The organism is Burkholderia sp. AU31652 (genome assembly GCF_002223155.1).
Lineage (GTDB): Bacteria > Pseudomonadota > Gammaproteobacteria > Burkholderiales > Burkholderiaceae > Burkholderia.
Genome location: NZ_NKFG01000005.1, coordinates 849132 through 962524 on the forward strand (window position 1 = coordinate 849132; position 113393 = coordinate 962524).

A 113393-nucleotide genomic window follows, 5' to 3' on the forward strand; every position below is an offset into this window, starting at 1 on the left:
TGTACGACGCGCTGCGCGAGAAACTGATCGCGAAGACGCGTTCGCTGAAGATGGGCGACCCGAAGGATCCGTCGACGTTCGTCGGCCCGATGATCTCCGAATCCGAATCGCGCCGGCTGTCGGGCTGGATGGACGCGGCCGTCGCGGCCGGCGCGAAGATCGTCGCGGGCGGCAAGGTCGATGGCGCGATGTTCGAGGCGACGCTGCTGGAAAACGTCGGGCGCGAACAGGACCTGTACCGGAAGGAGGCATTCGGCCCCGTCGCGATCCTCGAGAAGTTCGACCGCTTCGACGAGGCGCTCGCGCGCGTGAACGACAGCGACTTCGGGCTGCAGGCCGGCGTGTTCACCGATTCGCTCGCGCATGCGCAGCGCGCGTGGGACGAGCTGGAGGTCGGCGGCGTCGTGATCAACGACGTGCCGTCGTTCCGCGTCGACAACATGCCGTACGGCGGCGTGAAGGATTCGGGCCTCGGCCGCGAAGGGATCCGCTACGCGATCGAGGACATGACCGAGCCGCGGCTGATGGTCGTGCGGCGCCGGTAACGCGCGGGCAGGCGGCGCGGTGCCGCGACGGCACGCGGGCGGGCGATCGGGCCGGCCCGCGTGCCGTTTTTCATGGTGCCGCACACCTTGGGCCGGCGCCGGGCCCGCACCGTGACTGACTCGCACGGCGGGCGGCTCGAACGCGCTCGACTGCCGGCCTCGCCTCGTGATGTAATCGCGCGAAACTGCCGACCGGGGTACGACACCGGAACGCGCGAATTCATTCTTCACGAGGTCGATTCATGTCCCCCGTCTCGGCATTCAAGCTGGTTTTGTTGTCATTTCTCGCGATCGTCGCGCTCGAATGCATCGCCAAGCGGCTGCGGTTGCCGCCCGCGGCCGCGCTGCTGATCGGCGGCATCGGCATCGCGTTCATTCCCGGCCTGCCGCCGATCAATCTCGATCCGGAACTGGTGTTGCTGGTGTTCCTGCCGCCGCTGCTGATGGACGGCGCGTACTTCTCGGTGTGGGAGGAGTTCAAGCGCAACGTCGGCGGCATCCTGCTGCTCGCGATCGGCGCGGTCGTGTTCACGACGTTCGCGGTCGGCTTCGCCGTGCACTGGGTGGCGCCGTCGCTGCCGTGGGCCGCGTGCTTCGCGCTCGGCGCGATCGTGTCGCCGCCCGACGCCGTGGCGGCGAAGGCCGTGCTCGAGCGCGTCGCGCTGCCGCGCCGGCTGATGGTGCTGCTCGAAGGCGAAAGCCTGCTGAACGATGCGGCCGGCCTCGTGCTGTTCCGCTTCGCGGTCGTCGCGGCGCTGTCGGGCACCTTCAGCCTCGGCCACGCGGTCGTGGGTTTCGCGGAACTCGGGCTCGGCGGCGTGGTGGTCGGCTTCGTGGTCGGCAAGCTCGTCGTGTGGTTCCTGAAGCTGCTCGACGACGACTATCTCGTGATCACCGTCGCGGTGATCGCCGGCTGGATCGCGTATATCGCCGGGGAAATGGTCGAAGTGTCCGGCGTGATCGCCACCGTCACGGCCGGCATGATCGTCGGCTGGCATCAGCACGAGGTGTTCTCGGCGGCGGTGCGCACGCGCGGCACCGCGTTCTGGCAGGTCATCGTGTTCCTGCTCGAAGCGATGGTGTTCGTGCTGATCGGGCTGTCGCTGCGCGGCGCGATCCACCGGCTCGGCGGTTTCGAGCAGGTGCTCGCCACGATGGTGCCGCCGATGCTCGCGGTGCTGGCGGCGGTGATCGTGTCGCGCTTCGTGTGGATCTACGCGGTCGAGGCGCTGAAGTGGCCGGTGCGCGGGATCGCGCGGCGCGGCGAAGCGCCCGACTGGAAGGCCGCGACGATCATGAGCTGGGCCGGGATGCGCGGCGTCGTCACGCTGGCGATCGCGCTGTCGCTGCCCGAGGCGATGCCCGGCCGCGACGTGATCCTGGTCGCGTCGTTCGCGGTGATCCTCGTCACCGTGCTGCTGCAGGGCACGACGATCGGGCCGCTGATCCGGCTGCTGCGCCTGCCGCAGCGCGAAGAACGCGCGTCGCACCACCTGACCGAGCCGCAGACGTGGGCATACGTCGAGGCGGCGCAGCTTGCGGCGATCCAGCCGCTCGTGCGCGACGAGAACGGGGTCGTGATCCATCCGCGCCTGCTCGAGCAGTACACGTATCGTGCGGAATTGACGGAAAGGGCGAAGAACGAGCCGACGTATCCGGCTGAAGTGCGTGCCGCGCACTACGACGTCGTGCTGGCCGCGATCCGGGCCGGGCGCGCGGAACTGTTGCGCCTGCACCGTTCGGGGCGCATCCACGACGAGATGCTGCACGCGCTCGAACGCGACCTCGACCTGCAGGAAGTGTCCGCGCAGCACGCGCGCGGGTAAGGCCGCACACCTCCGTCACATCGCCATCGAGCGGCCGGCGTCAGCCGGCCCGAAGCGCGCCCGGCCGATCGTTGCCCGGCGCGCTTTTTTTCTTTCGCGTGCCCGCCGATGGGGTGGATATTCATCCGGCCCTCAAATGCGACGGCAGCCAGCCTTGCAGCGCATGCAAGCCTTATCGCGCGGGTCTCGCAAACGTTATCGTCTTTCGAATCCGGAAATGATCCGATTTAACTGTTTCCGTCTCTTTGTGCATATTTGGCAAAACTAAACCGGATTGAGATAGATGCTGTGTTCTAATTTCATTTAGAATTAGCCGGTTATGTTTATTGAGAGAAAGGATGCGGAGGTAATACGGCCGCCAACGGGGAGAAATCGGCGTCCGAAACCCTGCAAGGCGGTGCCGACAGGCCAATTCGGCGGAATCAGGCGGGGTTTTCAACCGCTGAAATAAGATAGCGTCCAAGTCTGATAAACAACTCCTATGAAAGAATCGATTGGAGAATCGGCGTTTGAAACTGTATTTATGAAAGAATCGAGCGGTGATAATGCCTCGGATTGTCTTGAATCGGGGTTATCGGTCCTTCTCGTCGACGATCAACCGTTCGTCGGCGAGGTGATCCGCCGCGCGCTGCGCAGCGAACATGACATCGACCTGCACGTGTGCACCGACGCGCACCGGGCGATGGCGGTCGCGCGCGACGTGAAGCCGACGGTCATCCTGCAGGATCTCGTGATGCCGGAGATCGACGGCCTCGATCTGGTCCGCGCGTGGCGCGCGGACGCCGGCACCGCTCGCGTGCCGATCATCGTGCTGTCCGCGAAGGAGGAGCCGATCGTCAAGCGCGAGGCGTTCATCGCCGGCGCGAACGACTATCTGGTGAAGCTCCCCGACGCGATGGAGCTGGCTGCCCGCATCCGCTATCACTCGAATTCTTACCTGATGTCCCGGCAGCGCGACGAGGCGCTCGATTTCCTGTCGCACGACATGCGTTCGCCGCAGACGTCGATCCTCGCGCTGCTCGACGTCTACCGGACCGAGCACGGCGAGATGCCGGCGATCATGGAGCGCATTGCCGGCCATGCGCGGCGCGCGCTCGCGCTGGCCGACGGCTTCATCCACCTGACCCGCGCGCAGTCCGAGCGCCGCGCGCACGAGGTCGTGAGTCTCAACGAGATCGTGCTCGACGCCGTCGACCAGCTGTGGGAGAAGGCGGCCGGGCTCGGCAGCCGGGTCGCCGCGCACGTGCCCGATACCGAATGCGTGACGATGGGCGACCGCATGATGCTGACGCGCGCGGTCGCGAACCTGATCGACAACGGGCTGAAGTACGGCCCGGCCGGCACGGACGTGCACTGCACGCTGGGCAGCGAGGACGGCGCCTGGCTGATCGGTGTCGAGGACACCGGCGCGGGAATCGCGCCGGCGCAGCGCACGGCCGCGACCGAGTCGTTCGTGCAGCTCGAATCCGCGCATGGCGCGGCGCGCGGCGGCTTCGGCCTCGGGCTCGCGTTCGTCCGCGCGACGGCGGCGCGGCATCGCGGCCAGATCCTGATGCGCAATACGGCGCGCGGCTTCATGGTCGCGCTTCGGCTGCCGGCGCAAGCGGAGCGGTGATGTCGCGGCGCGGCCTGCCGGCGCCGCGCTGCCCGAGAGACCCTGATGCGCTCGTGGCGCGCCGTCCGGCGCGCCGGCGGGCGTGGATTTTTTCAACGCAGATTTTATAAAGCCCATAACGAACATGGCCACCGTGACGCCCCGCGCGACCAATGAAAGCCTGCATCCGACGATCGGCGCTGCCCGGCTGACGCTCGGCAATCGCATCCTGCTCAGCTTCGGCGTGCTGTTCGTGCTGATGCTGGTGACAGCCGGCGTCTCTTACGAGCGACTGCGCGCGATCAACAGCGAAGCCGTCAGCATCGAGCGCGACTCGCTGCCGGGCGTCTACCTTGCGTCGTCGCTGCGCGGTTCGGTCAACGAATCGTTCATGCTGCTGCAGCAGGCGACGTTCGTCGAAACCGATCCCGACAGCGTGCATCGCGATCTCGCGAAGATCGCCGATGCGCTGAAGGAAGTCGAGGCGTTGTCGGTCGACTATCAGAGTACGACGTTCCGCGACGACGACCGGCAGCGCTTCGCGGCGTTCCGCGGCGCGTTCGACCACTACGTGCCGCTGCTGAACGACGCCGTGCAGAAGAGCCGCGTGTCCCGCGAGGAGGCCGTCGCCGCGTACGCGAAAGTGCTGCCCGCGTGGACCGAGGTCGTGCGCAACGCGAACGTGCTGGTGCAGGAAAACCGCAAGTTCGCCGAGCAGTCCGCGAAGCTGATCCGCGAATCCGTGCAGGACACGGAAGTCGTGCTCGTCGGCGCGCTGACGATCATGCTGCTGTCCGCGCTCGGGCTCGGCTACCTGCTGTACCGGTCGGTGACCGTCCCGATGGCGCGGCTCGTCGAGGTGCACGACGTGATGCGCACCGGCAACCTGACGCGCCGCCTCGACCTGCGCCGCCGCGACGAATTCGGCACGCTGGAGACGGGCTTCAACCGGATGGCCGACGAGCTGACCGAGCTCGTCGCCCGCGCGCAGCAATCGTCGCTGCAGGTGACGACGTCGGTGGCCGAGATCGCGGCGACGTCGCGCGAGCAGCAGGCGACCGCGAACGAAACCGCGGCCACGACGACCGAGATCGGCGCGACCTCGCGCGAGATCTTCGCGACGTCGCGCGACCTGCTGCGCACGATGAACGAGGTGGCCGGCGTGGCCGAGCAGTCGGCGACGCTCGCGGGCGTGAGCCAGAGCGGGCTCACGCGGATGGGCGAGACGATGCGCAGCGTGATGGACGCGGCCGGTTCGGTGAATGCGAAGCTCGCGATCCTCAACGAGAAGGCGCTGAACATCAACCAGGTGGTCGCGACGATCACCAAGGTGGCCGACCAGACCAACCTGCTGTCGCTGAACGCGGCGATCGAGGCCGAGAAGGCCGGCGAATACGGCCGCGGCTTCGCGGTCGTCGCGACCGAGATCCGCCGCCTCGCCGACCAGACGGCGGTGGCGACCTACGACATCGAGCAGACGGTCAAGGAAATCCAGTCGGCGGTGTCGGCGGGCGTGATGGGGATGGACAAGTTCTCCGAGGAAGTGCGCCGCGGGATGCTCGACGTGCAGCAGGTCGGCGGGCAGCTGTCGCAGATCATCGCCGAGGTGCAGACGCTCGCGCCGCGCTTCCAGATGGTCAACGAAGGGATGCAGACGCAGGCGAACGGCGCCGAGCAGATCACGCAGGCGCTGTCGCAGCTGTCGGAGGCCGCGCAGCAGACGGCCGAGTCGCTGCGCCAGTCGTCGCAGGCGATCGACGACCTGACGCTCGTCGCGAACCAGTTGCGCACCAGCGTGTCGCGCTTCAAGGTCGACGCGTGACGCGCGCCGACCCGCAGAACGGCGCCCACGCGCTGTTCCTGATGTTCGAGCTCGATGGCGGGCGCTATGCGCTCGACGCAGCCGGCATCGACGAGGTGCTGCCGCTCGCGGTCACGAAGGCCGTGCCCGGCGCACCCGACTGGATCGCCGGGCTGCTGATGCGCGGCGGCCAGCCGGTGCCGGTGATCGACGTGCCGATGCTGGCGCTCGGGCGCCGCGCCCATGCGCTGCGCTCGACGCGGCTCGTGATGGTCCGCTACCGCGCGGACGAAGCGGGCGGCGAGCGCACGATCGGGCTGATCGTCGAGCGTGCGACGCAGACGATGCGGATCGACCGCGCGGCGTTCCGCTCGAGCGGCATCTCGACCGCACGCACGCGCTGGCTCGGGCCCGTCGCGAATACGCCCGATGGTGTCGTGCAGCAGGTATCGGTATCCGACCTGGTCGACGACGTCGCGCGCCTGTATCTGTTCGATGGCCTGCCTGGCCACGGGGGAGAGTCAGCATGAAAGAGTCCGAATCGCGATTTCGCGGCTGGCTGCTGCGCGAGACCGGCATCGACCCCGATTCGCTCGGCAACGATTTCCTGATCCGCGCGCTGACGGAACGCGTGCACGCGCTGCAGGCGGACGGCGAGCGCCTGCCGTCGGCGGCGCGGCCGCCCGTCACGCAGGACGCGCTCGACGCCTACTGGCAGCAGCTCAACGCATCGGCCGACGAGCGGCGTGCGCTGATCGAGCTGTTCGTCGTGCCCGAAACCTGGTTCTTCCGCGACCGGGAGGCCTTCGCGACGCTCGCGCGGCTCGCGACGGAGCGGCTCGCCGCGCTGCCCGGCCGGGTGATCCGCGTGCTGAGCGCGCCGTGCTCGACGGGCGAGGAGCCGTATTCGGCGGCGATGGCGCTGCTCGACGCGGGGCTCGACCCGGCCAGCTTCACGATCGACGCGATCGACCTCAGCACGCGCGCGATCGAGCAGGCGCGGCTCGGCTGCTACGGGCGCAATGCGTTCCGCGGCACCGCGACGGAGTTTCGCGCGCGGCACTTCACGCCGACCCGCGACGGCTGGCTGCTCGACGAGCGCGTGCGCGCGTGCGTGCAGTTCAGTCAGTCGAACCTCGTCGAACCGGCCGTGGATACCGGCATTCGCTACGATTTCGTGTTCTGCCGCAACGTGCTGATCTACTTCGATCGCGACGCGCAGGATCGCGTGATCCGCTCGCTCGACGCGCGTCTGGCCGACGACGGCATGCTGTTCGTCGGGCCGGCGGAAACGGGCGTCGCGATGCGGCACGGGATGCGCTCGGCGCGCGTGCCGCTGGCGTTCGCGTTTCATCGCGAGCCCGCCGCGGCGGCGGGCGATGTATTCGCGGCCCGGCCGGCGGCGCCGCTGGCGGCGGCCGCGCCGTATCGGCGCGCGGAGCGTTTCACGGTCGCGCCGCTCGCGGCGACGCGCTCGGTGCTGGCGGTCGCGCCGCCGGCGTGGCTCGGCGACACGCGTCAGCCGTTCGCGGCGCCGCCGCCCGCCATGCACGCGGCCGCGTTCGACGCACGGGGCGACCAGCCGGTGACGGCGGCCGAACCGGCCGCGTCGCTCGCCCCGGTTGCGGAGCGCGCCGCGCCGACGCTGGAAGATGCGCAGGCGCTGGCGAATGCCGGCGCGTTCGACGAGGCCGAGCGCGTGCTCGCGCAATTCTCGGCGCGCGTCGGGCCGCATGCCGATGCGTTCTACCTGAACGGGCTGATCGCGGACGCGCGCGGTCGCGCCGCGGAAGCCGGCGACTTCTACCGGAAGGCGCTGTACCTGCGGCCCACGCACCACGAAGCGCTGACCCATCTCGCGACGCTGCTCGACGTCGGCGGCGATCGTGCGGGCGCGCAATGGCTGCTCGAGCGCGCACGGCGCTCGGCCGGCTGACAAGAGATGGGTTGGGGACCGACACCGCGATGACCAGAGGAATCCATGAACCGCGCCGCCGCTGCCATTGACGAGACGACGATCGACGTCGACGATTGCTGGAACCGGATCGGCACGCGCGGCGACCGCTCGTGCGAGCGGCTGAACGACTGCCTGCGCTGCCTGAACTGCCCGGTGTACGCGTATCACGCGGCGAAGCTGCTCGAGCGCCCGCTCGACAGTGCCGAGATGGCCGACACCACGCGCCGGATGAGCGCACCCGGCGCGCCGCACATGCACGACGCCGATGCCGATACGCACCACGCGGCGCTGGCGTTCCGCGTGGCCGACGAATGGCTCGCGCTGCCGATCGGCGTGCTGCGCGAGATCGCCGGCACGCGCCCGATTCATTCGCTGCCGCATCGCCGCCATTCGGCCGTGCGCGGCGTGGTCAACATCCGCGGCACGCTGCGCATCGCGATCTCGATCGGCGCGCTGCTCGGCCTCGATGCCGGCAAGGGCGGCAACGGCGGTGACGACGGCCGCTTCACGCGGCTGCTGGTGGCGGCGCACCAGGGCGAGCCGGTCGTGTTTCCGGTCGACGAAGTCGAGGGCGTGCTGCGCTTCGGCGCCGCCGACTGGGTGCCCGTGCCGGCAACGGCCGGGCGCGCGAGCGCCGGCCTGTCGCGCGGCGTGCTGTCGTGGCGCGGCAAGTCGGTGGGCCTGCTCGACGACGACCGCCTGTTCGACGCAGTCACACGGAGCATGCGATGAGCGGCGATGACGACCTGAGCCACCTGTCGCTGCTCGAGCTGTATCGCGAGGAGACGCGCACGCAGACCCAGGCGCTGTCCGAGCGGCTGCTCGCGCTCGAATCGGGCGAACCCGATTCCGTCGCGCTCGAGGCATGCATGCGCGCCGCGCATTCGCTGAAGGGCGCCGCGCGCATCGTCGGCGTGCCGCTCGGCGTCGATATCGCGGGGCGGATGGAAGAGTGCTTCGTCGCCGCGCAGGCCGGCACGATCGCGCTGACGGCCACGCACGTCGACGTGCTGCTGGCGGGCGTCGATCTGCTGGTGCGCGTCGGCGATCCGCAGGGGCAGCCCGTCACGCAGACGGAGATCGACGTGTTCGCGGCGGCGCTGACCGGCGCGGACGGCGCGCAGACGATGCAGGCGGCGGCCGCGGCCCCGCCGCCGCCGGTGCCGCCGTCGATCGTCCCGTTTCGGGAGCACGACGGCGCCGCGAACGAACCCGTCGGGGCCAGCGCCGCGGTGCCCCCGCTCGCCGTATCGGGCGGCGTGCCCGATCCGGCCCAGGCCGGCCGCGTGGCCGGCGCCGGCGCGATGCGCCGCGTGCGTGCGGATACGCTGAACCGGCTGCTGAGCCTGTCCGGCGAATCGCTGGTCGAATCGCGCTGGCTCAAGCCGTTCGCCGAATCGATGCTGCGCGTGAAGCGCGCCCAGCGCGACGCGGCCCGGTCGCTGGATTTGATGTACGAACAATTCGCCGACGATCTCGACGCGGGCATGCTCGCGTCGATGAACGAAGTGCGGCACATGCTCAACGACCTGCAGCGTTCGCTCGCCGAGCGCATGGACGAATTCGACCGCTTCGAGCGGCGCAGCACGCATATTGCCGAGCAACTGTACGACGAAGCGCTGCAGTGCCGGATGCGGCCGTTCGGCGACGCGACGCGCGCGTATCCGCGCATCGTCCGCGATCTCGCGCGCTCGCTCGGCAAGCAGGTGCGTTTCTCGATCGTCGGCGAGGGTACGCAGGTCGACCGCGACATCCTCGACCTGCTCGACGCGCCGCTCGGCCACCTGCTGCGCAACGCGATCGACCACGGTGTCGATTCGCCGGACGCACGGCGTGCGCGCGGCAAGCCGGCCGAGGCGAGCGTGACGCTGGAGGCGCGCCACAGCGCCGGCTCGCTGCTGGTCAGCGTGATCGACGACGGGCCCGGTGTCGACATGGACGCGCTGCGCGCGGCCGTCGTGCGCCAGCGCCTGACCGACGACGAGACGGCCGCGCGCCTGTCCGATCCGGAACTGCTCGAATTCCTGCTGCTGCCGGGCTTCTCGATGCGCGATGCGGTGACCGACGTGTCGGGCCGCGGCGTCGGGCTCGACGCGGTGCAGGAGATGGTGCGCGGCGTGCGCGGCGCGGTGCGGATCTTCAACGAACCGGGCGCGGGCATGCGTTTCGTGCTGCAGTTGCCGCTCACGCTGTCGGTGATCCGCAGCCTGCTCGTCGAAGTGGGTGGCGAGCCGTATGCGTTTCCGCTCGCGCACGTGCGCCGCACGCTCGAACTCGCGCACGACGATATCGACGTGCTCGAAGGGCAGCCGCATTTTCCGTTCGACGGCCGGCGCGCGGGCCTCGTCGCCGCGCACCAGTTGCTCGATGCGGGCGAGCCCGACGTCGCGCGCACGAGCACGGCGGTCGTGGTCGTCGGCGCGGAGCCCGAGTTGTACGGCGTCGCGGTCGACCGCTTCCTCGGCGAGCGGATGCTCGTCGTGCAGCCGCTCGACAGCCGCCTGCACAAGATCCAGAACATCGCGGCCGGCGCGCTGCTCGAGAACGGCGACCCGGTGCTGATCGTCGACGTCGAGGACCTGATCCGCTCGGTCGACAAGCTCGTGCGCGGCGGGCAGCTCGCGCGGCTCACGCGTGATCCGCAACTCGCGCTCGCCGACCGGCGCCGCCGTGTGCTCGTCGTCGACGATTCGCTGACGGTGCGCGAGCTCGAACGCAAGCTGCTCGAAAAGCGCGGCTACGACGTGACGGTCGCGGTCGACGGGATGGAAGGCTGGAACGCGGTGCGCAGCGACGGGTTCGATCTCGTCGTCACGGACGTCGACATGCCGCGCATGGACGGCATCGAGCTCGTCACGCTGATCAAGGGCGATCCGATGCTCAAGCGCGTGCCGGTGATGATCGTGTCGTACAAGGATCGCGACGAGGATCGCCGTCGCGGGCTCGATGCGGGCGCCGACTACTACCTCGCGAAGAGCAGCTTCCACGACGAAGCGCTGCTCGATGCCGTGCACGACCTGATCGGGGATGCGCGCCGATGAACATCGGCATCGTCAACGACCTGCCGCTGGCCGTGGAGGCGCTGCGCCGCGTGATCGCGCTGCGCGCGGACCACCGCGTGCTGTGGGTCGCGACCGACGGCGACGAGGCGGTCGATTTCTGCGTTGCGCATCCGCCCGACGTGGTGCTGATGGATCTCGTGATGCCGAAGGTCGACGGCGTCGCCGCGACGCGCCGGATCATGGCGCGTGCGCCGTGCGCGATCCTGATCGTGACGGCGAGCGTCAGCGCGAACACGTCGTCGGTGTACGAGGCGATGGGTGCCGGTGCGCTCGATGCGGTCGACACGCCGACGCTCGCGCTCGGGCTGTCGACGGACGCGTCGCCGCAGGCGCTGCTCGCGAAGATCGACCAGATCGGCCGGCTGCTCGAAAGCCGCACCGCGGCGCTCGTGCCGCCGGGGCCGGCGCCCGAGCGCGGGCAGCCGACGCTCGTCGCGATCGGCGCGTCGGCGGGCGGCCCGACCGCGCTGACCGCGCTGCTGCGGGCGCTGCCGGGTGATTTTCCGGCGGCGATCGTGATCGTCCAGCACGTCGACCAGGCATTCGCGCTCGGGATGGCCGAGTGGCTCGACGGCTATACGCGACTGCCGGTGCGCGTCGCGCGGCAGGGCAGCGTGCCGCAGGCCGGCGAGGTGCTGCTCGCGGCGACCAACGATCACCTGACCCTGTCGCCGCGCGGCGTGCTCGGCTATACGCGGCATCCGGTCGAGACGCCGTACCGGCCGTCGATCGACGTGTTCTTCAACAGCGTCGCCGACGGCTGGCAGGGCGAGGCGTTCGGCGTGCTGCTGACGGGCATGGGGCGCGACGGCGCGCTCGGCCTGAAGGCGATGCGTGCGAAGGGCTGCTACACGATCGCGCAGGACGAGGCGACCAGCGCCGTCTACGGGATGCCGAAGGCGGCCGCGGCGATCGGCGCGGCGTCGGCGATCCTGCCGCTCGAGCGGATCGCGCCCCAACTGATCTCGCGCATCGCGCGTCCGCTGCGCGACTGACGGCGCCGAGGGGTGCGCGCGGTGCCGTGCCGTGGCCACGTTGCGGGCGGCGCGAGGCGTCGCGTACAATGGCGGCCAGCGGAGATGGCATGCCTCCCTGCGGTCGTATTCGGCGCGTTGTTGCGCACGGTGCGGCCCTCAACCGCCGGTTCGCCCGGCTGATGATGCCTGCGTGTTCCTGGGTCGTCAGGAGGTCGCAGGCCGTCCATGCGGGTTTCTGCCGCCCAGGTTTTGATGTTCCGTCGAATCTGGAAATCATGTTCTTCACGACTTCTGCCGATCTTCTCGCGACCGTGCGCTATGTGTGCCGCTGGCTCGCGCTCTCGGCCCTGCTCGGCACGCTGGCCGGCACGGCTTCCGCCCTGTTCCTGATCGCGCTCGACTGGGCGACCGGCACGCGCGTCGCGCATCCGTGGCTGCTGTGGGGGCTGCCGGCCGCCGGTTTCGCGACCGGCTGGATCTACCATCGCTTCGGCCAGTCCGTCGCGCGCGGCAACAACCTGCTGATCGACGAGATTCACGACCCGAAGGCGCTGGTGCCGAAGCGGATGGCGCCGCTCGTGCTCGTCGCGACCGTCGTCACGCACCTGTTCGGCGGCTCGGCTGGGCGCGAGGGTACGGCCGTGCAGATGGGCGGCGCACTCGCCGATCGCGTCACGCAGGTGTTCCGTCTCGATCGCGAACATCGCCGCGTGCTGCTGATGGGCGGCATCGCGGCCGGTTTCGCCTCGGTGTTCGGCACGCCGCTCGCGGGCGCCGTGTTCGGGCTCGAGGTGCTCGCGATCGGGCGCGTGCGGTACGACGCGCTGCTGACCTGCGTGGCCTCCGCGATCGTCGCGGACGTCGTCTGTCGCGCGTGGGGCGTGCATCACACGGCCTATGCGATTCCGTTCGTGCCGGCCGTGTCGGCGACGGGGCTGGCGGTGACGGTCGTCGCGGGCATCGCGTTCGGCGTGGTCGGGCGGTTGTTCGCGTTTGCGACGCATGCGTTGACCGCGTGGTTCAGGCGAGCCGTCCGCTATGCGCCGCTGCAGCCAGTGCTCGGCGGCCTGCTGGTCGCCACGGCCGCCACCGCGCTGAACGTGCCGCAGTATCTCGGTCTCGGCATCCCGACGATCGAGGCCGCGTTCCATGGGCCGCTGCCGCTCTACGATTTCGCGGGCAAGTTCGCGTTCACCGTCGTCACGCTGGCGTCGGGGTTCAAGGGCGGCGAAGTGACGCCGCTGTTCTACATCGGCGCGACGCTCGGCAACGCGCTCGGCCAGGTGCTGGCGCTGCCGGTGCCCGTGCTCGCGGGGCTCGGCTTCGTCGCGGTGTTCGCCGGTGCGGCCAATACGCCGATCGCGTCGACGATCATGGCGATCGAACTGTTCGGCGCGGATATCGGCGTGTACGCGATTGTCGCGTGTGTCGTCGCGTATCTGTTCTCGGGGCACGCGGGAATCTATCGCGCGCAGCGGGTGGCGGTAGGGAAGGGCGCGCAGGTGGAGGTTGAGTGAGCGGGAGAAAGCATGACCTCTGCTCATTTCCGTCAATCGTGCACCGATGCCATTGACCGAATTCCGAAAACCCACCAGGGAGCACCCAATGACGCTGGAAGACCTTCTGATCGAAGCGCGGCGCCTAGCCAGACCGTCCCGTCAATACCGCTTCGCGGAAGACGGCGAACCCGTCACCGGCTACTGGCATGGCGTCGAGGCGGGCGCGTTGTGCGTTTCCGTCGAGCGCGACGGCACATGGCTGAACGTGTATCTCGACGCGGACGGCGCATCAGGCCGCGTGGAAACCGCCGCGCAACCCGTTCGGTCCGAACGCTCGCTGTGCCGCTCCGACGCGATATCGCTCCCGCCGATCGAAGCGGTGTTCCGCTTAGGCTCTGCCGCGATCGACACCTATCTCGGCGCACACGGCTGGCAACGCGAATGGGGATTCAACAGCAACTTCAAGGGCATCGCGGCGCACGACTACGAGCGTGAGTGGATGGCGCAATGCCCGCTGTACACGGGCGGGGTGGTCGCCGTCGCGGGCGGGTGGAACATGCCCTGGCCCGACGACGACGAACTGGTCGACCTCGATCTCGTCCTCTGGACGTTCGAGGAATCGGAGCCGTGGATCGAGGTGTTTTCCGACGGCAGCCGGTACTCGGTGATCCAGCGGATCACCTAGCTTCCCGGCATCCGTTACTGCTTCGGCAGCTTCGCGACGTTCCGCGCGAGCAGTTCCTCGATATCGATGCCTTTTTCCGCCAGCAACGCGGTGACGACGCCGTTCAATTCGCCGAGCGTCTCCTTGACCGCTTCCCGGATCGTATCGACGACCACCTGCGTGCTGCGCTCGATCTCGATGTTGACCGTGTCGTTGACGCCCTTCGCATCGAAGGTCGTCGCGCGGCGCGTTTCGGGAATCAGCCAGACATCGAACCAGCCTTCGTCGCGGTTGACGTCGGACACCGTCAGGCTGCAGCCGTTGATCGCGATATAGCCCTTCGCGAACACATACCGCTTGAACGCCTCCGGCACGCCGATGCGCACCATCCGGTTGTGTTCGGACACCGCGATGTGCCGGATGGTCCCGGTGAAATCCACGTGGCCGGACAGCGGATGACCGCCGATCTCCGCGCCGTCCTTCGCGGCACGCTCCACGTTGATGTGCGCACCCGTCGTGAGATCGGCCAGCGTCGTAATTCGCAGGCTCGGCAGCATCACGTCGAAGTCGATCAGCTCCGGCGAATGGATGGTCGTCACCGTCAGGCAGACGCCGTCGACCGAGACGCTGGCGCCGATCTCGATGTCGTCGGTAAAGCGCTCCGGGAATTCGATGCTGAAGGTTCTCAGTTCCCCGTGATCGGCGATGCGTTTGACGGTGGCAACGCCCTGGACAATTCCTGTAAACATGGTCGATCCCTAGTCGCAAATTTCCTGGTCGACATGATACGGGATACCGGAAAAGGGCACTCCTCGGCGCGCGGCGCCGGGGCGGCAGGCCTGACGCGCGGACGTAAAAAAGGCCGTGCACCTGGCACGGCCTCGATCCGGATCCGTTTATCGACGCGCGCCGGCGGCGATGACCGCGCCGCCGGCGCGCGTTGCGACACGCTTGCGTCACACCTCGGCCGGCTCGCCGAGCGGCCCGGCATCGTCGTCCGCCGTGCGCCGCGGCGAATCGGCGAGCCCCTTCGCCAGCTCCAGCGCCTGCCGCTCGAACAGCCGGCGATAGATGCCACCGTCGATCCGGATCAGCGCGTCGTGGCTGCCTTCCTCGATCACCTTGCCGCGATCGAGCACCAGCAGCCGGTCGAGCGCGCGCACGGTCGACAGCCGGTGCGCGACCACGAGCGTCGTGCGGCCGACCATCAGCCGCTCCATCGCCTGCTGGATCAGCAGCTCGCTTTCGCTGTCGAGGCTCGACGTGGCTTCGTCGAGGATCAGGATCGGCGCATCGGCGAGAAACGCGCGCGCGATCGCGACCCGCTGGCGTTCGCCGCCCGACAGCTTGATCCCGCGCTCGCCGACGAGCGTGTCATAGCCGTCCGGCAGCGTGGCGATGAAGTCGTGCGCGCTGGCGAGCCGCGCGGCGCGCTCGATGTCGGCCCGGCTCGCGTCGGGGCGCGCATACGCGATGTTCTCCGCGAGCGTGCGGTGAAACAGCACGGGCTCCTGCTGGACGATCGCGATCTGGCTGCGCAGCGAATCCTGCCTGACCTGCGCGATGTCCTGGCCGTCGATCGTGATGCGGCCGCCCGACACGTCGTACAGGCGCTGGATCAGCTTGATGAACGACGTCTTGCCCGACCCCGAGTGGCCGACGAGGCCCACGCGCTCGCCCGGCGCGATCCGCATCGAGAAATCGTTGTACAGCGGCACCGGATGGTTGTCGTAGCGGAACGTCACGTGCTCGAAGCGGATCTCGCCTTGCCCGATCCGGATCGCCGGCGCGCCGGGACGATCGTCGATGCCGAGCGGCTGGCGTTCGAGCGCGACGAGTTCCTCCATGTCGTTCACCGAGCGCTGCAGGTTGCGGATGTGCATGCCGACGTCGCGCAGGTAGCCCTGCAGCATGAAGAACATCGTCAGCGCGAACGCGATGTCGCCGACGCTCGCCTCGTCGTTCGCCCACAGCCGCAGCGCGACGCCGATCATCGCGGCCTGCATCGCGACGAGCATCGCGCCCTGCAACCCGCCGTTCAACGTGCCGCGCACCCAGGTGCGGCGCGTGCGCTGCCGCCACTTGCCGATCACGCGTGCGAGCCGCGCTTCCTCGCGCGTTTCCGCGCCGAACGCCTTGACGACCGCGTTGCAGCTCACGGCATCGGCGAGCGCGCCGCCCATGCGCGTGTCCCACAGGTTGCCGAGCCGCGCGGCGGGCGCGACGATGCCGAGCGACACGGCCACCGTCACCGTGATGTACAGCAGCGAACCCGCGCCGACGACGAGCCCCATCACGGGCCAATGCGTGCCGAGCAGCACGGTGGCGCCGACCAGCATCGTGACCGACGGCAGCAGCGCGATCAGCACGGTGTCGTTCAGCAGGTCGAGCGCCCAGATGCCGCGCGTGATCTTGCGCACGGTCGAGCCCGCGAAGCTGTTCGCGTGCCAGTCGGTCGAGAAGCGCTGCACGCGATGGAACGACGCGGCCGCGATCTCGCTCATCATCTTCAGCGTGAGCGTGATGATGTTCAGGTAGACGCCTTGCCGCAGCACCGTCGCGCCGAGCCCGAGCGCCGCGAGCGTGCCGAACGCGACGAGGGCCGCATGCCACGCGGCGGCGCGGTCGGTCAGGCCGGTCGACAGCGCGTCGACGAGGCGGCCCGCGAACAGCGGCGTGAGCACGTCGGCGAGCGCGGCGAGCAGCGCAAGGCTCGCGACCGTCGCGGTGCGCGCCGGCTGCTTGCGCCAGTAGCGGAAGGTAAAGCCGAAGACGGCCTGGAATGCCTGGCCGCCCAGATGGGAGGTTTTTCTGGTCATTTATCGTTGCCCGGCGCATCGCGCGACGGGACTTTCCGGTTCGGAGAACATCGAAAACGCAACAGCCGGGCCGCGCGAACATCGCGGGCGGAAAACGAAACGGGCTGTCGGGAAACGGCGCGGCTGACGGGTTAGCGAAAAACTCGGGAGCCGGCGCGGACGGCGGGCTGGATCAGCTGCGCCGTGGGACCACGTTCGGGAAGGTGGCTGGCATTCGGAACATCTGCACCTCCCCTGAAGTGAACGGTTGAAAGGACGCCGAAAAGACGTGAAAAGATTCTATCAGCAGTGAAGGGCGCGCCGCAACGTCTGACGAATGCGGCGTTGCAGCGTCGATACGTTAGTATTCAGGGTTTCGGCCCTTCTTTTGCGGCCTTTCCCCAGTGCGGCAGCGCAAGGGCCGGCACGTGCGTCGATTGCGCTTCGGCGTCTGCGGCGCACGCCGCCGCGGCCCGCGCAGATTCACCACGATACATTCCTGAGGAAACGATGAGCGACGTTCAGCAAGGCATCCTGACCCCGATCGATTCGGCGGCCCGATACCTCACTTTCACGATGTCGAATGACGGCAATGTGGCCGCGGCGCTGGCCGCGCTGCGCGAGATCGTCGACGGACGCGACACGGTGGTCGGGTTCGGGCATGCGCTGGCGGCGCACCTCGGGCACCCGGTGCCGGGGCTGACCGAATTCCCGGCGTTCGCGGTGAAGGACCGCACGCTGCCGGCGACGCCGGCCGACGTGTGGGTCTGGCTGCGTGGCGACGACCGCGGCGAGCTCGTGCTGCGCGCGCGGGCGATCGAACGCGCGCTGGCGCCGGCCTTTGCGTTGCAGGATGCGGTCGACGGTTTCCGCTATTCGAACGATCGCGACCTGTCCGGCTACGAGGACGGCACGGAGAACCCGGAAGGCGACGACGCGGTGGCCGCGGCGATCGTGACGGGGCAGGGCGCGGGGCTCGACGGGGCGAGCTTCGTCGCGGTCCAGCAATGGCTGCACGACTTCGACCAGATGGAGCGCATTCCGTCGGGCGACATGGACAACATCGTCGGGCGCCGCCGCTCGGACAACGAAGAACTCGACGACGCACCCGAGTTCGCGCACGTGAAGCGCACCGCGCAGGAAAGCTTCGAACCCGAGGCGTTCATGCTGCGCCGCTCGTCGCCGTGGTCGGACGCGCGTCGCGCGGGCCTCTACTTCGTCGCGTTCGGCTGCTCGTTCCGCGCGTTCGACGTGCAGATGCGCCGGATGAGCGGCGCGGAGGACGGGATCGTCGACGGCCTGTTCCGCTTCACGCGGCCGCTGACGGGCGCGTATTTCTGGTGCCCGCCGTTGAAGGACGGCAAGCTCGACCTGTCCGCGCTCGGGCTGTAAGCGCCTGACGGGTTCGACGAAACGGGGGGCCGCGCATCGTGCGCGGCCCCCCGTTTCTTGTTGCGCGGCAATCGTGTGCCGTGTGCTTTCGTGCGTGGCGTGTCAGTTCAACGTCGTGTCGATCCGCGTGCCGCGCTTGATGAACTGCGTGACCGGCGTTTTCTCGCAGATTTCGGCGAGGCGCTGGCGTTGCGCTTCATCGAGCGGGCCGTCGAGCGTCACGACGCGGCGCACGTACTGCGTGCCGTCGCGATCGGCATGCAGCTCGGTGCGCACGTCGATGCGCGCGGCCGGCCACGTCTTGCGCTGCATGTACATGCGCAGCGTCGCGGCCGTGCATTGCGCGAGCCCGGCCAGCACGAACTCGTACGGCGCCGGCCCGCGATCCTGGCCGCCTTCGCGGGGCGCTTCGTCGCCGGTCAACGCGTGCGTGCCGGCCTGCAGCTGGACGACGTAGTCGGGCGCATCGGCGTCGAGGACGGCGGCGGCATGGATGAGCGACATGGCAAGTCTCCGGTCAGCGGAAAGTGAGAAAACGGAAGAGGGTGACGCGCAGCCGTCAGCATACCGCCCCGATCGGGACGGCGTGCGCCGCGCGGCTAGGCGTCGGTGACGCCGGCGCTGCTGCGCACGAGTGCGGCGATACGTTCGCGCACCCACTGGTGCGCGCGATCGGCGTCGCGCGATTCGTGCCAGTACGCGAGGAGCGGGAACGGCTTGAGCCGCAACGGCAGCGGCCGCACGACGATCGGCAGCAGCGCGGCCATCCGCAACGCATAGGTTTGCGGCAGCGTGACCAGCAGGTTGCCGGTCGCGGCGATCTGGCAGGCGGCGAAATAGTGCTGGCAGGTGAGCCGGATATCGCGGAAACGGCCGTCGTTGCCGAGCAGCACGTCGAGCGATTGCGGCTCGCCGAGCGACGACACCGAGACATGCTGCGCCGCGAAATAGTCGCCGCGCCGCAGCGGTTCGTGCGCAAGCGGATGATCGTAGCGCAGCGCGACGACGAGCGAATCGTCGAGCAGGTGGTCGGTGGCGATGCGCGGGCCGGTCGGCACGCGGCGATCGACGGCGAGATCGAGATTGCCCGATGCGAGTTCGCGCTCGATGTCGGCCACCGCGATGCGGCGGCTCACGAGCCGCAGGCCCGGCGCTTCGTCGGCGAACGCGGCGACGATCCGCGGCAGCGCGATCGATTCCAGCACGTCGCGAATGCCGACCGCGATGCTCAGGTCGAGCGTCGCGGGATCGAATGCCGACGGTGCGCGCGCGGTACCTTGCAGGCCCTTCAGGTGCAACTGCACGTCCGCGATGATCGTGCGCGTGCGTTCGGTTGCGACGACGCGGTTGCCCTGCCGCACGAACAGCGGATCGTCGAAATGCGCGCGCAGCCGGTTGAGCGCATGCGTGACGGCCGGCTGCGTGAGGTGCAGCGCGCGGGCGGCCGCGCCGATGCCGCCATGCACGTAGACGGCGTCGAGCACGCGAAACAGGTTCAGGTCGAGACGGTGATCGGCGGGCACGGGGCGCGGGTGGCGTGGTGAAGGGTGGACCGATTCTAAAGGATGCGCAGGCAACGGATACGGCGGGCTTTCCTGCGTGACGATCGCAGGCACGGGATACGAATCTATATCATTTGGGCCGATATTCGGTTGTGCATTTATCCGGATATCCGACGCAATAAGTCGCAATGAAATGCGCGGATTGCGACATACACAATCGTAATAATGGGCAATATCGGCCCGGGCAATTCCACACTGGGCCGCCGGCAAACCGCGACAGCCTGTAGTAATCCGCCATCATGCTGTCCACGTCGGCCATTTCGCGCCAAAGGCGCGACCCGTTCGGCTAAGATGCCGTCGCTTCATATTTCGGGATAGCCGTCCTGTCGCACGCATTCAAACCAAATATAAGCCTGACAGTTCGACGGTATTAGAAGAAGTCGAACAAGTCGGGGGCTTGGCCAGTGAATGCAGCAGATCAGAGATGGGTCGTTATCTATTTGAGTACGGGATTTTCGTTGGCCCAGGCCGCGCGTCTTGGCGAGGCTTTCAACCTGGCGAATCGCCTGCACGCCTACAGTGCTGACTACCAGTTGAAGTACGTATCCGAAAGCGGGGGGCTGGTGCAGTCGTCCTCCGGCGTGAGCATCGCGGCCGATCCGCTCGGTGACGAGCACGGCCGCCGCGCGCTCGCGTTCTTTCATCTTCACGGTGATCGCGCGGTGGTCAACTGGGACGACGCATTGCAGCGTCGCCTCGCCGACATTCGCCGTCATGCACGCTGGATCGTCGACGGGATGGACCTGCCCACGCTCGCGGCCATGCAGCGTCCGTCGGCGGCGCTCGACGGGCGGCCCGGCCGGGGCGGGCGACGGGTCGCCACGACGGTCGAGCTGCAGGCCGGCGAAACCGACGTGTTCGCCGCCGTGCTCGACATGTTCCGCGTCGAGCTCGGCGACATTGCCGCGCAGGAGATCGCCAGCAACCTGCTGCGGCCGGTCGAGCAGCGCTATGCGCAGTCGATGTGGGCCTTTCGCGAGCTGAGCGCGAGCCCGTCGATCCGGATGTCGGCGCAGCGGCTGCGCGCGCAGAGCGTGAACCGCATCTCGATCGCGAACGCGGCCCAGGCCGCCGCGATGAGCGAGCGCAACTTCCTGCGGCGCTTCAAGAAGGAAATCGGCGTGACGCCGACCGAATTCGTCCAGCACGTGCGGCTCGAGCGCGCCTGCCACATGCTGGTCCACACGACGCTGCCGGCCGACAAGGTCGCGCGCCGCACCGGGTTCGGCAGCGGCGAGCGGCTCGCGAAGCTGTTTCGCCAGCGCATGCTGATGTCGCCGACCGAATTCCGTGTCTCCGAGCGCGAAAGGATCCTCACCCGTGGCGCGAGGCCGGCCGATGCAGGCGAGGGGGCCGGCGACGGCACCGAGGGGCATCGCGCTGCGTGACGGACCGCGCGGGAGAAAATCGGGCGGATACCCGTAGAATTGTCCTGTCCCGATCTCGAGCCCCGGTTTCCATGTCCTTCCTCCCCACCACCGCCACCGCCCCTTTCTGCCCGTCGGAAGTCAAGGGCAGCATCACGATCGATGCCGGCGCGCCGCGCTGGCAGAAGCTCAAGCGCTTCTTCGGCCCTGGCCTGCTGGTCGCGATCGGCTACATGGATCCCGGCAACTGGGCGACCGACATCCAGGCCGGCTCGCAGTTCGGCTATTCGCTGCTGTGGGTCGTCGCGTTCTCGAGCCTCGCGGCGATCTTCCTGCAGATGCTCGCGGCGCGGCTCGGCCTCGTCGCCGGCAGGGATCTCGCGCAGGCCAGCTACGACCGCTATGGCCGGTTCGGCCGCATCGTGCAGTGGGTGACCGCCGAAGTGTCGATCATCGCGTGCGACATCGCGGAAGTCCTCGGCTGCGCGCTCGCGTTCAAGCTGCTGCTCGGCGTGCCGCTCGCGTGGGGGATCGTGCTGACCGCGCTCGACACGGTCATCGTGCTCGGCCTGCAGGGCAAGGGGTTCCGGCAGATCGAGGCGATCGTGCTCGCGCTGATCGCGACGATGGCGTTCTGCTTCGTCGCGCAGGTCGCGATCACGCCGCCCGACTGGCACGCGGTGGTCGGCGGGCTGGTGCCGGGCGATCCGGGCCACGACCGCAAGGACGCGATCGTGCTCGCGCTCGGCATCGTCGGCGCGACGATCATGCCGCACAACCTGTACCTGCATTCGTCGGTCGTGCAGACGCGGCACGTGGTCGGCGGCGCGCGCGGGATGATCCGCGACACGCTCGCGCTGGTGCGCATCGATACCTGCGTGTCGCTGTTCGTCGCGATGCTCGTCAACGCGGCGATCCTGGTCGTCGCGGGCGCGGCCTTCCATGCGACGGGCCAGCACAACGTGACCGACATCGAGCAGGCCTACAACCTGATTACGCCGATCGCCGGCGGCGCGGCGGCACTGCTGTTCGGCATCGCGCTGCTCGCGTCGGGGCAGAGCTCGACGCTGACCGGCACGATCGCCGGCCAGGTGATCATGGACGGCTTCCTGCATACGAAGATCCCGTGCTACCAGCGCCGGCTGATCACGCGCGGGCTCGCGCTCGTGCCGGCGCTGATCGGCGTGCTGTGGCTTGGCGACAGCTCGGTGGGGCAGCTGCTCGTGTGGAGCCAGGTGCTGCTGAGCCTGCAGCTGCCGTTCGCGATGTGGCCGCTGATCCGCTCGGTCAGCGATCGCAACATGATGGGCGAGCACACGATCGGGCGCGGGATGCAGATTGCCGCATGGGCGCTGTTCGCCGTCATCACCGGCACGAACCTGCTGCTGATTACCGGTGTCGCGGGCTGATACAGCCTGACACAGGCTGACACAGTCGCGCGGCGCGCATGCGGTAAACTGCGACCTTTCGATCGTCGTCCGAAGTCCGTTATGTGGAGTGAAATCAGCAACATCGGCGATGCCGCGCTGACCTTGCCGATCGCGCTGACCTGCGCGGCATGGCTCGCGCTGACCGATTGGCGCCTCGCTGTCCGCTGGGGCGTGCTGCTCGCCGCCGGCATGGGCCTCGTCGGCGCCACCAAGATCCTCTATGCCGGGTGCGGCATCGAGCTGCCGCAATTCGATTTCCGCGTGATCAGCGGCCATACGATGCTGTCGACGTCCGTGTGGACCGTCGCGCTGTCCATGCTGTGGCAGGCGTTCCGGCCGGGCAAGGCGCCCGGCATCGCGGCCGGGCTGGCCGTCGGCGCGCTCACGGCCGTCGCGCGCGTGTTCGATCATTCGCACACCGTGCCGGAAGTGATCGTCGGCTGGATGCTCGGCGCGCTGGTCGCGCTGGTGTTCCTGCGCGGCTACGACAGCGCGCGGCAGCGTGCCTTCTCGCCGCGCGTCGCGGCCGTCTGCCTGCTGCTCGTGTCGGGCATCGCGTACGGGCACCGTGCGCCGTTCCAGCAGATGATCGACACCCATTCGCCGCAACTCTGCGCGTTCGTGCGCGCGCCGTCGGGCGACGGATTCTGACGGCAGCCGGTCGCGGCGCCCCGGCGCCGCTTTCTTGCCGCCGGCATTCGCCCGGCGGTTGCACGATTCCACCCCGTTCATTTTCGCGACCGCTTTCGCGTCTGCGCGGAACGCCGCGCTTCGTCATTGCCTGAATCAACCTGGCCGGTCTGCGTGATCCGCGGGTGCCGCTGGCCCGTACATGCGCGCCGACACGCCGAGGTCATGAACAGTACCTATGACCGGGCATAACGATTATTCATTTCATCGATTGGCGGCATTCGCGTACGCTGGCTGTCGTTCAACCGGGGCAGGCTGTCCGGCGCGTCCGGCACGCGTCAGGTTCGTCTCGATATACTCGCGGAAACCGTGCGGCGCCTCGTGATGTCGAGGCACGGTCGACCGGCCCGCGCCGGCCGGAACAGGCACGGCCCACCCGTCGCGGCAGCGTTCCGCGACGACGATTCACGATAGGAGCAGGTCACATGACAGTCGTTTCTTCGCGCCTTGCCGGCAAGTGCGCATACATCACGGGCGCCGCGGGCGGCCTCGGCCGCGCGATCGCGCGCCGGATGGTCGAGCAGGGCGCGCGCGTGTTCGTGACCGACATCGCCGACGCGGCGGTGCTCGACGCGTTCGCGCAGGAACTCAACGCGGGGCACGCGACGCCGGTCGCGTTCGCCGCGACGCAGGACGTGCGCGACGAAGCACGCTGGCAGGCGCTACTTGCGCAGGCGGTCGATGTGATGGGCGGACTGTCGGTGCTCGTCAACAACGCGGGCGTCGGCTCGATCGGCTCGCCTGCGCAGATCGAGCTGGACGAATGGCGGCGCGTGATGGCGATCAACGTCGAGAGCATCGTGCTCGGCTGCAAGCATGCACTGTCGTATCTGGCCGAAAGCCATCCCGCGTCGATCATCAACATCTCGTCGGTCGCCGCGTTCAAGGTCGAGCCGGATTTCACCGCGTACAACGCGTCGAAGGCGGCGGTCGCGTCGCTGACGAAGTCGGTCGCGATCGACTGCGCGCGCCGCGAGATCGACGTGCGTTGCAACTCGATTCACCCGGCGTTCATCCGCACGGGGATCGTCGAGCCGCTGTTCCAGTCGCTCGGTGAACGCGACGCGATGCGCAAGCTCGCACGCGGCATTCCGCTGCGCCGGCTCGGCGAGCCGGACGACGTCGCGCACGCGGCCGTGTATCTCGCATCCGACGAGAGCCGCTTCGTGACGGCCGCCGAACTCGTGATCGACGGCGGCATGTGCGCGGTCTGACGCGCATCCCGAACCACCACGACCGGAGGAGAACATCGTGTCCACACCCGTGAACCGCCAATTGCTGCTGAAGACGCGCCCGGAAGGGCGGGTCGGCCGCGAACACTTTTCGCTCGTCGAGACGCCGGTGCCGGCGCTTGCCGACGGCGAGGTGCTCGTGCGCGTGCTGTATCTGTCGATGGACCCGACCAACCGCGTGTGGATGAGCGACGTGCCGCAGTACCTGCCGCCCGTCGCGATCGGCGAGGTGATGCGCGCGCTCGGCATCGGGCGCGTGGTGGCATCGCGCAACGCGGGGTTCGCGGAAGGCGATCTCGTGCAGGGGCTCGTCGGCTGGCAGGACTACGCGGTCGTGCCGGCCGACCAGGCCGCGCAGCTCGTGAAGCTACCCGCGGCGTCGGGCCTGCCGCTGCCGACGCTGCTCGGCGCGTGCGGGATGAGCGGGCTGACCGCGTATTACGGGCTGACCGATATCGCGCCGGTGCAGCCGGGCGAGACGCTCGTGGTGTCGGCGGCGGCCGGCTCGGTCGGCTCGATCGCCGGGCAGATCGGCAAGATCCACGGCGCACGCGTGGTCGGCATCGCGGGCGGCGCGGACAAGTGCCGCTACCTGACCGAGACGCTCGGCTTCGACGCGGCCGTCGACTACAAGGCCGACGATTTCCGTCAGCAGCTGAAGGCGGCGACGCCGGACGGCGTGCACGTGAACTTCGAAAACGTCGGCGGCGAGGTGATGCGCGCGGTGCTGTCGCGGATGGTGATCGGCGGGCGCGTCGCGCTGTGCGGCGTGATCTCGAACTACAACAGCGGGCGCGCGGCGGACGACGTCGGCGTGCTGATCTCGAAGCGGCTGACGATGCGCGGCTTCCTGATCCTCGACTATCGCAAGAGCCGGGAAGCCGTGCAGACGCTCGCGGGCTGGCTGCGCGACGGCCGGCTCAAGGCCGAGGAGACGGTTGCAGACGGTCTCGAGAACGCGCCCGACGTGCTGAATCGCCTGTTCGACGGCGACCATCGCGGCAAGCTCGTGCTGCGCGTCGATCCCGGCGCCTGACCGGCCCGCGATGCAGCGTGCGATGCCGTTCGTACGCTGCCGCGAGCGGGTGCCGAACGCGCTGCGTTCGAACGGCCGGGCTTTAGTTTCGGACTAGTCCCATATCTTGTCCGGACGTCTCTCCCTAAAGTGATTGCCAGCAGACAGGCGGCGTGACCGACGCGTCACGCCGCCTTTTTTTTCTGGTCACGGCAGAGGAGAGGGAGCATGCGAAACGACGCGAAGCGGGCGGCATCGGTGGCGATGCGCAATCGAACGGTGCGGTGCGGCGGTGCCGTGCGGCAGATCGCAATCGGGCTTGGCGTGGCGTTCGCGATGTCGAATGCGGTGGTGGCCGGGCATGCCGCGTCGGATGGCATCGTACGGTTCACGGGCGCGCTCGTCGATCTCTACGACGTGACGCTCGACGCACCGGCGGGCGTGGTGGTCGAAGGACGGGAGGCGGCGAGCGGCGGGGCGGCGGCAACACTGCGATTCGATGCCCATGGCCGGCGGTTGCCGGGCGCCCAGGTGGCGCTGGTCGGGCCCGACGGTGCGCCGTTCTCGCCCGATGTCGCTTCGCGCGTGCGGGCAACGTGGCGCGATGCGCACGGCGATCGAAGCGTGCCGCTGGTGTCGGGCCGCACGTATCGCGTCGGTCCGTATGGCGGCGTGATGTCGCTGGCGGCGGATGAAGCAACGGGCGCCGAGGCGCCCGTCGTGATCCGCATTCGCCATCCATGACGGCGCGTGCCGGCAGGTGCGTGGCACGCGGCCACGCGATGCGTCATTCGCCCTGTTCGGATCGTGCGTAGATGTCCCAGCTCGCCATGAACAGCGCGGCGACGAGCGGCCCGATCACGAAGCCGTTGATGCCGAACAGCGCCATCCCGCCGAGCGTCGAGATCAGCACGACCCAGTCGGGCATCTTCGTGTCCTTGCCGACGAGGATCGGGCGCAGCAGGTTGTCGACGAGGCCGATCACGCCCACGCAGAATGCGACGAGGATCACGCACTTCCAGACCGCGCCGATCATCAGGAAGTAGAGCGCGGCCGGCACCCAGACGAGGCTCGCACCGATCGCGGGCAGCAGCGACAGGAACGCCATCAGCGCGCCCCACAGCACGACGCCCTCGATCCCGAGGATCCAGAAGATCAGGCCGCCGAGCGCGCCCTGCACGAGCGCGACCGCGATGTTGCCCTTGACCGTTGCGCGCACGACGGTCGTGAACTTCGCGAGCAGCAGGTTCTTGTGCTCCTCGTCGAGCGGCAGCGCGCGGCGCACGCGGCGGCCGATCTCGCCGCCGTCGCGCAGCAGGAAGAACACCATGTACAGCATCACGCCGAAGCTCACGACGAACTGGAACGTGTTCTGGCCGATGCTGAGCGCCTGGGTGGCCGCGAACTGGCTGATTTGCGCGGCGCCGTCGGTCAGCTTCTTCTGGATGCCCGGGATGTTGGTCAGCCCGTATTTCTGCAGCAGGTTCTGGATCGACGTCGGCAGCGCGTGAATGATGTCGTGGAAATACTGCGAATAGTTCGGCTGGGCGTCCTTGAGTTCCTGGTACACGTACGCGATTTCCTGCACGAGCGTCGCGGCGACGAACACGAGCGGGAGGATCACGATCAGGACGATCAGCGACAGCGTCACGAGCGCGGCCAGGTTGCGCCGCTTGCCGAAGCGTGCGGCGAGCCAGCGCTGCACGGGCTGGAACAGGATCGCGAGAATGGTGCCCCAGAACACGGCTCCGGAAAACGGCGCGAGGATCCAGCAGAGTCCGACGGTGACCGCGGCCAGCAGGAAATAGAAGAATTTTTGGTGGTCGTGTCCGCTTTCCATGGATGACGTTCGCGCAGATTGATGCGTGGTTTGATTGAATCTCGTTGCCCCGCGCGCGATCGGTTCTCGATCGTCACGGGTTCGCGGCGAAATGCGACGCAGGGCGGCCCGAAGCGGAGTATGCCCGCAAAGGCGCCGCCATCATAGCCGCTGCGCGCGGCCCATGCGAAAACGCCGCGGCCGGGGCCGCGGCGCTGCCGGGAAGCAAACGCGGCGCGACGCCGCGTGCCGCATCGTCAGATGTTGAGCTTCGTGACCTTGGTGCCGTTCACCGACAGGTCGCCCATCAGGCCCGCGTTGGTCAGGACCAGCACCTCGACCGGGGCGGTGGCGGTGTTGGAGTCGACCGCGCCATTCGCGCCGACCTTCACGACCGCGACCGACGCGTCGGCGCCCGCGGCCCAGCCTTCGGACTTGCGGAACGAGTCGAGCGCATCCTGCGTCATGAACAGGAACACGATCGCCTTCGACTGCGCGCCGGCCTGCAGGCCGACCGACAGCGACGACGTGTTGTAGTAGCCGACCGTGCTGCCGCCGACGCGCAGCGCGCCGTTGCCGGACTGGCCGCCGACGATGAAGCCGGCCTGCAGCACGTTCGGGAACACGAGCACGCCGCGCGATTTCGCGACGAGTTCACGCGAACCCGGCACCGTCGAATAGAGGCGCGACAGCGTCGCGTTGACGCTGGCGTCGATCGACTGGCGCTTCGACGCACTGGCCGCGGCGCCTTCCGGTTTGTCCGGGGTGGTCGTGCAACCGGCGAGCGCGAGGCTGCCGAGCAGGACGGCGGCGGCGGCTTTCATGGCAAAGGTCTTCTGCATGGCGTTTCTCCTTCGTTTGTCTGATTGAGGACGGACGGGGCGGGCGCGTGGCGGCCGGCTCCGCTCAACGGCGGGCAAGGAGCAGGCCCGCAACGAACGCGAGGCCGGCGACGACGCCGGCGGTTTGCCACGGGTTGTCTTGCACGACCTGCGACACGCGTTCGGCCGAATCGCGCAGCCGGGCGGCCGCGCTGCCCGACGCATGGTCGAGTGCGCCGCGCGCTTCATCCAGCTTGGATTGCACGCGCTTGCGCAGCGCGGCGATATCGCCGTCGCCGTCGTTTTTCAGCAGATCTTCCAGTTCGTCGACCAGCCCGCGCAGATCGTCGGTGACGTCGTCATGCAGGTCGCGGGCGGCCGAGCGCGTCGTGCGTCCCACGCGCCGGCCCGTGCGACGGATGTCGGACAGGCCGCGGTCCAGCTTGTGTTCGATCGAGTCGGTGAGCGCCATGGTGTTTATCCTCCTTCGATTCAAGGCAAATTTGAAGATAAGACGAATCCCAGCAACCTGTGTGATTCACTTGGCCCGATTTTGTTTCGAGACAAATTTTCAATTCGTCGGCAGGATTGCCGCGAAGCCCCGCCGCACGGGGCGGCGAGGCGATTGAAAAAAATTCGCATTCCGGGCGAAGCGGCGTATCGGGCTGCGGTACGCAGTGAAGGTCCGGTAAATATCGCGTCACCAGGGCCATCAGGTAAATAGTGCCGTTGCAGGCCTTGTGCTGATGCAAATGCACTAATCGACCGTTGGTCGAGGAGCATGGTTCGTGCCCGGGGCTGCTGACGTGCCGCCATTGCCAAGCGCGACGTCGATCACGACGGGATCGTGATCCGATGACCGGTACGCGTCGGGTGCGTAATAAATCGACCGTTGCGCGGCCGTTTTGTAATCAGGCAACGGTTGCAGCGCGACCGGCTCGTCGGTGTTGATGTGCCAGACGTGCACGGCCCTCACGCGCGCGGCGAGCGCCGGCGTGGCCAGCGCGTGGTCGAGGCTGCCCGCTTCGCCGCGAAATACGTAGCTGTACGCAGCATCGCCGACGAAGCGGGCCACCAGGTTCGCGTAGCCGCGCGATTCGAGCGCGCGCACCGGGTCTTCCTTCGCGTAGCTGTTCAGGTCGCCGATCAGCAGGACGCCATCGGCCCTGGTGCCGGTCGGCGACGTGGCGAGCCAGTCGGCGATGCGCGCGGCGGCTTGCGTGCGCGCCGCATTCCAGCAGCCCTGGCCGTCCGACTGGTCACGATCGGCGCCGGTCGCGTTCGGGCAGTTCTTCGATTTCAGGTGATTGACCGCGACCGTGAAGGCGCGCGCGCCGCCGATGCGCCGGAATGTCTGCGCGAGCGGCGGGCGGTGCCGGCCGCCGAGTGCGACGGTCGCGGCGCGCCCGGCCGGCTCGACCGTGCGGCTGTCGTACAGCAGCGCGACTGCGATCGCATCGCGGCCGAGACGCGCGGTGCCGGGCTCGACCGCGCGCCAGCCGTCGCCCAGTTGCGCGGCGAGACGGCGTACGGCGCTCGTTTCACCGTGGCCGTTGTTCGCGATTTCCATCAGCCCGATCACGTCGGCACGCAGCGCGCGCAACGCCGCGACGATCTTCGCCTCCTGCCGCGCGAACGCGGCGGGCGTTTTCGCACCGCGGTTGGCCGGGGCATCGAAACCGCCGCCACGCCCGTCGCCGTTGAAATAGTTGAATACGTTGAACGACACGATGCGCACGTCGGCATCCGGGTGCCGGGCCGGCGCCTCGGTACGCGGATTCGCGGCGGCATCGAACACCGGCGCCGCGCCGGCAACCGGTTGCAGCCGCCATGCGCCGTAGCGCAGTTCGAGCACGCCTTCGACGCCGCGTACCGTGTAGCCCGCGCGCAGCGTGTTGGCGGCGCTCAGCGCGGGCGGCGGATAGCGCACGGTCGCGGGATCGCGGCGGGTCGAGCCGTCGTCGAGCACGATGCGGTTGCGTGCGTTGGCGGTCGCGATCGCGGCGGCCTCGGCCGGCGGAGCGACGTGGGTCGGGATGCGCAGCCGGCCGTGGCTGAGGACGACGCTGCCGTAGCGGCCGAGTTCGTGGGTATCGCTGACCGTCAGCGTTTGCGGCAGGCGCACCCGCATGCCTTCCAGCGCGGCCAGCACCGCCGGGGTGGCGACGGGCAGCGTGAGCGTGGCAGGCGTGACCGTTTGCCCGCGGGCGCAGACGGTCACGCCGCCCGACAGCGTGAATTGCGTCCGGCCGTAACGCTCGTCGACGCGGCCCGTGAGATGTACGCGATCGCCGGCCTGCGCGCGCGCGTTCGGCGCGTACACGAACACGCCTTCGGAGACGCCCGGCCGGTGCCGTCGCTGCGCGTCGGCCTGCTGGACGAAGAAGCCGCCAAGGCCGTCGGTGCCGCCGAACGCCGCGGTGACGACCGCTTCGATCGAGGTCGTTTGCCCGACCAGCGGCGACGGGCCGCCGGCGCCGCGAAGGTCGGCAATCGGCGTGGTTGCGCCGCCGCAGCGGGCGCTGACCGGCGGCGCGGCCAAGGCCGGCCGGGCAGGGAGGGCGGCGAGGGTGATGAACGGTGCAACGGCTAGCGGCACAAGCAGGCGTGACATGGGGCGGTCCACAGGAAGACAATCCGACGGTTCGGGAAGGCATCTTGACGGCAAAATGTCAGGAAGCGGCCGAAATGGCCGTCCGGCCAGTTGCCGATCGGCCGACGATGCAAGCCGCACGGCGGCTGTTACGCTTTTGCATCGGCCGGCGCATCCCGATCGCGCGGCGAGCCCTGCCGCGCCCCGTTCCCACAGGAGTCATCCATGTCTTACATGTTGTTGATAGTCGAGCCGACCGAGCAGCGCGCCGAACGCACGCTCGACGAAGGTCAGGCGCTGTACGCGCGGATGGTCGATTTCGCCGAGACGCTGAAGGCGCGCGGCGTGCTGCGCGGCGTCGAGTCGCTGGAGCGTTCCGAGCGCGCGACGCGCGTGCAGGTGCGCGACGGCGAGACGCGGCTACTCGACGGCCCGTTCGCGGAGGCGAAGGAGATGGTCGGCGGCTTCTTCATCGTCGACGTCGACACCCGCGAAGAAGCGATCGAGATCGCGCGCCAGTGCCCGGCCGCGCAATGGTGCACGGTCGAGGTGCGGGCGGTCGGTCCGTGCTTCCTGTGAAGGTCGCGACTCGGTATTTACCCTGATATGTCGCGGAATATGTCGATCCGGCCGTCTTCCGGCCGTCGTCCGGATAAGGCGCCGACGAATGGGCGCTGCCTTCCACCGACGACAAGGAGTGAACGATGCGATTCATGATCATGATCCGGGCGAACGCCGTCAGCGAATCCGATGCGTTGCCGGACAACCGGCTGGTCGAGGCCATGACCGTCTATCACGAGGAACTGGCCAGGGCCGGCGTGCTGCTCGACGCGAACGGGCTGCGACCGAGCGCGCGTGGCTGGCGCGTGCGCTACACGGGCGGCAAGGCCACCGTGGTCGACGGCCCGTTCGCCGAAACGAAGGAACTGATTGCCGGCTATACGCTGATCCAGGTGCGTTCGCGCGACGAAGCGCTCGAATGGACGCGCCGGTTCCCCGCGCCGTTCGGCGCCGAGATGGATTGCGAGATCGAGGTGCGGCCGCTGTTCGAGCTCGACGACCTCACGCCGAGCGATGCGGTCGAGCGGTTCCGCGAACTCCACGTCGGCCGCACCAGCGCCTGATTGATTGCCGCCTGAATCCAACCTCACCGGGAGTTCCCGACATGCACAAGATGGTTTTCATCAACCTGCCCGTGGCCGACCTGCCGCGCTCGAAAGCGTTCTACCAGGCGCTCGGCTACGAGGTCGTACCGGCCTATACCAACGACCAGGCCGCCTGCATCAAGATCAGCGACACGATCTTCGCGATGCTGCTCGTGCGGCCGTTCTTCCAGACGTTCACCGGCAAAACCATCATCGATCCGGCGACGCAGGTGCAGGTCCTGTCGTGCCTGTCGTGCGACAGCCGCGCCGAGGTCGACGCGATCGTCGCGAAGGCGCTGGCGGCCGGCGGGTCTGCGCCGCAGGCGCCGCGCGAGTACCCGAACATGTACGGCCACGGGTTCGACGATCCGGACGGCCATGCATGGGAGCTGATGGCCATGCCGCTGGACGCGTCCGCCGAGGGGCAGGCGTCGTGACGCGTGAGGCGACTCACCGTGCGATCGAAGCGGTCTGGCGGATCGAGGCGCCCAAGATCATCGCGCGCGCCGCGCGCGTGGTGCGCGACGTCGGCGTGGCCGAGGAACTGGCGCAGGACACGCTCGTCGCGGCGCTCGAGCACTGGCCCGTCGACGGCGTGCCCGACAACCCGGCCGCATGGCTGATGACGGCCGTGAAGCGTCGCGCACTCGATCGTGTCCGGCAGGAGTCGCTCCACGCGGCGAAGCGCGACCAGCTCGGTCACGAGATGGACGCGCTCGAGGCGCATGTCGTCCCCGACATCGCGGAGGCGCTTGCCGACGCGAGCGACGATGACATCGGCGACGACCTCCTGCGGCTGATCTTCACGTCGTGCCATCCGGTGCTGTCGACCGATGCGCGCGTTGCACTCACGCTGCGGCTGCTCGGCGGGCTGACGACGGGCGAGATCGCGCGCGCGTTCCTGACGCCCGAGCCGACGATCGCGCAGCGGATCGTGCGCGCCAAGCGCACGCTCGCGGCGGCGCACGTGCCGTTCGAGGTGCCGGCGGCCGACGCGCGGCCCGCGCGGCTCGCGTCGGTGCTCGAGGTGATCTATCTCGTGTTCAACGAAGGCCATGCGGCGACCTCGGGCGACGACTGGACGCGCCCGGCGCTGTGCGACGAGGCGTTGCGGCTCGGCCGCGTGCTGGCCGGGCTGGCGCCGGACGAGAGCGAGGTGCTCGGGCTCGTTGCGCTGATGGAGTTGCAGGCGTCGCGCATGCATGCGCGTACCGACGCGCAGGGCCGGCCCGTGCTGCTGCTCGACCAGGATCGCAGCCGCTGGGATCCGCTGCTGATCCGGCGCGGCCTCGCGGCGCTCGAACGCGCGACGAAGCTCGGCGGCGTGCGCGGGCCGTATGCGCTGCAGGCCGCGTTGGCGGCCTGCCATGCGCGTGCGCGGCGGGCATCGGATACGGACTGGGCGCAGATCGTCGCGCTGTATGACGCGCTCGCCGAAGTCGCACCGTCGCCCGTCGTCGAGCTGAATCGTGCGGTGGCCGTCGGGATGGCGTTCGGGCCCGCTGCGGCGCTCGAACTCGTCGACGCGCTGCGCGACGATCCCGCGCTCGCGCGCTATCACTGGCTGCCGAGCGTGCGCGGCGACCTGCTGGCGAAGCTGGGCCGCGCCGACGAGGCGAAGGCCGAATTCCGCCGCGCGGCGGAACTGACGCGCAACGAACGCGAACGCGAATTACTGCTCAGGCGCGCAACGGACGCGTGACGCACGCGGCACGTGCGAATGCCGGGCACCGAGCCCCCGAGCACCGAGCCCGCCCGCTGGCGCGCCGCTCCGCCAAGCACTATCGCCCGGATTGAAAAAGCCTATTGGGGGATGCGAACGGGAGCGCCTAGATTGAAGAGCACGACGCGCGCGCCCCGGCAAGCGTATCGTTCCCCACATACCTGATCGACCCGGCTCCGCACGCGGCCGCGCCGACTCGAACGGAGGCGCAAATGGCTCAACTCAAGGGCAGCAAAACCGAAGAGAACCTGAAAGCCGCATTCGCGGGCGAATCGCAGGCGAACCGGCGCTATCTGTATTTCGCTTCGAAGGCGGACGTCGAAGGCCAGAACGACGTCGCCGCGCTGTTCCGCTCGACCGCCGAAGGCGAAACCGGCCATGCGCACGGCCATCTCGAATACCTGGAGGCCGTCGGCGATCCGGCAACGGGCTTGCCGTTCGGTTCGTCGCGGCAGAATCTCGAATCGGCGATCGCCGGCGAAACGCACGAATACACCGACATGTATCCGGGCATGGCGAAGGCGGCGCGCGAGGAAGGCTTCGACGAAATCGCGAACTGGTTCGAGACGCTCGCGAAGGCTGAACGCAGTCACGCGAACCGCTACACGAAGGCGCTGGACAGTCTCGTCGACTGACGGGCCGCCGCGGGCCGCACGGCAGGCCGTGCGACCGGCAAGCGGCCGGCTGTTCGTTCATCGCTGCCCGCATCGCGCGGGCGGCGCTGGCGCGCATGCGCGCCGCGCTGGATGGAGCGCCCCATGCCCCACAAGGAAGGCAGTCTCGAAGCCCCGACCCGGCATCCGCTCGACTGGCAGTCCGATGCGTTCTACGACCAGGCCGCGATCGATGCGGAAATGACGCGCGTGTTCGACATCTGCGCTGGATGCCGACGCTGCGTGTCGTTGTGCGGCGCGTTTCCGACGCTGTTCGATCTGGTCGACGACACGCCGATGGGCGATATCGAGGAGGTGCCGAAGGCCGCGTTCGGCAAGGTCGTCGACCAGTGCTACCTGTGCGACCTCTGCTACATGACGAAATGCCCGTACGTGCCGCCGCATGCGTGGAACGTCGACTTTCCGCACCTGATGCTGCGCGGCAAGGCCGCGCGCTACAAGCGCGGCGAAGCGACGCTGCGCGACAAGGTGCTGTCGAACACCGACGCGCTGGGCCACTTCGCCGGCATTCCGATCGTCACGCAGGTGGTGAACGCGGTGAACCGCACGCCGCCCGCGCGCCATGCGCTCGAGGCGACGCTCGGCGTCGATCGCCACGCGTGGCTGCCGGAATTCGCGCCGCGCAAGTTCCGGCGCACGGCGAGGCCGTCGGACGGCTTGCCCGTGCGCGACGGCGAACGCACGCCCGGCAAGGTCGCGATCTATGCAACCTGCTACGTGAATTTCAACGAGCCCGGCATCGGCCACGACCTGCTCGCGATCCTCGCGCACAACGACATCCCGTACGAGCTCGTCACGCGCGAAGCCTGCTGCGGGATGCCGCTGCTCGAGCAGGGCAATCTCGCCGGCGTGGCCGCGAAGAAGGACGTGAACCTGCCCGTGCTCGAACGCTACGCGCGCGAAGGCTATGCGCTGATCGGTGCGATCCCGAGCTGCGTGCTGATGTACAAGAGCGAGCTGCCGCTGATGTTCCCCGGCGACGAAGCGGTGCGCGCGGTGGCCGACGCATTCTGGGATCCGTTCGAATACGTGATCGCGCGCCATCGCGACGGACTGCTGAAGACCGATTTCAAGACCGGCCTCGGCACCGTGTCGTATCACGTGCCGTGCCATGCGCGCGTGCAGAACATCGGCCGCAAGACGGCCGACGCGCTGTCGCTCGTGCCCGACACGCGCGTGAACGTCGTCGAGCGCTGCTCCGGCCATGCGGGCACGTTCGGCGTGAAGAAGGAGTTTCACGCGGACGCGATGCGGATCGGCGCTCCCGTGTTCAAGGCGATGGCCGAGCCGCGGCCGGATGTCGTGTCGTCGGACTGCGCGCTGGCCGGTCATCACATCGTGCAGGGCATCGACGACCAGGGGCTGCCGTCCGCGCCGCTCGCGCATCCGCTTACGCTGCTGCGCCGCGCGTACGGCATCTGAGCCGCCGCCGGCCGACCCACGAGGACCTCCCATGACGTTGACCCGCGACTCCCTGCTGACGCTCGAAGCGTACGCGAAGATCCGCAAGGCCGAACACGCGCGGCTCGTCGCGTACAAGCGCCGCCGCGCGGTGGCGCTCGGCAACCATCTGCGCTTCCTGTTCGAGGACGAGACGACGATCCGCTATCAGATCCAGGAGATGCTGCACATCGAGAAGATCTTCGACCAGGCCGGCATCGAAGGGGAGCTGGACGCGTATCTGCCGCTCGTGCCCGACGGCACGAACCTGAAGGCGACGATGCAGATCGAGTACGAGCACGAGATCGAACGGCGCGCGGCGCTCGCGCGGCTGATCGGTGTCGAGGATCGCGTGTACCTGCAGGTCGACGGGCATGCGCGCGTCTACGCGATCGCCGACGAGGATCTCGACCGCGACACCGCCGAGAAGACGTCGGCCGTGCACTTCGTGCGCTTCGAGCTCGACGCGCCGATGCGCGCGGCGCTCAGGGGCGGGGCGGCGCTGTCGATCGGTTGCGATCACCCGGCCTATACGATGCCGCCGCAGCGCGTGGACGCGGACGTGACCGCGTCGCTGGCTGCCGATCTGCGCTGACGCGGCCGCTGCAACGTCCGGCACCGCCTGCCACTGGTTTTCCTTTTTTCGTTCCGACCCGAAACACGATTCCCGCCCCCGATGCGGCGCGATCGCCCGCGCGTCGCCCCCGAAGATGTAACAGACGTCACGAGTTTGCGCGTGGCGAAAAATGTGCATCGCACGTCACCGTGCTTTCATCACTCGCAGAGAAACAATAAAAAGATTGTGCATGGAGATAATTTAAATCGGCCGAATTTGAATGATTTACCGATTCGTGAATATCTTGTTACGCTTTTTTCCCTGATTTACCGATATCGGGAAGCAATGCGCGGGATTGTTGCCGGCCGGGGTCGGAGCAGCCCGGAAATGCCCATGAAAAGGCATTCTTCATACGCTGCGGAGCCCCGCCAGACGGGCCTTTGCAGCGACGGGCATAAAGATCCCGCAAAAAAATTCAAGCGTAAATACATTACGCATCCATGGCAGGTTGTTTCAGTGCGTAACATTAAGTCATTGTCATATTGAGATAAACCCTAGGGATGGTATGCTTCGTGCACAAAAATTCCCACATTGGAGTGAGACCGTGATTTGTGCGTCATTGCCGGGAATCTCGGCACCGTGAAAGTGCGGTGTCGCACCGGCATGCACAACAGCGGATAACCATAATGTGCAACCTGGCCGCCCCGCGATGCGATGTGTCGCGACGGCGCCGCCAATCGCAGCCCCGGCCTGGCTGCGTGGAGAGATCTACTATGTTCTTCGATGAGCTTACCGATGAAGAGTGGTTTCGTCTTTCAACGCTGATCGCCGATGAACCCATCCGGCTGAACCGCCGTGGGCGTCCACGAGCCGAACCGCGCGTCGTTGCCAACGCGGTGCTCTGGATCCTGACGACCGGTGAAGCCTGGTCGAAACTGCCCGGCCGCTATCCGTCAGGGCCGACGTGCCGTCGCCGCTACGAGGAGTGGCTCGCGTCCGGCACGCTGCTGCAGATGATCGACGTGCTGACCCAGTTCAGCGGGCGCACGTTCGCGTATATCCCGCCGCCGCCGGAGCCGGCCGTGCCCGCGCGCCGTGCCGAGCCCGTGCCCGACAACGATCGCTTGCGCGGCGTGTTCTGGCAGAACCCCGAGTCGTGGCAATTGCCGGTCGCTCAGGCAAACGTTTGGGAGGGCGAGGGTGCGTCGATGAGCGCGCGGCCGGTCGACGAAGTCGTCGATCCGTCGTTCGCGGTGCCCGGTGCGCCGTCGACGGCGCTGCGCCATGCGCATGCGTCGTCGGCGAGCTTCGCCGCGGCCGAACCGCAAGTCGACCAATATCGCGGCTATACGATCTGCGGCATTGCGCAGCCGGTGCAGAACCTGATGTATCGCGCGTGGGCCGAGATTACGCAGGACGACCGGCGCGTCGAACGCTCGGGCCTGATCGGGCCGCGCTTTACCGATGCCGAGGAAGCCGAGCAGTTCGCGCTCGACTGGGCGCGCCAGTGGATCGATCGCCATGGCGCGAGCGACGAGCCGGCGCGCGAGCCGCAAGGCGAGGTGCTGGCCGGCTTGTCCGCGCTCGCGCGTGCCGAGTCGGACATCCAGCGCTTCATCGCCGAGCGCCATGCGGGCGCGCTGTCCGAAAGCCGCAACGATCCGGTGCAGCCGGAGCGTCGCGAGTACGTGTACCGCGTCGGCTGATCGCCGACCGGGTGAAACGCGCGGGCCGTCGTGTGCCACGACGCCCGCGCGGAAGTCCCGTCTTTCCATGCCTGCCTTGCCCGAGGCGCCGCTGTCGAAGCGGCGCCTCGCTATGCACGTGCGTTACTGCCGGCCGTAGGTATCGTCGAAGCGGACGATGTCGTCCTCGCCGAGATATGCGCCCGACTGCACCTCGATCAGCTCGAGCGGCATCTTGCCCGGGTTCTCCAGGCGGTGCGACACGCCGAGCGGGATGTACGTCGATTCGTTTTCCGACAGCAGGAACGTTTCATCGCCGCGCGTGATGCGCGCGGTGCCGCAGACGACGATCCAGTGTTCGGCGCGATGGTGGTGCATCTGCAGCGACAGTTGCGCGCCCGGCTTCACGACGATGCGTTTCACCTGGAAGCGCTCGCCCATGTCGACCGAGTCGTAGTGGCCCCACGGGCGATGCACCTTGCGGTGATCGGTCGCTTCCGCGCCGCGTTGCGCCTTGATGCGCCCGACGATTTTCTTCACGTCCTGCACGCGCGACTTGTCCGCGACGAGCACGGCGTCCGGCGTTTCGACGACGACGAGGTTCTGCGTGCCGACGCAGGCGACGAGCCGGCTTTCCGAATGCGCGAACGTCGATTCCGCGCCTTCGAACAGCACGTGGCCGCGGCCGACGTTCTCGGCGTCGTCCTTCGGCGAGATCTGCCAGATCGCGTCCCACGAGCCGACGTCCGACCAGCCTGCGTCGAGCGGCACGACGACGCTCTCGCACAGTTGCGGCAGGCTCGCGAGCGGCTCCATCACCGCGTAGTCGATCGAGTTCGACGGCGACGCGGCGAACGCTTCGCGATCGATGCGGAAGAAATCGCCGTCGGCCTTGCCCTGGGCGACGGCCTGTTCGCAGGCCGCGTAGATGGCCGGTTCGAGCTGGCGGATCGCCTTCAGCCAGACCGACGCGCGAACGATGAAGATGCCGCTGTTCCACCAGTATTCGCCCGATGCGACGTACTGCTGAGCGAGTTCGAGATGCGGTTTCTCGACGAAACGGTCGAGGCGGCGCACGTCGAGTGGGCCCGTGGCGGCGTCGCCGAGCGGCGCGCCGACGCGGATGTAGCCGTAGCCGGTTTCCGCGTGCTTCGGCACGATGCCCATCGTCGCGATCTTGCCTTGCATCGCGCAGTGCACGCCGGCCGCGACGGCCGCATGGAAGCGCGGCAGGTCGGCGACCGCATGGTCGGCCGGCATCACGGTCATCACCGCATCGTTGCCGTCGGCGACCAGCCGAAACGCGGCGAGCGTCAGCGCGGGCGCGGTGTCGCGGCCGACCGGCTCGAGCATGATCGACGCGGATTTGCCGGTCAGGCGCAGCTGTTCGGCGGTGGTGAAGCGGTGATCCTCGCCGCACACGATCAGCACGTCGTCGTTCAGCGGATGGTCGGCCGCCAGGCCGTCGAGGCGCAGCGCGGTCGACTGCAGCAGCGAATGTTCGCCGAGCAGGCCGATCAGCTGTTTCGGAAAACGTTCGCGCGACATCGGCCACAGGCGCGTGCCGGACCCGCCGGCGAGAATCACCGGCTGCACGGCGACGCGCGTGGCGGCGGCGGGCGCGGTGGAAGAAGAATGGCGCGTTTCGGCAGCCACGGCCGGAGCATTCATGAGGACACTCTCCACGGTTGAAGTCAGTGCCTGTCGTTGTAGCATGAAGTAAATCGACAATAAAACCGGATCCATTGCCGGATATTCGCCACGCATTCATCGGGAAGAATTTTCCGCGCCGGCATCCGATGCAAATAAAAAAGTAAAAAATAAATCGGTGAATCGGCTGGTCTTGACCACCCGCAAAGGGTGAGCGGAAATCGTAAAGCTTCTGAAAAATTCCCGATTCCAGGGAATTTCGGGAAAACGTGCCGAATTAATTCAGAAACATCGCGGCAAGAATTTCCGATTATTTTTCGAAATACTTGTACGCTTGAGGCGAAAATTTCTTACCGCTTCAATAGCGTCATGCAACGTTTGAATCGAATGTGCGGCACGGGTCGCACAAGGAGCTGTTCGGCAAACGCCTGTTCAAAGAGGAAGCAGACATGTTGAGCGTGCTGGCGAGAGTCATCGATATCGCGATGGTCGTGACGGGGGCGCTGATCGCCGCCGCGCTGCACGGTGGCAGCATCTGGCTCAACGACCTGCAGCGCACGATGATGCTGTTCGATTGCCTGCTCGTCGTCGTGTGCTTTCCCGCCTTCGGCATCTACCAGTCGTGGCGCGGCAAGCGTCTCGTCGGGCTGGTGGGGCGGGTCGCGTTCGCGTGGCTGGTGGTCGAGCTCGCGGGCATCCTGTTGAGCTTCAGCTTTCATCAGTCGGGCGACCTGTCGCGGCTGTGGCTGGGTTACTGGGCGCTCGTGACGATGGCGCTGCTCGCCGGCTCGAAAGCCTGCGTGCACGTCGTGCTGCGGCAACTGCGCCGCGGCGGCTACAACCTGAAGGCGGTCGCGATCGTCGGCGGGACGCCGGCGGCGCGGCGGCTGATCGCCCAGATGCGGGCGCGGCCGGAAGCCGGTTTCAACCCGGTGTGCGTATACGACGAAAGCGAAGCGCCCGGCGAAGTCGCGCTCGACGACGTGCGCATCGAGCGGCAGTTCGAGTCGCTGGTGTGGTTGGTGCGCAGCCGCGCGATCAGCGAGCTGTGGCTCACGCTGCCGATCACGGAGGAGCGCCGGATTCACCAGATCGTGACGGTGTTCCGCCACGACTTCGTGAATATCCGCTTCATCCCGGACGTGCGCACGCTGTCGTTCTTCAACCAGGAAGTGGTCGAGGTGCTCGGCGTGCCGGCGATCAACCTCGCGGCGTCGCCGATCACCGACGTGCGGATCCTGCCGAAGTTCGTGTTCGACCGGGCGTTCGCGCTGGTGGCGCTCACGGGCCTCGCACCGGTGATGCTGGTGATCGCGTGCCTGATCAAGCTGACGTCGCGCGGCCCGGTGTTCTTCCGCCAGAAGCGCAAGGGCATCGACGGGCACGAGTTCGAGATCTACAAGTTCCGCTCGATGAAGGTGCACCAGGAAGTGGCGGGGCAGGTCACGCAGGCGAAGAAGAACGATTCGCGCGTGACGCCGGTCGGCCGGTTCCTGCGCCGCACGAGCCTCGACGAGCTGCCGCAGTTCATCAACGTGCTGAAGGGCGAGATGTCGGTCGTCGGCCCGCGCCCGCATGCGCTCGCGCACGACGACATCTACAAGGATCTGGTCAAGGGCTACATGTTCCGCTACCGGATCAAGCCGGGCATCACCGGGTGGGCGCAGATCAACGGCTTTCGCGGCGAGACCGACCAGATCGAGAAGATGATGGGACGCGTGAAGCTCGATCTGTACTACATGCAGAACTGGTCGTTCTGGCTCGACATCAAGATCGTCGTGCTGACGCTCTGGAAAGGCTTCACCGGCAGCAACGCGTACTGAGCACCGAGATCGCGCCGCGCAGGCATTCCGGTTTTACGAATTTCGAATCATTGGTCAAGAGGTCCGACACATCATGAATCTGACTATCATCGGCAGCGGTTACGTAGGGCTGGTCACCGGCGCATGTCTGGCCGACATCGGGCACGACGTGTTCTGTCTCGACGTCGACCAGGCAAAGATCGACATCCTGAACAACGGCGGCGTGCCGATCCACGAGCCGGGCCTCAAGGAAGTGATCGCGCGCAACCGCTCGGCGGGCCGCCTGCGCTTCTCGACCGATATCGAGGCCGCGGTCGCGCACGGCGACGTGCAGTTCATCGCGGTCGGCACGCCGCCCGACGAGGACGGTTCGGCCGACCTGCAATACGTGCTCGCGGCCGCACGCAACATCGGCCGCTACATGACGGGCTTCAAGGTGATCGTCGACAAGTCGACGGTGCCCGTCGGCACGGCCGAGCGCGTGCGCGCGGCGGTGGCGGAAGAACTCGCGAAGCGCGGCGGCGACCAGATGTTCTCGGTCGTGTCGAATCCGGAATTCCTGAAGGAAGGCGCGGCGGTGGACGATTTCACGCGGCCTGACCGCATCGTGATCGGCTGCGACGACGACGTGCCGGGTGAGCGCGCCCGCGAGCTGATGAAGAAGCTCTACGCGCCGTTCAACCGCAACCACGAGCGCACGCTGTACATGGACGTGCGCTCGGCCGAGTTCACGAAATACGCGGCGAACGCGATGCTCGCGACCCGCATCTCGTTCATGAACGAGCTGGCGAACCTGGCTGACCGCTTCGGCGCGGACATCGAGGCCGTGCGCCGCGGGATCGGCTCCGATCCGCGCATCGGCTATCACTTCCTGTATGCCGGCTGCGGCTACGGCGGCTCGTGCTTCCCGAAGGACGTCGAGGCGCTGATCCGCACCGCCGACGAGCACGGGCAGGCACTGCAGATCCTGAAGGCGGTGTCGTCGGTCAACGCCACGCAAAAGCGCGTGCTCGCCGAGAAGATCGTCGCGCGCTTCGGCGAGGACCTGAGCGGCCGCACGTTCGCCATCTGGGGCCTCGCGTTCAAGCCGAACACCGACGACATGCGTGAAGCGCCGAGCCGCGAGCTGATCGCCGAGCTGCTGTCGCGCGGGGCGCGCATCGCCGCGTACGACCCGGTCGCGCAGGAGGAAGCGCGCCGCGTGATCGCGCTCGATCTCGCCGATCACCCGAGCTGGCTCGAGCGCCTGAGCTTCGTCGACGACGAGGCGCAGGCCGCGCGCGATGCCGACGCGCTCGTGATCGTCACCGAATGGAAGATCTTCAAGAGCCCCGACTTCGTCGCGCTCGGCCGCTTGTGGAAATCGCCGGTGATCTTCGACGGCCGCAACCTGTACGAGCCGGAGACGATGAGCGAGCAGGGCATCGAATACCACCCGATCGGCCGGCCGGGCTCGCGCCAGGCCGTCGCCGCCCGTGTGCCGGGCACCGCGCCCGCCAGCGCGTAACCCGTTTCCCGTCACTCGTTACGAGACGCCATGTTCCGGAACATCCTGATCGTCTGCCACGCGAACGTCTGCCGCAGCCCGGCAGCGGAACTGCTGTTCAAGTCGCACGCCGCGTCGCGCGGCGGCCCGCGCCCGACGTTTCACTCGGCGGGCGTGCATGCGAACGACGGCGACGGCATCGATCCGGTGATGCGTCAGCTGCTCGCCGAGCGGGGCGTCGATGCGACGACCCACCGCTCGCGGCGGCTGTCGCGCCGGATCGTGCGCGACGCCGACCTGATTCTCGTCAGCGAGCGCGGACAGATCAAGGCCGTCGAATCGGTCGATCCGTTCGCGCGCGGCAAGGTCCACCTGCTCGGCAAGTGGGAAGGGGCCGAGATTGCCGACCCGCACGGCGGCCCCGAGGCCGATTACCGCGAGAGCTACTCACTGATCGAACGTCTGGTTCAAGGATGGCTACAGAAACTATGCTGAAACGCCCGATGCGCCCGGTGGCGCTTGCCGTCGCGCTGACGACTTTCCTGTCAGCCTGTGCAACCGCGCCCGGCAACTACCTCGACTCGTCGAACCTGAAGGACGAAGGCCGGCAGCAAGCGGCCGAAACCTATCCGGTTCATTACATCGACGCCAAAGTGGTGATGGACCAGCTGCAGAAAGCGCAGGTGGACCATCCGCTGCCGCCCGGACGTTATACCGATCCGTCGGAGTACGTGTACCGCGTCGGCCCGCAGGACATCCTCGGCGTCACCGTGTGGGACCACCCCGAGCTGACGACGCCGCAGGGCCAGTCGTTCTCGAGCGGTGGCAACACGACGCAGTCGGTCGCGGGTGCGTTGCAGCAGCCGTATACGACCGCGCTGCCGGGCCAGGCCGATCCGTACGGCCAGACGGTGGCCTCGGACGGCACGATCTTCTTCCCGTTCGTCGGCCGCATCAAGGTGGCCGGCAAGACGGTCGCGCAGATCCGCGAGCAGATGGCCACCACGCTGTCGCGCTACGTGAAGAATCCGCAGCTCGACGTGCGCGTGCTGTCGTTCCGCAGCCAGAAGGTGCAGGTGACGGGCGAGGTGAAGCAGCCGGGCCCGCTCGCGGTGAGCGACGTGCCGCTGACGCTCGTCGACGCGATCTCGCGCTCCGGCGGCTCGACCAACGAGGCCGACCTGCAGCGCGTGCGCCTGACGCGCGACGGCAAGCTCTACACGCTCGACGCGAACGGCGTGCTCGATCGCGGCGAGGTGAAGCAGAACGTGATGCTGCAGCCGGGCGACATCGTCAACGTGCCGGACCGTAGCGACAGCCGCGTGTTCATCATGGGCGAGGTCAAGACGCCGGTCACGGTGCCGATGCTCAAGGGCAAGCTGACCATCGCCGACGCGCTGACCGCGGGCGGCGGCATCCTCGACACCGACGCGAACCCGCGCAAGATCTACGTGATGCGCGGGATGCGCGACAACCCGACGAAGCCTGAAGTGTTCCGCCTCGACATGACGCAGCCGGATGCGCTGATGCTGTCGAGCCGCTTCCCGCTTCAACCGCTCGACGTCGTCTACGTCAGCACGGCCAGCTCGGTGCAGTTCAACCGTGTGCTGCAGCAGGTGCTGCCGACGATCCAGACGATCTTCTACATGCGGCAAATCACGCGCTGATAGCCCGCCGGGGCGGCGCCTCCGCCCCGGCACCACTCAAGCGGGAACGAATGGTGAACACGCAAGCGAAACACACCTACGCGGATCTGTCCGCGAAAACCGAGGAAGAGGACGTCGTCCTCGGCCAGTTGCTCCAGGTGATCATGGACGACATCTGGCTGCTGCTCGGCATCGCGGTCACGGTCGTCGCGCTCGCCGGCCTCTACTGCTACATCGCGAAGCCGGTCTACCAGGCCGACGTGCACGTGCGGGTCGAGGGCAACGACAACACGTCGCAGGCGCTCACGCAGACGCAGACGGGCGCGATGATCAACAGCGGCCCGCAGCAGGCGCCGACCGACGCGGAAATCGAGATCATCAAGAGCCGCGGCGTGGTCGCGCCGGTGGTCGAGCAGTTCAAGCTGAACTTCTCGGTCGTGCCGAAGACGCTGCCGGTGATCGGCAGCCTCGCCGCGCGCATCGCGACGCCGGGCGAGCCGGCGAAGCCGTGGCTCGGCCTGAAGTCGTACGCATGGGGCGGTGAAGTGGCCGACGTCGATTCGATCACCGTCGTGCCCGCGCTCGAAGGCAAGAAGCTGACGCTGACGGCCGGCCCGAACGGCACCTATTCGATCGTCGACCAGAACGGCATGCGGCTGCTGTCGGGCCATGTCGGCGAATCGGCGCAGGGCGGCGGCGTGACGTTGCTCGTGTCGAAGCTCGTCGCGCGCCCCGGCACGCAGTTCACGGTGGTCCGCTACAACGACCTCGACGCGATCAGCGGCTTCCAGACCGGCATCCAGGTGACCGAGCAGGGCAAGCAGACGGGCGTCGTGCAGATCTCGCTCGAAGGCAAGGACCCGGACCAGACCGCCGCGATCGCGAACGCGCTCGCGCAGTCGTACCTGAACCAGCACGTGGTCGCGAAGCAGGCCGAAGCGACCAAGATGCTCGACTTCTTGAAGGGCGAGGAGCCGCGCCTGAAGGCCGACCTCGAACGCGCGGAAGCCGCGCTGACGCAGTACCAGCGCACGTCGGGCTCGATCAACGCGAGCGACGAGGCGAAGGTCTACCTCGAAGGCAGCGTGCAGTACGAACAGCAGATCGCCGCGCAGCGCCTGCAGCTCGCATCGCTCGCGCAGCGCTTCACCGATTCGCACCCGATGGTGATCGCCGCGAAGCAGCAGCTCGCGGAGCTGCAGGGCGAGAAGGACAAGTTCAGCAACCGCTTCCGCAGCCTGCCGGCCACCGAAGTGAAGGCCGTCCAGCTGCAGCGTGACGCGAAGGTGGCCGAGGACATCTACGTGCTGCTGCTGAACCGCGTGCAGGAGCTGTCGGTGCAGAAGGCCGGCACGGGCGGCAACATCCACCTGATCGATTCGGCGCTGCGTCCGGGCGATCCGGTCAAGCCGAAGAAGGTGCTGATCCTGTCGGCCGCCGTGTTCCTCGGGCTGATCCTCGGCACCGGCGTCGTGTTCCTGCGCCGCAACATGTTCCAGGGCATCGAGGATCCCGACCGCATCGAGCGTGCGTTCAACCTGCCGCTGTACGGGCTGGTGCCGCAAAGCGCCGAGCAGGTGAAGCTCGACGCGCAGGCCGAGAAGGGCGGCAGCCGTACCCGGCCGATCCTCGCGAGCCTGCGTCCGAAGGATCTCAGCGTCGAGAGCCTGCGCAGCCTGCGCACCGCGATGCAGTTCGCGATGATGGATGCGAAGAACCGCGTGATCGTGCTGACGGGCCCGACGCCGGGCATCGGCAAGAGCTTCCTGACGGTCAACCTCGCGGTGCTGCTCGCCCATTCGGGCAAGCGCGTGCTGCTGATCGACGCCGACATGCGTCGCGGCCTGCTCGACCGCTACTTCGGCCTCACGTCGCAGCCGGGCCTGTCCGAGCTGCTGAGCGACCAGTCGGCGCTCGAGGACGCCGTGCGCGAGACGCCGGTGCAGGGCCTGTCGTTCATCTCGGCCGGCACGCGCCCGCCGAACCCGTCGGAGCTGCTGATGTCGTCGCGCCTGCCGCAATACCTCGAAGGGCTCGGCAAGCGCTACGACGTCGTGCTGATCGACTCGCCGCCGGTGCTGGCGGTGACCGACGCGACCATCATCGGCCGCATGGCCGGCTCGACGTTCCTCGTGCTGCGCTCGGGCATGCATACCGAAGGCGAGATCGCCGACGCGATCAAGCGCCTGCGCACCGCGGGCGTCGACCTGGAAGGCGGGATCTTCAACGGCGTGCCGCCGAAGGCGCGCGGCTACGGCCGCGGCTATGCGGCCGTGCATGAATACCTGAGCGCCTGATCCGCATCGCACGTAACCGGGCGGGCAGCGCGTGTTGCCTGCCCGGCCGACAGGAGAATCAACGATGAAAATTTCCGTGCTCGTTCCGACCTATCGGCGTCCCGCCGACCTCGCGCGCTGCCTGCTGGCGCTGCAGCGGCAGCACCGGCTGCCCGACGAGGTGATCGTCGTCGCGCGCCCGGAGGATGACGCCACGCACGAACGGCTCGCCGATCCGGCGGTCGGCGGCGCGCTGCCGCTGCGCATCGTGCCGGTCGAGGTGCCGGGCCAGGTCGCCGCGCTGAACAAGGGGCTCGACTCGGCGCACGGCGACATCGTCGCGATCACCGACGACGACGCGGCGCCGCATCCCGACTGGCTCGCGCGCGTCGAGTCGGTGTTCGAGGCCGATCCGCGCGTGGGCGCGGTCGGCGGGCGCGACTGGGTGCACGAGAAGGGCCGCGTGCTCGACGAATCGCGCGAGCTCGTCGGCCAGCTCACGCTGTCCGGCAAGATCGTCGGCAACCATCATCTCGGCGTCGGCGGCCTGCGCGAAGTCGACATGCTGAAAGGCGCGAACATGAGCTACCGCCGCGCCGCGATCGAGCGGCTGCGCTTCGACACGCGGCTGCGCGGCGCCGGCGCGCAGGTGCACAACGACATGGGTTTCAGCATGCGCGTGCAGCGCGACGGCTGGAAGCTCGTCTACGACCCGGCGATCGCGGTCGATCATTTCCCGGCCGAGCGTTTCGACGACGACCGGCGCGATGCCGCGTCGCTGAATGCGATCAGCAACGGCGCGTACAACATGCACCTGATCCTGCGCGAGCATCTGCCGCCGGTCCGGCGCGAGATCGCGTGGTGGTGGTGGACGCTGGTCGGCACGCGCGTCTACCCGGGCCTCGCGCACGTGCTGCTGTCGCTGCATACGGCGCAGCGCGAGCGGATCCGCGAGCACTGGCGCGCGGTGCGCCGCGGCGCGCGCGACGCCCGCCGCGCGAACCTTGCCCCCCATCGTGCGGCGATGCCGCCGGTGACGTCTTGAACGGCCTGCGCGCCCCGCGCGCGGCCACCCACGGAGGGCTCGCATGACTGCAACGAAAGCTGCCACGAACGTCCACGTTCACCTGTTTTACGGCGCCGATCCGCGTACTTACCGGAAAGGCGAGAACATCGGCTGCCTGTACGGCTATCACCATGCCGAATCCGACGAATTCCGGCTGACCTATTCGCAGGACGGCGGCGAGAACCGCGTCGCCAGCCTCGCGCGCCGCGCGCTGAAGGCGGCGCTCGGCTTCGACGTCGTGCATGCGTGGCGCAACCGCGCCGCGCTGCTGAACACCGACGTGATCTGGACGCACACGGAGCAGGAGCATCTGGCCGCTGCGCTGATCCTGAAGCTGGCCGGCGCGCAGGGCAAGCGCCCGCTGCTGCTCGCGCAGAGCGTATGGCTGTTCGACAAGTGGAACAGCTTCGGCGGTCCGCGCCGCTGGCTGTACCGCAAGCTGATCGCGCGCGCCGACGCGCTGACCACGCTGGCCCGCGACAACGCCGACCTGTGCCGCCGCTATCTCGGCCGCGACGCCGAGTTCGTCTACTACGGGCTGAACACGCAGGATTTCCCGATCACCGAGCCGCGGCAATGGCAACCGAACCGGCCGCTGCGGATCGCGGCGATCGGCAACGATCGCGACCGCGACTGGCGCACCTTCCTCGCCGCGTTCGGCGGCGACGAGCGTTATGACGTGCGGCTCGCGACGCGCCGCCGCGTGCCGCGCGAGTGGCATGCGCCGAACGTGAAGATCGGCTCGGCGTCGGGGCTCGCGAAACAGCACGAGCTGTACGCGTGGGCCGACGTGATCGTCGTGCCGCTGCGGCCGAACTTCCATGCGTCGGGCATCACGGTGATGCTCGAGGCCGCCGCTGTCGGCAAGCCGATGATCGTGTCGGATGTCGGCGGGCTCAGTGACTACTTCCCGCACGATACGGCCGCCTATGTGCCGGCGTTCGACGCGCAGGCAATGCGCCAGGCCGCCGATCGCTTCGTGGCCGATCCGGTCGCGGCGCTCGCCTGCGCGCAGGCCGCCGCCGCGTGCCTGCGCGACCGTGACCTGACCACGCAGGCGTTCGCCGAGCAGCACGTGCGGATCACGCGCGACATGCTGCGCCGGCGCCGGACGCCGGCTGCCGCGGGCCTCGCGATGCCGCTCGCGGATTCGCGCCCGTCGTCGCGGTGAGAGCGGATCGATGAGTACGATTGCCGCCGAACGCGCACCGTCGCGCAAACGCAACTGGCTTCCCGAACCGAGGCACTGGGTCGGGCAGGCCGGGCTGTGGACGTTCACGGCCGCGCTGATCGCCATTCACCAGGGCAAGGTGCTGACGCTCGCGTTTCCGGTGCTGGCCATCGCGGTCGGCCTCTGGCTGTATTTCAAGAGTCCGGCGCGCTACGTCGGCTTCATGTGGTGGGTGTGGTTCCTGAGCCCGGAAGTGCGGCGTCTCGCCGACTGGTCGAAGGGCGCGTTCACGCCGACGAGCCTGATCCAGGTCGCGCCGCTCGCGGTGACGATGATCGCCGGCCTCGGGCTGATCCGGCATTACCGCGTGCTCGCGCAGCGGCGCGGGATCCCGATCCTGCTGATGCTGTTCGGGCTCGCGTACGCCTACCTCGTCGGGATCGTGTCGAGCGGCGTGATGGCCGCGACCTACGACCTCGCGAACTGGGTGTACCCGCTGCTGATCGGCTTTCACATCATGGTCAACGCGCGCGACTACCCCGAGTACCGCGACGTGCTGCTGTCCACGTTCATGTGGGGCATGCTCGTGATGGGCCTGTACGGCGTCGTGCAGTACTTCGTGATGCCGCAGTGGGACGTGCTGTGGATGATCGGCTCCGACATGGGCTCGCAGGGTGAGCCGGTGCCGTACGGCGTGCGCGTGTTCAGCACGATGAACTCGTCGGGGCCGTTCGCGTTCGCGATCATGGGCGCGCTGGTGTTCGTGTTCGCCGCGCCGCAGAAGATCCGCTGGTTCGCCGGGGCGGCCGGCTTCGTGTCGTTCGCGCTGTGTCTCGTGCGCTCGACGTGGGGCGGCTGGGTGATCGCGCTCGCGATCCAGCTCGCGCAGTCGAACAACCGCGTGCGGATGCGGATCCTGATCAGCGGCGTCGTGCTGGTCGGCCTGTGCGTGCCGCTGCTGACCGTCGGGCCGGTGGCCGACCGTCTCGGCGCGCGCCTGCAGTCGATCACGAACCTGAAGGACGACCGCAGCTACGACGACCGCAACAAGTTCTACGCCACCTTCGCGCAGACGGCGTTCACCGACGTCGCCGGCGAAGGGATGGGCGCGACGGGTGCATCCACGAAGCTGTCGAGCGACAGCGGCGAGCTCGGCAAGTACGGCAGCTTCGACAGCGGCGTGATGAACGTGCCGTTCGTGCTCGGCTGGCCCGGCACGCTGCTGTACCTCTCGGGCGTCGTGATGCTGTTCGGCCGCACGCTGCGCGCGGCGTTCAAGTTGCGCAAGGACAAGTTCGTCGGCGCGTGCCTGAGCCTGTGCCTGTCGACCTTCGCGATGCTCGTGTTCACGAACTCGCTGATCGGCACGGGCGGCCTGCTGATGTTCACAGCCATTTTTTCGATTCTTTCCGCGGCGCACTGGCAAAAGGCACAACGCCTGCTGGCCGCCGCGCGTTTACGGGGAGGCGACCATTGAGAATCGCGATCGTCACGCACGTCGTGCGACATAACGACGGGCAGGGCCGCGTCAATTACGAAATCGCGCGCGCGGCGCTGGCCGAGAACTACGAGGTCACGCTGGTCGCGTCGCACGTCGCGCCCGAGCTGCTGGCCGACCCGCGCGTGCGCTGGGTGCCCGTGAAGGTCGGCGGCTTCTGGCCGTCGAATCTCGTCAAGCAGCAGGTGTTCGCGCTGAAGAGCGCGGCCTGGCTGCGATCGCACCGCAGCGAGTACGACGTGCTGCACGTGAACGGCTTCATTTCGTGGATCAAGGCCGACGTCAATACCGCGCACTTCGTGCACGGCGGCTGGTTCAAGAGTCCGTACTATCCGTTCGGGCCGACGAAGGGGCTGTGGTCGGCCTACCAGTACGTCTATACGCGTGTGAACACCACGCTCGAGCGCTGGGCGTACCGGCGTTCGCGCGCGATCACGGCCGTCTCGCAGAAGGTGGCCGACGAGATCGCCGGGCTCGGCATCGACAGCCGCAAGATCAGCGTGATCTACAACGGTGTCGACGCCGGCGCGTTCGCGGGCGCACAGGCCGACCGCGCGGCATTCAAGCTGCCGGACGATGCGTTCCTGCTGCTGTTCGTCGGCGACCTGCGCACGCCGCGCAAGAACCTCGGCACCGTGCTGAAGGCGCTGACGAAGCTGCCGGCGAACGTGCACCTGGCGGTGGCGGGCTACTTGCCCGGCAGCCCGTATCCGGAGGAGGCGCGCGCGCTCGGCATCGATTCGCGCGTGCATTTCCTCGGCCTCGTTAAAAACATGCCGACGCTGATGCGCTCGGTCGACGCGTACGTGTTCCCGTCGCGCTACGAAGCGATGAGCCTGTCGCTGCTCGAGGCGATGGCGGCCGGGCTGCCGGTCGTCACCGCGCGCACGGCGGGCGGCGCGGAAATCATCACGCGCGAATGCGGGATCGTGCTGGAGGATCCGGACGATCCGGCCGCGCTCGCGCAGGCGATCGGCTCGCTCGCGGCATCGCGCGACACCTGTCGCACGATGGGCGAAGCCGCCCGCGAACTGATGACCCGTTTCGGCTGGGCGCACATGGGCGCCCAGTATGTCGCGCTTTACCGGCGCATCGGCCAACCCACGCAGCCGTCCGCTTTCGAGCGGGCCGAGCATGCAGTCACGCAGGAGCAAACGTGATGTCCCAATCTTCCCGGCCGATCAAATCGTTGCAAATCGGCATGCACTGGTTCCCCGAGCGCGCGGGCGGCCTCGACCGGATGTACTACTCGCTCGTCGGCGCGCTGCCGGGCGCGGGCGTCGAGGTGCGCGGGCTCGTCGCCGGCTCGCCGAAGGTCGCCGACGACACGGACGGCGCGATCCAGGGCTTCGGCCCCGCATCGGAGTCGCTTGCACGCCGGATGCTCGCCGCGCGGCGCGCGTTGCGCGAGGAGATCCGCAGCGAGCGGCCGGACGTGATCTCGTCGCACTTCGCGCTGTACACGTTCCCGGGCCTCGACGTCACGCGCGGGATTCCGCAGGTGTCGCATTTCCAGGGGCCGTGGGCCGACGAAAGCCAGGTCGAGGGCGCCGCATCGCTCGGCCAGCGCGCGAAGCGCTATCTCGAACAGGCGGTCTATACGCGTTCGTCGCGGCTGATCGTGCTGTCGCAGGCGTTCGGCCAGATCCTGACGAATCGCTACGGGATCGATCCGTCGCGCGTGCGCGTGATTCCCGGCTGCGTCGATACCGCGCAGTTCGATACGCCGCTCACGCCGGCCGAGGCGCGGCACAAGCTGCAACTGCCGCAGGACCGGCCGATCGTGCTGGCCGTGCGCCGGCTCGTGCGGCGCATGGGGCTGGAGGACCTGATCGACGCGATCGGCCTCCTCAAGCACCGTCACCCGGACGTGCTGCTGCTGATCGCCGGCAAGGGCAAGATCGGCGAGGAACTGCAGCAGCGCATCGATGCCGCCGGGCTGCAGGACAACGTGAAGCTGCTCGGCTTCGTGCCCGACAACCATCTCGCGGCGCTGTACCGCGCGGCGACGGTCAGCGTCGTGCCGACGGTCGCGCTCGAAGGCTTCGGGCTGATCACCGTCGAATCGCTCGCGTCCGGCACGCCCGTGCTGGTCACGCCGGTGGGCGGGCTGCCGGAGGCGGTGGCCGGGCTGTCCGACGATCTCGTGCTGCCGTCCACGGGCGCGGACGCGATCGCGGAAGGGCTCGGCGCGGCGTTGTCGGGCGCGATCACGCTGCCCGACGAGGCCGCGTGCAAGCGCTATGCACGGGATCATTTCGACAACGCGGTGATCGCGCGGCGCGTTGCCGGCGTGTACGAAGAGGCGATCCAGGCGGCAGGTTGAGTGTGCCGCGGCGCGCGACCTGCGCGTCGAACCGAAAGCCGAACCGGCGCGCGCGCGTGGCCGGTTCGCGTGCCGACCGCCCGTAGCGGGCGGGCCGGCCTTCTTCTTCTTCCGATGCACGGCGCCGGCACGCGTCACGCGCGCCTGAGCGTGGCGGCCCACACGCCGAGCGCCGCCACGCTCACGACCGCGCCGAGCACGCAGACGCCCGTCCATCCGGCGCGTGCATACATCATCGTCGACGCAATCGCGCCGAGCCCGCTGCCGGCCGAATAGAACAGCATGTAGCAGCCGACGAGGCGTGCATGCGCATCGGGCCGCGCGCCGAGAATCATGCTCTGGTTGACGACGTGGACGGCCTGCCCGCCGACATCGAGCAGCACGATGCCGACGATCAGCCATGCAATCGATGTCGCGCCGAACGCGAGCGGCAGCCACGAGCACGCGAGTAGCGCGAGCGCGGCGCCGGTCGTCGCTTCGCCGCGCCCGCGATCCGCGAGCCGGCCGGCGCGGGCGGCCGCTGCCGCGCCCAGTGCGCCGACGAGGCCGAACGCGCCGATCTGCGTATGCGACATCGCGTGCGGCGGCGCGCTCAGCGGCAGCACCAGCGCGCTCCAGAAGATGCTGAAGGCCGCGAACATCAGCAGCGCGATCGCGCCACGCACGCGCAGCACGCGTTCATCGCGCAGCAGCGACACCATCGATCGCAGCAGCGCCGCGTAGCCGATGCGCTCGCGCGGGCCGTTCTCGTCCGGCAATAGCCGCGACAGCACGACGAGCATCGCGATCGCGAGCGCGCCCGACACCAGATAGACGGCCCGCCAGCCCGCGATGTCGGTGACGACGCCCGCCAGCGAGCGCGCGGCCAGCAACCCGACCACGACGCCGCCCTGCGCGGCACCCACCACGCGCCCGCGTTCGCCGGCGCCCGCGAGCGCGGCCGAGCACGCGATCAGCCCTTGCGTCATCGCGGTGCCGAGCAGCCCGACCGCGACCATTCCGGCCAGCAGCGCGACGCGCGTCGACGAGGCGGCGACACCGATGCAGGCCGCCGTCAGCAGCAGAAGCTGCGCGGTGATCAGGCGCTTGCGGTTCAGCAGGTCGCCGAGCGGCACGACGAACAGCAGCGCGAGCGCACAGCCGAGCTGCGTCGCGGTGATGACGCCGCCGACGGCCGCCTGCGACACGCCGAAATCCCGCGCGATCGAATCGAGCAGCGGCTGCGCATAGTAGACGTTTGCGACACTGGCCGCGCAGCAGACGGCCAGCAACGCGACGCGCGCCGCGGACAGGCGGCCACCGTCGGCCGGATGCGCGGCACGTGTCGGCACGTTCGATGCAACGGTGCTGGAATGGCAGGAAGACTCCATGGGTTCCCTCGTGCAAAGTAGTTGCAAATTGAAACTGGTGTGGAGTGTAGGAAAAGTAGTTTTAAAATGCAACCTGTTGTGCGGCGGGCGAGAGGTCCGCGCACGGATGACCGGCGTTGCCGCGAAGGCGGCCGGCAAGATTGCGGAGAGGAACATGGCCAGGCAGAAAAGTCTTGCGGATTCGCCGTGCCCGGTGGCGCGGGCGACCGATATCGTCGGCGATCGCTGGGCGTTGCTGATCGTGCGCGATGCGTTCGACGGCGTGCGTCGGTTCGGCGATTTCCGCGCGAGCCTCGGCGTTGCGAGCAACATCCTGTCCGACCGGCTGAAGATGCTGGTGGACGCAGGCGTGTTCGACGTCGTGCCGGCGTCGGACGGTAGCGCGTATCAGGAGTACGCGCTGACCAAGAAGGGCGAAGGGCTGTTTCCGGTGATCGTGATGTTGCGGCAGTGGGGCGAGGCGAACCTGTTCGCGCGCGGCGAGCCGCATTCGGTGCTGGTCGACCGCAGCACGGGGCGAGCGGTCCGCAAGCTCGCGCTGCGGCATGACGACGGCCGGTCTTTGAAGGCGGCCGAGACGTTCGTGAGGAAGGTCGGCGACGCGTGACCGCACCCGTTGTTCAATCGGCCGCCGTCACGACCTGACGACCTGACGCGTGGACGACGCGCCGCGATGCGCATCGGGCCGCACCCGCGTCGCGAGCAGCGCGGCGGTGATGAGCAGCGCGACCGACACGGCCGTTTCGATCCGCAACCCGTCCACGACCTGCGCCGCGCCGCCACCGCCGGCGAGCGCGCCGAACGCAGCCACGCCGATCGCGCCGCCGGCCTGCCGCGCGGTATTCAGCACGGCCGACGCGATGCCGGCCCGTTCGGGCGCGACCGACGCGAGCACGGCGGTCGTCATCGCCGGCACCGCGAAGCCCATGCCGGTCGGAATCAGCAGGAACGGCACGAGCAGGACGGCCAGCGGTGTCGACGCGTCGATGAAATGCAGCGACCCGTAGCCGAGCGCGGCGACGAGCGCACCCGCCAGCATCGGCGGAACGCGAAGCGTCGATGCGTGCCCGTGCACGGCGATTAACATGGCACTGCGGCGGCTCATGCCTGCCACCGCACACATCAACTTTCGACAGGCCTATCCGGATGACTTCCTCGAACCTGATGACGCGCGACGCGCAGATCGCCGATCACGCCGACATCGCAAGACTGATGCACCAGCTGGGCTACGATGCGCCCCCCGCGATGATCCGCGACAAGCTGGCAGCCCTGCTGCCGAGCGCGGTCGATCGCATCCTGGTCGCGACGGTCGCGGGCAGCGTGGTGGGCTGCATCAGCCTGCATGCGCTTGCGCTATTTCACGCGCACGGCAATCTCGGGCGTATCACCAGCCTGGTCGTCGACGAAGGCTGTCGCGGGCAGGGTGTCGGCGGCGCGCTGATCGCGGCGGCGCACATCTGGTTCGAGTCGACGGGGTGCGTGAAACTGGAGGTGACGAGCGGCGACCTTCGGCTCGATGCGCACCGCTTTTACGCGCGGCACGGCTTCATGCGGGACGGACAACGGTTGTCGAAGCTCGTCCGGCCGTAATGCCACCGCACGAGCGCGCGGCGTAGCCGCTATCGCGGAACAACCGGCGACGCGTGGCCGTTCAATGCCGCTCGCCGCGCCAGCGTCCCGGCGCCACGCCGAAGCGCTTCGTGAACGCATGGGTGAACGTGCTTTGATCCGCGAAGCCGACCCTCCCGGCGATATCGACGAGCGGATACCGGCCGTCCGCGAGCAGGATCACGGCCGCGTCGAGCCTGAGCCGCTGCAGGTAGCGATGCGGCGTTTCACCGAACGCGTCGACGAACAGTTGATGAAAGCGGCGCATCCCGTAGCCGCAGTGCGCGGCGAGATCGGCGATGCGCAGCGGCTCCTCGAGCCGTGCGCGCAGCCAGCGATCGATGCGCGCGAAATCGAGGCCGGAGGCGGGCGCGGCGATGGCGCGTTCGTCGAGCAGCGCGCCACACAGCCGCGCGGCGGCCTGCCACTGGAAACGGTGCGCGGCCGCGTGCCGCGCGTCGTCGGCGGGGGCGTCGAGTTGCGCGGCGGCGGCCGCGATCTGCGCGACCAGCGACGTCAGTGCCGGATCGATCGTCACGGCGCGCGCGCTGTCGAACAGCCGCTGCGGCACCGCGAGCGACGCGAGGGGAAGATTGAGCACGAGCTGGCGGTTCTCGCCGAGGCCCGCGTAATCGTGGCGCGCGCCGGCCGGAACCAGCCACGCGCCGTGCCGGTCGAGCCGCTGGCTGACGCCGTCCACCGCCATCACCATCGCACCGTCGATGCCGAGCACGATCTGGTGAAAGTCGTGCACGTCCGACGCTTCGAGCGTGTCGTAGCGTTGCAGTGCGAGGGTGGGGGACGAAAGGTGTGCCATGGGGCAGGGCGTCAGTCGGCAGCTCGCGTACGGTGTCAGATGTCGAGCAGTTCGACTTCGAACACGAGCGTGGCATTCGGCGGAATCACGCCGCCTGCGCCGCGCGGGCCGTAGCCGAGTTGCGGCGGGATCGTCAGGCGACGCACGCCGCCGACCTTCATGCCTTGCACGCCTTCGTCCCAGCCCTTGATGACCATGCCGCCGCCGAGCACGAACGCGAACGGGTCGTTGCGATCCTTGCTCGAGTCGAATTTCTGACCGTCGGTCAGCCAGCCCGTGTAGTGGACGCTGACCGTCTGGCCGGCTTGTGCTACGTCGCCGGTGCCTTCGGTCAGGTCTTCGTATTTGAGGCCCGATTCGGTCGTGATGACAGACATGACTTCTCCTGAAAAAGGATGGGTAAAACCGCTATTGTAGGCGAGCGCGCAGCGGGCCGCCGCTCGTGGCTGTCGGCCGCTCGCACGTATGTCGCGGGCGGCGCCGGGCCGCCGTGGCCGTGATCGTCCGAAGCGCAAATGGAACGCGCGTTTGAATTTTTCGCGCGCCTCGCGACCGCGGTTGCACCGTGCGAGTGCGACGCGTGTATGAATCGGTGCTACCAGGGCGCGCCGCAGCGTATCGCGTTGCGTCGCCGATTTCCGTGGAACGCCCGCCGCACGAGGCTTTCAGGCCGTCGACGTGACACGGCACGGCGCGGCGCGTAGCGCTCGCGAGCCACCGCGCGCGTTCGAATCCCGCCCGGTCCGCACGCTGTTCGAGCGCCGTTTTTTCCGCCTTTTCGACCGTGCCCTGTTTGGAAGCGCGCATCTACCGCGCGGCTTGCGTGCGCCGCCGCGGGCGGCCTATCTTTACAGCTGTCGATGTCAAGATTTTGGCGGTGCGCGACGCGCCGCCCGGGCCTGCGCCGGCTGCGTCGGACGACGCGCCGGGCCGCTCCGGAACCAGGAGAACGATGAACATGAAGTCAGCCGCTTCCGCCACCGCAGCCGGGATCATGCCGGTGCGCCGCGACCTGCGCTTCGACCTGCCGGTCGAACGCGCGAAGGACTGGCATGGCCTCGGGTCGCACGTGACCCATTTCTTCAACGCGCTGTCGCTGCTGTTCCCGGCCGGTGAGCGTTTCTTCATGGATTCGGTGCGCAACTACCGTGACCGGATCGACGATCCCGTGCTGAAGCAGCAGGTGCTCGGCTTCATCGGCCAGGAAGCGATGCACACGCGCGAGCACATCGAGTACAACGAGCTGATGCAGGCGAACCACCTGCCTGCGCGCAAGCTCGACAAGCGCGTCTGGACGGTGCTCGGCTACATGAAGCGCAAGCTGCCGCATTCGGTGCAGCTCGCGCACACGGTCGCGGCGGAGCACTACACGGCGATGCTGGCCGACTGGCTGCTGCGCGACCCGACGCGCCTCGACGGCTCGGTCGAGGGCTACCGCCAGATGTGGATCTGGCACGCGCTCGAGGAAACCGAGCACAAGGCCGTGTCGTTCGACGTCTGGAACACCGCGATGGAACCGGGGCTGCGCCGTTATCTGATCCGCATCGGCGTGTATCTGCTGACGACGCTGACGTTCTGGCCGACCGTATTCCTGATGCATGCGACGCTGCTGTGGCGCGATCGCGGCGCCGGCCATCACGTGCGCGGCATGCTGCGGATGATCGCGTTCCTGTACGGGCCGCGCCGGGGGCTGTTCCCGCGCATCGCCGGCGAATGGCTGAGCTTCTTCCGGCCGGGCTTCCATCCGTGGGATCACGACAATCACCACCATCTGGCGCGGGTCGACGCGCTCGCCGCCGCCTACGGCGAACAGGGCGGCGCACCGGCCGGCCGTGGCCGTGCCAACGCGCCGGCGCCGCTCGCATCGGGCCGCTGAGACCGCCGCTGCGCCGGCAGGCGCGGCATCGGGCCGCGCATGTTGCGTTCGTGCATCAACCGTCTTCTTCTGACGATTGACCGAAATCAATTCGAACCGGCTGCGCGGGCGTCCTGCGGGCCCGTCGACCGGTTGTGCACGCATGCGCGGGCGAGCCGATCCGGCGTGCGCGGCATCGCCCGGGAACGCCATGCGCCAGCACCGGCGCGGCTTTGCGCGCCGCGCAGCCGCCCGTTCAGGGGTCCCGCCGCGTACGCCACCGGGATAACACCCATCTAGCCGCGCACCGGCCGCATCGATATACCGTTCATGACAATGTCCACCTCACGCGCGATTCCTGCACGGGGGGATTTTATTCGGACGGAAATGCGGCCAATATGTCGGTTCGATCGAGGTCCGTCGCGCGTGACGGCGAGCCGGCGCGATACCAACGCCAAGCGGGGAACAACGATGGTTGCTAGGTCACCTGACGCAAACGGGCATGCGGTGCCCGAGATGTCGCATGTGTCCGTCACCGCGCCCGAGGACGGACGCAAGCTGTTCGTGATCATGCGCTCGCCCGATGAGCCGTTGCTTGCGCAACTGCGCGGGCTCGGCTGGGAAATCGCCGTCGCGAAGACGGCCGGCGCCGCGCAGAACATGACCTCCGGCGTGAGCGTCGCCGCTGGTCTGGTCGATTTCACCGGGTTCACGTCGCGCGACTATCCCGCGCTGAAGGCGTGCCTGAGCCAGCCGTCGATCGGCTGGATTTCCATCGCGCAGGCCGGCATCACGATCAGCCCCGCGGTGCGTGAAATGATCCGCAGCTATTGCTTCGATTACGTGACCCTTCCGTTGCCCTACGAATGGATTTCGCACGTGCTCGGCCATGCGCGCGGGATGGCCGCGCTCGATCGCGTCGATGGCGCGGCCTACGCGGCGTCGATCGGCGAACACGGGATGATCGGCAACTGCGAGGCGATGCAGCAGCTGTTCAGCACGATCCGCAAGGTCGCGAAGACCGACGCGAGCGTGTTCATCTCCGGCGAGTCGGGCACTGGCAAGGAGCTGACGGCGCTCGCGATTCACGAGCGCTCCGGTCGCGGCAAGGGGCCGTTCGTCGCGATCAATTGCGGCGCGATTCCGCATCACCTGCTGCAGTCGGAACTGTTCGGCTACGAGCGCGGCGCGTTCACCGGCGCGAACCAGCGGCGCGCGGGCCGGATCGAATCGGCGAACGGCGGCACGCTGTTTCTCGACGAAATCGGCGACATGCCGGTCGAAAGCCAGGCGAGCCTGCTGCGCTTCCTGCAGGAAGGGAAGATCGAGCGGCTCGGCGGGCAGGAATCGATTCCGGTCGACGTACGGATCATCTCGGCCACTCACGTCGACCTCGACGGCGCGGTCGAGGCCGGGCGCTTCCGCGCGGACCTTTATCACCGTCTGTGCGTGCTGCGTATCCACGAGCCGCCGCTGCGCGCACGCGGCAAGGATATCGACATCCTCGCGCACTACGTGCTGCAGAAATTCAAGTCCGACAGCGGCCGCAAGATCAGCGGCTTCACGTCGGCCGCGCTCGACGCGATGCGCCGCTATGAATGGCCGGGCAACGTGCGCGAGCTGATCAACCGCGTGCGGCGCGCGATCGTGATGGCCGAAAGCCGGCTGCTGACGCCGCACGATCTCGGGCTCGAGACGCCGGGCGAAACCGAACCCGTGACGCTCGAACAGGCGCGGGCGCTCGCCGAGCGCACCGCGATCGAGAATGCGCTGCTGCGCAACGATCACCGCATCAACAAGGCCGCGGCCGAACTCGGCATTTCACGCGTGACGCTCTACCGGATGATGATCGAGCACGGGCTGAACGATCACGACAACAACGGCGGGAACGGCGACAACGGCGGGCACGACGGCGCGCCGTCCGGCGACGCGGGGCATCAGCGGGTCGGCTGAGCGGCGCATGCGTGACGCGTGAGCCGCTTCAGCGATAGGTCCAGAGCCGGTGCAGCACGAACGTGACCGGCGGCACGCACAGCACGACCGCGACGATGCTCCACGCGCGGGCGAGGCCGAGCGTTTCGGTGGCGTGCGCCAGCAGCATCGTCATGCCGAGGCCGGCCAGCGCGACGGCGAGAAAGCGCACGAAGTTGCCCCACGTCACCGGCGACGAAAAACTCCACAGCGTGTTGGCGAGATACGAGAACGCGGTCGAGCACGCGAACGCGATCGCGTTCGCGCTTACCGGCGTCGCGTCGAACAGCGCGAACATCGCGGCCGCGATCAGCGCATGCAGCGCGGTCGAACCGACGCCCGACACCCCGAAGCGAATCAGCCTGGCGCGTTCGGCGGTATAGAGGGTGCGGATCATCGGGTGCGGTCGTTCGGGTGATGGGGCGGCGTGTGGGCGGTGTCGTGAGGGCGCCGGCGCAAACATGACGCGCGCCGGTTTCGCAGTATAGCGATGCCGCCGGCCGATGGATGCGCGGACAACCTGCGGCTCCCGTGCCGCCTGCGCCATGTAAAGCGCATGAAACATTTTCGCCTCGACGGTCACGCAAATTGGCGCGGGAAATCGGGGTGAACGGCCGGCACCCGTCGGTAAAAATGTCGCGCTGCATTGTTCAGCCTTATCCGGCAAGGCAGGGCTGCGACGCAGCCAGCTGCAGTCCGCGCGCCGCGTGTTTCAGTTTCGTAACTTCCCGCCTTTCGCACCCGTTCCGGCCACCACGCTGCCCGGTCAACCCCTTGTCCGGACGGGCTCGCGCGACGCTGGCCCGCTCCTTGCGACAGTGGGCGTGCGAAAGTCGACGATGCACGGTCCGTCCGGTTCGGCAGCGAACCCTGTCAGTACCGGCCAGGACACAGTCCGCGGGGATGCGGCGACGGCGCGCGGCACGACAGCTGCGTTCCGGCGAGCACGGAGTGTCGTCGCCTGATCGTCGGGGCACCGGTCGAGTCCGGTTGCCGGAACAACCATCAGATTGATACGGGGAAGAAAAATGATCGATCGCCACACGCCGCGGCCGGCAGGCCGCGATCGCAGTGATTCGGAGCATCGCCGGTCGAACGTCGTTCTTGCAGCCGGCCGGCATGCATCGACAGGCCATCTCTCCGCGCCCGGTGCGAGGCGGATCCGGTTGATTGCCGGTCATCCGCGCCGGGTCGGCACTTTCCTGCACGCGAACCCGATTCGCAAGGGCATGTGCACACGGGCGCCGGTACCTCGACGCCCGGTCTTCGCCTACTGACTGAAGCCGCACGATATCCGTTCGCGCGAGGCATCGTCCCCGCGGACGATCAATCTGCAATCCGAATGAAATGCGAAGCGTCGTGCGATGTGTGCGACGGATGAAGCATTCGATGCGACGGCAAACGGCGTTACGCCGGTGCCGTCCGGTGGTGAGGGGAGGGGCGGTCGGACGCGCGCGACGGGTGTGGCGCCCGTACGCGCGCGACGCCGTTTCAGCCGCCGTAGATGTCGAAGTCGAAGTACTTGGACGCGAGCCGCTTGTAGGTGCCGTCCTTGACCATCTCGAGGATGGCGCCGTCGATCTTCGCCTTCAGGTCGGTGTCCTCCTTGCGCAGCCCGATGCCGGCGCCGATGCCGAGCACCTTCTCGTCGACGAGCTCGGGGCCGACGAACGAGTAGTTCGCGCCGCGCGGCGATTTCAGGAACCCGATGGCCGCCTGCACTTCATCCTGCAGTGCCGCGTCGAGGCGGCCCGAGGTCAGGTCCGCGTACACGCCGTCCTGGTTCTGGTACGACACGACGTTCGCGCCTTGCTTGCCCCAGTACGCCTTCGCATACGTTTCCTGCGTCGTGCCCTGTTCGACGCCGATCGATTTGCCCTTCAGCGATTCGGCCGTCGGCAGCAGCGGCGAGCCCTTCTTCACGACGAGCCGCGTCGGCTGGTTGTAGATCTTCGTCGTGAAGCCGATCTGCTGCGCACGCTGCGGCGTAATCGACATCGACGACAGCACCGCATCGAACTTCTTCGCCTTCAGCGCCGGAATCATCCCGTCGAAATCGTTCTCGAGCCACACGCACTTCGCCTTCAGGCGCGCGCAGATCTCGTTGCCGAGGTCGATGTCGAAGCCGACGAGCTTGCCGTCCGGCGCCTTCGACTCGAACGGCGCGTAGCTGGCATCGGTGCCGAAGCGGATCGTGGTCCAGTCCTTCGCGACGGCGGGGCCTGCGGATACCGCGAGCAGGGCGATCGAAACAGCGGCAATCAGTCTCTTCATGGTGCGTTCCTTGGCGGGGTGCTTCCGGTTTCTGTGCGACACGGTTTCACGGATACGAACCGCGTCTGCGCGCGGTGTCCGCACGGCCATTAACGCAGAAAATAAAATCAGAGTCCAGAATGGACAAAAAATATCGTTTTGTCGGATGGGCGGATCGATCGGCGGGTCTCGACCCTTGCAAAAATACGAAAATGGACTAATCTTGTTAGTAAATTCGTTTCGAGACTAACGATCATGTCACGGCCCGCTTATGAATCGCACTCCGCCTCGCCGCAGGCCTCGGTCGCGCAGATGTCGGCGGCCGGCCTGCGCGCGTTTTTCAACATCGCACGCGACTGGGAACTGACGATCGACGAGCAGATCGTGCTGCTCGGGTCGCCCGGCCGTTCGACGTTCTTCAAGTGGAAGGCCACGCCGGAATCGGCGCGGCTGCCGCGCGATACGCTCGAACGGCTATCGCTGTTGCTCGGCATCTACAAGGCGCTGCAGATCCTGCTGCCGCAGCCGGCCGCGGCCGATGCGTGGGTCAAGCGGCCGAACGACGCGGCGCCGTTCGGCGGCAAGCGCGCACTCGACCGGATGCTCGCCGGCAACGTCGGCGATCTGGTCGCCGTCCGGCAATATCTCGACGCGATGCGAGGTGGCTGGGCGTGACCATGCCGATCCAAGCACAACAATGGCCCACGACCGCGGTCGACTGGGCGCCAGCCTATCGCGTGATCCCCACCCGTTTCCCGGCGATCAACCTGTTCGACCGCGTAGCCTCGGCGGACGATTTCGACGCGCTTTACGCACTCGAATCGCTGACCAACGACCGCATCCGCAACGAAGTCGGCACACTGGACCTCGTGCCGCCCGCCGAGCGCCGCTACGGGCAGGGCTGGGGGCCGATCATGGCCGCGTTCACGCACCTGAATCCGCAGGGCAGCCGCTTTTCCGACGGCAGCTACGGCGTGTTCTACTGCGCGCGTTCGCGCGATACGGCGATCGCCGAAACGCGGTATCACAGCGCGTTGTTCCTGGAAGCGACCAAGGAGCCGCCGATGCGCCAGCAAATGCGGCTCTATACGGTGATCGCGCAGGGCGACGTGGCCGACATCCGCGCGTGGCCGAAACGCGATCCGGCGCTGCTGCATCCGCTCGATTACAGCGCCGGGCAGGCGCTTGGTCGCGCGGTGCGCAATGCGGGCGGTGCGGGGATCGTCTATCCGTCGGTGCGCGACCCGCGCGGCGAGTGCCTGGCGGCGTTCCGCACCGCGCTGCTGCGCGACTGCCATCACGCGGCCTACCTCGAATACAACTGGAACGGCTCGGCCGTCGATGCGGTGTTCGAACTGAACCAGGTCGGCTAGGGGCCGCTCGCGGGCGTCAGTACCTATCAGCCCCTGTCGGCGCCTCAAGGCAGCGGCCAGTCGCCCGCGTGGCGTTCGCGTGCCTCGGCCTGCGTCATCGACCAGGTGCGCCCGGTGCGCGGCTCGGCGAGCGTGAGTCGCCCGGCCGGTGCGAACGCGCCCGTGTCGATGAACCACTGCGCGCCGATCCGCTGTGGCGCGCGCACCGGCGTGTGCCCGGTGCAGGTCAGCGACAGCCCGGCCTGCCGCGCCGGATCGGCGAGCCCCTGGACGAGATCGCGGCCCCACATCAGCCGCTCGCGCACGTCGTGCGCATAGCTGCCGGTGTCGAGATCGGCGTCCGAGCCGAAGAATTCCGCATGCAGCACGTTGAAGCGCCCGGGGCCGTCGCCGATCACCCGCACCAGCGGCAGCGCGTCGACGCGTGCCGCATGCGCGTGCAGCCGTTCCGGCGGCAGGTCGGCACCCCAGTCGCCGCCGATCCCGCGCCACGCGTCGGGCGACAGCTTGCCGCGCGCCACGAGGCTCAGCACTTCCTCGTGATTGCCGCGCACGACGTGGCACCACGGGCGGTCGAGCAGGTCGAGCGTGGTTTCGGAGGCCGGGCCGCGGTCGACGAGGTCGCCGACCGAGAACAGGCGGTCGCGGGCCGGATCGAAGCGGATGTCGTGCAGCAGCGCGCGCAGCACATCCACGCAGCCGTGCAGGTCGCCGACGACGAAGTCGCGGCCGACCGTGTTCGCCGGATGGTGGCAGAGGGGGGCGGTGGCAGTCATCCCAATATCTTAGGCGCTCGCGCCCCCATCGCCACGTCACGATGGAATGACGATAATCGGGGCAATACCCGCCGGTACGGCGCGGCGGTATGTCCCGCGCGCCGGCCGAATCCTTTCCATTTGCTTTCGGAATCACATGATGACGCTTTATCCGCAGGTATTACGCAACCGGCCGCGCATGGTCGCGGCGTTCGTCGCCGGCTTGCTGTGCGCGGTGCTGCTGCCGTTTTCGCTGCGTCCGACCGTGCGTGCGCTGATCGGCTGGGATTGCGCGATCTGGCTGTATCTCTTGCTGATGTGGGTGCGCATGATTACCGCGCACCATCACCAGGTGCGCGAAATCGCGATCCGCGAGGATGAAAACGCGACGACCGTGCTGACCGTCGTGTGCCTTGCAACCGTCGCGAGCGTCGCCGCGATCGCGATCGAACTCGCGACCGCCAAGAGCGTCGGCTTCAGCGCGGGGCTCAGCCATTACGCGATCACGGGCGCGACGCTGTTCGGCGCGTGGTTCCTGATCCCGACGATCTTCACGCTGCACTATGCGCGGCTCTATTACGGCTCGCCGAGCAACGATCGCGCGCTGCGCTTTCCGGACAAGAACCCCGAACCCGATTACTGGGATTTCCTGTATTTCGCGTTCACGCTCGCGGTCGCGTCGCAGACGGCCGACGTGTCGCTGGCGAACCGTTCCGCGCGACGCTCGGTGCTCGCGCAGTCGATCCTGTCGTTCTACTTCAACATGGCCGTGCTCGGGCTGTCGATCAACGTCGCGGCGGGCCTGCTGAGCTGACGCAGGCCACGGCCATTCGCAGCGTTACTTGAGCAGGTCGTACGGGCCGCCGCGTTCCAGCGCCCGCTGGTACGCGGGCCGTGCGTGGATCGCGTCGAGAAAGCGCGCGATCGCGGGATACCGGCTGCCGCCCCCGCGCGCGGTCGCGGCTTCGAGCGGAAAGCTCATCTGGATGTCGGCTGCGCTGAAACCGTCGCCGACGAACCAGCCGGTGCGGCCCAACGTGTCGTCGACATGCCCGAGATGCAGGGCGATCTGCGGATCGACGAAGCTCGACTGCAGCGTGTCGGCGATCTTGCGCGCGATCGGCCGGGCGAAGAACGGCATCGGCGCGTGCGCGATCCGCAGCGCGACGAGCTTGAGCAGCAGCGGCGGCATCGCCGACCCTTCCGCGTAGTGCAGCCAGTACGTGTAGTCGTGCCGCGCCGGCGTGCCGGGCGGCGGCGCGAGGCGCCCGTTGCCGTAGCGTTCGACCAGGTATTCGATGATCGCGCCCGATTCGGCGTACGTGCGGCCGTCGTCGGTGACGACCGGCGACTTGCCGAGCGGATGGATCGCGCGCAACTCGGGCGGCGCCAGCATCGTCTTCGGATCGCGCGCGTAGCGCACGATCTCGTACGGCACATCCAGTTCTTCGAGCAGCCAGAGCACGCGCTGCGAGCGCGAGTTGTTCAGGTGATGGACGGTGAGCATGTCGACGCCGGGAGTGGGGGCGGGAACGACATCATACCCAGCGCGGAGGGCGCATACGCGAAACGCGTTGCGCGCCGTGACGAACGGCGTCTGGCCGACCGCGTCTGGCCGACCGCGCCTGGCCGGCCACCCCGCGCCATCACGCGCGCCGCACCGCGATCCACGCACCCCAGAACAGGCTCGCGAAAAAGCGCAGCGGCGCATCGAAGCCCGCATCGCGCAGCAGGCCGAACACCGCTTCCTCGGACGCGGGCGGATCGGCGCCCTGCAGGATCTTCGCGAGTTGCGCGCGCACGGCGTCGGGCGTCGCACCTTTCATGCGCCAGCGCTGCTGCCATGCGTCGAGCAGGCGCGGGTGGTCCGCGTAGCGGCGATGGTTGCCGGCGAGCACGAGCGGCGCGCCGGGTTTCAGGCGCCGCGCGATCGCATGCAGCAGCGCCGCCTTCGCTGCGTCGCCGGGGACGTGGTGCAGCACGCCGATCAGCGTCGCGCCGTCGAACGCGGGCGTGTCGGGCAACGCATCGACACCGTCCTCGACGAACGCCGTGCGTGCGCCGAAACCCGCGGCCTCGACGTTCGAGCGCGCGAGCGCGAGCATCGGCGCGGACGGGTCGACGGCCGTGAACTGCCAGCCCGGCTCGAGCGCGGCCGCCACGCAGATTTCCTGCCCGGTGCCGCCCGCGCCCGCGACGAGGATCCGCGCGTCGGGCGCCGCGATCGCCGACGCGAGCATGCACGCGGTGAGTTCGTGGCAGGCATCGTAGCCGGCGAGTGCGATGCGGGATTGCTCGGCGTATTCGTGCGCGCGTGCCGGATCGAATTTGGCGGCGCTGGCGGGAAGCGACATGGCGGGTTCCTCGGGTCGGGCGCGGACGTCGTGTCCGCGAGCATGGCGCAGAGCGTAAGCGTGCGCGGCCGGTGCAACAAGGCGAGCAGCCATTCCGGTATGGCTGCTACCCGACTCGTCGGGACCGGCGGGATTGCGGGTTTTCCCCGGGGTCGATTCGTATTTAAAAATGTCCGGATGCGATGCATCGCGGTAGCGAATCCGGCGCATACTCGGTTCTCTCCCCCCGCCTGGCCGTCGCATGCCGGGCCCCTATGCGCCGCGCCCCGCTGGCGCGGCCATGCCGCTCGGTACGCACGAGGAGCGCATGATGTCCGATTGTCCGCACGATCCGTATGCGCAGCACTACATTCACTGCTTGCCGTTCGGCGCCCAGCCCTGTGGCGCGCTCTGCGCGACGCCGCGCACGCATTTTCGCGTGTGGGCGCCGGGCAGCACGCAGGTCCAGCTCGAACTCGATACCGGCTTCGGCCCGTTGCTCGTCCCGATGACGGCGGCCGGCACGAACTGGTTCGAAGTCTTTGCCGATTGCGGTGCGGGTGCGCTTTATCGCTATCGCCTCGACGATGCGGTATCGATTCCCGATCCCGCGTCGCGCTCGCAACCCGAAGGGCTCAACGGCCCGAGCGAGGTCATCGATCCGCGCGCGTTCACGTGGCGCAACACGTTCTGGCACGGGCGCGCATGGGAAGACATCGCGCTCTATGCGATTCGCCCGCACGCGGTGGGCGGCTTCGACGGCGTGCGCCGGCGCCTGCCGCAACTCGCGCGGCTCGGCGTGACCGCGCTGGAACTGCTCGCGTCGCCGCACGACAGCCTGCCGTTCGCGCCGCTCGCGGCCGAAGGCGGCCCCGACGCGCTGAAGGCGCTGATCGACGACGCGCACGGCTACGGTCTCGCGGTGTTGCTGGAACTCGATTACGCGCGCTTCGGCAGCGGCACCGAGGCGCTGCGCCACTACGCGGCGCCGTTCTTCCATACGCGTGACGATCCGCTCCAGGCGCCGCCGCTCGCGCTCGATCATCCGGAAGTCTGCGATTTCTTCTGCGACAACGCGCTGTACTGGATCGACGAGTACCGTTGCGACGGGCTGCGCCTGCGCGAGGCCGACCGGATCGGCGTGTCGTGGCTGCGCGAGATCGCGGATCGTGTGCGCGCGGCCGTGCCGGCCGACCGGCTGATCCATCTCGTCCTCGGCAGCGAGCGGCATCCGGCGCATCTTGCCGATACCCATTTCGATGCGCAGTGGAACGGCTGCGGCGAACGCGCGCTGCATCGGCTGACGGGGCGCGATACGTCGGCCCACGAAGGCATTTCCATGCACCAGTCGATCCACACGCTCGCCCGCGCGCTGACCGCGGCCGGGGCCGCATTCCAGCCGGCCGGGTCGGGAGAAGGCATGGCTGCCGACAGCGGGCTGTCGTTGACGTCGCTGGTGCTGTCCGATGGCGCGTGGCGCGACAGCGGACAGGGCGACCACGGGCAGGCGGCCGGTCTGGCCGCACTTGCGCTGTCGCTGCTCACGCCGCAGATCCCGTTGATCTTCGACGAAACCGCGCGCGATGCCGATCGCGCGCATTTCGTGCAGTCGGCGCTCGCGGTGCGCGCGAAGCTGATCGCGCCGCGATTGTCCGATTGCCGGCCGCAGGAGGCGCGTGCGCTGAAGTCGGACGGCGACGGCGATGCCGACGCGCTGCTCGCATCCTGGCGGCTCGCCGACGACGAGACGCTGACGATCGCGTTGAACCTGTCGCCCGACGCGGTGCCGTTCGATGCGCCCAGAGGGCGGGTCGTGTTCGAGACGCCGGCACGGGCGCGCGACCGGGTCGATGAAGGGGTGTTGCCGCCATATGCGCTCGTCGCGTGGCTGACGGGTGACGTCAACCGGTATGCGCTCACGCACGATGCGCGTCGTATCGATGACGGCGCCTGGCGCGGCATGCGTCCGAACCTGAACGCATGACGACGTGAGCGGGTAAGCGTTTGAGCGGCCGGGCGCATCTGCGCCCGGCTGCACCGCAGGGCAATCTCCGAACTACCAGAACCCGCGAATGCCTGCGATGCCGTAGGCGCCGTGGCGGCGTGCATCGTCGAGGTGGGTACGTGTCATGCCGCCGAGCGCGAAGACGGGCAGGGCGGCCTCGGCGGCCAGCGCGCCGAACTGTGCCCAGCCGAGCGTCGGCGCACCGGGATGGCTGAGCGTCGGCAACACGGGCGACAGCGTGACGAAATCCGCGCCGGCGCGCGCGGCCAGCAGCAAGTCGTCGCGCGTGTGGCAGGCGGCGGACACCCAGCGTCCGGCCGGCAACGGCCGCTGCGTGGCGGCGCGCAACGCGGTGCCGTCGAGATGCCAGCCGGCGCCGTCGAGCCGCATCACGCCGGCCGCATCGATCGGCCCGTTCAGCATCAGGTGCGCGCCGGCCGCGTCGCAGCGCGCGAGCGCTTCGACGGCGAGTCGCGCGAACGCGGCTGCATCGAGCGACTTCACGCGCAGTTGCACGAGCGTCTCGCCGCGCGCGAGCACGGCCGACAGCCGGTCGAGGAACGCCGCGCAATCGGCCGCCGACGCGGACGCCGGCTCCGGCGTGATCACGCAGCAGCGCGGCAGCGTGGCGTTCATCGCGTGGGGCGCAGCGCGGCCGTCATTCGTCGGCCTCTTTCGAGATCTTCGGGTAGACGCGCACGAGCACGATGCGCGGCCCGTTCATCTTTTTCACGACGACGTCGAAGCGGTCGAACGACACGCGCTGCCCTTCGGTCGGCAGGTCGCTGAGCGCCTGGATCACGAGGCCGCCGACCGATTCCGCACGGCCTTCGTCGATGTCGATGCCGAGCGCCTGTTCGAGCGACACGACGGGCAGGCTGCCCTTGCCCATCAGCGTGCCGTCGTCGAGGCGGCTCCAGTCGGCGTCGCCCTGGCGGAACTCGTCGTGGATCTGGCCGACCAGCGCGCCGAGCAGGTTGTCGAGCGTCAGGAAGCCGATCGGCTTCTCGCCCTTGTTGCCGACCAGCGCGAAGTGCGGCGCGCCCTTGCGGAAGCGGCGGAACAGGTCGAGCGCCGGCGTGTCGGGCCGCACGTACTGCACGGGGCGGACGTAGTCCGACAGGTCTTCCAGCGCCGCACCCGCGTGACGCGCGAGCAGCAGGTCCTTCAGGTGGATCAGCCCGCTCACCTGTTCGCGCGACGCATCCTCGAACAGCGGATAGCGGCTGAAGCGGTGTCGCGCGACGATCTCCATGTTGTCGGGCAGCGGCAGGTCGCGGCGCAGGCCGATCATTTCATGGGCCGGCCGCATCAGGTCCGACACGGTCATCGACGAAAAGTCGAGCGAATGCGCGAGCGTGTTCCACTCGTCATTGCTGTACGTGCCGCGCGCCGGCTGGGCCGGGTTGCCGGCCGTGCTGCGGCGGCTGCGCAGGATCAGCTTCAGCTCGTCGGTCGAGTAGTGGGCGTCGCTGCCGTGGTCGGCGGACAGCCCCGCGAGCCGCAGCACCGCGTTGGCGCTGTTGTTGAGCACCCAGATCGCCGGATACATCGCCCAGTAGAACGCATAGAGCGGCAGCGCGACCCACAGGCCGACCTTCTCCGGCTGGCGGATCGCCATCGATTTCGGCGCCAGCTCGCCGACGACGATGTGCAGGAACGAGATCAGCGAGAACGCGAACACCAGCGAGATCAGGTGCACGACGCGTTCGGATTCCACGCCGATCAGGTCGAGCAGCGGGCCGAGCAGTTGCGCGAAGGCCGGTTCGCCGACCCAGCCGAGGCCGAGCGACGCAAGCGTGATGCCGAGCTGGCACGCGGAAAGATACGCGTCGAGCCGGCCGTGCACGATGCCGAGGATGCGGCCGCGCAGGCCGTGCTTGCGGGCCAGTGTCTTGACGCGCGTGGCGCGCAGTTTGACGAGGCCGAATTCGGCCGCAACGAAGAACCCGTTCAGGGCCACCAGGAACAACGCGCCGATGAGCGCGAAGATCTGTAACAAAGAAACACTCCGGTTATGACAGGCCCGTCAGTATAGAGCCAGAAAGGAATTTGTAATGTGTCGTGCGGCCGATTGCTTACACCGGCGCCTCACCGGGGACGGAGAGCGTGAGGGTGGCCGTGGCGCCGTCGACGAACGCGTCGTGCGCGAACGTGCCGCCGTGTGCGAGCGCGACGCGCTGGCAAAGCGCGAGCGTCCAGGCGACGCGCTTGGCGTCGCGCTCGCGCAGCATCTCGCGTCGTGCGAACGATTCGAATGCGTGCGGTTGCGCGGGATCGGCGAGCGTGTCGGCGTTCACGGTGCACGTGGCGCGCGCGGTGAACTGCAGGCCGTCGCGCGTGCACGCAAACGTCACGCGGCTGCCGGCGGCGCTGGCTTCGACCGCGGCGGTGAGCATCGTCCAGAGCGCCTGTGCGATGCGTTCGCGGTCGGCGGTCAGCGACGGTTCGCCGTCCGGCAGCGTCGCGTCGAGCGCGACCTGCCGTGCGTCGGCGAGCGCGAAACGGGCGAGCGCGATCGTGTCGTCGAGCAGCGCGCGCAGCGCGAACGGCTGCGGCTTGACGGCGAGCGTGCGCGTTTCGGCGCGCGGCGCGTCGAGCACGTCGTCGATCAGCGCAACCTGCTGGTCGATGCCCGTGCGGATGCCCGCGAGCGCGCGCTGCAGGTTCGGATCGGCGTTGGCGAGCTGGCGCTCGAGCACGTACGCCCAGCTATGCATCGCGTTCAGCGGGCTGCGCAGGTCGTGCGACGCGGTGGAGAGCGCCTGGTCGCGCAGGAACAGCGCCGCCTGGGTGGCGTAATGCGCTGCGCGTTCGCGCAGCAGGTCGGCGGCGGGATCGACGGTAGTGGACGTCACGGAGCTGGCCTGTCGGAAGCGGTTGGCGTGGAAGTCACGCGAACCGTCATTATAGGGACGGTGCGTGTCACGCCGGCAGCGCGTCTTCGTCCTTTTTCCGGGCGTCGCCGTTCGGCAGCAGCTGGCACGCGAGCAGGCCGGCCAGCATCAGCGCGCAGCCGACGAGCGCGCGCAGCGTCAGCGTTTCGCCGAGCGCGGCCCAGCCGGCGATCGCCGCGAACACGCCTTCCATGCTGAAGATCACGGCCGCGTGCGCGGGCGCTGCGTCGCGTTGCGCGACGACCTGCATCGTATAGCCGACCCCGACCGACAGCAGGCCGCCGTACAGCAGCGTCGGCAGCGCGTTGCGCAGCATCGTGCCGCTGACCGGCTCGATGACGAGGCCGACCGCGAGGCACGCCACGCCGCACACGACGAACTGCATGAACGCGAGCACGAGCGGATTGTGGCGCTTCGCGAAATGGCCGACGGCCATCACGTGCGCGGCGATGATCACGGCGCCGGCGAGCTGGAACCAGTCGCCGTACAGCACCGAGAATTGCTCGTTGATGCTGAGGAAATACAGGCCGATCGCCGCGAGCAGCGCGCCGAACCACGTGCCCGGGCCGATCCGGTGACGGGCGAACACGCCCATCAGCGGCACGATCACGACGTACAGCGAGCTGATGAAGCCCGCGTTGGCGATGCGCGTGTACTGCAGGCCGATCTGCTGCAGCGAAATCGATACCGCCAGCAGCCCGCCGAGCGCGAGGCCCGGCAGCAGCAGCGTCGGCTCACGGCGGATCGCCGCGAGTTGCGTGCGCGACGCCGTGTTCAGCATCAGCAGCGGCACCAGCACCAGCGCGCCGAGCAGGAAACGGAGCCCCGTGAACAGGAACGGCCCGATCACGTCGAGACTCAGGCGCTGGGCGACGAAAGCCGAACCCCAGATCGCGGCGGCGGCGAGCATCAGCAGGTTGGCGCGGAGGTGCTTGCGGGCGTCGGGCGTCATCGGAATTCTTCTGGAGATTGCGGGCGGCGAAACCCGTTAGTTTACGCCGAGATTGCAAGGCTGTCGGCAAACCTGCGCAATGCGGCGCCGGCACGTGCGTCGCGTACGCGCGAATACAGCACGACCTGCGACAGCGGCAGCGGCGGCAGCCCGAATTTCGCGCCGACGTCGACCAGCGTGCGCGGCGCGACCCGCCGCGCCAGCGGGCAGACGGCGAGCCCCGCGGCGGCGGCGGCCGTGACCGCCGCCACGCCGCCGCCCGTAAAGCGCTCGCGCCACGGCCGCCCCGCATGGTCGAGCGCGCGCAGCGCGGCGGCCCGCACGCCGCACGGGCCGGCCAGCACCGCGAGCGGCAGCGGCTCGCCCGCGCGCGGCACCCAGTCCGGCGCGGCGAGCCAGGCCAGCGGTTCGGAAAACAGCAGCGTGCCGTCTTCGCGCGGCGGGTCTTCGCCCGGCTCGTGCCGCACGATCACCGCATCGAACCGGCGTTCGTCGTATTGCGCGAGCAGGTTCGTCGACGTGCCGAGATGCATTTCGAGCGACAACCCCGGATCCTGCCGATGCAGGCTCGTGAGCACGGCCGGCAGGTCGGGCACCGCGACGTGCTCGCTGACGCCGAGCGACAGCCGGTGCGTCCCGGCCGAGATCGCGCCCAGCGCATGATCGTGCGCATCGAGCAGCGCGCGGGCGGCCGGCAGGAAATTCTCGCCGTCGGCGGCCAGCTTGACGACGCGCGGCGTACGCGCGAGCAGCGGCTTGCCGAGGTGGGCCTCCAGTCGCTTCAGCTTCAGGCTGACGGCCGATTGGGTGGTGCCGAGCGCGTCGGCGGCGCGCGTGAAGCTGGCGAGATCGGCGACCAGCACGAACGCGCGGACCGCATCGAGATCAAGGACTTTCATTTTCAATGGAAATGGATGAAATATTCATCGATGACTGTTCATTATAGTTCGGCGCGCCTAACCTGACGCTGTGTTTCCGTTCTTCAACGTCAACTTCACCGACAGGAGCAGGACCATGCCATTCACCCGTATCGCAGTGCGCGAAGGCAAGCCGGCCGCTTATCGTGCGGCGCTCGTCGACGGCGTGCATCGTGCGCTGATGCACACGTTCAACGTGCCCGAGGACGACATCTTCATGGTCGTCACCGAGCATGCGGCCGAGAACTTCGTGTTCGGTCGTCACTACCTCGATATCGAACGCAGCGACGATCTCGTGATAATCCAGATCACCGCGAACAACACGCGTACGCTCGAGCAAAAGCGGGCGCTGTACCGGGCGATCGCGGACAACCTCGCGCAGCAGCCGGGTGTGCGGCAGCAGGACGTATTCATCAGTCTTGTCGAGGTGCTGAAGGAGGACTGGTCGTTCGGCAACGGCCTCGCGCAATACGCCGTTTGACCTGCGACAGCACGACAGGGCCAGATCGTCGCCTGCGAATTTGGGCGACGTGTACTATGGAAGCAGCTTCACGGTCGACGCCGGCGCGGATGATGCGCCGGCGATTCTTCATGTGCAGGAGCCTCCATGTCGCGTGTGCTGGAAATCGTGTTGTCGCTGTCGCTGGAAGGGTGGCCGGTCAAGGCCGCGAGTCGCGCCCGGGGGGCGCAGCGTGATTTCGGCGCCGAACTCGTGCGCGCGTGGCGCATCTGCCCGCAGGTCCGGATGCGCCGCGGCCATGAGCGCGTGACGATCGAGCCGTGCCAGATCGAGGAGGCCGAGTCGAGCCCCGGCGCGAGCTGGTGGACGTGGGTCGAGTCGAATGCGCACGGCAGGCGGGTGGTCGCGTCGCGCACGACGGCATTTGCGCCGGGCGTCACGGCGCGCGAACTGTTCGACGCGGAGCACGCGGGCATCGCCGTCGCGATGCCGCTGCCCGTGCCCGAGGCGGCCGCTGCGGCCGCCGCCGATGCACCGGCAGATGAAGTGGACGGCGTCCCGCCCGACGCCGCAGCGCCGCCGTCCCCGAGCGTGCAGCCGGAATCCTCGGCGCTGCGCCTCGTCAGCGAACGGCGGCGCGGGCGCTGGGCCGACGACGGCGGCGTCGTGGTCGAGATGACGCTCGACGACGTCACGCTGCATCGCGGCAGCGAGCCGCCGCGTCGCTTCGTCGAGCTGCGCCTTGCGGCGCCCGACTGGGAGACACTGCCCGCGCGCACCGCCGCGCTGCATGCGCTGTTTGCCGCGGCGCGCGAATTGAGCGGCGCGTGGCCCGCCTTCGTGCAATTGACGAGCGTGATCGATCGCGCATGCGCGGCCGAGCCGGCCGCCGACGGGCCCGTCAAGGCCAAGCCCGTCGACCTGACCGGCGTGCGCACGCAGCGCGCCGCACTGTTCGCGCTGTCCGGCGACATCACCGCGCAGTGGCTCGGCAACGAGGGCGGGGTGCTCGAGCATGACGATCCCGAATTCGTGCACCAGATGCGTGTCGCGCTGCGCCGCCTGCGCACGCTGATGCGCTTCTTCCCGCGCTTTGCCGACCGCCAGTGGCGCGACACGCTCGGTGTCGACCTGCACTGGCTTGCGTCGCTGCTCGGCACGGTGCGCGACTGGGACGTGTTCGCGACCGAAAGCCTGCCCGCGCTGATCGCGGCCGACGGCGGCGACGGCGAGTGGAACGGTACGCTCGACGCCGCGCGCGCGCAGTGCGCGGCCGCGCGGGTCGAGTTGCGCCAGGCGCTGCATTCGGCCCGCTATGCGCGGCTGACGCTCGGCTGGCTCGAGTGGCTGAGCTCGCTTGCGCTGCCGTCGGCCGAAGACGGCGACGCGCCTTCGCTGCGGCGCCACGCGACGAAGCGCGTGCGGCGGCTGTTCGGTCATCTGTACGCGTCACCGTCGCTGACGTCGCTCGACACGGCCGCGCGCCATCAGGTGCGGATCGATGCGAAGCGGCTGCGCTATGCGCTCGAATTCTTCGCGTCGCTGGCGTCGCGCCGCACGCGCACCGACACGGTCAAGACACTCGCGCGCGTGCAGAGCGTGCTCGGCGAAGCGAACGACACGATGGTCGCGCTGCAGCACCTCGAAAAATTGGCTGCGCCGCCGTACCAGCTCGGGTTCGTGCGTGGCTACGGCGCGGCGCTCGAGCAGCGCGCGGCGCGCGACGCCGAGACGCTGCTGGCCAGCCTGCGGCCGCCGAAGCTCGACGGCAAGCCGGGTTGACCGGCACGCGCTGACTATAATGGCCGCCCGATTTCCCTACGCATCCCGATGACTGACGCACCGCATGCTTTCCCGTCCGCCGAACCGCTCGAACTGGGCGGCGAGCTGTGGCTGCGCGCCGGCGAACAGACGCTCGGCGGCGCCACGCGCATCGCGTTGCTCGCGGCGATCGGCGACACCGGTTCGATCACGCGCGCGGCGAAGGCCGTCGGCCTCAGCTACAAGGCCGCGTGGGATGCGGTCGACACGATGAACAATCTGGCCGGCGAACCGCTCGTCGCGCGCTCGACGGGCGGCAAGGGCGGCGGCGGCACGACGCTGACGCCGCGCGCCACTTCGCTGATCGCCGCGTTCCGCACGATCGAGCGCGAGCATCGCCGGTTCATCGAGGCAGCAAGCGCGGCCGTGGCCGGATTCGACGTCGACTGGGCGCTGATCGGCCGGATCGGGATGAAGACCAGCGCACGCAACCAGTGGTTCGGCAAGGTCGCATCGATCGTGCGCGGCACCGTCAACGACGAAGTCACGCTCACGCTGCCCGGCGGGCAGCCGATCGTTGCCGTGCTGACGCACGAGAGCGCCGATGCGCTCGGCCTGCAGGTCGGCGCGAACGCCTGCGCGCTGGTGAAGGCATCGTGGGTCGTGCTCGCGGTCGACGATGGCGAACCCGAGTTGAAGGTGTCCGCACGGAACCAGTTGCGCGGCAGCGTGGAAACCGTCGCGGCGGGCGCGGTGAACAGCGAGGTGACGCTGGCGCTCGACGGCGGCGGGACGCTGACGGCCGTCGTGACCAACGACAGCGTCGAGGCGTTGCAACTCGACGCCGGCGAGCGGGCGATCGCGCTGTTCAAGGCGTCGAGCGTGATTCTTGCGGTGACGGGCTGACGAAGCAGGCCGGGCGGCGCGCATCGACGATCGTGTGACGGGCGGGGCGAAGCCGGCATCGCACAGCGCCCTGCACGGCACCGGTTTCGTTTCCGCTTTCAGCAAATGCCGCTATGCGCGGCTCCTCTCAGGCTCCAACCTGCCTCCACGACCACGGCCTCGCGCGCTCAGGTGACGCGCGTCGGCCACTCGGCGTGCGGCGGAGCCGCCTGCACGCGTCCTTCGCTCAACTGCACGACCTGGTCGCCGAACGCGGCGACGTCGTCGGGGTCGTGCGAGATCAGCACCATCGGGATATCGAGTCGCGCCTGCAACTCGGCGAGCTCGTGACGCATGCGCTGGCGCATGGCGCCGTCGAGCGCCGCGAACGGTTCGTCGAGCAGCAGGATCCGCGGTTGCGCGACCAGTGCGCGCGCCAGCGCGACGCGCTGTTTCTGCCCGCCCGACAATTGCGACGGATACTGCCCCGCGAGCGCCTCGAGATCGAACGCCTGCAGCCAGTACGCGACTTCCGGCGGCACCGTCTTCGCGCGCGGGTTGCGCAGCCCCGACGTGAGCCCGAATGCAATGTTCTGGCGCACGTTCAGATGCGGAAACAGCGCGTAATCCTGGAACAGGTACGCGACGCGCCGCTCGCGGGTCGGCACGTCGATGCGGCGAGCGGCGTCGAACAGCGGTTCGTCGTTCAGCGTGATCGTGCCTTCGTCGGGCGACAGCAGGCCGGCGATCGCCTGCAGCGTCATGCTCTTGCCCGCACCGGACGGCCCGAACAGCACGACGCGCTGCGTCGTTGCCGTGAACGACATGTCGAGCGTGAAGCGGCGCTCGGCGTTCGCGTAGGTCTTGCGGATGTCGACGACGAGGCTCATGCGTGCCTCCGTCGAAGCCGCTCAATGGCGAAAGACGATGAACGAGGCGAGCGCATCATGTCAGCTGGTCCCGCCGGGCACGCGACGGCACGAGCCAGCCGGTCGCGAGCAGTACGAGCACGCAGGTGATCGACGTCACCAGCACGAGGAAGTTGGCCGTATTGTCGTCGCCGGCCTGGACGGCCGCGTAGATCGCGACCGACAGCGTCTGCGTGCGGCCGGGCAGGTTGCCCGCGATCATCAGCGTTGCGCCGAACTCGCCGAGCGCGCGTGCGAACGCGAGCAGCGCACCCGCGAGAATGCCGCGCGTGGCGAGCGGCAGCGTCACGCGGAAAAACACCGCGACTTCGCCGAGCCCGAGCGTGCGCGCCGCGCGTTCGAGGTGCGGATCCACGCCTTCGAACGCCGCCCGTGCCGACTTCAGGATCAATGGAAACGCGACGACCATCGATGCGATCACCGCGCCTTGCCACGTGAAGACGAGCTCGATGCCGAGCGTGTCGAGCCACGCGCCGAACACGCCGCGTCGGCCGAGCAGCACGAGCAGGTAATAGCCGAGTACCGTCGGCGGCAGCACGAGCGGCAGCGTCAGCACGGAATCGACGACGTCGCGCAGCGGCGAGCGCCAGCGCGCGAGCATGAACGCGGCCGCGACGCCGAGCACGATGTCGAGCGCGGTTGCCCAGCCGGCAACCTTCAACGACAGCAGCAGCGGTACCCAGGCGTCTTGCATCGCGCTACGCTCACTTGCCCGCGGGCTTGAAGCCGAATGTCGACAGCACGGCCTGGCCCTGCGGCGACGCGACGAAGTCGATGAACGACTGCGCCTGCGCGGCGTGGCGGCTGTCCTTGACCACGGCGATCGGATAGGTGATGGCCGTCTTCGTCGGCACCGTCAGCGCGACCTTCACGCGGCCCGGCATGATCGCGGCGTCGGTGCCGAACACGAAGCCCGCATCGACTTCGCCGCGCGCGACATAGTCGAGGCTCTGGCGCACGTTGGCGGCCAGCACGCCCTTCGCGCTGACGGCATCCCACACGCCGGCCGCGCGCAGCGCGCCTTCCGTGTAGCGGCCGACCGGCACCGATGCCGGGTCGCCATACGCGATGCGTTTCACGCCGGGCGCGGTCAGGTCGTTCAGCGCCGTCGGCGCGGCGGCCTTGCTGTCCGCCGGCACGATCAGCACGAGCGAGTTCGCCGCGAAATCGCGACGCGTGGCGGGCACGATCACCTTTTCGTCCGCCGCGCGATCCATCGCCTTCTGGTCGGCCGACGCGAACACGTCGGCCGGCGCGCCCTTGGCGATCTGCTGCATCAGCACGTCCGACGCGCCGAAGTTGAACAGCACCTTGGTCTCCGGATGCTGCTTCTCGTACGCGTCACCGACGGCCTTGAACGCGTTCGTCAGGCTGGCGGCGGCCGACACGACCAGTTCGTCGGCCGCGGAAGCGGGCGCGCTGAACGCGATACCGGCAGCGGCAAGCGTGGCGATCGGCAGCAGGCGAAGCAGGGTGCGGCGAAGCGGACGGACGGTTGAGCGCATGGTGGATTCGTTTTGAATGGGTGGAAACCGTAATCGTAATATAGGGCGGGTTATAACGCTCGACATACCGCTCATGCGACGGCGCGCATGGAATGGTCAGACGTGAAAAGTGGCGAACGCGACGGCCGGATGGCCGGTCACGTACGGAGCGTGTGCGGCGACGATTGGGTGCGCTGCAGCGACGACGGCTGCGAAGCAGGGCGGTAGTTCGGGTTGGCCTTCCAGCGCGCGCGGACGAACGGACGCTCGTGGCCCGACAGTTGCAGCGCCACCTTGGTGACCCAGCGATGTGACGGCACCGTGATACCGTGCAGCGCCACGGTCACGAGCGCGAGGCTCGCGACGACCGCGGGCACCGACCAGCGGTGCGGCACCGCGCGCCACGAACCGGCGATGAACGCGATCGCGGCGATCGCGCCGACGATGCAGCCGGTGATCGATTCGGACGGCGAATGGGCGTCGAGCGCGACGCGCGACACGCCGACCGCGACGCCGGCCGCGAGCCCGAGCGCGATGCCGGCGAGTCGCACCGGCGTGCGGGTGCGGATCAGCGCCAGGAAAATCGCGACCGGATAGACCGACGTCGACAGCATCGCATGGCCGCTGAACCCCGTGAAATCCCACTTGCGGATGCCGATCCCCCAGCCGAGGAACGCGATCTTCGTGAGCGCGACCACGCCGATCGCGGCCGCGAGCACGCCGAGCCACGCCGCCGCGCGCTGCCACGAATAGCCGAGCGCCAGCCAGACGGCGATCGTGATCGCGAGCGGCAAGGTCAGGCCGGCGCCGCCGAACGCGGTGATCATGATCCACAGGTGAGACGACAGGTCAAACATCGGGAAGGGGACGAACGAAGGCGGGGAGGATGCTTAAATCAACGCGCGAGCCGGAAAGAACGACTACAACGGATACAAGCGGCGAAGCCCCAGTATAGCGCCGCGTGCGCATGAGCCCCGTTTTTTGCGCGGCCGGGAACGATCCGCATGCAGGAAAAGTCCGAGAAACAATGTTATGGTGCATTGCACAAAGACGAACGATGCATCCGCTGTGGTGCCCCTATTTTTCCTGACTGCGAGCCCGATCGATGACCAAAAGTCTGACCAAGGTGTGGCTGGGCGGCATGAAACGCATGCTGTCTCCGGCCGCCAAACGCTCGGCGCGCGATGCGCAGCGCATCACACGCGATGCACTCGAGGCTGCGGCCTCCGCCGCCGTATCCGATCTGTCCCCGCCGCGCGAATCGCGCGTGCGACCGCGCGCGGCCGCATGGGCGGCCGGCGAGTGGACGCGCGGCGAACATCCGATGGCCCCCGCGCTCGGGCGCCTCGTCCAGAATCTCGCATACGGCCTTTATGTGCCGCCCGGCCGCCGGCGTGGCGCGATGCCGCTCGTGGTGATGCTGCACGGCTGCCAGCAGTCCGTCGACGAATTCGTGCAAGGCACGCGGATGAACCTGCTGGCCGACACGCACGGCTTTGCGGTGCTGTATCCGGAGCAGTCGCTGCGCGCCCACGCGCACGGCTGCTGGCACTGGTATGAAGATACCGACCGCGCGGGCCGCGGCGAGGCGAACGCGGTGGCGTCGCTCGTCGACGCGCTCGTCGACGAACACGGTTTCGACGCGTCGCGTGTCTATGTCGCGGGGTTGTCGGCCGGCGCGGGTCTCGCGTCGCTTCTCGCACTGCACCATCCGGACCGTTTCGCGGCGGTGGCGCTGCATTCGGGCCCTGCGCTCGGCGAGGCGACCTCGGGCATTACCGCGATGGATGTGATGCGGCGCGGCGTGCGCCAGAACCCGGCGGCGGCCGTCGACGCGCTGGTCGATGCCGCCGCGTATCCGGGCATGCCGGCGCTGGTCGTCCAGGGCGACGGTGACCACGTGGTCGCGCCGAAGAATGCCGACCAGCTGACGGTGCAGTTCATGCGCCTGAACGGGCTGGCCGACAGCCGCGGCGCGTTGCGTGGCGGCGAACGGGTCGAGAAGCGCGACGCAGGCGCGCAGATCACCGATGTCTGCCGCGACGGCGAGCCGGTCGTCCGGCTCTGTCATGTGAAAGGGCTCGACCATGCGTGGGCCGGCGGCGACGAAGCCGTGCCGTTCCACGCGGCGGTCGGCCCCGATGCGAGCGCGATGATCTGGGCCTTTTTCGAAACCCAGCGCCGCACTGTGGCGACCTAACGACGCACCTTCTGATCGACGCTGGCCAAAGACTAGGGTTTTCCCTATAATTCGGGAAAACCCTAGTCAAAGAACCTTTGGATTGCGAGATCAACCATGTACCTGCTGAGCCACCTCTTCCTGATGCTGACCAAGAACGCCGAAAAGGCCTCGAAAGAGCGCGCCGACGCGTACCTGGCCGAAGCCACCGACATCTATGATCTCGAATTCCGCATGCGCAAGATCGATCGCGAAGCGGCGATGAACCGCCCGTACACGTTCGGTTCGCGCTAACGAGCGCAGGGCGGGCAGTCAGGTCCGCCGCTCCGGCGAGTCACGCAGCAGAAAAGGGCGCGTGCGGCACCATGCCGCACGCGCCCTTTTTGCATTGCAGGCTTTGTGTCGCGTCAGACGACCGTCAGGCGCACCGGCACGTTGTTGCGCGTCGCGTTCGAATACGGGCACACGTGGTGCGCCTTTTCGACCAGCGCTTGCGCGTCGGCCTTGTCGAACCCCGGCAGCGAGACGCGCAGTTCGACGTCCAGCCCGAAGCCGCCTGCGTCGTTCGGGCCGATGCCGACTTCCGCCGTGACCTGCGTGTCGGCCGGCAGTGCCTTCTTGTCCTGGCCGGCGACGAATTTCATCGCGCTCAGGAAACAGGCCGAGTAACCTGCGGCAAACAGCTGCTCCGGATTCGTGCCTTCCGCGCCCGTGCCGCCGAGTTCGCGCGGCGCGGCCAGCTTCACTTCCAGCTTGTTGTCAGCGGATACCGCGCGGCCGTCGCGGCCACCCGTGCTCGTGGCGCTGGTCTTGTACAGAATGTTCATCGTGCAGCTCCTGTCTGGAAAAGGGAGGAAAAGCGGCCCGGTCGAACGGGGTGTCGCCGGCCACGCACAAACAATAGAACACAAATCATTTGTGTGCAAACGAATTTTTGAAGAAAAGGCCCGACAGTGTCGGGCCGGTTGATCGAGGCTCGGCCGTCAGCGTTCGTTGGCGGCCGACAGTGCGTCGCGCAACTGCTGAAGATCGGCGCGCAGCCTGATCAGGAAGTCGGGCGATTGCTGCATCGCGCAAAAGAGATCGGCGGGCACCGAGCGCGCGCGCTCCTTCAACGCACGGCCTTCCGGCGTCACAAGCACGTTCACGATGCGTTCGTCGGCTGCGCTGCGCACACGCTCGACGTAGCCGAGCGCCTCCAGCCGCTTCAGCAGGGGCGTGACCGTGGCGGGGTCGAGGTCGAGCCGCGCGGCGATGTCCTTCACGGCGATGTCGTCGCGTTCCCACAGCACGAGCATCGCGAGATATTGGGGATAGGTCAGCGACAGCTTGTCGAGCAGCGGCTTGTACGCCTTCGTCATCGCGTGCGAAGTCGAGTAGAGCGCGAAGCAGAGTTGCTCGTCGAGTGTCTGGGGCAGCGGAGGCAGGCGGTCCATGATTCGGGTGGCGCGGCGAACGCGCGAACAATTTGTACGCAAATTATTTTGCGCGCAAAAGATCGGGATGAACAGGGGCGGTCGGCGACGAGCGGGGCTGCCGGAGGCGGGGGAAGGGCGAGGGCGCCGGGAGGCCACCCGGTGCGAAGAACGGCGGGCCGGCGCCGCGCGCCGGCCGGAGAGACTTCAGCGGCCCGACGTGGTGGTGGTCGCGCCCGGTTCCTGTACGCCGAAGCAGCCGCGATAGGTCGCGTAGAACGAGCAGTACAGCATCGTGACGATGATGATCGTCACCGGCATCATGATCGTCAGCGCATAGGCGCCGGCGCCGAGCGCCTGCAGCAGCAGCGACAGCGCGAGCGACGTGCCGAGCGCGACGGCGAACCACAGCACGCCATACACGACGAACGCGCCGCGATTGCGCCAGCAGCTGACGACGCTGAAGAACAGCGCCTTGGCGGGCGGGACGTCATGCCACGCGACCAGCACCGGCGCGAACCAGAACAGCATCGCGACCGGCAGGTACAGCAGCGTCGCGAAGAACAGCGCGCCGAGCGTGCCTTGCGCGGCGAGCGCTTCCGGCGTCGTGCTGGCTTCGTCGGCCGCGCCCATCATCACGTGGAACAGCGCGCCGCCGTCCACGAACGACGAAGCGGCGAACACGACCACCATCGACGCGACGTAGAGCACGCCGAGCACGAGCAGCCGCTGGGTCGCGACGGTGCCGTACGAGCGGAAGCCGTCGACGAGGATCGTCGGCATCACGGGCTTGCCGGCCACCGTGTCGCGGCACGCGGCCATGAAGCCGACCGCGACGCCGGGAATGAATACCAGCGGCAACGCGGAGCCGATCACGGGCACCATCGATATCAGCGTGATCGCCAGCAGGTACGTGAAGAACAGCGTGATGAACGCGAGCGGGTTCCGGCGGAACAGCCAGACGCCTTGACGGAACCAGACATAGCCCGTTTTGGCGGGCACTTCGATCAGTTGCATGCGGTGTGGATCTCGGGAAGCGCGGGCGTATGCGCGATACGCTCGCGCAGGATGCGTTCGAAATGGCCGGGGTCGTGCGGCTTGAGCATCTCGGCCGCGCGCGGCAGGTAGAAGTCGTACAGGCGCGACACCCAGAAGCGGTACGCGCCCGCGCGCAGCATGTCGCTCCAGTGGCGGCGCTCCTCGGCCGTGAACGGCCGCACGGTCTGGTACGCGCGCAGCAGCGCGTCGGCGCGCGCGACGTCGAGCACGCCGGTCGCGAGGTCGACGCACCAGTCGTTGACCGTGACCGCGACGTCGAACAGCCACTTGTCGCAGCCCGCGAAATAGAAGTCGAAGAAACCGCCGAGCCGCACGTCGTGGCCGGTGCCGGGCGCCGCGTGCGCGAACAGCACGTTGTCGCGGAACAGGTCGCAATGGCACGGCCCGGCCGGCAGCGCCGCGTAGTCGGCCGACGCGAAGAAGCTGGCCTGGTGCGCGAGTTCGCCTTCCAGCAGCGCGCGCTGCTCATCCGTGATGAACGGCACGATCGCCGGCACGTTTTCCCGCCACCACGGCAGGCTGCGCAGGTTCGGCTGGGTGCGCGGATAGTCGCGGCCGGCGAGGTGCAGGCGCGCGAGCATCTGCCCGACCTCGATGCAGTGTTCGACCCCCGGCGCCAGTTCGGCCGAACCGTCGAGCTTCGTGACGATCGCGGCCGGCTTGCCGTGCAGCTCGCCGAACAGCGCGCCGTCGTCACGCGGGATCGGATCCGGCACCGGCACGCCGTGGCCGGCCAGATGGCGCATCAGGTCGAGATAGAACGGCAGTTGCTGCGCCGTGAGCTTTTCGAAGATCGTGAGGACGTACTCGCCGCGCGTCGTCGTCAGGAAGAAGTTGCTGTTTTCGATACCGGACGGAATGCCGCGGAACGCAAGCACGTCGCCCAGTTCGTAGTGGCGCATCCATTGCGCGAGATCGGAGTCGGAAACAGCAGTGAAAACGGCCATGCGGGATGCGTCAGGTCAGGGTGTCGGCACGCGGGCGGCGTGCGTCGCGACATCAGGTGAAGGGAGGCGGCGCGCGGCATTCGGTGCCGCGCGCCACGGAATCAGTAGCGCAGGTTCAGCGACGGCAGGCGCGTGATCGGGATGCCCGCGTCGTGCGGCTTCGGCGACGTGTCGGGCGTCGAGCTCATCTGGTAGCGCGTGCCGAAGTTCGACTTCACGTCGATCTCGACCGGCTTGCCGCGATCGCGGTACTCGGTGACTTCGGTGCCGTTCTTGCTCTTTTCGTGGAAGCTCGGCGTGCGGCGGATGTCGGCGAAGTCGACTTTCGACGTGACTTCGGCGCCCGGCCGGTTGATCTTGCGGAGATCGGGCAGGCCGGCGGCCTCGTTGGCCTCGGCCCGGGCCTGCGCGTCGGCGTCAGGCGTGCCGCCGGCGGCGTAAGCGACGCTGGCGGCGGCAAACGCGGCGGCAGCGGCGACGAGAATGAGCGGCTTCATGATGAGTCTCCAGTGAACCCGCCGATTTTAGCAAATACTGCGCCCCATCCGGCCCTCGCGTGCGTAGGGGCAGCCATAAAGGCGACCGGGTTCCGTGGTAATGTCGTCGGATCAGACGAGGTAATCAAAATGAAGAACGACTTGAGCCGCCGGCACCGTGTGCTGACGCCCGAAAGCCCGTCGGTCGAGGCTTTCGACGATCCGATCGCCGCCGTCGCGCGGCTGTCCGCCATTTACGACACGAACACGGGCTTCCTGCGCGACGCATTCGCGCGCTATCGCCGCCACGAATCGATTACCGAGCACGTGCGCGCGTGCTACCCGTTCGTGCGGATCCGCACCGACGTCAACACGCACGTCGATTCGCGCCGCTCGTACGGTTTCGTCGCGGGCCCCGGCGTATTCGAGACGACGGTCACACGCCCCGATCTCTTCGCGAACTACTATCGCGAGCAGCTGCGCCTGCTGGCGAAGAACCACCATGTGAAGATCGAGATCGGCGTGTCGTCGCAGCCGATTCCGATTCATTTCGCATTTCCGGAAGGCATCCATCTCGAGGGCGAGCTCGACCGCGACCGCCTGCTCGCGATGCGCGACATCTTCGACACGCCCGACCTGTCGTATCTCGACGATCGCATCGTCAACGGCACGTTCGAGCCGGCGCCGGGAGAGCCGCATCCGCTCGCGCTGTTCACGGCCGCGCGCGTCGACTTCTCGCTGCACCGGCTGCGCCACTACACGGCGACGTCGCCCACGCATTTCCAGAACTACGTGCTCTACACGAACTACCAGTTCTACATCGACGAGTTCGTGAAGCTGGGCCGCACGGTGATGACCGAGAGCGACGATCCCGAGGTGCGTGCCTACCGCAGCCAGTACAGCGCGTTCGTCGAGCCGGGCGATGTCGTCACCTACAACGCGAACCTCGGCAGCGAGCCGGCCGAAGGCAACGCGCCGCCGCGCCTGCCGCAGATGCCCGCGTATCACCTGAAGCGCGCGGACGGCAGCGGGATCACGATGGTCAACATCGGCGTCGGCCCGTCGAACGCGAAGACGATCACCGATCACATCGCGGTGCTGCGTCCGCACGCGTGGGTGATGCTCGGCCACTGCGCGGGGCTGCGCAACACGCAGCGTCTCGGCGACTACGTGCTCGCGCACGGCTACGTGCGCGAGGATCACGTGCTCGACGCCGACCTGCCGCTGTGGGTGCCGATTCCGGCGCTGGCCGAAGTGCAGCTCGCGCTCGAACGCGGGGTGGCCGAGGTCACGCAGCTTGATGGCGTCGAACTGAAGCGCGTGATGCGCACGGGCACGGTCGCGAGCGTCGACAACCGCAACTGGGAGCTGCGCGACCATCGCGAACCCGTGCAGCGCCTGTCGCAGAGCCGCGCGATCGCGCTCGACATGGAAAGCGCGACGATCGCCGCGAACGGCTTCCGCTTCCGCGTGCCGTACGGCACGCTGCTGTGTGTCTCGGACAAGCCGCTGCACGGCGAGCTGAAACTGCCGGGCATGGCCGATACGTTCTATCGCGGGCAGGTCGACCAGCATCTGCAGATCGGCGTGAAGGCAATGGAGATCCTGCGCACGAACGGGCTCGACAAGCTGCATAGCCGGAAGCTGCGGAGCTTTGCGGAAGTGGCGTTCCAGTAACGTCGACGGCACCGCGCCGCAGCACCCGCAACGGCAAAGGCCGCACGCGAATGTTGGTTCGCGTGCGGCCTTTTGTTTTTTGCCAGTGCTTCAGTGCCCGGGCCGAACGGCCCGGCGATCATGCGCTCAGCATTCACCCTTCTTCGCGTGTCCCGGCGGGCAGTGATAGCCGCGATCGCCGTGGCCGCGATGACGCTGATAGTCGTCCCACTCGCGGCGTTCCCAGTAGCGGCGGCCGTCCCAGTAGCGGTCGCCATGCCAGCCGACGATCACCGCGGGTGCCGGGGCGACCATGACGGGCGCGGGCGCGACGACGACCGGCGCGGGCGTGCCGATGTTGACGTCGACATTGACGGCGTGGGCGAGGCCGGACAGCGAAAGGCCGAGGCCGGCGAAGGCAAGGGCGATCAGCGAGCGTTGCATGTTCTTTTCCGTGGTGTCGTTATAAAAGGCCGGCGCGACGCGATGGAAGCGAGGGGGACCGTTCCACCGGGGGAACGCCGCACCGACACATGCAGTGTGCTGGCGCGCGACGGAAAATGCGAGGCGGGGTTGTTACGGAGGATTGCGGCCGGCAGGCGCCGGATGCGGGCGTCGGGCCGTGTCATTTGACAATGGCGGCCTGCGTGTGCGGATGATGGCGCGCGTCGCACGGCACCGGCGGCGCGGATTTCACATTCGGTGGCGCGCGGCCACGAAGCGCGATTAATGGCGCGTTACAAAGTGACACGCGGCAGGTGGCGGAATCGCCACGTCTGCCGCGCGGGAGGGGCGCGCCGGCCGTCGGGCCGGCGGTCGTCATGGATGGATTACAGGTAGAACATCCGGTCTTCTTCGGGGCGCGGCGGATGGCCTTCATCGTCCGAACCTTCTTCCTCGCCGCTGTCCTCGTAGAACGCGAGCACCGCGTCGAGCACCTGGTCGGGATCGTCGATCACCTGCATCAGATCCATGTCTTCCGGATTGATGAGGCCCATCGGAATCAGCTGGTCGCGGAACCACTGCAGCAGCCCCTTCCAGAACTCGCTGCCGACGAGAATGATCGGCACGAGGCGCGACTTCTTCGTCTGGATCAGCGTGAGCACTTCCGATAGTTCGTCGAGCGTGCCGAAGCCGCCCGGCATCACGATCACCGCATCCGAATTCTTCACGAACGTGACCTTGCGCGTGAAGAAATGGCGGAAGCGCAGCGAGATGTCCTGGTAGTGGTTGCCGGCCTGTTCGTGCGGCAACTCGATGTTCAGGCCGACCGACGGCGCCTTGCCGGCATGCGCGCCCTTGTTCGCCGCTTCCATGATTCCGGGGCCGCCGCCGGAGATCACGGCGAAGCCGGCGTCGGACAGCTTGCGCGCGATCTGCGCGGCGAGCTTGTAGTGCGGCGTATCGGGTTTGAGGCGGGCAGAACCGTAGATGCTGACAGCCGGGCGGATCTCCGACAGGTACTCGGTCGCCTCGATAAACTCTGCCATAATCGTGAACATCTGCCACGATGCGCGCGCCTTCTTGGCCGTCGCGCGTTCTTGATCTGCGAGCGAACGCAGACTCGGAATCACTTTTCTCTTGTTCATAATGCCTGAAGAACGAAATCTGGAAGGTAAGACCCTGCTATTGGTTGACGGTTCGAGCTATCTGTATCGGGCTTACCATGCGATGCCTGATTTGCGTGGCCCTGGCGGGGAGCCGACCGGAGCGCTCTACGGAATCATCAACATGCTGCGCCGTATGCGCAAGGAAGTCAGTGCAGAGTATAGCGCTTGCGTGTTCGATGCAAAGGGCAAGACGTTCCGTGACGACCTTTATGCCGACTATAAGGCAAACCGTCCGTCGATGCCGCCCGACCTCGCATTGCAGGTCGAACCGATCCACGGCGCCGTGCGTGCGCTCGGCTGGCCGCTGCTGATGGTCGAAGGCGTCGAGGCCGACGACGTGATCGGCACGCTTGCGCGCGAAGCCGAGCGGCACGGGATGAACGTGATCGTGTCGACCGGCGACAAGGATCTCGCGCAGCTCGTCACCGATCACGTCACGCTCGTCAACACGATGACCAACGAGACGCTCGACCGCGACGGGGTGATCGCGAAGTTCGGCGTGCCGCCGGAGCGCATCATCGACTACCTCGCATTGATCGGCGACACCGTCGACAACGTGCCGGGCGTCGAGAAGTGCGGGCCGAAGACGGCCGTGAAATGGCTGGCGCAGTACGACAGCCTCGACGGCGTGATCGAGCATGCGGGCGACATCAAGGGCGTGGTCGGCGACAACCTGCGCCGCGCGCTCGACTTCCTGCCGCTCGGCCGCAAGCTCGTGACCGTCGAGACGGCCTGCGATCTCGCACCGCATCTCGAATCGATCGAAGCGTCGTTGAAGACCGACGGCGAAGCGCGCGACCTGCTGCGCGACATCTTCGCGCGCTACGGCTTCAAGACCTGGCTGCGCGAAGTCGACAGCGCGCCGGCGGAAGGCGGCGGCGCCGACGCGCCGGAAGGCGAGCCGGCGCCGGTGGTGGCGGCCGACATCGTGCGCGAATACGACACGATCCAGACCTGGGCGCAATTCGACGCGTGGTTCGCGAAGATCGACGCGGCCGAGCTCACCGCATTCGACACCGAGACGACCGCGCTCGACCCGATGCTCGCGCGGCTCGTGGGCCTGTCGTTCTCGGTCGAGCCGGGCAAGGCGGCGTATCTGCCGGTTGCGCATCGCGGCCCCGACATGCCCGAACAGCTTCCGCTCGACGAAGTGCTCGCGCGCCTGAAGCCGTGGCTCGAATCGGCTGATCGCAAGAAGGTCGGCCAGCACCTGAAGTACGACGCGCAGGTGCTCGCGAACTACGACATCGCGCTGAACGGCATCGAGCACGACACGCTGCTCGAATCGTACGTGGTCGAATCGCATCGCACGCACGACATGGACAGCCTTGCGCTGCGTCATCTCGGTGTCAAGACGATCAAGTACGAAGACATGGCCGGCAAGGGCGCGAAGCAGATCGGCTTCGACGAAGTCGCGCTCACGCAGGCCGCCGAATACGCGGCCGAAGATGCGGACATCACGCTGCAACTGCATCACGCGCTGTATCCGCAGGTTGCGCGCGAACCGGGCCTCTTGCACGTGTACCGCGAGATCGAGATGCCCGTGTCGCTCGTGCTGCGCAAGATGGAGCGCACGGGCGTGCTGATCGACGATGCGCTGCTGCAGGCGCAGAGCACCGAAATCGCGACGCGCCTGATCGAGCTCGAAGGGCAGGCGTACGAACTGGCCGGCGGCGAATTCAATCTCGGCTCGCCGAAGCAGATCGGGCAGATCTTCTTCGACAAGCTGCAGTTGCCCGTCGTGAAAAAGACGCCGAGCGGCGCACCGTCGACCGACGAAGAAGTGCTGCAGAAGCTGGCCGAGGACTACCCGCTGCCGAAGCTGCTGCTCGAGCATCGCGGGCTGTCGAAGCTGAAGTCGACCTATACCGACAAGCTGCCGCGCATGGTGAACCCGTCAACGGGCCGCGTGCACACGAACTACGCGCAGGCCGTCGCGGTCACGGGCCGCCTGGCATCGAACGATCCGAATCTTCAGAACATTCCGGTGCGCACGGCCGAGGGGCGGCGGATCCGCGAGGCGTTCATCGCGTCGCCGGGCCACCGCATCGTGTCGGCCGATTATTCGCAGATCGAACTGCGGATCATGGCGCACATCTCGGGTGACGCGTCGCTGCTGCGCGCGTTCTCGCAGGGCGAGGACATCCACCGCGCGACGGCCGCCGAGGTGTTCGGCGTGACGCCGCTGGAGGTCAATTCCGACCAGCGCCGGATTGCGAAGGTGATCAACTTCGGGCTCATCTACGGGATGAGCGCGTTCGGGCTCGCGTCGAACCTCGGCATCACGCGCGATGCGGCGAAGCTCTACATCGACCGCTATTTCGCCCGCTACCCGGGTGTCGCGCAGTACATGGAAGACACGCGCTCGGTTGCGAAGGAGAAGGGCTACGTCGAAACCGTTTTCGGCCGCCGCCTGTGGCTGCCCGAGATCAACGGCGGCAACGGCCCGCGCCGCCAGGCGGCGGAGCGCGCGGCCATCAATGCGCCGATGCAGGGCACGGCGGCCGACCTGATCAAGCTGTCGATGATCGCGGTGGACGACTGGCTCACGCGCGACAAGCTCGCGTCGCGGATGATCATGCAGGTGCACGATGAACTGGTGCTCGAGGTGCCCGACGGCGAGCTGTCGCTGGTGCGCGAGAAACTGCCCGAAATGATGTGCGGCGTGGCGAAGCTGAAGGTGCCGCTGGTGGCCGAAGTGGGCGCCGGCGCGAACTGGGAAGAGGCACACTGACGCACCGTTGCGCGGTTCCCGATTCCTGCGGCATATTGTTGCAGGGATGCTGAATATCGAGATGGTTTGCTTGTGGTCAACGCGCAAGCTCCCGGACAATGCATGTCATTGACACGGGGGCATGCGCGCCCCGCGTTCCGGGTTGGGCGCATCGAAGTGCTTCGAACTGCACATCGATGATGTCCGAACCGGTTAATCCACCGGGTCGCGCGAATGCATCGCGTTCGCATCGTCCGGCGGCAGCAGTTTCGAATCGCAAAGGGGGAACAGATGCATCGGATCATCATCGTAGGTGGAGGCGCGGGCGGCCTGGAACTGGCGACGCGGCTCGGCGACCGTTACGGCGCGCGCGGCAATCGTTCTGCGCGTGCGCTTGTCACGCTCGTCGACCGCAATCCGACCCACATCTGGAAACCGCTGCTGCACGAGGTCGCGGCCGGCAGCATGGACCCGTTCACGCAGGAGCTCGAATATGCGGCGCAGGCGCGCTGGCATGGCTTCGAGTTCCAGCAGGGCGGGCTGACTGGGCTCGACCGCGCGGCGAAGCGCATCACGCTGTCGCCCGTCAACGACAGCGACGGCGAGGAGTTGTTGCCGGCGCGCGAGCTGGAATATGACACGCTCGTGATCGCGATCGGCAGCACGACTCACTTCTTTGGCGTGCAGGGCGCGGCGGAAAACGCGATCGCGCTCGATACCGTGGGCGAGGCCGAGCGTTTCCGCAAGCGGCTGATCGCCGCGTGCATGCGCGCCGAGCATCAGGCGCCGGCGCCGACCGCGCCGGGTGAGGCGGCCGAGCCGCGCATCCAGGTCGCGATCGTCGGTGGCGGCGCGACCGGCGTCGAGCTGTCCGCCGAGCTGCGCAACACCGCGCAGGTGTTGTCGGCCTACGGGCTGCACAAGCTCGACCCGCGGCACGACGTCGGCATCGTGCTGATCGAATCGGGGCCGCGGATCCTCCCGGCGTTGCCGGAGCGCGTGTCGTCGGCGACGGCCGAACTGCTCGAAAAGATCGGCGTGCGGCTGATGCTCGCCGAGCGCGTGACCGAGGTGGCGCCCGGGGCCGTCCATACGGCGAGCGGCAAGACAATACGTGCCGACCTGACGGTCTGGGCCGCGGGCATCAAGGCGCCGGCCGTGCTCGCCAATCTCGATGGCCTCCAGGTCAACAAGCTCGGCCAGCTCGACGTGCGCCGCACGCTGCAGACCTTCACCGACGACAACGTGTTCGCGCTCGGCGATTGTGCGGCATGCGCATGGCCCGGCAGCGAGCGCAACGTGCCGCCGCGCGCGCAGGCTGCGCACCAGCAGGCGAGCTTCCTGCTGAAGGCAATCGGCTGCCGGCTCGATGGGCGTCCGCTGCCCGAATTCACCTATCGCGACCTGGGCTCGCTCGTGTCGCTCGGCCATTTCAGCGCGGTCGGTAACCTGATGGGCGGGCTGATCGGCGGCAACATGCTGATCGAGGGGCTGTTCGCGCGCTTCATGTACATGTCGCTGTACCGGATGCATATCGCCGCGCTGCACGGCTATCCGCGCATGATGCTCGACACGGTCGCGCACTGGCTGCGGCGCACGACGCTGCCGCGCGTCAAGCTGCACTGAGCGCGCGTTCGCGCGAGAGGCGGGCGGGGCGCGCGCAGGTCGTGCGTCGTTCTCCGCCCGTTGTTCCTTGCGGGCAGCCGGGCTGTCGTGCCGGCGTGTGACGGGCAACATCGACCGCGTGTTTTTCGTTTCAATCGGCAAGCATCCGATCGCGCAACGGCGATCGGCATGCGGCCTGTTGCATCGCGATTCGACGGGGCGCCCGCGGTGTTTGGCGCGACGCTCGACGTGGCGAATCAACACGCCGTAATCGAGTCTTACATATCCGACAGTTGACGCGACAACGGATTATTGGGCATCTTGTCCGGGTTTCCGTTCGCGGCGGGGTGCCAACCGCCGCGACATCCGCGCCGTGCGCCGGCGCGATGCCCCGTCATGCCGTGTCCGTGATCGTGACGGCGGCCCCCAATCGAGGAGTGCATTCATGTTGAAACCCGAAGTCGACAGCCTGGTTCCCCACGTTCCGTTCTCGCGCCGCAAGTTCATGCAGGCCGCGCTGGGCGGTGCCTTCGCGGCGGCCGTGCTGCCCGTGTCGGCGCAGACGGTCACGACCGACAGCGAAGGGCTGGACGTCGACACCGTCGAGATCCGCTCGGGCGACGCGAGCGTGCCCGCGTATCGCGCGCAGCCGAAGGACAAGACGAACCTGCCGGTCGTCATCGTGATCCACGAGATCTTCGGCGTGCACGCGCACATCGCCGATGTCTGCCGCCGCTTCGCGAAGCTCGGCTATCTCGCGATCGCGCCGGACCTGTTCGCGCGGCAGGGCAATGCGGAGAAGTATCCGACGATCAAGGATCTGGTCGAGCACATCGTCAGCAAGGTGCCGGACCGGCAGGTGACCGAGGATCTCGATGCGACCGTCGCGTGGGCCGGCAAGAACGGCGGCGACCTGTCGCGTCTCGGCGTGGTCGGGTTCTGTTGGGGCGGCCGCCAGAGCTGGCTGTATGCGGAGCACAACCCGCACGTGCGTGCGGCCGTTGCATGGTACGGGTTCGTCGAAGGCAAGACCGACGAGATGACGCCGTTCAACCCGGTCGATCATGCATCGTTGCTGAAGGTTCCCGTGCTCGGGCTGTATGGCGAGAAGGATGCGAACATCACGCAGGCGTCGCTCGCCGACATGCGCAAGGCAATCCAGACGAGCGATTCGAAGCTCGCGCGCGAATCGGAGATCGTCGTGTACCCGGATGCCGGTCACGCGTTCTTTGCCGATTACCGGCCGAGCTATGTGAAGGCCGACGCGGAGGAGAGCTGGAAGCGCGCGATCGCGTGGCTCCGCAAGTACGGCGTGATGTAAACGGCAAGCGGCGGCATGGGCCGCCGCTTCGTTGTGACTGCGCCGCGCCGGCGCTTACGGCGTCGGGCCGGTTGCGATCGGCCGCGACGGGTCCGCGCTCCACTCGCTCCACGAGCCCGGATACAGCGATGCGCCGTGCAGGCCCGCAACTTCCAGCGCCAGTGCGTTGTGGCATGCGGTGACACCGGAGCCGCATTGCAGGATCACGCGATTCGGTTCGGTGCCCGCCAGCACGGCGGAAAACGCCTCGCGCAGTTCATGGCCGGTCTTGAAGCGGCCGTCGGCGGTCAGGTTGTCCTTGAAGAAGCGGTTGCGCGCGCCGGGGATGTGGCCGCCCACACGATCGATCGTTTCGTTTTCGCCGCGGTAGCGATCGGGTGCGCGCGCATCGATCACGACACGCGTGGGTGCGTTCACGTTGGCGAGCACGGCCGCCGCGTCGACTGTCGATTCGAGCGGCGCGGCCGCACGGAAATCACCGGCTGGCGGGTGCGGTACGTCGGCCGTCAGCGGCTGGCCGGCTGCTTCCCAGGCCTGCAGGCCGCCGTCGAGCACGGCAACCGAATCATGCCCGAGCCAGCGCAGCAGCCACCACAGGCGCGCCGCATAGGCGCCGCCTTGTGCGTCGTACGCGACGACCTGCTGGCCTTGCTTGAGGCCGCGGCTCGCGAGCAGCGTGGCGAGTGCGTCGCGGGTCGGCAGCGGATGGCGGCCGTTGGTGCCCGTCTTGCGGCCCGACAGGTCGCGGTCGAGATGGAGATACTGGGCGCCGGGGATATGGCCGGCCGCATACGCGGCTTCGCCGGCGGCGGGATCGACGAGATCGAAGCGGCAGTCGAACAGCGCGACGCTGCCGGGCGCCGCCGCCAGGCGCTCGGCGAGATTGGCGGCGGAGATGAGCGTGGTGTAGTGAGTGTGTGGCATGACGGCTCCCTGGAGTGCGAATGGCCTGACATTCCAAGTCTAAACAAAAAAAGACGGGCCGAAGCCCGTCTTTTCGTCTGCCGGATACCGTGCGGCGTCAAAGCGCCGCACCAGTTATCAGATGTCGCCGAGGTGGCGGCGCAGGAACTCGTGGAAGTGCTGCATGCCATCTTCCATCGGGCTCTGGTACGGACCGACCTGCGACTCGCCGCGTGCCATCAGTGCATGGCGGCCTGCGTCCATCCGCATCGCGATCTCGTCGTCCTCGACGGCCGTTTCCATGTAGGCGGCGCGTTCGGCCTCGACGAACTCGCGTTCGAACAGCGCGATTTCCTCGGGGTAATAGAACTCGACGATGTTGGTCGTCTTTTGCGGGCCTCGCGGAATCAGCCACGATACGACGAGCACGTGCGGATACCACTCGATCATCAGGCCCGGGTAGTAGACCATCCAGATCGCGCCGAACTCCGGCGGCACGCCGTTGCGGAACTTCAGCACCTGCTCGTGCCATTTCTGGTAAGTCGCGCTGCCCGGTTTCGCGAGCGCGTTGTGCACGCCGACCGTCTGCACGCTGTACCAGTCGCCGAACTCCCACTTGAGGTCGTCGCACGACACGAAGCTGCCGAGGCCCGGGTGGAACGGGACGACGTGGTAATCCTCGAGATAGACCTCGATGAACGTCTTCCAGTTGTAATCGCACTCGTGCACTTCGACGTGATCGAAGAGGTACTCGGAGAAGTCGAAGTGATGCTTCGTGCCGAGATTGGCGAGGTCGCGCGCGACATTCCGGCCCTCGGCCTCGAACAGCAGCCCCTGCCAGTTCTGCAGCGGGCTCTTGCCGAGGTTCAGGCACGGTTTGTCGGGGAAGTGCGGTGCGCCGAGCAACTCGCCTTCCAGATCGTAGGTCCAGCGGTGCAGCGGGCACACGATGTTCTGCGTGTGGCCGCGCCCATTGAGCATGATCGCCTGCCGGTGGCGGCACACGTTCGACAGCAGTTCGATCTGGTTCGCCTGGTTGCGAACCAGCACGCGGCCTTCCTGCTCGGACGGCAGCGCAAAATAATCCCCCGCCTCGGGCACCATCAATTCGTGCCCGACGTAACGAGGTCCTTTCTTGAAGAGGGTTTCGATCTCGCGCTGGAGCAACGCCTCATCGAAATATGCAGTGACTGGAAGCTGGCTGTGAGCCGACTTCAACTGAAGCGCATCGCTCAGATTGGACATTCCCACTCCCGGTGTTAGCGTGAAAGCAGTGAACAACCCAACCATCGAAAAATCGATTTAGGGAAACGGGGAATTATACCCGGTTCGCCTCGCAAGGCTAGGATTAAGTGCCTGATTTGTGTCAATTTTTTGTCGGGCGACAATCGGAAGGCGCACAATGTGTGTCGAAGGTGGGGCCGGAAGATGTACCCGGGTGCCACGACGGCAGGTCGGAAAATTCTCTTTTGCCGTAGAATGTCCGACTTGTTTTGAAATTTGACACCCTCGTCCATGGCGAAAACCGCATCCCCAGGCGCCACGCCGCCCGGCAATGGTACCGAACCGTTGCCGGACAATTACGAAACGGCGCTCGCGGAACTCGAGACGCTGGTTGCCCGGATGGAAGGCGGCGCGTTGAGCCTCGAGGATTCACTGACGGCGTATCGCCGCGGTGCGACCCTCGTTGCGTTTTGCCAACAGCAGCTCGAGAAAGTGGAGCAGCAGGTTCGCGTGCTCGACGGCGCGACGCTGAAGCCGCTTTCGTCCGGAACGGCCGCCACGGACGGCGAAGACGACGATCTATGACATTCGAACAATGGATGCGGTCCGTGCTTGACCGTGTCGAGGACGCACTCGGCCACTATTTGCCCGCTGAAACCGCGGTGCCGGAGAAACTCCACGAGGCGATGCGCTATGCGGTCCTCGGCGGCGGCAAACGCGTTCGCCCGCTGCTGTGCCATGCAGCAGGCGAACTGACCGGCGCGACCGAAGCGGCCCGCAACGCGGCGGCGGCGGCACTGGAGATGATCCACGTCTACTCGCTCGTGCACGACGACATGCCGTGCATGGACGACGATGCGCTGCGTCGCGGCAAGCCGACCGTGCACGTGCAGTACGACGAGCCGACGGCACTGCTGGTCGGTGACGCGCTGCAATCGCAGGCGTTCGTTGCGCTGACCGATGCCGCCGCGCTGTCGCCGGCGCAGCAGGCCGCGCTCGTGCGCGAGCTGGCGCTCGCAAGCGGCTCGATCGGCATGGCCGGCGGGCAGGCGATCGACCTGGCGAGCGTCGGCCTCAAGCTGACGCTCGAGCAGCTCGAGACGATGCACCGGAAGAAGACGGGCGCACTGCTGCGCGCGGCCGTGCGGATGGGCGCGCTGGCCGGCGAGACGCCGTCCGCGGAAACGATGGCGGCGCTCGACGTATACGCGGGGGCCGTGGGTCTGGCCTTCCAGGTCGTCGACGACATTCTCGACGTCACGACCGATTCGGCGACGCTCGGCAAGACGGCCGGCAAGGATGCGGCGAATGACAAGCCGACCTATGTATCGATCCTCGGCCTCGACGCGTCGCGCGAGCTCGCAGCACAACTGCGCGCCGAAGCGCACGACGCGCTGAAACCGTTCGGCGCGCGCGCACAGCGTCTGGCCGAACTTGCCGACCTGGTAGTGAACCGGGTCAGCTGACGCGAAAGCCCGCCGCCGCGCACATGCTACGGTGCGTGCATCAGAATGCGGGCGCGTTTGATTTCCTACAATGGAACGACGATGTACGACTTGCTGAAAACCATCGACGACCCGGCGGATTTGCGCCGCCTCGATCGTCGCCAACTTCAACCGCTCGCGGATGAACTGCGCGCGTTCGTGCTCGACAGCGTGTCGAAGACGGGCGGCCATTTGTCGTCCAACCTCGGGACGGTCGAGCTGACGATCGCGTTGCACTACGTGTTCAACACGCCGAACGATCGGATCGTCTGGGACGTGGGCCACCAGACCTACCCGCACAAGATCCTGACGGGGCGCCGCGACCAGATGCATTCGCTGCGCCAGCAGGACGGCATCTCGGGCTTCCCGCGCCGCAGCGAGTCCGAATACGACACGTTCGGCACCGCGCACTCGAGCACGTCGATCTCGGCCGCGCTCGGCATGGCGATCGGCAGTCAGCTGAACGGCGATGACCGCTTCTCGATCGCCGTGATCGGCGACGGCGCGATGACGGCCGGCATGGCGTTCGAGGCGATGAACAACGCGGGCGTGTCGGAAGATGCGAAAGTGCTCGTGATCCTGAACGACAACGACATGTCGATCTCGCCGCCGGTCGGCGCGCTGAATCGCCATCTCGCACGCCTGATGTCGGGCCGCTTCTATGCGGCTGCGCGCGCAGGCGTCGAGCGCGTGCTGAGCGTTGCGCCGCCGGTGCTCGAACTTGCCCGCAAGCTCGAAGAGCACGCGAAGGGCATGGTCGTGCCGGCTACCCTGTTCGAGGAGTTCGGCTTCAACTACATCGGCCCGATCGACGGTCACGATCTCGATTCGCTGATCCCGACGCTGCAGAACATCCGCGAACTGCGCGGCCCGCAGTTCCTGCACGTGGTGACGAAGAAAGGCCAGGGCTACAAGCTCGCCGAAGCCGATCCCGTGCTCTACCACGGCCCCGGCAAGTTCAACCCGGCCGAAGGCATCAAGCCGTCGACCACGCCCGCGAAGAAGACGTACACGCAGGTGTTCGGCGAGTGGCTGTGCGACGAAGCCGAGCGCGATACGCGCGTCGTCGGCATCACGCCCGCGATGCGCGAAGGCTCGGGCATGGTCGAGTTCGAGAAGCGCTTCAAGGATCGCTACTACGACGTCGGCATCGCCGAGCAGCACGCGGTGACGTTCGCGGGCGGCATGGCAACCGAAGGCCTCAAGCCGGTCGTCGCGATCTACTCGACGTTCCTGCAGCGTGCATACGACCAGCTGATCCACGACGTCGCGCTGCAGAACCTGCCGGTCGTGTTCGCGATCGACCGCGCGGGCCTCGTCGGCGCGGACGGTGCGACGCACGCGGGCGCGTACGATCTCGCGTTCATGCGCTGCATCCCGAACATGACGATCATGGCTGCGTCCGACGAGAACGAATGCCGCCAGATGCTGCACACGGCGCTGCAGCAGCCGAACCCGACCGCAGTGCGCTATCCGCGCGGCGCGGGCACGGGCGTGCCGACGGTGAAGGAATTCACCGAGATCCCGCTCGGCAAGGGTGAAGTGCGTCGCCAGACGTCGCAGCCGGAAGGCAAGCGCGTCGCGATCCTCGCGTTCGGCACGATGGTCGCGCCGTCGCTCGCCGCGGCCGAGGAGCTCGACGCAACCGTCGCGAACATGCGCTTCGTGAAGCCGATCGATGCGGCGCTCGTGCGCGAACTCGCCGAGACGCATGACTACGTCGTCACGGTCGAGGAAGGCTGCGTGATGGGTGGCGCGGGCTCGGCCTGCGTGGAAGCCCTGATGGAGAGTGGGGTTATCCGACCCGTACTACAATTGGGTCTCCCTGACCTGTTCATCGATCACGGCGACCCCGCGAAGCTGCTGTCGCAATGCGGTCTCGACGGCGCGGGTATCGCGAAATCGATTCGCGAACGCTTTCTGAATCCGGCGGCCGACGTCGCCGGTCAGGCGAAGCGCGTCGCATAAGCTGGCGCCGCCCGCGGGCGGTGTCGGTGCGACTGGCGCAACCGGTCTTCATTGATGCGGAAAACATGGGCCTGCGGGCCCATGTTGCTTTTCCGGCTGCCGCGTGACGCGGCGTGCGCGTCGTCGAACGCGCGGCTTACAAGGATTGAACAAGTTGACGTCCTCCCCCGCCTAAAGGCGAGCGATTCCCACGACTGGCGATGCACGTCCGCATCGGAGAATGTTCAGAGCCGCATTGACATCGCGATCATGCACGACACCACATTCACTGCAGGTCCACTCTCTTATTCGCAGTCCTGCGATACCTTTCGGCCGCGTCTTGCTGTCTTTCGACCCGCACGACGAACAGGACTGGGTAGAACCGCTTTCGTCGACTTCCTCGAACGTGACTCCGTGCGCGATCGCTTTGTAGCGGAGCCTGTTTCGGAAAGACGACCAGGATGCGTCGTAGACGCTCTTCGCCATCCTGGTTCTGGCGAGCTTCGCGGCCGACACGTTGCCGACCGCGATGTAATCGAAACGCCGCACCAGATCGAGCGCGAGCTTGTGTTGGAAATCGGCACGGGCGTTCGCCACCTTGGCGTGCAGCTTCGCGATATGCAGCTTGTGCTTTCGCGCCCGTTGCGCTTTCGCCAGCTTTTCCGCCGCGCGTCGACCGAACTGGTCATTGGGCAGCTTCTCGCCGGTCGAAAGTGTGGCGAAATCTTTCAGGCCGAGATCGATACTCACACCGGAACCGATCGGGCGCGCCCGGACATCGGGCATTTCAATCACGATGTTCAGGAACCAGTTGCCGCGCGCATCCTGCGCAAAGTTGGTTCCGTCCTTGACCTTGCCGTCGGGAAGCGGGCGGCTGCTGAATACGCGGAAAGTGTTGCCGGCGAAACGGAACGCGTCGCCCTCGCGTTTCAGATCACGCCCCTTCAGTGGTACCCAGCCGAGCGATTTCCTGCCGCGATAGCGCAGGTAGGGCCGACGGCGCTGGCTACGCGACTTCGCGTATTGCTCGCACGTCGCGTTGATCGTGCCGGAGTGTATACCGAGTTCCTTGCTGCTACCGGTGGTCAGCACGTTCAGATCAAATCCCGACGGCCACCTCTTGCGCCACTTGAGCGCATGCTTTTGCGTGTCGTTGCAGAAGTTCCAGACGTAGTTCACCGCGCGGCTCTGCTTGTTAAGCAGTCCGTTGAGCGATTTCACCCGGTAGCGATAGACAAGAATCATGCCGGTCATTCTAACGATGGAACGTCGTCTGTCGACGGCGCTCTTTTCCTTCCCGCCATCAGTGGCGGGGTTTCTCGGAGTAACAGATGAACCAGATGAATCCCGCCTTCGTGATGCCCGACGTGCAGAGCACGGTGGATACCCGCCAGATTCCGATTCAGCGTGTGGGCGTGAAGGCGGTCCGGCATCCGTTGACGGTGTGCACCGAAAGCGGCGACGTGCAGCCGACCGTCGGTGTCTGGAACCTCGATGTCCGCCTGCCGGCCGACCAGAAGGGCACGCACATGTCGCGCTTCGTCGCGCTGCTCGAAGAGAACCGTGCACCGCTGACGGTCGAGCGTTTTCGCGCGATGCTCGCATCGATGCTCGAGAAGCTGGAAGCCGAAGCCGGTCGCATCGAAGTCACGTTCCCGTACTTCGTGAACAAGACGGCGCCGGTGTCGGGCGTGCAGAGCCTGCTCGATTATGAAGTGACGCTCGCGGGCGAAAGCCGCAACGGCGATACGCGCCTGTTCCTGAAGGTGCTCGTGCCCGTGACGAGCCTGTGCCCGTGCTCGAAGAAGATCTCGCAGTACGGCGCGCACAACCAGCGTTCGCACGTGACGATCGACGCGGAGCTCGCGGCCGACCTGCCGGTCGAGGCGCTGATCCGCATCGCCGAGGAAGAGGCGTCGTGCGAGCTGTGGGGCCTGCTGAAGCGTCCGGACGAGAAGTTCGTCACCGAGCGCGCTTACGAGAACCCGAAGTTCGTCGAGGATCTCGTGCGTGACGTCGCGCAGCGTCTCGATGCGGACGAGCGTGTGGTGGCATACGTGCTCGAAGCCGAGAACTTCGAGTCGATCCACAATCACAGCGCGTATGCGCTGATCGAACGCGACAAGCGACTGGCTGCATAACGCTGCGGCGTTTTGTCGCGTCGATGAAGAAAGGCCGCTCAAAATTGAGCGGCCTTCCTGTTTGCCGGTGCGGCGTTGCGTCGCGTGCGCGGCGCGGCTCAGCGCGCGAGCGACGCGAGATCCCAGCGCGGCTTCACCGTGAACGCGTAGTCGGCATTCGCCTGCTCGGGCCAGCGGCCGAGCCGCAACGCGCCTGCCAGCGCGATCATCGCGCCGTTGTCGGTGCAAAGCGCGAGATCGGGGTAGTGCACGTCGAAGCCGCGCTTGGCTGCCGCGGCCGACAGCGCGGCGCGAAGCTGGCGGTTCGCGCCGACCCCGCCCGCGACCACGAGGCGCTTGAGCTTCGTCTTCTTCAGCGCGGCGAGCGACTTGGCGACGAGCACGTCGACGGCCGCGTCGACGAAGCCGCGCGCGAGGTCGGCCTTCGCGCGTTCGAGTGCTTCACCTTCGAGCTTCGCCGCTTCGAACTTCTTCATCTGCGTGAGTACGGCCGTCTTCAGGCCGCTGAAGCTGAAGTCGAGATCGCCAGAGTGCAGCATCGGGCGCGGCAGCACGACCGCACCCGGCGTGCCGGTTTCGGCGAGCTTCGACACTTCCGGGCCGCCGGGGTAGCCAAGGCCGATCAGCTTGGCCGTCTTGTCGAATGCTTCGCCGGCCGCGTCGTCGAGCGTTTCGCCGAGCGTCTCGTACACGCCGACGTCGGTCACGCGCATCAGCTGCGTGTGGCCGCCGGACACCAGCAGCGCGACGAACGGGAACGGCGGCGGCTGGTCGACGAGCAGCGGCGACAGCAGGTGGCCTTCGAGGTGGTGGATGCCGACGGTCGGCTTGTTCCAGGCGAGCGCGAGCGCATTCGCGATGCTCGCGCCGACCAGCAGCGCGCCGGCGAGGCCGGGGCCCTGCGTGAACGCGATCGCGTCGATGTCGTCGCGGCGCGTGCCGCTTTGCGCCATCACTTCCTCGAGCAGCGGCAGCGCGCGGCGGATGTGGTCGCGCGATGCGAGCTCGGGCACGACGCCGCCGTATTCGCGGTGCATGGCGATCTGCGAGTGGAGCGCGTGCGCGAGCAGGCCGCGCTGCGTGTCGTAGAGCGCGAGGCCGGTTTCGTCACAGGAGCTTTCGATGCCGAGAACGAGCATGGGTACGGGCAGGGCACGCCGTATCGGGCGCGCCGCAGGAAGGTCAACGTAACCGGAAAGTATAGCAGGCGAGGGCCTGCCCCCGCTGGCAGCGGCCCGGGCCGGATGCCGGGCAGGTACAATCCGCGCCATGGAAACTTATGACATCGCCGTGATCGGCGCGGGCGCCGCCGGAATGATGAGCGCCGCGGTGGCCGGGCAACTCGGCCGCCGCGTCGTGCTGATCGATCACGCGCCGCGGCTCGCCGAGAAGATCCGCATCTCGGGCGGCGGCCGCTGCAACTTCACGAACCTGTACGCCGGCCCCGACAACTATCTGTCGTCGAATCCGCATTTCGCGCGCTCGGCGCTGGCGCGCTATACGCCGCGCGACTTCCTCGGGCTGCTCAAGCGCCATCACGTGACCTGGCACGAAAAGCACAAGGGCCAGCTCTTTTGCGACCACGGCAGCGACGCGATCATCGACGTGCTGAAGCACGAGTGCGACGCGGGCGGTATCGCGTGGCGCCGGCCCGTCGTCGTCGACGCGGTGCGCCACGCGCCGTCCGACGGCTTCACGCTCGACACGCAGCAGGCGGGGACGATCGGTGCGCGCGCACTGATCATCGCGACCGGCGGCCTGTCGATCCCGAAGATCGGCGCGACCGACTTCGGTTACCGGATCGCCAAGCAGTTCGGCCACAAGCTCATCGATACGCGGCCCGCGCTCGTGCCGTTGACGTTCGCGCAGCAGGACTGGGAGCCGTTCGCGGCGTTGTCCGGCGTATCGCTCGAGGTGCGCGTATCGACCGGCGACAAGAAGCGCGGCGGCGAATTCGTCGAGGACCTGCTGCTGACCCATCGTGGCCTGTCCGGGCCCGGGATCCTGCAGATCTCGAGTTACTGGCAGCCCGGCGACCCGATTCGCGTCGATCTGTTGCCGCAGCGCGACACGGTGGCCGACCTGCTCGACGCGAAGCGCACGTCGAAGCGCCAGATCGGTTCGCTGCTCGCCGACTGGGTGCCGTCGCGCCTCGCGCATGCGTGGCTCGACACGCATCGCGTCGCGGCCGACGCGCGGCTCGCGGACCTGCCCGACAAGACGCTGCGCCAGATCGGCGACGCGCTGTCCGGCTGGACGCTGACGCCGAACGGCACTGAGGGCTACAAGAAGGCCGAAGTGACGAAGGGTGGGGTCGATACGCGCGACCTGTCGTCGGCGACGATGATGAGCGCGCGCGTACCGGGGCTGTTCTTCGTTGGCGAGGCGGTGGACGTGACGGGCTGGCTCGGCGGCTACAACTTCCAGTGGGCGTGGGCGTCCGGCACGGCGGCCGGACAGGCCGCGGCGGAGTATGCGCGCGGCGCCTAACGGGGCTGGGGCGACGCCGTTTTGGCGGGGCCGGGCCCCGTGCCTTTAGACAATCGCTCTGCTATACTCGGTAGTCTTTCCCTGCAAACCTTTATTCGTGTCGGATCATGACGATCATTCGCGTTAAAGAGAACGAGCCGTTCGAAGTTGCAATGCGTCGCTTCAAGCGTACGATCGAGAAGAATGGTCTGTTGACCGAGCTTCGTGCGCGCGAGTTTTACGAGAAGCCGACCGCGGAGCGCAAGCGCAAGAAGGCTGCTGCAGTGAAGCGTCATTACAAGCGCATCCGCAGCCAGACACTGCCGAAGAAGCTGTACTGAACGATTGGGCGCCGCGCGGTTCGCTGAGCGGCGCACCGGCGACTCCGTGCGATCAGGTGATCGCGAAAGATCGAGCATGATCGTGCGACCGATCGGGCGAGCCGCCGATGCCGGATTCGAGCAACCCGCTTGAGACATTGTCCCAAGCGGGTTTTTGTGTTGACGCCCTTGGCGGGCGTCGGATTCACGTTTCCTTCCCGGGTGAAAGATGAGTTTGAAAGAGCAGATCAGCGAAGACATGAAGGCCGCGATGCGCGCGAAGGACAGCGAGCGCCTGGCAACGATTCGCCTGCTGATGGCCGCGATCAAGCAGCGCGAAGTCGACGATCAGATCACCCTCGACGATGCGGGCATCACGGCCGTGATCGACAAGATGATCAAGCAGCGCAAGGATTCGATCAGCCAGTTCCAGGCAGCCAGCCGTGACGACCTCGTCGCGAAGGAGCAGGCCGAACTGGTCGTGCTGAGCGGCTACATGCCCGAGCAGCTGTCGGAGGCCGAGGTGGCCGCCGAAGTGCAGGCAGCGGTCGCGCAGACGGGCGCCGCCGGCCCGCAGGACATGGGCAAGGTGATGGGCGTGCTGAAGGGCAAGCTCGCCGGCCGCGCCGACATGACGGCCATTTCCGCGCTGGTCAAGGCCGCGCTCACGAAGTAACACCTGTTTCCCCGGCGTGCGCGGTGCGTGCGCCGGGGTGTCGTATTGTCTTTTTTCGCTCGATCCCACGGTGATTCCGCATTCGTTCCTGCAGGACTTGCTGAACCGCGTCGATATCGTCGACGTGGTGGGCAAGTACGTGCAGCTCAAGAAGGGCGGCGCCAATTTCATGGGGCTGTGCCCGTTCCACAACGAGAAGAGCCCGTCGTTTACCGTTAGTCCAACCAAGCAGTTCTATCACTGCTTCGGTTGCGGGGCGCACGGCACCGCGATCGGCTTCCTGATGGAACACGCGGGGCTCACGTTCCCGGAGGCCGTGCAGGATCTCGCGCAGTCCGTCGGGCTGACCGTGCCGCACGAGCCGTCGATGCGTGGCGGCGGTGGGGGCGGCGGCGGTGGTGGTGACTATCCGGCGCCGGTGTCGAAATCGGTCGCGACTGCGTTGTCCGATGCGATGACCGCCGCGTGTGACTACTACCGCAAGCAGTTGCGCGGCGCGACCGTCGCGATCCAGTACCTGAAGAACCGGGGCCTGACCGGCGAGATTGCCGCGCGCTTCGGGCTCGGTTATGCGCCGGACGGCTGGCAGAACCTCGAGGCCGCGTTCCCGGATTATCGCGACGAGTCGCTCGTCGAGTCGGGGCTCGTGATCGTCAGCGAGAAGACCGATGCGCAGGGCGTTGCGCGCCGCTACGACCGGTTCCGCGAGCGGATCATGTTCCCGATCCGCAATGTGAAGGGCCAGGTGATCGGCTTCGGCGGGCGCGTGCTCGGCAGCGGCGAGCCGAAGTACCTGAACTCGCCTGAAACCCCGCTGTTCAACAAGGGCAGTGAGCTGTACGGCCTGTTCGAGGCGCGGCTCGCGATTCGCGAGCGCAAGTACGTGCTGGTCGTCGAAGGCTACATGGACGTCGTCGCGCTCGCCCAGCTCGGGTTCCCGAACGCGGTCGCGACGCTCGGCACCGCGTGCACGCCGATTCACGTGCAGAAGCTGCTGCGCCAGACCGATACGGTCATTTTCAGCTTCGACGGCGATTCGGCCGGGCGGCGCGCGGCCCGGCGAGCGCTCGAGGCCTGCCTGCCGCATGCGGGGGACAACCGCACGATCCGGTTCCTTTTTCTGCCGGCCGAGCACGATCCGGACAGCTATGTGCGCGAGTTCGGCGAGGCGGCGTTCTCCGAGCAGGTCGAGCGCGCGATGCCGCTGTCGCAATTTTTGCTGAACGAAGCAATTGCCGGCAAGGCGCTCGATCAGCCGGAAGGCCGCGCGAAGGCGCTGTTCGATGCGAAGCCGTTGTTGCAGGCGCTGCCCGCGAACGCGTTGCGCGCGCAGATCATGCACATGTTCGCCGACCGCCTCGATATCCCGTTCGAAGAGGTCGCGGCGCTGTCCGACGTCGATACGCGGATCGCGGCACCGCCGCGCCAGGCGCCCCCGCGCAGCGAGCGGCGCCGCGTGACGGACAGTGAAAAGCGTGCATTGCGCACGCTGGTGATGCATCCGCGCATCGCGTCGCAGCTCGACGATGAGCAGCTGGCGACCCTGCGCGCATTGCCGCGCATCGGCGAGCTGTTCGCGGAAGTCGTCGATCATGCGCGCGCGCTGGGCGAAGGCGCGGAGTTCCGGCTGCTGTCGGATGTCCTGCGGACGTCCTCGAATGGAGCGACTTACGAGGAAATCTTCCGCGAAATTCTGGACTATGATGAAAACGTCCGCGACTTGCTGTTACAGAATCCGGAAGACGAGACGGTGCCCGAGCGGCAGCGTGAACAGGAACGGATCGCGGGGGAGGAACTGCAGGCGGCGGTGCTCAAGATGCGTTACGACGCTTGTTGCGACCGGCTTGACAGGCTGGCGCGGCAATCTACCTTCACACCCGAGGAATTGGCCGAATTGACGGAATTGAACCAGCAGCGGACCGACATGAAGCGTCGGCTCGGGCTGTAGGCGGCTGGAGAGCTTAGAGAGGGCTCCCCAGCGTGCTATAATATAAGGTTTCCAGCGGTTTGTTTTCTAAGCAGAGGCGAGAATCGCGATGGCAAAGACGACAGGCGGAAAGAAAGCAACAGGCAAGGGCTCGACGGAGCCGACCAAAAAGGTCACAGCGGCCAAGTCTGCTTCTTCCACCAGGACAACGTCTTCAGCCACGTCAGCCCCGGCAGGAAAGAAAACCGCGGCCGGCACTGCTCAGGCTGCGCCGGCGCCGGCAGCCAGAACACGGGCTGCCGCCAGACCCGACTCCGGGCCGGCCAAGCCGGCGGCGAAGCGGGCAAGTGCGAAAAGCGCAAGGGACACGACTGCCGCCGCGGACGAAACGGCAGTACGTACTACTCATGCACCCACGGTTCAACCGGCTGTCGTCCAGCAGCCGCGAGTCGATATAGCCGGTACGGCGAACTCCATGACCAAAAAGCTGAACGAAGTATCCGTCGAAGACGACGCAAATCAGAGCGACGAGCAGCCCGCAGCAGCGGCGGCTGCCCCGGGCAAATCCAAGGTGCGCGATCGTCGCGCCAAGGAAAAGGCGCTACTGAAGGAAGCGTTCGCGACGAGCACGCCGGGTACGGCCGAGGAGCTCGAAGAGCGCCGCGTGAAACTGCGCGCGCTGATCAAGCTCGGCAAGGAGCGCGGCTTCCTGACGTACGCCGAAATCAACGACCACCTGCCGGACAACTTCACCGAGACCGAAGCCCTCGAAGGCATCATCGGCACGTTCAACGACATGGGCGTGGCGGTCTACGAGCAGGCGCCGGACGCGGAAACGCTGCTCCTGAACGACAACGCGCCCGCCGCGTCGTCGGACGATGAAGTCGAAGAGGAAGCGGAAGTCGCGCTGTCCACCGTCGATTCGGAATTCGGCCGCACGACCGATCCGGTCCGGATGTACATGCGTGAAATGGGCACGGTCGAGCTGCTCACGCGCGAAGGCGAAATCGAGATCGCGAAGCGGATCGAGGACGGCCTGCGTCACATGGTGATGGCCATCTCCGCGTGCCCGACGACGATTGCCGACATCCTCGCGATGGCCGAACGCGTCGCGAACGAAGAGATCCGCGTCGACGAGCTCGTCGACGGCCTGCTCGATCCGAATGCTTCGGACTCCGCCGATACCGACGGCTTCTCCGCGAAGGAAGCGGAAGCCATCGAGAACGAGGACGAGGAAGCCGAAGAGGAAGAGGAAGAAGAGGAAGAGGAGGAAGATGACGGTGCCGCGCAGGCATCGGCCAACGCCGCCCAGCTCGAAGCCCTCAAGCGTGCGTCGCTCGAGAAGTTCTCGCAGATCAGCGAGTGGTTCGACAAGATGCGCCGCGCATTCGAAAAGGAAGGCTACAAGTCGAAGGCCTACCTGAAGGCGCAGGAAACGATCCAGACCGAACTGATGACGATCCGCTTCACCGCGCGTACCGTCGAACGCCTGTGCGACACGCTGCGTGCGCAGGTGGACGAAGTGCGTCAGGTCGAACGTCAGATCCTGCACATCGTCGTCGACAAGTGCGGCATGCCGCGCTCGGAATTCATCGCGCGCTTCCCGGGCAGCGAGACCGATCTCGACTGGGCCGAGAAGATCATGGCCGAAGGCCATTCGTACAGCGCGGTGCTGTCGCGTAACATCCCGGCGATCCGCGAACAGCAGCAGCGCCTGCTCGACCTGCAGGCGCGCGTCGTGCTGCCGCTGAAGGACCTGAAGGAAACCAACCGCCAGATGGCGGCCGGCGAACTGAAGGCGCGCCAGGCGAAGCGCGAAATGACCGAGGCGAACCTGCGTCTCGTGATCTCGATCGCGAAGAAGTACACGAACCGCGGCCTGCAGTTCCTCGACCTGATCCAGGAAGGCAACATCGGCCTGATGAAGGCGGTGGACAAGTTCGAATACCGTCGTGGCTACAAGTTCTCGACCTATGCGACGTGGTGGATCCGCCAGGCCATCACGCGCTCGATCGCGGACCAGGCGCGCACGATCCGTATTCCGGTTCACATGATCGAGACGATCAACAAGATGAACCGCATCTCGCGGCAGATCCTGCAGGAAACCGGTCTCGAGCCGGATCCGGCAACGCTCGCCGAGAAGATGGAGATGCCGGAAGACAAGATCCGCAAGATCATGAAGATCGCGAAGGAGCCGATCTCGATGGAAACGCCGATCGGTGACGACGACGATTCCCATCTCGGCGACTTCATCGAGGACACCAACACGGTCGCGCCGGCGGATGCCGCGCTGCATGCGAGCATGCGCGACGTCGTGAAGGACGTGCTCGATTCGCTGACGCCGCGCGAGGCGAAGGTGCTGCGGATGCGCTTCGGTATCGAGATGAGCACCGATCACACGCTCGAGGAAGTCGGCAAGCAGTTCGACGTCACGCGTGAGCGGATCCGTCAGATCGAGGCCAAGGCGCTGCGCAAGCTGCGTCATCCGAGCCGTTCCGACAAGCTGAAGTCGTTCCTCGAAGGGAACTGATTTCCAGCGTCTCTCCTGCGAACGCCGCCGGCATCCGCGTGATGCCGGTGGCGTTTCTCTCCTTTGTTGTTACAATGCCGGCCCGGCTTCGTCGTCGGGGCAGCGTGTGACACGCTTCGCTTCTCATCAGGGCTTGTAGCTCAGCGGTTAGAGCAGTCGACTCATAATCGATTGGTCGCGGGTTCGAACCCCGCCGGGCCCACCAGATTTCATGCGCGCGTTCGCGTGGCATGCCGAAAACCCGCGATGGCTTCATGCGTCGCGGGTTTTTCTTTGCGTGGGCGCGTGACCCATGTCGTGATCAGGAAAGTACCGAGAGGGTGCCGCGTCGCCGTCAATCGAAGTATGCTGTAGCGCGGCCGTTTCACACGCGATACCGATTGCGGCCCAAGGCAAGCCAAACAGCCCCGCGATCCATCCGGCGGCGAGAACAAACAGACTTCGGCCGGGAGTGGGACGGCAATCATGACCATGCTGCGTTCGTGGGGTGCGCTTCTTTCGTTGCTGGCGCTCGTTGCATGCGCGAGCCTGCCGCCGCAGGCAGATCGCGCGCCGACGCACGCGTACACCGATACGGACAACACGCGGCTGGGCGTCGCGTTCCAGCAGCAGGCCAGTACGCATCCGGGGCAGGACGCGTTTCATCTGCTGACCGATCCGGTCGACGCGCTGGATGCGCGCGTGTTGCTCGCCGATCGCGCGGACCGCTCGATCGATCTTCAGTACTACATCTGGCATGACGACTTGACCGGGCACGAACTGGCCGATGCGATCATTCGCGCGGCCGATCGCGGCGTGCGCGTGCGTGCGCTGCTCGACGATCTCGGCACGAACGCGGACGATCGCAAGCTGCTCGAGATCAGTTCGCATCCGAACATCGAGATCCGGCTGTTCAATCCGGTCGCCACGCGCCGGTTCAAGAAGATCGGCACGGTGTTCGAGTTCTCGCGCGTCAACCGGCGCATGCACAACAAGGCGATGATCGCGGACAACCAGGCGGCGATCGTCGGCGGCCGCAATATCGGCGACGAGTATTTCGGCGCATCGTCGATGGTGGAGTTCGGCGATCTCGACGTCGTCGTCCATGGCCCGGTCGTGAAGAACATCTCGACCGAATTCGACACGTTCTGGAATTCCCCGTACGCGTATCCGATCAGTGCGCTGGTCGGGCACGATGCGGCGCCGGGCGGGCTGGACCGCGAGCGCGAACGGTTGCGCGACTACCTGAGGACCATGGAGGACAATCCGTACGTGCTCGAGGCGAGGCAACGGCTCGACCGGATCGTTCACGGGGAAGGCACGGAACTGTCGTGGGGTCACGCGACGGTGCTGTATGACGATCCGTCGAAGATCGCGCACGCGCCGAAGGACAGCGACGGGCACCTGATGCCGCAATTGCGGGCGCTCGCGTTACAGCCCGAGCATGACTTGCTGATCGTGTCGCCGTATTTCGTGCCGGGCAAGGAGGTCGTCGCGCGGCTGCGCGCGCTCACGGCGCGCGGCGTACGTGTGACGGTGCTGACCAATTCGCTCGCGTCGACTGACGTGGCGGCCGTGCACGCAGGCTACCGGCGATACCGCAGCGACCTCGTGGCGGCCGGCGTGCGGCTTTACGAACGGCGGCCGTCGGGCGACAAGAGCATTTCGAAGAAGGTGATCATCGGCTCGTCGCGTGCATCGCTGCATGCGAAGACCTACGTGTTCGACCGCAAGAGCATTTTCATCGGATCGATGAATCTCGATCCGCGCTCGCTGAACCTCAATACGGAGATCGGCGTCTACTGCGAGAGTCCGGCGATTGCGTCGCAAGTGGCAGACAATCTGGACGGACGGCTCGATCGAATTGCGTGGCGTGTCGAGCTGAGAACCGATCCGGCGGGCAACGGGCGGCTCAAGTGGATTCAGACCGATTCGGACGGGAAGGTCACGGAAGTCGATCGCGAGCCGGAAGTTTCGGTCCCGCGGCGGATGGAAGTCTGGTTTCTCGGGCTGTTTCCGCTCGAGTCGCAACTGTGAGCGACGATGCCGCGCGCGACATTCAGGAACCCGTGCGGCCGTGCTGCTCGATGACGGCCGCGAGCTGCCTCGTCGCGGTCTCTATCGTCGTGTCGCTCAGCCCCGAGTATCCGAGCACGAAGCCGTTGTACGGCCGGCCGTCGCTGACCCGATAGCTGCTCAGCGGCTGAAGAAGCAGGCCATGCGCGGCTGCGGCGCGGGCGACATCGGTATCGTGCAGCGGCATCGCGAGATCGGCCGACAGATGCATGCCGCCCGGGCTTTCGCGAACGCTCAGCACGGTGCCGAGGTGGCGGGCGAGTGCGGCTTCGAGGCTGCTCCGACGCTCGGCGTACAGCGTCCTCATCCTGCGCAGGTGTCGTGCAAAGAGGCCGGTGTCGATGAATTCGGCCATCGCCAGTTGATCGGCCGAGTGGCCGCGATGGACGAGTTCGCGCAGCGTGCGGGTGAAGCGATCGACCAGAATCGACGGAACCACCATGAAGCCGAGCCGGAGGGCGGGAAACATCGTCTTGCTGAAGGTGCCGAGATAGCAGACCGGTGCGTCGGCATCGAGGCCCTGGATCGCGGGCAGCGGCTGGCCGCCGTGGCGGAACTCGCTATCGTAATCGTCCTCGATGATCCACGCGCCGCACGCACGTGCGTGCTCGACGAGCGCTGCGCGCCGACTGGGGCTCATCAGCGCGCCGAGCGGGTACTGGTGCGACGGTGTCGTATAGATCAGCCGGGGCGGCCGGGTGTGCCATTGTTCGTCGGTTGGTGCCATTCCTTCGTGGTCGACCTCGATCGGCACGAGCTCCAGCCCGGTCGACCGGAATGCGGTTCGGGCGCCGTTGTAGCAGGGGTTCTCGAGCCAGCCATATTCGCCAGGATTCGCCAGCATGCGCGCGCACAGTTCGAGGCTGCTTTGCGTGCCGTCGGTGATGAAGACCTGGCCTGTTTCGCAGCGCACGCCGCGCGAGACCCGGATGTAGGCGGCCACGGCACGCCGCAATTCGGGCAGCCCTTCGACCGGGCCGTAGGCGAGCTGAGCGGGCTGGATGACTCTCCACGCGCGTTCGATGCAACGGCGCCATTGGGCGACGGGGAATTCATCGAGCGAAGGGAGGCCGGGAACGAACGGCAGCATGCGTTCGGGTTCGGGATCGGCGTTCTCCAGCCCATGTACGCGCTCGGACAATCGAACCGGGGCCGGGCCGCGTTCGGGCCCTGCGCCAGAACGGCCGCACCCGTCCCATAGCGTGATCGTTCCGTTGCGCGTGGCCGCCACGAAGCCTTCCTCGGCAAGGCGCTCGTACGCATAGACCGCCGAGTTGCGCGCGATGCCCAGCTCGGCCGCGAGCACGCGCGTCGATACGAGCC

General features: G+C 67.6%; 101 protein-coding genes, 1 tRNA gene, 1 pseudogene and 1 riboswitch (2 of these 104 cut by a window edge). Of the genes and pseudogenes, 64 read left to right on the forward strand and 39 right to left on the reverse strand.

Features of this window, described 5'->3' with window-relative positions; translation table 11 throughout:
- The 11 genes from CFB40_RS21380 to CFB40_RS21435 form a co-directional block, all read left to right on the forward strand.
- A protein-coding gene (locus tag CFB40_RS21380; RefSeq protein ID WP_089432328.1) for an aldehyde dehydrogenase family protein crosses the window boundary here: on the forward strand, window positions 1-545 show its final stretch. It extends 889 nt beyond the left edge of the window; 545 of the gene's 1434 nt are visible here — the last part of the coding sequence; its start codon lies off the left edge, out of view; the stop codon is at window positions 543-545.
- Between the two features lie 242 nt (window positions 546-787).
- The gene (locus CFB40_RS21385) at window positions 788-2371 is read left to right on the forward strand and encodes a Na+/H+ antiporter (protein WP_089428076.1); all 1584 of its coding nucleotides are present in this window, start codon (window positions 788-790) and stop codon (window positions 2369-2371) included.
- 481 nt (window positions 2372-2852) lie between these two features.
- On the forward strand, window positions 2853-3986 hold the full coding sequence (locus tag CFB40_RS21390) for a hybrid sensor histidine kinase/response regulator (RefSeq protein WP_089428075.1): 1134 nt from the start codon (window positions 2853-2855) through the stop codon (window positions 3984-3986).
- A 124-nt stretch (window positions 3987-4110) separates the two neighbouring features.
- Window positions 4111-5787, forward strand: coding sequence for a methyl-accepting chemotaxis protein (locus tag CFB40_RS21400; RefSeq protein WP_089432329.1), 1677 nt, complete (start codon window positions 4111-4113; stop codon window positions 5785-5787).
- Window positions 5784-6296, forward strand: a complete 513-nt coding sequence (locus CFB40_RS21405) for a chemotaxis protein CheW (protein WP_089432330.1) — start codon at window positions 5784-5786, stop codon at window positions 6294-6296. The genes CFB40_RS21400 and CFB40_RS21405 overlap by 4 nt, the downstream gene beginning before the upstream one ends.
- Entirely contained in the window at window positions 6293-7702 is a 1410-nt protein-coding gene (locus CFB40_RS21410; protein ID WP_089428072.1) for a CheR family methyltransferase, read from the forward strand. Before CFB40_RS21405 ends, CFB40_RS21410 begins: the two co-directional genes overlap by 4 nt.
- Window positions 7703-7747: 45 nt before the next feature.
- Window positions 7748-8455, forward strand: coding sequence for a chemotaxis protein CheW (locus CFB40_RS21415; RefSeq protein ID WP_089432331.1), 708 nt, complete (start codon window positions 7748-7750; stop codon window positions 8453-8455).
- Window positions 8452-10764 carry a hybrid sensor histidine kinase/response regulator gene (locus CFB40_RS21420; protein WP_089428070.1) on the forward strand — a complete coding sequence of 771 codons (2313 nt, stop codon included), beginning with the start codon at window positions 8452-8454 and terminating at the stop codon, window positions 10762-10764. Before CFB40_RS21415 ends, CFB40_RS21420 begins: the two co-directional genes overlap by 4 nt.
- The gene (locus CFB40_RS21425) at window positions 10761-11780 is read left to right on the forward strand and encodes a chemotaxis response regulator protein-glutamate methylesterase (protein ID WP_089432332.1); all 1020 of its coding nucleotides are present in this window, start codon (window positions 10761-10763) and stop codon (window positions 11778-11780) included. The genes CFB40_RS21420 and CFB40_RS21425 overlap by 4 nt, the downstream gene beginning before the upstream one ends.
- 71 nt (window positions 11781-11851) lie before the next feature.
- A riboswitch (Fluoride riboswitch) is annotated at window positions 11852-11958 on the forward strand.
- Between the two features lie 79 nt (window positions 11959-12037).
- The gene (locus tag CFB40_RS21430) at window positions 12038-13279 is read left to right on the forward strand and encodes a voltage-gated chloride channel family protein (RefSeq protein ID WP_089432333.1); all 1242 of its coding nucleotides are present in this window, start codon (window positions 12038-12040) and stop codon (window positions 13277-13279) included.
- A 46-nt stretch (window positions 13280-13325) separates the two neighbouring features.
- A complete protein-coding gene (locus CFB40_RS21435) occupies window positions 13326-13946 on the forward strand; it encodes a hypothetical protein (RefSeq protein WP_256976882.1) in 621 nt (206 codons plus the stop codon).
- 14 nt (window positions 13947-13960) lie between these two features.
- Here the strand turns inward: CFB40_RS21435 and CFB40_RS21440 are convergent, their stop codons facing one another.
- Both CFB40_RS21440 and CFB40_RS21445 read right to left on the reverse strand, forming a co-directional pair.
- Entirely contained in the window at window positions 13961-14674 is a 714-nt protein-coding gene (locus CFB40_RS21440; RefSeq protein ID WP_089428066.1) for a riboflavin synthase subunit alpha, read from the reverse strand.
- 207 nt (window positions 14675-14881) lie between these two features.
- Entirely contained in the window at window positions 14882-16744 is a 1863-nt protein-coding gene (locus CFB40_RS21445) for an ABC transporter ATP-binding protein (RefSeq protein WP_089428065.1), read from the reverse strand.
- A 489-nt stretch (window positions 16745-17233) separates the two neighbouring features.
- Here CFB40_RS21445 and CFB40_RS21455 point away from each other — a divergent pair, with 489 nt between their 5' ends.
- The gene (locus CFB40_RS21455) at window positions 17234-18115 is read left to right on the forward strand and encodes a Dyp-type peroxidase (RefSeq protein WP_089432335.1); all 882 of its coding nucleotides are present in this window, start codon (window positions 17234-17236) and stop codon (window positions 18113-18115) included.
- A gap of 102 nt (window positions 18116-18217) precedes the next feature.
- Here CFB40_RS21455 and CFB40_RS21460 read toward each other — a convergent pair whose 3' ends face one another.
- The gene (locus tag CFB40_RS21460; protein WP_089428063.1) at window positions 18218-18619 is read right to left on the reverse strand and encodes an OsmC family protein; all 402 of its coding nucleotides are present in this window, start codon (window positions 18617-18619) and stop codon (window positions 18218-18220) included.
- 95 nt (window positions 18620-18714) lie between these two features.
- The gene (locus tag CFB40_RS21465) at window positions 18715-19638 is read right to left on the reverse strand and encodes a LysR family transcriptional regulator (protein WP_089432336.1); all 924 of its coding nucleotides are present in this window, start codon (window positions 19636-19638) and stop codon (window positions 18715-18717) included.
- Window positions 19639-20135: 497 nt separating this feature from the next.
- Here CFB40_RS21465 and CFB40_RS21470 point away from each other — a divergent pair, with 497 nt between their 5' ends.
- From CFB40_RS21470 to CFB40_RS21495, 6 genes are all read left to right on the forward strand, one after another.
- Window positions 20136-21065 carry a helix-turn-helix domain-containing protein gene (locus CFB40_RS21470; RefSeq protein ID WP_089428061.1) on the forward strand — a complete coding sequence of 310 codons (930 nt, stop codon included), beginning with the start codon at window positions 20136-20138 and terminating at the stop codon, window positions 21063-21065.
- Window positions 21066-21136: 71 nt separating this feature from the next.
- On the forward strand, window positions 21137-22453 hold the full coding sequence (locus CFB40_RS21475; protein ID WP_089428060.1) for an Nramp family divalent metal transporter: 1317 nt from the start codon (window positions 21137-21139) through the stop codon (window positions 22451-22453).
- A gap of 81 nt (window positions 22454-22534) precedes the next feature.
- Window positions 22535-23125, forward strand: a complete 591-nt coding sequence (locus tag CFB40_RS21480) for a phosphatase PAP2 family protein (RefSeq protein WP_089428059.1) — start codon at window positions 22535-22537, stop codon at window positions 23123-23125.
- 464 nt (window positions 23126-23589) lie between these two features.
- Entirely contained in the window at window positions 23590-24378 is a 789-nt protein-coding gene (locus CFB40_RS21485; RefSeq protein ID WP_089428058.1) for an SDR family oxidoreductase, read from the forward strand.
- Window positions 24379-24415: 37 nt separating this feature from the next.
- On the forward strand, window positions 24416-25432 hold the full coding sequence (locus CFB40_RS21490; protein WP_089432337.1) for an NADP-dependent oxidoreductase: 1017 nt from the start codon (window positions 24416-24418) through the stop codon (window positions 25430-25432).
- 207 nt (window positions 25433-25639) lie between these two features.
- Window positions 25640-26155: a thioesterase gene (locus CFB40_RS21495; RefSeq protein WP_089432338.1), complete on the forward strand. Its 516-nt coding sequence runs from the start codon at window positions 25640-25642 to the stop codon at window positions 26153-26155.
- Window positions 26156-26198: 43 nt separating this feature from the next.
- Here CFB40_RS21495 and CFB40_RS21500 read toward each other — a convergent pair whose 3' ends face one another.
- The 4 genes from CFB40_RS21500 to CFB40_RS21515 form a co-directional block, all read right to left on the reverse strand.
- Window positions 26199-27251: an AI-2E family transporter gene (locus CFB40_RS21500; protein ID WP_089428055.1), complete on the reverse strand. Its 1053-nt coding sequence runs from the start codon at window positions 27249-27251 to the stop codon at window positions 26199-26201.
- Window positions 27252-27487: 236 nt separating this feature from the next.
- Entirely contained in the window at window positions 27488-28072 is a 585-nt protein-coding gene (locus CFB40_RS21505; protein WP_089428054.1) for a BPSL1445 family SYLF domain-containing lipoprotein, read from the reverse strand.
- A 64-nt stretch (window positions 28073-28136) separates the two neighbouring features.
- Window positions 28137-28523 carry a DUF883 family protein gene (locus CFB40_RS21510; RefSeq protein ID WP_089428053.1) on the reverse strand — a complete coding sequence of 129 codons (387 nt, stop codon included), beginning with the start codon at window positions 28521-28523 and terminating at the stop codon, window positions 28137-28139.
- A 285-nt stretch (window positions 28524-28808) separates the two neighbouring features.
- Window positions 28809-30665 (reverse strand): ExeM/NucH family extracellular endonuclease, encoded by a 1857-nt coding sequence (locus CFB40_RS21515; protein ID WP_089432339.1) that lies wholly within the window; start codon window positions 30663-30665, stop codon window positions 28809-28811.
- Between the two features lie 204 nt (window positions 30666-30869).
- Between CFB40_RS21515 and CFB40_RS21520 the strand changes: the two genes are divergently transcribed.
- From CFB40_RS21520 to CFB40_RS21555, 8 genes are all read left to right on the forward strand, one after another.
- Window positions 30870-31223 carry a YciI family protein gene (locus CFB40_RS21520; RefSeq protein WP_089432340.1) on the forward strand — a complete coding sequence of 118 codons (354 nt, stop codon included), beginning with the start codon at window positions 30870-30872 and terminating at the stop codon, window positions 31221-31223.
- Between the two features lie 125 nt (window positions 31224-31348).
- Window positions 31349-31768, forward strand: a complete 420-nt coding sequence (locus tag CFB40_RS21525) for a YciI family protein (RefSeq protein ID WP_089428050.1) — start codon at window positions 31349-31351, stop codon at window positions 31766-31768.
- A gap of 41 nt (window positions 31769-31809) precedes the next feature.
- Window positions 31810-32226: a VOC family protein gene (locus CFB40_RS21530; protein WP_089428049.1), complete on the forward strand. Its 417-nt coding sequence runs from the start codon at window positions 31810-31812 to the stop codon at window positions 32224-32226.
- Window positions 32223-33491: an RNA polymerase sigma factor gene (locus CFB40_RS21535; protein ID WP_089428048.1), complete on the forward strand. Its 1269-nt coding sequence runs from the start codon at window positions 32223-32225 to the stop codon at window positions 33489-33491. The genes CFB40_RS21530 and CFB40_RS21535 overlap by 4 nt, the downstream gene beginning before the upstream one ends.
- 233 nt (window positions 33492-33724) lie before the next feature.
- Window positions 33725-34147, forward strand: a complete 423-nt coding sequence (locus tag CFB40_RS21540) for a rubrerythrin family protein (RefSeq protein ID WP_089428047.1) — start codon at window positions 33725-33727, stop codon at window positions 34145-34147.
- 123 nt (window positions 34148-34270) lie between these two features.
- Complete coding sequence (locus tag CFB40_RS21545; protein WP_089432341.1) at window positions 34271-35608, forward strand: heterodisulfide reductase-related iron-sulfur binding cluster; 1338 nt, start codon at window positions 34271-34273, stop codon at window positions 35606-35608.
- 31 nt (window positions 35609-35639) lie between these two features.
- The gene (locus CFB40_RS21550) at window positions 35640-36221 is read left to right on the forward strand and encodes a DUF3501 family protein (RefSeq protein WP_089428046.1); all 582 of its coding nucleotides are present in this window, start codon (window positions 35640-35642) and stop codon (window positions 36219-36221) included.
- A 734-nt stretch (window positions 36222-36955) separates the two neighbouring features.
- Complete coding sequence (locus tag CFB40_RS21555; RefSeq protein ID WP_089428045.1) at window positions 36956-37888, forward strand: transposase; 933 nt, start codon at window positions 36956-36958, stop codon at window positions 37886-37888.
- A gap of 123 nt (window positions 37889-38011) precedes the next feature.
- Here the strand turns inward: CFB40_RS21555 and CFB40_RS21560 are convergent, their stop codons facing one another.
- Window positions 38012-39538, reverse strand: coding sequence for a mannose-1-phosphate guanylyltransferase/mannose-6-phosphate isomerase (locus tag CFB40_RS21560; RefSeq protein ID WP_089428044.1), 1527 nt, complete (start codon window positions 39536-39538; stop codon window positions 38012-38014).
- A gap of 428 nt (window positions 39539-39966) precedes the next feature.
- On the opposite strand from CFB40_RS21560, the gene CFB40_RS21565 reads away from it, so the two are divergent.
- The 10 genes from CFB40_RS21565 (at window position 39967) to CFB40_RS21610 (ending at window position 52788) form a co-directional block, all read left to right on the forward strand.
- The gene (locus CFB40_RS21565) at window positions 39967-41340 is read left to right on the forward strand and encodes an undecaprenyl-phosphate glucose phosphotransferase (RefSeq protein ID WP_089433270.1); all 1374 of its coding nucleotides are present in this window, start codon (window positions 39967-39969) and stop codon (window positions 41338-41340) included.
- A gap of 73 nt (window positions 41341-41413) precedes the next feature.
- Window positions 41414-42826, forward strand: a complete 1413-nt coding sequence (locus tag CFB40_RS21570) for a UDP-glucose dehydrogenase family protein (protein ID WP_089428043.1) — start codon at window positions 41414-41416, stop codon at window positions 42824-42826.
- A 30-nt stretch (window positions 42827-42856) separates the two neighbouring features.
- Window positions 42857-43300, forward strand: a complete 444-nt coding sequence (locus CFB40_RS21575) for a low molecular weight protein-tyrosine-phosphatase (RefSeq protein WP_089428042.1) — start codon at window positions 42857-42859, stop codon at window positions 43298-43300.
- A complete protein-coding gene (locus CFB40_RS21580; protein ID WP_069251045.1) occupies window positions 43294-44472 on the forward strand; it encodes a polysaccharide biosynthesis/export family protein in 1179 nt (392 codons plus the stop codon). Before CFB40_RS21575 ends, CFB40_RS21580 begins: the two co-directional genes overlap by 7 nt.
- 50 nt (window positions 44473-44522) lie before the next feature.
- Window positions 44523-46748, forward strand: a complete 2226-nt coding sequence (locus CFB40_RS21585) for a polysaccharide biosynthesis tyrosine autokinase (RefSeq protein WP_089432342.1) — start codon at window positions 44523-44525, stop codon at window positions 46746-46748.
- A 64-nt stretch (window positions 46749-46812) separates the two neighbouring features.
- Window positions 46813-47772 (forward strand): glycosyltransferase family 2 protein, encoded by a 960-nt coding sequence (locus tag CFB40_RS21590; RefSeq protein WP_089428040.1) that lies wholly within the window; start codon window positions 46813-46815, stop codon window positions 47770-47772.
- 43 nt (window positions 47773-47815) lie between these two features.
- Complete coding sequence (locus CFB40_RS21595; protein WP_089432343.1) at window positions 47816-48964, forward strand: glycosyltransferase family 4 protein; 1149 nt, start codon at window positions 47816-47818, stop codon at window positions 48962-48964.
- Window positions 48965-48974: 10 nt separating this feature from the next.
- The gene (locus tag CFB40_RS21600; RefSeq protein WP_089428038.1) at window positions 48975-50441 is read left to right on the forward strand and encodes a glucose-6-phosphate isomerase; all 1467 of its coding nucleotides are present in this window, start codon (window positions 48975-48977) and stop codon (window positions 50439-50441) included.
- Entirely contained in the window at window positions 50438-51622 is a 1185-nt protein-coding gene (locus CFB40_RS21605) for a glycosyltransferase family 4 protein (RefSeq protein WP_089428037.1), read from the forward strand. The genes CFB40_RS21600 and CFB40_RS21605 overlap by 4 nt, the downstream gene beginning before the upstream one ends.
- Entirely contained in the window at window positions 51622-52788 is a 1167-nt protein-coding gene (locus CFB40_RS21610; RefSeq protein WP_046549987.1) for a glycosyltransferase family 4 protein, read from the forward strand. Before CFB40_RS21605 ends, CFB40_RS21610 begins: the two co-directional genes overlap by 1 nt.
- 134 nt (window positions 52789-52922) lie before the next feature.
- Here the strand turns inward: CFB40_RS21610 and CFB40_RS21615 are convergent, their stop codons facing one another.
- A complete protein-coding gene (locus CFB40_RS21615; protein WP_089432344.1) occupies window positions 52923-54158 on the reverse strand; it encodes an MFS transporter in 1236 nt (411 codons plus the stop codon).
- Window positions 54159-54312: 154 nt separating this feature from the next.
- On the opposite strand from CFB40_RS21615, the gene CFB40_RS21620 reads away from it, so the two are divergent.
- Window positions 54313-54765 (forward strand): winged helix-turn-helix transcriptional regulator, encoded by a 453-nt coding sequence (locus CFB40_RS21620; protein ID WP_179255297.1) that lies wholly within the window; start codon window positions 54313-54315, stop codon window positions 54763-54765.
- Between the two features lie 27 nt (window positions 54766-54792).
- On the opposite strand, the pseudogene CFB40_RS21625 reads toward CFB40_RS21620, so the two are convergent.
- Window positions 54793-55200 (reverse strand): annotated as a pseudogene (locus CFB40_RS21625) (MFS transporter); the annotation flags it as partial.
- A 104-nt stretch (window positions 55201-55304) separates the two neighbouring features.
- Here CFB40_RS21625 and CFB40_RS21630 point away from each other — a divergent pair.
- Window positions 55305-55748 (forward strand): GNAT family N-acetyltransferase, encoded by a 444-nt coding sequence (locus tag CFB40_RS21630; protein ID WP_089432346.1) that lies wholly within the window; start codon window positions 55305-55307, stop codon window positions 55746-55748.
- 61 nt (window positions 55749-55809) lie between these two features.
- Here the strand turns inward: CFB40_RS21630 and CFB40_RS21635 are convergent, their stop codons facing one another.
- Window positions 55810-56583 (reverse strand): AraC family transcriptional regulator, encoded by a 774-nt coding sequence (locus tag CFB40_RS21635; protein ID WP_089432347.1) that lies wholly within the window; start codon window positions 56581-56583, stop codon window positions 55810-55812.
- Between the two features lie 35 nt (window positions 56584-56618).
- On the reverse strand, window positions 56619-56960 hold the full coding sequence (locus tag CFB40_RS21640) for an FKBP-type peptidyl-prolyl cis-trans isomerase (RefSeq protein ID WP_011355854.1): 342 nt from the start codon (window positions 56958-56960) through the stop codon (window positions 56619-56621).
- 581 nt (window positions 56961-57541) lie between these two features.
- Between CFB40_RS21640 and CFB40_RS21645 the strand changes: the two genes are divergently transcribed.
- Both CFB40_RS21645 and CFB40_RS21650 read left to right on the forward strand, forming a co-directional pair.
- Window positions 57542-58459, forward strand: coding sequence for a metal-dependent hydrolase (locus CFB40_RS21645; RefSeq protein ID WP_089429151.1), 918 nt, complete (start codon window positions 57542-57544; stop codon window positions 58457-58459).
- Window positions 58460-58909: 450 nt separating this feature from the next.
- Window positions 58910-60391 (forward strand): sigma-54 dependent transcriptional regulator, encoded by a 1482-nt coding sequence (locus tag CFB40_RS21650; protein ID WP_089432348.1) that lies wholly within the window; start codon window positions 58910-58912, stop codon window positions 60389-60391.
- A gap of 28 nt (window positions 60392-60419) precedes the next feature.
- Here the strand turns inward: CFB40_RS21650 and CFB40_RS21655 are convergent, their stop codons facing one another.
- Both CFB40_RS21655 and CFB40_RS21665 read right to left on the reverse strand, forming a co-directional pair.
- Entirely contained in the window at window positions 60420-60806 is a 387-nt protein-coding gene (locus tag CFB40_RS21655) for a GtrA family protein (protein WP_089428031.1), read from the reverse strand.
- Window positions 60807-61900: 1094 nt separating this feature from the next.
- Entirely contained in the window at window positions 61901-62683 is a 783-nt protein-coding gene (locus CFB40_RS21665) for an ABC transporter substrate-binding protein (protein ID WP_089428030.1), read from the reverse strand.
- 234 nt (window positions 62684-62917) lie between these two features.
- Between CFB40_RS21665 and CFB40_RS21670 the strand changes: the two genes are divergently transcribed.
- Together CFB40_RS21670 and CFB40_RS21675 are read left to right on the forward strand one after the other, a co-directional pair.
- Window positions 62918-63337 carry an MbcA/ParS/Xre antitoxin family protein gene (locus CFB40_RS21670; protein ID WP_089428029.1) on the forward strand — a complete coding sequence of 140 codons (420 nt, stop codon included), beginning with the start codon at window positions 62918-62920 and terminating at the stop codon, window positions 63335-63337.
- 2 nt (window positions 63338-63339) lie between these two features.
- A complete protein-coding gene (locus CFB40_RS21675) occupies window positions 63340-64035 on the forward strand; it encodes an RES family NAD+ phosphorylase (protein ID WP_089432349.1) in 696 nt (231 codons plus the stop codon).
- 44 nt (window positions 64036-64079) lie between these two features.
- Here CFB40_RS21675 and CFB40_RS21680 read toward each other — a convergent pair whose 3' ends face one another.
- Window positions 64080-64811 carry a metallophosphoesterase gene (locus CFB40_RS21680; RefSeq protein ID WP_089432350.1) on the reverse strand — a complete coding sequence of 244 codons (732 nt, stop codon included), beginning with the start codon at window positions 64809-64811 and terminating at the stop codon, window positions 64080-64082.
- A 139-nt stretch (window positions 64812-64950) separates the two neighbouring features.
- Here CFB40_RS21680 and CFB40_RS21685 point away from each other — a divergent pair, with 139 nt between their 5' ends.
- A complete protein-coding gene (locus tag CFB40_RS21685) occupies window positions 64951-65604 on the forward strand; it encodes a DUF1345 domain-containing protein (RefSeq protein WP_089433271.1) in 654 nt (217 codons plus the stop codon).
- A 24-nt stretch (window positions 65605-65628) separates the two neighbouring features.
- Here CFB40_RS21685 and CFB40_RS21690 read toward each other — a convergent pair whose 3' ends face one another.
- Together CFB40_RS21690 and CFB40_RS21695 are read right to left on the reverse strand one after the other, a co-directional pair.
- Window positions 65629-66297, reverse strand: coding sequence for a glutathione S-transferase (locus CFB40_RS21690; RefSeq protein ID WP_089432351.1), 669 nt, complete (start codon window positions 66295-66297; stop codon window positions 65629-65631).
- 139 nt (window positions 66298-66436) lie between these two features.
- On the reverse strand, window positions 66437-67144 hold the full coding sequence (locus CFB40_RS21695; RefSeq protein WP_089432352.1) for a class I SAM-dependent methyltransferase: 708 nt from the start codon (window positions 67142-67144) through the stop codon (window positions 66437-66439).
- Window positions 67145-67454: 310 nt separating this feature from the next.
- Between CFB40_RS21695 and CFB40_RS21700 the strand changes: the two genes are divergently transcribed.
- Window positions 67455-69107: a DUF3459 domain-containing protein gene (locus tag CFB40_RS21700; protein ID WP_089433272.1), complete on the forward strand. Its 1653-nt coding sequence runs from the start codon at window positions 67455-67457 to the stop codon at window positions 69105-69107.
- Between the two features lie 72 nt (window positions 69108-69179).
- On the opposite strand, the gene CFB40_RS21705 is transcribed toward CFB40_RS21700, so the two are convergent.
- The 5 genes from CFB40_RS21705 to CFB40_RS21725 form a co-directional block, all read right to left on the reverse strand.
- Window positions 69180-69764 carry a thiamine phosphate synthase gene (locus CFB40_RS21705; protein WP_089432353.1) on the reverse strand — a complete coding sequence of 195 codons (585 nt, stop codon included), beginning with the start codon at window positions 69762-69764 and terminating at the stop codon, window positions 69180-69182.
- A gap of 22 nt (window positions 69765-69786) precedes the next feature.
- Window positions 69787-71130: a hemolysin family protein gene (locus CFB40_RS21710; protein ID WP_089428023.1), complete on the reverse strand. Its 1344-nt coding sequence runs from the start codon at window positions 71128-71130 to the stop codon at window positions 69787-69789.
- A 76-nt stretch (window positions 71131-71206) separates the two neighbouring features.
- Window positions 71207-71986, reverse strand: a complete 780-nt coding sequence (locus tag CFB40_RS21715) for a sensor histidine kinase (RefSeq protein ID WP_089432354.1) — start codon at window positions 71984-71986, stop codon at window positions 71207-71209.
- A gap of 67 nt (window positions 71987-72053) precedes the next feature.
- On the reverse strand, window positions 72054-72977 hold the full coding sequence (locus CFB40_RS21720; protein WP_089432355.1) for a DMT family transporter: 924 nt from the start codon (window positions 72975-72977) through the stop codon (window positions 72054-72056).
- 41 nt (window positions 72978-73018) lie between these two features.
- Complete coding sequence (locus tag CFB40_RS21725) at window positions 73019-73876, reverse strand: LysR family transcriptional regulator (protein ID WP_039358052.1); 858 nt, start codon at window positions 73874-73876, stop codon at window positions 73019-73021.
- A 115-nt stretch (window positions 73877-73991) separates the two neighbouring features.
- Here CFB40_RS21725 and CFB40_RS21730 point away from each other — a divergent pair, with 115 nt between their 5' ends.
- The 3 genes from CFB40_RS21730 (at window position 73992) to CFB40_RS21740 (ending at window position 77021) form a co-directional block, all read left to right on the forward strand.
- Entirely contained in the window at window positions 73992-74375 is a 384-nt protein-coding gene (locus CFB40_RS21730; RefSeq protein ID WP_089428020.1) for a tautomerase family protein, read from the forward strand.
- Window positions 74376-74501: 126 nt separating this feature from the next.
- A complete protein-coding gene (locus CFB40_RS21735; protein WP_089432356.1) occupies window positions 74502-76136 on the forward strand; it encodes a CHAD domain-containing protein in 1635 nt (544 codons plus the stop codon).
- A 48-nt stretch (window positions 76137-76184) separates the two neighbouring features.
- Window positions 76185-77021 (forward strand): TOBE domain-containing protein, encoded by an 837-nt coding sequence (locus CFB40_RS21740; protein WP_089432357.1) that lies wholly within the window; start codon window positions 76185-76187, stop codon window positions 77019-77021.
- 167 nt (window positions 77022-77188) lie between these two features.
- On the opposite strand, the gene CFB40_RS21745 is transcribed toward CFB40_RS21740, so the two are convergent.
- The 4 genes from CFB40_RS21745 to CFB40_RS21760 form a co-directional block, all read right to left on the reverse strand.
- Entirely contained in the window at window positions 77189-77890 is a 702-nt protein-coding gene (locus tag CFB40_RS21745; protein WP_089432358.1) for a sulfate/molybdate ABC transporter ATP-binding protein, read from the reverse strand.
- 55 nt (window positions 77891-77945) lie between these two features.
- Window positions 77946-78623, reverse strand: a complete 678-nt coding sequence (gene modB, locus CFB40_RS21750) for a molybdate ABC transporter permease subunit (RefSeq protein WP_069251074.1) — start codon at window positions 78621-78623, stop codon at window positions 77946-77948.
- A gap of 10 nt (window positions 78624-78633) precedes the next feature.
- On the reverse strand, window positions 78634-79434 hold the full coding sequence (modA, locus tag CFB40_RS21755) for a molybdate ABC transporter substrate-binding protein (protein ID WP_089432359.1): 801 nt from the start codon (window positions 79432-79434) through the stop codon (window positions 78634-78636).
- A gap of 137 nt (window positions 79435-79571) precedes the next feature.
- The gene (locus tag CFB40_RS21760; protein WP_089428015.1) at window positions 79572-80270 is read right to left on the reverse strand and encodes a phosphatase PAP2 family protein; all 699 of its coding nucleotides are present in this window, start codon (window positions 80268-80270) and stop codon (window positions 79572-79574) included.
- A 248-nt stretch (window positions 80271-80518) separates the two neighbouring features.
- On the opposite strand from CFB40_RS21760, the gene CFB40_RS21765 reads away from it, so the two are divergent.
- Together CFB40_RS21765 and CFB40_RS21770 are read left to right on the forward strand one after the other, a co-directional pair.
- On the forward strand, window positions 80519-81613 hold the full coding sequence (locus tag CFB40_RS21765) for an extracellular catalytic domain type 1 short-chain-length polyhydroxyalkanoate depolymerase (RefSeq protein ID WP_089432360.1): 1095 nt from the start codon (window positions 80519-80521) through the stop codon (window positions 81611-81613).
- Window positions 81614-81709: 96 nt separating this feature from the next.
- Window positions 81710-81886 (forward strand): DUF3563 family protein, encoded by a 177-nt coding sequence (locus CFB40_RS21770; protein WP_069251078.1) that lies wholly within the window; start codon window positions 81710-81712, stop codon window positions 81884-81886.
- Between the two features lie 113 nt (window positions 81887-81999).
- On the opposite strand, the gene CFB40_RS21775 is transcribed toward CFB40_RS21770, so the two are convergent.
- The 5 genes from CFB40_RS21775 to CFB40_RS21795 form a co-directional block, all read right to left on the reverse strand.
- Window positions 82000-82419 (reverse strand): organic hydroperoxide resistance protein, encoded by a 420-nt coding sequence (locus tag CFB40_RS21775; RefSeq protein ID WP_011355825.1) that lies wholly within the window; start codon window positions 82417-82419, stop codon window positions 82000-82002.
- A gap of 156 nt (window positions 82420-82575) precedes the next feature.
- Window positions 82576-83028, reverse strand: coding sequence for a MarR family winged helix-turn-helix transcriptional regulator (locus tag CFB40_RS21780; protein ID WP_089432361.1), 453 nt, complete (start codon window positions 83026-83028; stop codon window positions 82576-82578).
- 186 nt (window positions 83029-83214) lie between these two features.
- Complete coding sequence (locus CFB40_RS21785) at window positions 83215-84024, reverse strand: BPSS1780 family membrane protein (protein ID WP_089428012.1); 810 nt, start codon at window positions 84022-84024, stop codon at window positions 83215-83217.
- Window positions 84015-85013 carry a homoserine kinase gene (locus CFB40_RS21790; RefSeq protein ID WP_089428011.1) on the reverse strand — a complete coding sequence of 333 codons (999 nt, stop codon included), beginning with the start codon at window positions 85011-85013 and terminating at the stop codon, window positions 84015-84017. Before CFB40_RS21790 ends, CFB40_RS21785 begins: the two co-directional genes overlap by 10 nt.
- A gap of 101 nt (window positions 85014-85114) precedes the next feature.
- Window positions 85115-85510: a hypothetical protein gene (locus CFB40_RS21795; RefSeq protein ID WP_039358086.1), complete on the reverse strand. Its 396-nt coding sequence runs from the start codon at window positions 85508-85510 to the stop codon at window positions 85115-85117.
- Window positions 85511-85639: 129 nt separating this feature from the next.
- On the opposite strand from CFB40_RS21795, the gene CFB40_RS21800 reads away from it, so the two are divergent.
- The gene (locus tag CFB40_RS21800) at window positions 85640-87166 is read left to right on the forward strand and encodes an AMP nucleosidase (RefSeq protein WP_089428010.1); all 1527 of its coding nucleotides are present in this window, start codon (window positions 85640-85642) and stop codon (window positions 87164-87166) included.
- A gap of 126 nt (window positions 87167-87292) precedes the next feature.
- Here the strand turns inward: CFB40_RS21800 and CFB40_RS21805 are convergent, their stop codons facing one another.
- A complete protein-coding gene (locus CFB40_RS21805; protein ID WP_089428009.1) occupies window positions 87293-87589 on the reverse strand; it encodes a hypothetical protein in 297 nt (98 codons plus the stop codon).
- 386 nt (window positions 87590-87975) lie between these two features.
- A complete protein-coding gene (locus tag CFB40_RS21810; RefSeq protein WP_039358092.1) occupies window positions 87976-88734 on the reverse strand; it encodes a TIGR00730 family Rossman fold protein in 759 nt (252 codons plus the stop codon).
- Between the two features lies 1 nt (window position 88735).
- Here CFB40_RS21810 and polA point away from each other — a divergent pair, with 1 nt between their 5' ends.
- The 3 genes from polA to CFB40_RS21825 all read left to right on the forward strand — a co-directional run bounded on the left by polA (window position 88736) and on the right by CFB40_RS21825 (window position 94394).
- Window positions 88736-91489, forward strand: a complete 2754-nt coding sequence (gene polA / locus CFB40_RS21815; RefSeq protein ID WP_089432362.1) for a DNA polymerase I — start codon at window positions 88736-88738, stop codon at window positions 91487-91489.
- A gap of 270 nt (window positions 91490-91759) precedes the next feature.
- Complete coding sequence (locus tag CFB40_RS21820; RefSeq protein WP_089432363.1) at window positions 91760-93094, forward strand: NAD(P)/FAD-dependent oxidoreductase; 1335 nt, start codon at window positions 91760-91762, stop codon at window positions 93092-93094.
- 424 nt (window positions 93095-93518) lie between these two features.
- Window positions 93519-94394, forward strand: a complete 876-nt coding sequence (locus CFB40_RS21825) for a dienelactone hydrolase family protein (RefSeq protein WP_069251089.1) — start codon at window positions 93519-93521, stop codon at window positions 94392-94394.
- 54 nt (window positions 94395-94448) lie between these two features.
- Here the strand turns inward: CFB40_RS21825 and CFB40_RS21830 are convergent, their stop codons facing one another.
- Both CFB40_RS21830 and CFB40_RS21835 read right to left on the reverse strand, forming a co-directional pair.
- On the reverse strand, window positions 94449-95318 hold the full coding sequence (locus CFB40_RS21830) for a sulfurtransferase (RefSeq protein WP_089428005.1): 870 nt from the start codon (window positions 95316-95318) through the stop codon (window positions 94449-94451).
- 117 nt (window positions 95319-95435) lie between these two features.
- Window positions 95436-96542: an aromatic ring-hydroxylating oxygenase subunit alpha gene (locus tag CFB40_RS21835; protein ID WP_089428004.1), complete on the reverse strand. Its 1107-nt coding sequence runs from the start codon at window positions 96540-96542 to the stop codon at window positions 95436-95438.
- A gap of 270 nt (window positions 96543-96812) precedes the next feature.
- Here CFB40_RS21835 and CFB40_RS21840 point away from each other — a divergent pair, with 270 nt between their 5' ends.
- The 3 genes from CFB40_RS21840 (at window position 96813) to dxs (ending at window position 99973) form a co-directional block, all read left to right on the forward strand.
- A complete protein-coding gene (locus CFB40_RS21840; RefSeq protein WP_027791079.1) occupies window positions 96813-97106 on the forward strand; it encodes an exodeoxyribonuclease VII small subunit in 294 nt (97 codons plus the stop codon).
- The gene (locus CFB40_RS21845; protein WP_089428003.1) at window positions 97103-97987 is read left to right on the forward strand and encodes a polyprenyl synthetase family protein; all 885 of its coding nucleotides are present in this window, start codon (window positions 97103-97105) and stop codon (window positions 97985-97987) included. Before CFB40_RS21840 ends, CFB40_RS21845 begins: the two co-directional genes overlap by 4 nt.
- A gap of 81 nt (window positions 97988-98068) precedes the next feature.
- Window positions 98069-99973, forward strand: a complete 1905-nt coding sequence (gene dxs, locus CFB40_RS21850) for a 1-deoxy-D-xylulose-5-phosphate synthase (RefSeq protein WP_089432364.1) — start codon at window positions 98069-98071, stop codon at window positions 99971-99973.
- A gap of 171 nt (window positions 99974-100144) precedes the next feature.
- Here dxs and CFB40_RS21855 read toward each other — a convergent pair whose 3' ends face one another.
- On the reverse strand, window positions 100145-101197 hold the full coding sequence (locus CFB40_RS21855; protein ID WP_089433273.1) for an RNA-guided endonuclease InsQ/TnpB family protein: 1053 nt from the start codon (window positions 101195-101197) through the stop codon (window positions 100145-100147).
- An 86-nt stretch (window positions 101198-101283) separates the two neighbouring features.
- On the opposite strand from CFB40_RS21855, the gene folE2 reads away from it, so the two are divergent.
- Window positions 101284-102093, forward strand: a complete 810-nt coding sequence (folE2, locus tag CFB40_RS21860; protein ID WP_089428001.1) for a GTP cyclohydrolase FolE2 — start codon at window positions 101284-101286, stop codon at window positions 102091-102093.
- Between the two features lie 98 nt (window positions 102094-102191).
- Here folE2 and tsaD read toward each other — a convergent pair whose 3' ends face one another.
- Window positions 102192-103232, reverse strand: coding sequence for a tRNA (adenosine(37)-N6)-threonylcarbamoyltransferase complex transferase subunit TsaD (gene tsaD, locus CFB40_RS21865; protein WP_011355802.1), 1041 nt, complete (start codon window positions 103230-103232; stop codon window positions 102192-102194).
- A 130-nt stretch (window positions 103233-103362) separates the two neighbouring features.
- Here tsaD and CFB40_RS21870 point away from each other — a divergent pair, with 130 nt between their 5' ends.
- The 7 genes from CFB40_RS21870 (at window position 103363) to CFB40_RS21900 (ending at window position 112031) form a co-directional block, all read left to right on the forward strand.
- Window positions 103363-104583, forward strand: coding sequence for an NAD(P)/FAD-dependent oxidoreductase (locus CFB40_RS21870; protein WP_089428000.1), 1221 nt, complete (start codon window positions 103363-103365; stop codon window positions 104581-104583).
- A 107-nt stretch (window positions 104584-104690) separates the two neighbouring features.
- Entirely contained in the window at window positions 104691-104903 is a 213-nt protein-coding gene (gene rpsU, locus CFB40_RS21875) for a 30S ribosomal protein S21 (RefSeq protein WP_006479415.1), read from the forward strand.
- A 208-nt stretch (window positions 104904-105111) separates the two neighbouring features.
- Window positions 105112-105558, forward strand: a complete 447-nt coding sequence (locus CFB40_RS21880) for a GatB/YqeY domain-containing protein (protein WP_089427999.1) — start codon at window positions 105112-105114, stop codon at window positions 105556-105558.
- A 70-nt stretch (window positions 105559-105628) separates the two neighbouring features.
- A complete protein-coding gene (gene dnaG, locus CFB40_RS21885; protein WP_089433274.1) occupies window positions 105629-107506 on the forward strand; it encodes a DNA primase in 1878 nt (625 codons plus the stop codon).
- A gap of 88 nt (window positions 107507-107594) precedes the next feature.
- Entirely contained in the window at window positions 107595-110015 is a 2421-nt protein-coding gene (gene rpoD / locus CFB40_RS21890; protein ID WP_089427997.1) for an RNA polymerase sigma factor RpoD, read from the forward strand.
- Window positions 110016-110144: 129 nt separating this feature from the next.
- Window positions 110145-110220 (forward strand) — tRNA-Ile (locus CFB40_RS21895).
- Window positions 110221-110480: 260 nt separating this feature from the next.
- The gene (locus tag CFB40_RS21900; RefSeq protein WP_089432365.1) at window positions 110481-112031 is read left to right on the forward strand and encodes a phospholipase D family protein; all 1551 of its coding nucleotides are present in this window, start codon (window positions 110481-110483) and stop codon (window positions 112029-112031) included.
- Between the two features lie 22 nt (window positions 112032-112053).
- On the opposite strand, the gene pdxR is transcribed toward CFB40_RS21900, so the two are convergent.
- Window positions 112054-113393, reverse strand: the 3' portion of a protein-coding gene (pdxR, locus tag CFB40_RS21905) for a MocR-like pyridoxine biosynthesis transcription factor PdxR (protein ID WP_089432366.1). The gene runs 127 nt beyond the window's last position; the window shows 1340 of its 1467 coding nt (coding positions 128-1467); its start codon lies beyond the right edge, outside the window — the gene reads right to left on this strand; its stop codon occupies window positions 112054-112056.

What these genes read in the sequence shown, in the direction of transcription:
- CFB40_RS21620 (WP_179255297.1), top strand. Translation starts at nt 54,313, where the DNA reads ATGGCCAGGCAGAAAAGTCTTGCGGATTCGCCGTGCCCGGTGGCGCGG.
- CFB40_RS21820 (WP_089432363.1), top strand. Translation starts at nt 91,760, where the DNA reads ATGCATCGGATCATCATCGTAGGTGGAGGCGCGGGCGGCCTGGAACTG.
- CFB40_RS21540 (WP_089428047.1), top strand. Translation starts at nt 33,725, where the DNA reads ATGGCTCAACTCAAGGGCAGCAAAACCGAAGAGAACCTGAAAGCCGCA.
- CFB40_RS21570 (WP_089428043.1), top strand. Translation starts at nt 41,414, where the DNA reads ATGAATCTGACTATCATCGGCAGCGGTTACGTAGGGCTGGTCACCGGC.
- rpsU (WP_006479415.1), top strand. Translation starts at nt 104,691, where the DNA reads ATGACGATCATTCGCGTTAAAGAGAACGAGCCGTTCGAAGTTGCAATG.
- modB (WP_069251074.1), bottom strand. Translation starts at nt 78,623, where the DNA reads ATGCAAGACGCCTGGGTACCGCTGCTGCTGTCGTTGAAGGTTGCCGGC.
- CFB40_RS21790 (WP_089428011.1), bottom strand. Translation starts at nt 85,013, where the DNA reads ATGGCCGTTTTCACTGCTGTTTCCGACTCCGATCTCGCGCAATGGATG.
- CFB40_RS21530 (WP_089428049.1), top strand. Translation starts at nt 31,810, where the DNA reads ATGCACAAGATGGTTTTCATCAACCTGCCCGTGGCCGACCTGCCGCGC.
- CFB40_RS21500 (WP_089428055.1), bottom strand. Translation starts at nt 27,251, where the DNA reads ATGGAAAGCGGACACGACCACCAAAAATTCTTCTATTTCCTGCTGGCC.
- CFB40_RS21410 (WP_089428072.1), top strand. Translation starts at nt 6,293, where the DNA reads ATGAAAGAGTCCGAATCGCGATTTCGCGGCTGGCTGCTGCGCGAGACC.
- CFB40_RS21640 (WP_011355854.1), bottom strand. Translation starts at nt 56,960, where the DNA reads ATGTCTGTCATCACGACCGAATCGGGCCTCAAATACGAAGACCTGACC.
- CFB40_RS21545 (WP_089432341.1), top strand. Translation starts at nt 34,271, where the DNA reads ATGCCCCACAAGGAAGGCAGTCTCGAAGCCCCGACCCGGCATCCGCTC.
- CFB40_RS21525 (WP_089428050.1), top strand. Translation starts at nt 31,349, where the DNA reads ATGCGATTCATGATCATGATCCGGGCGAACGCCGTCAGCGAATCCGAT.
- CFB40_RS21785 (WP_089428012.1), bottom strand. Translation starts at nt 84,024, where the DNA reads ATGCAACTGATCGAAGTGCCCGCCAAAACGGGCTATGTCTGGTTCCGT.
- CFB40_RS21555 (WP_089428045.1), top strand. Translation starts at nt 36,956, where the DNA reads ATGTTCTTCGATGAGCTTACCGATGAAGAGTGGTTTCGTCTTTCAACG.
- CFB40_RS21510 (WP_089428053.1), bottom strand. Translation starts at nt 28,523, where the DNA reads ATGGCGCTCACCGACTCGATCGAACACAAGCTGGACCGCGGCCTGTCC.
- CFB40_RS21415 (WP_089432331.1), top strand. Translation starts at nt 7,748, where the DNA reads ATGAACCGCGCCGCCGCTGCCATTGACGAGACGACGATCGACGTCGAC.
- CFB40_RS21435 (WP_256976882.1), top strand. Translation starts at nt 13,326, where the DNA reads ATGCCATTGACCGAATTCCGAAAACCCACCAGGGAGCACCCAATGACG.
- CFB40_RS21695 (WP_089432352.1), bottom strand. Translation starts at nt 67,144, where the DNA reads ATGTCGCTTCCCGCCAGCGCCGCCAAATTCGATCCGGCACGCGCGCAC.
- CFB40_RS21575 (WP_089428042.1), top strand. Translation starts at nt 42,857, where the DNA reads ATGTTCCGGAACATCCTGATCGTCTGCCACGCGAACGTCTGCCGCAGC.
- CFB40_RS21505 (WP_089428054.1), bottom strand. Translation starts at nt 28,072, where the DNA reads ATGCAGAAGACCTTTGCCATGAAAGCCGCCGCCGCCGTCCTGCTCGGC.
- CFB40_RS21665 (WP_089428030.1), bottom strand. Translation starts at nt 62,683, where the DNA reads ATGAAGAGACTGATTGCCGCTGTTTCGATCGCCCTGCTCGCGGTATCC.
- CFB40_RS21610 (WP_046549987.1), top strand. Translation starts at nt 51,622, where the DNA reads ATGTCCCAATCTTCCCGGCCGATCAAATCGTTGCAAATCGGCATGCAC.
- rpoD (WP_089427997.1), top strand. Translation starts at nt 107,595, where the DNA reads ATGGCAAAGACGACAGGCGGAAAGAAAGCAACAGGCAAGGGCTCGACG.
- CFB40_RS21635 (WP_089432347.1), bottom strand. Translation starts at nt 56,583, where the DNA reads ATGGCACACCTTTCGTCCCCCACCCTCGCACTGCAACGCTACGACACG.
- CFB40_RS21700 (WP_089433272.1), top strand. Translation starts at nt 67,455, where the DNA reads ATGTCCGATTGTCCGCACGATCCGTATGCGCAGCACTACATTCACTGC.
- CFB40_RS21705 (WP_089432353.1), bottom strand. Translation starts at nt 69,764, where the DNA reads ATGAACGCCACGCTGCCGCGCTGCTGCGTGATCACGCCGGAGCCGGCG.
- CFB40_RS21775 (WP_011355825.1), bottom strand. Translation starts at nt 82,419, where the DNA reads ATGAACATTCTGTACAAGACCAGCGCCACGAGCACGGGTGGCCGCGAC.
- CFB40_RS21650 (WP_089432348.1), top strand. Translation starts at nt 58,910, where the DNA reads ATGGTTGCTAGGTCACCTGACGCAAACGGGCATGCGGTGCCCGAGATG.
- CFB40_RS21795 (WP_039358086.1), bottom strand. Translation starts at nt 85,510, where the DNA reads ATGAAGCCGCTCATTCTCGTCGCCGCTGCCGCCGCGTTTGCCGCCGCC.
- CFB40_RS21445 (WP_089428065.1), bottom strand. Translation starts at nt 16,744, where the DNA reads ATGACCAGAAAAACCTCCCATCTGGGCGGCCAGGCATTCCAGGCCGTC.
- CFB40_RS21520 (WP_089432340.1), top strand. Translation starts at nt 30,870, where the DNA reads ATGTCTTACATGTTGTTGATAGTCGAGCCGACCGAGCAGCGCGCCGAA.
- CFB40_RS21425 (WP_089432332.1), top strand. Translation starts at nt 10,761, where the DNA reads ATGAACATCGGCATCGTCAACGACCTGCCGCTGGCCGTGGAGGCGCTG.
- CFB40_RS21880 (WP_089427999.1), top strand. Translation starts at nt 105,112, where the DNA reads ATGAGTTTGAAAGAGCAGATCAGCGAAGACATGAAGGCCGCGATGCGC.
- CFB40_RS21680 (WP_089432350.1), bottom strand. Translation starts at nt 64,811, where the DNA reads ATGACTGCCACCGCCCCCCTCTGCCACCATCCGGCGAACACGGTCGGC.
- CFB40_RS21590 (WP_089428040.1), top strand. Translation starts at nt 46,813, where the DNA reads ATGAAAATTTCCGTGCTCGTTCCGACCTATCGGCGTCCCGCCGACCTC.
- CFB40_RS21900 (WP_089432365.1), top strand. Translation starts at nt 110,481, where the DNA reads ATGACCATGCTGCGTTCGTGGGGTGCGCTTCTTTCGTTGCTGGCGCTC.
- CFB40_RS21430 (WP_089432333.1), top strand. Translation starts at nt 12,038, where the DNA reads ATGTTCTTCACGACTTCTGCCGATCTTCTCGCGACCGTGCGCTATGTG.
- CFB40_RS21475 (WP_089428060.1), top strand. Translation starts at nt 21,137, where the DNA reads ATGTCCTTCCTCCCCACCACCGCCACCGCCCCTTTCTGCCCGTCGGAA.
- CFB40_RS21645 (WP_089429151.1), top strand. Translation starts at nt 57,542, where the DNA reads ATGAAGTCAGCCGCTTCCGCCACCGCAGCCGGGATCATGCCGGTGCGC.
- CFB40_RS21460 (WP_089428063.1), bottom strand. Translation starts at nt 18,619, where the DNA reads ATGTCGCTCATCCATGCCGCCGCCGTCCTCGACGCCGATGCGCCCGAC.
- CFB40_RS21515 (WP_089432339.1), bottom strand. Translation starts at nt 30,665, where the DNA reads ATGTCACGCCTGCTTGTGCCGCTAGCCGTTGCACCGTTCATCACCCTC.
- CFB40_RS21720 (WP_089432355.1), bottom strand. Translation starts at nt 72,977, where the DNA reads ATGACGCCCGACGCCCGCAAGCACCTCCGCGCCAACCTGCTGATGCTC.
- CFB40_RS21485 (WP_089428058.1), top strand. Translation starts at nt 23,590, where the DNA reads ATGACAGTCGTTTCTTCGCGCCTTGCCGGCAAGTGCGCATACATCACG.
- CFB40_RS21855 (WP_089433273.1), bottom strand. Translation starts at nt 101,197, where the DNA reads ATGATTCTTGTCTATCGCTACCGGGTGAAATCGCTCAACGGACTGCTT.
- CFB40_RS21690 (WP_089432351.1), bottom strand. Translation starts at nt 66,297, where the DNA reads ATGCTCACCGTCCATCACCTGAACAACTCGCGCTCGCAGCGCGTGCTC.
- CFB40_RS21595 (WP_089432343.1), top strand. Translation starts at nt 47,816, where the DNA reads ATGACTGCAACGAAAGCTGCCACGAACGTCCACGTTCACCTGTTTTAC.
- CFB40_RS21550 (WP_089428046.1), top strand. Translation starts at nt 35,640, where the DNA reads ATGACGTTGACCCGCGACTCCCTGCTGACGCTCGAAGCGTACGCGAAG.
- dxs (WP_089432364.1), top strand. Translation starts at nt 98,069, where the DNA reads ATGTACGACTTGCTGAAAACCATCGACGACCCGGCGGATTTGCGCCGC.
- CFB40_RS21630 (WP_089432346.1), top strand. Translation starts at nt 55,305, where the DNA reads ATGACTTCCTCGAACCTGATGACGCGCGACGCGCAGATCGCCGATCAC.
- CFB40_RS21655 (WP_089428031.1), bottom strand. Translation starts at nt 60,806, where the DNA reads ATGATCCGCACCCTCTATACCGCCGAACGCGCCAGGCTGATTCGCTTC.
- CFB40_RS21685 (WP_089433271.1), top strand. Translation starts at nt 64,951, where the DNA reads ATGACGCTTTATCCGCAGGTATTACGCAACCGGCCGCGCATGGTCGCG.
- CFB40_RS21600 (WP_089428038.1), top strand. Translation starts at nt 48,975, where the DNA reads ATGAGTACGATTGCCGCCGAACGCGCACCGTCGCGCAAACGCAACTGG.
- CFB40_RS21585 (WP_089432342.1), top strand. Translation starts at nt 44,523, where the DNA reads ATGGTGAACACGCAAGCGAAACACACCTACGCGGATCTGTCCGCGAAA.
- CFB40_RS21830 (WP_089428005.1), bottom strand. Translation starts at nt 95,318, where the DNA reads ATGCCACACACTCACTACACCACGCTCATCTCCGCCGCCAATCTCGCC.
- CFB40_RS21400 (WP_089432329.1), top strand. Translation starts at nt 4,111, where the DNA reads ATGGCCACCGTGACGCCCCGCGCGACCAATGAAAGCCTGCATCCGACG.
- CFB40_RS21835 (WP_089428004.1), bottom strand. Translation starts at nt 96,542, where the DNA reads ATGTCCAATCTGAGCGATGCGCTTCAGTTGAAGTCGGCTCACAGCCAG.
- CFB40_RS21420 (WP_089428070.1), top strand. Translation starts at nt 8,452, where the DNA reads ATGAGCGGCGATGACGACCTGAGCCACCTGTCGCTGCTCGAGCTGTAT.
- CFB40_RS21615 (WP_089432344.1), bottom strand. Translation starts at nt 54,158, where the DNA reads ATGGAGTCTTCCTGCCATTCCAGCACCGTTGCATCGAACGTGCCGACA.
- CFB40_RS21670 (WP_089428029.1), top strand. Translation starts at nt 62,918, where the DNA reads ATGTCACGGCCCGCTTATGAATCGCACTCCGCCTCGCCGCAGGCCTCG.
- CFB40_RS21845 (WP_089428003.1), top strand. Translation starts at nt 97,103, where the DNA reads ATGACATTCGAACAATGGATGCGGTCCGTGCTTGACCGTGTCGAGGAC.
- polA (WP_089432362.1), top strand. Translation starts at nt 88,736, where the DNA reads ATGCCTGAAGAACGAAATCTGGAAGGTAAGACCCTGCTATTGGTTGAC.
- CFB40_RS21675 (WP_089432349.1), top strand. Translation starts at nt 63,340, where the DNA reads ATGCCGATCCAAGCACAACAATGGCCCACGACCGCGGTCGACTGGGCG.
- tsaD (WP_011355802.1), bottom strand. Translation starts at nt 103,232, where the DNA reads ATGCTCGTTCTCGGCATCGAAAGCTCCTGTGACGAAACCGGCCTCGCG.
- CFB40_RS21800 (WP_089428010.1), top strand. Translation starts at nt 85,640, where the DNA reads ATGAAGAACGACTTGAGCCGCCGGCACCGTGTGCTGACGCCCGAAAGC.
- CFB40_RS21740 (WP_089432357.1), top strand. Translation starts at nt 76,185, where the DNA reads ATGACTGACGCACCGCATGCTTTCCCGTCCGCCGAACCGCTCGAACTG.
- CFB40_RS21730 (WP_089428020.1), top strand. Translation starts at nt 73,992, where the DNA reads ATGCCATTCACCCGTATCGCAGTGCGCGAAGGCAAGCCGGCCGCTTAT.
- CFB40_RS21765 (WP_089432360.1), top strand. Translation starts at nt 80,519, where the DNA reads ATGACCAAAAGTCTGACCAAGGTGTGGCTGGGCGGCATGAAACGCATG.
- folE2 (WP_089428001.1), top strand. Translation starts at nt 101,284, where the DNA reads ATGAACCAGATGAATCCCGCCTTCGTGATGCCCGACGTGCAGAGCACG.
- CFB40_RS21565 (WP_089433270.1), top strand. Translation starts at nt 39,967, where the DNA reads ATGTTGAGCGTGCTGGCGAGAGTCATCGATATCGCGATGGTCGTGACG.
- CFB40_RS21390 (WP_089428075.1), top strand. Translation starts at nt 2,853, where the DNA reads ATGAAAGAATCGATTGGAGAATCGGCGTTTGAAACTGTATTTATGAAA.
- CFB40_RS21810 (WP_039358092.1), bottom strand. Translation starts at nt 88,734, where the DNA reads ATGAACAAGAGAAAAGTGATTCCGAGTCTGCGTTCGCTCGCAGATCAA.
- CFB40_RS21805 (WP_089428009.1), bottom strand. Translation starts at nt 87,589, where the DNA reads ATGCAACGCTCGCTGATCGCCCTTGCCTTCGCCGGCCTCGGCCTTTCG.
- CFB40_RS21780 (WP_089432361.1), bottom strand. Translation starts at nt 83,028, where the DNA reads ATGGACCGCCTGCCTCCGCTGCCCCAGACACTCGACGAGCAACTCTGC.
- CFB40_RS21770 (WP_069251078.1), top strand. Translation starts at nt 81,710, where the DNA reads ATGTACCTGCTGAGCCACCTCTTCCTGATGCTGACCAAGAACGCCGAA.
- CFB40_RS21385 (WP_089428076.1), top strand. Translation starts at nt 788, where the DNA reads ATGTCCCCCGTCTCGGCATTCAAGCTGGTTTTGTTGTCATTTCTCGCG.
- CFB40_RS21870 (WP_089428000.1), top strand. Translation starts at nt 103,363, where the DNA reads ATGGAAACTTATGACATCGCCGTGATCGGCGCGGGCGCCGCCGGAATG.
- CFB40_RS21840 (WP_027791079.1), top strand. Translation starts at nt 96,813, where the DNA reads ATGGCGAAAACCGCATCCCCAGGCGCCACGCCGCCCGGCAATGGTACC.
- modA (WP_089432359.1), bottom strand. Translation starts at nt 79,434, where the DNA reads ATGCGCTCAACCGTCCGTCCGCTTCGCCGCACCCTGCTTCGCCTGCTG.
- CFB40_RS21455 (WP_089432335.1), top strand. Translation starts at nt 17,234, where the DNA reads ATGAGCGACGTTCAGCAAGGCATCCTGACCCCGATCGATTCGGCGGCC.
- CFB40_RS21495 (WP_089432338.1), top strand. Translation starts at nt 25,640, where the DNA reads ATGCGAAACGACGCGAAGCGGGCGGCATCGGTGGCGATGCGCAATCGA.
- CFB40_RS21725 (WP_039358052.1), bottom strand. Translation starts at nt 73,876, where the DNA reads ATGAAAGTCCTTGATCTCGATGCGGTCCGCGCGTTCGTGCTGGTCGCC.
- CFB40_RS21825 (WP_069251089.1), top strand. Translation starts at nt 93,519, where the DNA reads ATGTTGAAACCCGAAGTCGACAGCCTGGTTCCCCACGTTCCGTTCTCG.
- CFB40_RS21440 (WP_089428066.1), bottom strand. Translation starts at nt 14,674, where the DNA reads ATGTTTACAGGAATTGTCCAGGGCGTTGCCACCGTCAAACGCATCGCC.
- CFB40_RS21745 (WP_089432358.1), bottom strand. Translation starts at nt 77,890, where the DNA reads ATGAGCCTCGTCGTCGACATCCGCAAGACCTACGCGAACGCCGAGCGC.
- CFB40_RS21560 (WP_089428044.1), bottom strand. Translation starts at nt 39,538, where the DNA reads ATGAATGCTCCGGCCGTGGCTGCCGAAACGCGCCATTCTTCTTCCACC.
- CFB40_RS21480 (WP_089428059.1), top strand. Translation starts at nt 22,535, where the DNA reads ATGTGGAGTGAAATCAGCAACATCGGCGATGCCGCGCTGACCTTGCCG.
- CFB40_RS21760 (WP_089428015.1), bottom strand. Translation starts at nt 80,270, where the DNA reads ATGTTTGACCTGTCGTCTCACCTGTGGATCATGATCACCGCGTTCGGC.
- CFB40_RS21580 (WP_069251045.1), top strand. Translation starts at nt 43,294, where the DNA reads ATGCTGAAACGCCCGATGCGCCCGGTGGCGCTTGCCGTCGCGCTGACG.
- CFB40_RS21735 (WP_089432356.1), top strand. Translation starts at nt 74,502, where the DNA reads ATGTCGCGTGTGCTGGAAATCGTGTTGTCGCTGTCGCTGGAAGGGTGG.